Origin of the sequence: Amycolatopsis rubida (assembly GCF_900115345.1) — a bacterium.
Classification (GTDB): domain Bacteria; phylum Actinomycetota; class Actinomycetes; order Mycobacteriales; family Pseudonocardiaceae; genus Amycolatopsis; species Amycolatopsis rubida.
The window spans coordinates 226,675-342,017 of sequence record NZ_FOWC01000006.1; the positions used below are offsets into that span (position 1 = coordinate 226,675).

The 115,343-nt window shown below is 72.8% G+C and carries 61 protein-coding genes, 1 pseudogene and 1 riboswitch (2 of these 63 only partly in view); of the genes and pseudogenes, 44 read left to right on the forward strand and 18 right to left on the reverse strand.

The features are described from left to right. The 16 genes from BM362_RS24025 to BM362_RS24105 all read left to right on the forward strand — a co-directional run. Positions 1-563: the end of an ABC transporter ATP-binding protein gene (locus BM362_RS24025; protein WP_167545407.1), read on the forward strand. Its footprint begins 1,129 nt before the window's first position; 563 of the gene's 1,692 nt are visible here — the last part of the coding sequence; its start codon lies off the left edge, out of view; it ends in the stop codon at positions 561-563. Positions 564-607: 44 nt separating this feature from the next. Continuing rightward, positions 608-2,290 (forward strand): ABC transporter ATP-binding protein, encoded by a 1,683-nt coding sequence (locus tag BM362_RS24030; RefSeq protein ID WP_093574616.1) that lies wholly within the window; start codon positions 608-610, stop codon positions 2,288-2,290. Next, on the forward strand, positions 2,287-3,327 hold the full coding sequence (locus tag BM362_RS24035; protein WP_067594121.1) for a FecCD family ABC transporter permease: 1,041 nt from the start codon (positions 2,287-2,289) through the stop codon (positions 3,325-3,327). Before BM362_RS24030 ends, BM362_RS24035 begins: the two co-directional genes overlap by 4 nt. Next, positions 3,324-4,373: a FecCD family ABC transporter permease gene (locus BM362_RS24040; RefSeq protein WP_093574617.1), complete on the forward strand. Its 1,050-nt coding sequence runs from the start codon at positions 3,324-3,326 to the stop codon at positions 4,371-4,373. The genes BM362_RS24035 and BM362_RS24040 overlap by 4 nt, the downstream gene beginning before the upstream one ends. 90 nt (positions 4,374-4,463) lie before the next feature. Then, positions 4,464-4,691 (forward strand): MbtH family protein, encoded by a 228-nt coding sequence (locus BM362_RS24045; RefSeq protein ID WP_093574618.1) that lies wholly within the window; start codon positions 4,464-4,466, stop codon positions 4,689-4,691. Next, positions 4,688-6,691, forward strand: a complete 2,004-nt coding sequence (locus BM362_RS24050; RefSeq protein WP_067594112.1) for a multicopper oxidase family protein — start codon at positions 4,688-4,690, stop codon at positions 6,689-6,691. Before BM362_RS24045 ends, BM362_RS24050 begins: the two co-directional genes overlap by 4 nt. Positions 6,692-6,717: 26 nt before the next feature. Then, positions 6,718-22,284, forward strand: coding sequence for a non-ribosomal peptide synthetase (locus tag BM362_RS24055; protein ID WP_167545408.1), 15,567 nt, complete (start codon positions 6,718-6,720; stop codon positions 22,282-22,284). Continuing rightward, positions 22,281-35,504 carry a non-ribosomal peptide synthetase gene (locus tag BM362_RS24060; protein ID WP_167545409.1) on the forward strand — a complete coding sequence of 4,408 codons (13,224 nt, stop codon included), beginning with the start codon at positions 22,281-22,283 and terminating at the stop codon, positions 35,502-35,504. Before BM362_RS24055 ends, BM362_RS24060 begins: the two co-directional genes overlap by 4 nt. Then, positions 35,501-44,143 (forward strand): non-ribosomal peptide synthetase, encoded by an 8,643-nt coding sequence (locus BM362_RS24065; RefSeq protein ID WP_167545410.1) that lies wholly within the window; start codon positions 35,501-35,503, stop codon positions 44,141-44,143. Before BM362_RS24060 ends, BM362_RS24065 begins: the two co-directional genes overlap by 4 nt. 64 nt (positions 44,144-44,207) lie before the next feature. Beyond that, entirely contained in the window at positions 44,208-45,182 is a 975-nt protein-coding gene (locus BM362_RS24070; protein ID WP_067594094.1) for an ABC transporter substrate-binding protein, read from the forward strand. A 62-nt stretch (positions 45,183-45,244) separates the two neighbouring features. Further along, a complete protein-coding gene (locus BM362_RS24075; protein WP_093574623.1) occupies positions 45,245-47,128 on the forward strand; it encodes an ArnT family glycosyltransferase in 1,884 nt (627 codons plus the stop codon). A gap of 142 nt (positions 47,129-47,270) precedes the next feature. After that, positions 47,271-48,311, forward strand: coding sequence for a FecCD family ABC transporter permease (locus tag BM362_RS24080; RefSeq protein ID WP_244287260.1), 1,041 nt, complete (start codon positions 47,271-47,273; stop codon positions 48,309-48,311). A gap of 283 nt (positions 48,312-48,594) precedes the next feature. After that, the gene (locus BM362_RS24090) at positions 48,595-49,629 is read left to right on the forward strand and encodes a FecCD family ABC transporter permease (protein WP_093574626.1); all 1,035 of its coding nucleotides are present in this window, start codon (positions 48,595-48,597) and stop codon (positions 49,627-49,629) included. After that, entirely contained in the window at positions 49,626-51,293 is a 1,668-nt protein-coding gene (locus tag BM362_RS24095; RefSeq protein ID WP_342029811.1) for an ABC transporter ATP-binding protein, read from the forward strand. The genes BM362_RS24090 and BM362_RS24095 overlap by 4 nt, the downstream gene beginning before the upstream one ends. Next, positions 51,290-53,071 (forward strand): ABC transporter ATP-binding protein, encoded by a 1,782-nt coding sequence (locus BM362_RS24100; protein ID WP_093574628.1) that lies wholly within the window; start codon positions 51,290-51,292, stop codon positions 53,069-53,071. The genes BM362_RS24095 and BM362_RS24100 overlap by 4 nt, the downstream gene beginning before the upstream one ends. Next, entirely contained in the window at positions 53,053-54,159 is a 1,107-nt protein-coding gene (locus BM362_RS24105) for an iron-siderophore ABC transporter substrate-binding protein (RefSeq protein WP_143132472.1), read from the forward strand. The genes BM362_RS24100 and BM362_RS24105 overlap by 19 nt, the downstream gene beginning before the upstream one ends. Positions 54,160-54,468: 309 nt before the next feature. Here the strand turns inward: BM362_RS24105 and BM362_RS24110 are convergent, their stop codons facing one another. Continuing rightward, the gene (locus BM362_RS24110; protein ID WP_093574630.1) at positions 54,469-54,765 is read right to left on the reverse strand and encodes a hypothetical protein; all 297 of its coding nucleotides are present in this window, start codon (positions 54,763-54,765) and stop codon (positions 54,469-54,471) included. A 311-nt stretch (positions 54,766-55,076) separates the two neighbouring features. On the opposite strand from BM362_RS24110, the gene BM362_RS24115 reads away from it, so the two are divergent. Genes BM362_RS24115 through BM362_RS24140 form a run of 6 tightly spaced genes read left to right on the forward strand, consistent with a single transcriptional unit; the run spans position 55,077 to position 61,296 of the window. Next, positions 55,077-55,610: a hypothetical protein gene (locus tag BM362_RS24115; RefSeq protein ID WP_093574631.1), complete on the forward strand. Its 534-nt coding sequence runs from the start codon at positions 55,077-55,079 to the stop codon at positions 55,608-55,610. 17 nt (positions 55,611-55,627) lie between these two features. Then, the gene (locus BM362_RS24120; RefSeq protein ID WP_093574632.1) at positions 55,628-57,055 is read left to right on the forward strand and encodes a prenyltransferase/squalene oxidase repeat-containing protein; all 1,428 of its coding nucleotides are present in this window, start codon (positions 55,628-55,630) and stop codon (positions 57,053-57,055) included. Then, positions 57,052-57,873 carry a hypothetical protein gene (locus tag BM362_RS24125; RefSeq protein WP_067594070.1) on the forward strand — a complete coding sequence of 274 codons (822 nt, stop codon included), beginning with the start codon at positions 57,052-57,054 and terminating at the stop codon, positions 57,871-57,873. The genes BM362_RS24120 and BM362_RS24125 overlap by 4 nt, the downstream gene beginning before the upstream one ends. After that, a complete protein-coding gene (locus BM362_RS24130) occupies positions 57,870-58,958 on the forward strand; it encodes an energy-coupling factor transporter transmembrane component T (RefSeq protein WP_093574633.1) in 1,089 nt (362 codons plus the stop codon). Before BM362_RS24125 ends, BM362_RS24130 begins: the two co-directional genes overlap by 4 nt. Beyond that, positions 58,955-60,502, forward strand: coding sequence for an ABC transporter ATP-binding protein (locus BM362_RS24135; RefSeq protein WP_093574634.1), 1,548 nt, complete (start codon positions 58,955-58,957; stop codon positions 60,500-60,502). The genes BM362_RS24130 and BM362_RS24135 overlap by 4 nt, the downstream gene beginning before the upstream one ends. Continuing rightward, the gene (locus tag BM362_RS24140; RefSeq protein ID WP_342029812.1) at positions 60,499-61,296 is read left to right on the forward strand and encodes an ECF transporter S component; all 798 of its coding nucleotides are present in this window, start codon (positions 60,499-60,501) and stop codon (positions 61,294-61,296) included. Before BM362_RS24135 ends, BM362_RS24140 begins: the two co-directional genes overlap by 4 nt. A gap of 12 nt (positions 61,297-61,308) precedes the next feature. On the opposite strand, the gene BM362_RS24145 is transcribed toward BM362_RS24140, so the two are convergent. The 4 genes and pseudogenes from BM362_RS24145 to BM362_RS24160 all read right to left on the reverse strand — a co-directional run bounded on the left by BM362_RS24145 (position 61,309) and on the right by BM362_RS24160 (position 65,718). Continuing rightward, positions 61,309-62,427 (reverse strand): bifunctional 2-methylcitrate synthase/citrate synthase, encoded by a 1,119-nt coding sequence (locus BM362_RS24145; RefSeq protein WP_093574635.1) that lies wholly within the window; start codon positions 62,425-62,427, stop codon positions 61,309-61,311. Positions 62,428-62,457: 30 nt separating this feature from the next. Beyond that, positions 62,458-63,351: a methylisocitrate lyase gene (prpB, locus tag BM362_RS24150; protein WP_093574636.1), complete on the reverse strand. Its 894-nt coding sequence runs from the start codon at positions 63,349-63,351 to the stop codon at positions 62,458-62,460. Then, positions 63,351-64,832, reverse strand: coding sequence for an MmgE/PrpD family protein (locus tag BM362_RS24155; RefSeq protein WP_093574637.1), 1,482 nt, complete (start codon positions 64,830-64,832; stop codon positions 63,351-63,353). Before BM362_RS24155 ends, prpB begins: the two co-directional genes overlap by 1 nt. Beyond that, positions 64,832-65,718: pseudogene (locus tag BM362_RS24160) on the reverse strand (3-hydroxybutyryl-CoA dehydrogenase). The gene BM362_RS24155 and the pseudogene BM362_RS24160 overlap by 1 nt, the downstream one beginning before the upstream one ends. A 102-nt stretch (positions 65,719-65,820) precedes the next feature. On the opposite strand from BM362_RS24160, the gene BM362_RS24165 reads away from it, so the two are divergent. The 8 genes from BM362_RS24165 to BM362_RS24205 all read left to right on the forward strand — a co-directional run bounded on the left by BM362_RS24165 (position 65,821) and on the right by BM362_RS24205 (position 76,521). Then, positions 65,821-67,236, forward strand: coding sequence for a short-chain fatty acyl-CoA regulator family protein (locus BM362_RS24165; protein ID WP_093574638.1), 1,416 nt, complete (start codon positions 65,821-65,823; stop codon positions 67,234-67,236). A 276-nt stretch (positions 67,237-67,512) separates the two neighbouring features. After that, positions 67,513-67,690: riboswitch (cobalamin riboswitch) on the forward strand. A gap of 174 nt (positions 67,691-67,864) precedes the next feature. Further along, positions 67,865-69,364: a CoA-acylating methylmalonate-semialdehyde dehydrogenase gene (locus BM362_RS24170; protein WP_067588618.1), complete on the forward strand. Its 1,500-nt coding sequence runs from the start codon at positions 67,865-67,867 to the stop codon at positions 69,362-69,364. Between the two features lie 8 nt (positions 69,365-69,372). After that, positions 69,373-70,512 (forward strand): acyl-CoA dehydrogenase family protein, encoded by a 1,140-nt coding sequence (locus tag BM362_RS24175; protein ID WP_093574639.1) that lies wholly within the window; start codon positions 69,373-69,375, stop codon positions 70,510-70,512. Continuing rightward, complete coding sequence (locus BM362_RS24180) at positions 70,509-71,543, forward strand: enoyl-CoA hydratase/isomerase family protein (protein WP_093574640.1); 1,035 nt, start codon at positions 70,509-70,511, stop codon at positions 71,541-71,543. The genes BM362_RS24175 and BM362_RS24180 overlap by 4 nt, the downstream gene beginning before the upstream one ends. Beyond that, the gene (gene mmsB, locus BM362_RS24185) at positions 71,447-72,427 is read left to right on the forward strand and encodes a 3-hydroxyisobutyrate dehydrogenase (protein WP_342029813.1); all 981 of its coding nucleotides are present in this window, start codon (positions 71,447-71,449) and stop codon (positions 72,425-72,427) included. Before BM362_RS24180 ends, mmsB begins: the two co-directional genes overlap by 97 nt. After that, entirely contained in the window at positions 72,424-73,197 is a 774-nt protein-coding gene (locus BM362_RS24190; RefSeq protein WP_067588418.1) for an enoyl-CoA hydratase, read from the forward strand. Before mmsB ends, BM362_RS24190 begins: the two co-directional genes overlap by 4 nt. Positions 73,198-74,053: 856 nt before the next feature. Next, positions 74,054-75,226, forward strand: coding sequence for an aromatic ring-hydroxylating oxygenase subunit alpha (locus BM362_RS24200; protein ID WP_093574642.1), 1,173 nt, complete (start codon positions 74,054-74,056; stop codon positions 75,224-75,226). Next, on the forward strand, positions 75,223-76,521 hold the full coding sequence (locus BM362_RS24205) for an MFS transporter (RefSeq protein WP_167545411.1): 1,299 nt from the start codon (positions 75,223-75,225) through the stop codon (positions 76,519-76,521). The genes BM362_RS24200 and BM362_RS24205 overlap by 4 nt, the downstream gene beginning before the upstream one ends. Here the strand turns inward: BM362_RS24205 and BM362_RS24210 are convergent. The 7 genes from BM362_RS24210 to BM362_RS24240 all read right to left on the reverse strand — a co-directional run bounded on the left by BM362_RS24210 (position 76,515) and on the right by BM362_RS24240 (position 82,886). Continuing rightward, complete coding sequence (locus tag BM362_RS24210) at positions 76,515-77,561, reverse strand: LLM class flavin-dependent oxidoreductase (RefSeq protein WP_067588411.1); 1,047 nt, start codon at positions 77,559-77,561, stop codon at positions 76,515-76,517. The two genes, BM362_RS24205 and BM362_RS24210, sit on opposite strands and share 7 nt — an antisense overlap. Before the next feature lie 447 nt (positions 77,562-78,008). Then, the gene (locus BM362_RS24215) at positions 78,009-78,209 is read right to left on the reverse strand and encodes a ferredoxin (RefSeq protein ID WP_093574645.1); all 201 of its coding nucleotides are present in this window, start codon (positions 78,207-78,209) and stop codon (positions 78,009-78,011) included. Then, on the reverse strand, positions 78,206-79,120 hold the full coding sequence (locus BM362_RS24220) for an acyl-CoA dehydrogenase family protein (protein WP_093574646.1): 915 nt from the start codon (positions 79,118-79,120) through the stop codon (positions 78,206-78,208). Before BM362_RS24220 ends, BM362_RS24215 begins: the two co-directional genes overlap by 4 nt. Then, positions 79,117-80,226 (reverse strand): acyl-CoA dehydrogenase family protein, encoded by a 1,110-nt coding sequence (locus BM362_RS24225; protein WP_067588405.1) that lies wholly within the window; start codon positions 80,224-80,226, stop codon positions 79,117-79,119. The genes BM362_RS24220 and BM362_RS24225 overlap by 4 nt, the downstream gene beginning before the upstream one ends. After that, the gene (locus BM362_RS24230; RefSeq protein WP_093574647.1) at positions 80,223-81,200 is read right to left on the reverse strand and encodes a hypothetical protein; all 978 of its coding nucleotides are present in this window, start codon (positions 81,198-81,200) and stop codon (positions 80,223-80,225) included. Before BM362_RS24230 ends, BM362_RS24225 begins: the two co-directional genes overlap by 4 nt. Continuing rightward, positions 81,194-82,234 carry a phosphotransferase family protein gene (locus BM362_RS24235; RefSeq protein WP_167545412.1) on the reverse strand — a complete coding sequence of 347 codons (1,041 nt, stop codon included), beginning with the start codon at positions 82,232-82,234 and terminating at the stop codon, positions 81,194-81,196. Before BM362_RS24235 ends, BM362_RS24230 begins: the two co-directional genes overlap by 7 nt. Before the next feature lie 10 nt (positions 82,235-82,244). Further along, on the reverse strand, positions 82,245-82,886 hold the full coding sequence (locus tag BM362_RS24240; RefSeq protein ID WP_093574789.1) for a 4'-phosphopantetheinyl transferase family protein: 642 nt from the start codon (positions 82,884-82,886) through the stop codon (positions 82,245-82,247). A gap of 168 nt (positions 82,887-83,054) precedes the next feature. Here BM362_RS24240 and BM362_RS24245 point away from each other — a divergent pair, with 168 nt between their 5' ends. Genes BM362_RS24245 through BM362_RS24255 form a run of 3 tightly spaced genes read left to right on the forward strand, consistent with a single transcriptional unit; the run spans position 83,055 to position 86,187 of the window. Further along, positions 83,055-84,182: an LLM class flavin-dependent oxidoreductase gene (locus BM362_RS24245; protein WP_067588400.1), complete on the forward strand. Its 1,128-nt coding sequence runs from the start codon at positions 83,055-83,057 to the stop codon at positions 84,180-84,182. Continuing rightward, positions 84,179-84,922 carry a class II aldolase/adducin family protein gene (locus tag BM362_RS24250; protein WP_093574649.1) on the forward strand — a complete coding sequence of 248 codons (744 nt, stop codon included), beginning with the start codon at positions 84,179-84,181 and terminating at the stop codon, positions 84,920-84,922. Before BM362_RS24245 ends, BM362_RS24250 begins: the two co-directional genes overlap by 4 nt. Before the next feature lie 26 nt (positions 84,923-84,948). Next, entirely contained in the window at positions 84,949-86,187 is a 1,239-nt protein-coding gene (locus tag BM362_RS24255; protein ID WP_244287261.1) for a cytochrome P450, read from the forward strand. Positions 86,188-86,223: 36 nt separating this feature from the next. On the opposite strand, the gene BM362_RS24260 is transcribed toward BM362_RS24255, so the two are convergent. Then, complete coding sequence (locus BM362_RS24260; RefSeq protein ID WP_093574651.1) at positions 86,224-87,408, reverse strand: cytochrome P450; 1,185 nt, start codon at positions 87,406-87,408, stop codon at positions 86,224-86,226. Continuing rightward, positions 87,405-88,727 carry a condensation domain-containing protein gene (locus BM362_RS24265; protein ID WP_093574652.1) on the reverse strand — a complete coding sequence of 441 codons (1,323 nt, stop codon included), beginning with the start codon at positions 88,725-88,727 and terminating at the stop codon, positions 87,405-87,407. The genes BM362_RS24260 and BM362_RS24265 overlap by 4 nt, the downstream gene beginning before the upstream one ends. 62 nt (positions 88,728-88,789) lie before the next feature. On the opposite strand from BM362_RS24265, the gene BM362_RS24270 reads away from it, so the two are divergent. The 8 genes from BM362_RS24270 to BM362_RS24305 all read left to right on the forward strand — a co-directional run bounded on the left by BM362_RS24270 (position 88,790) and on the right by BM362_RS24305 (position 107,230). Beyond that, on the forward strand, positions 88,790-89,845 hold the full coding sequence (locus tag BM362_RS24270; RefSeq protein ID WP_093574653.1) for a class I SAM-dependent methyltransferase: 1,056 nt from the start codon (positions 88,790-88,792) through the stop codon (positions 89,843-89,845). Between the two features lie 251 nt (positions 89,846-90,096). Further along, the gene (locus BM362_RS24275) at positions 90,097-91,143 is read left to right on the forward strand and encodes a ParB/RepB/Spo0J family partition protein (protein WP_232791849.1); all 1,047 of its coding nucleotides are present in this window, start codon (positions 90,097-90,099) and stop codon (positions 91,141-91,143) included. 63 nt (positions 91,144-91,206) lie between these two features. After that, positions 91,207-97,758 (forward strand): non-ribosomal peptide synthetase, encoded by a 6,552-nt coding sequence (locus BM362_RS24280; protein WP_093574654.1) that lies wholly within the window; start codon positions 91,207-91,209, stop codon positions 97,756-97,758. Beyond that, entirely contained in the window at positions 97,755-102,935 is a 5,181-nt protein-coding gene (locus tag BM362_RS24285; protein WP_167545413.1) for a non-ribosomal peptide synthetase, read from the forward strand. Before BM362_RS24280 ends, BM362_RS24285 begins: the two co-directional genes overlap by 4 nt. Then, positions 102,932-104,038 (forward strand): saccharopine dehydrogenase NADP-binding domain-containing protein, encoded by a 1,107-nt coding sequence (locus tag BM362_RS24290; protein ID WP_067588378.1) that lies wholly within the window; start codon positions 102,932-102,934, stop codon positions 104,036-104,038. Before BM362_RS24285 ends, BM362_RS24290 begins: the two co-directional genes overlap by 4 nt. Then, positions 104,035-105,150 (forward strand): Gfo/Idh/MocA family oxidoreductase, encoded by a 1,116-nt coding sequence (locus tag BM362_RS24295; protein ID WP_067588373.1) that lies wholly within the window; start codon positions 104,035-104,037, stop codon positions 105,148-105,150. The genes BM362_RS24290 and BM362_RS24295 overlap by 4 nt, the downstream gene beginning before the upstream one ends. Then, a complete protein-coding gene (locus tag BM362_RS24300; RefSeq protein ID WP_067588371.1) occupies positions 105,147-105,914 on the forward strand; it encodes a thioesterase II family protein in 768 nt (255 codons plus the stop codon). The genes BM362_RS24295 and BM362_RS24300 overlap by 4 nt, the downstream gene beginning before the upstream one ends. Next, entirely contained in the window at positions 105,911-107,230 is a 1,320-nt protein-coding gene (locus BM362_RS24305) for a serine hydroxymethyltransferase (RefSeq protein WP_093574656.1), read from the forward strand. Before BM362_RS24300 ends, BM362_RS24305 begins: the two co-directional genes overlap by 4 nt. Positions 107,231-107,735: 505 nt before the next feature. On the opposite strand, the gene BM362_RS24310 is transcribed toward BM362_RS24305, so the two are convergent. Continuing rightward, positions 107,736-108,944, reverse strand: coding sequence for a cytochrome P450 (locus BM362_RS24310; protein ID WP_067588367.1), 1,209 nt, complete (start codon positions 108,942-108,944; stop codon positions 107,736-107,738). Positions 108,945-109,035: 91 nt separating this feature from the next. On the opposite strand from BM362_RS24310, the gene BM362_RS24315 reads away from it, so the two are divergent. From BM362_RS24315 to BM362_RS24325, 3 genes are read left to right on the forward strand one after another with little or no spacing between them, the layout of a single operon-like run. Further along, entirely contained in the window at positions 109,036-110,241 is a 1,206-nt protein-coding gene (locus BM362_RS24315) for a glycosyltransferase (RefSeq protein ID WP_167545414.1), read from the forward strand. A gap of 39 nt (positions 110,242-110,280) precedes the next feature. Beyond that, positions 110,281-111,174 carry an NAD-dependent epimerase/dehydratase family protein gene (locus tag BM362_RS24320; RefSeq protein ID WP_093574790.1) on the forward strand — a complete coding sequence of 298 codons (894 nt, stop codon included), beginning with the start codon at positions 110,281-110,283 and terminating at the stop codon, positions 111,172-111,174. Beyond that, positions 111,171-112,541 carry an aldehyde dehydrogenase family protein gene (locus BM362_RS24325; RefSeq protein WP_232791848.1) on the forward strand — a complete coding sequence of 457 codons (1,371 nt, stop codon included), beginning with the start codon at positions 111,171-111,173 and terminating at the stop codon, positions 112,539-112,541. The genes BM362_RS24320 and BM362_RS24325 overlap by 4 nt, the downstream gene beginning before the upstream one ends. Here BM362_RS24325 and BM362_RS24330 read toward each other — a convergent pair. The 3 genes in view from BM362_RS24330 to BM362_RS24340 are tightly spaced (at most 47 nt apart) and all read right to left on the reverse strand, a layout consistent with a single transcriptional unit that may run on beyond the window. Beyond that, positions 112,523-113,554, reverse strand: coding sequence for a hypothetical protein (locus BM362_RS24330; RefSeq protein WP_067588361.1), 1,032 nt, complete (start codon positions 113,552-113,554; stop codon positions 112,523-112,525). The two genes, BM362_RS24325 and BM362_RS24330, sit on opposite strands and share 19 nt — an antisense overlap. Positions 113,555-113,601: 47 nt before the next feature. Next, complete coding sequence (locus BM362_RS24335) at positions 113,602-114,537, reverse strand: FAD-dependent oxidoreductase (protein WP_093574659.1); 936 nt, start codon at positions 114,535-114,537, stop codon at positions 113,602-113,604. 1 nt (position 114,538) lies between these two features. Continuing rightward, positions 114,539-115,343, reverse strand: the final stretch of a protein-coding gene (locus tag BM362_RS24340; protein ID WP_093574660.1) for an AMP-binding protein. Its footprint extends 827 nt past the window's final position; the window shows 805 of its 1,632 coding nt (coding positions 828-1,632); the start codon falls outside the window, past its right edge — the gene reads right to left on this strand; the stop codon is at positions 114,539-114,541.

Genomic DNA, 115,343 nt, shown 5'->3' on the forward strand with positions numbered 1-115,343 from the left:
GCAAATCGACATTGCTGCGGATGCTGGCGGGCTGGAGCGACCCGGACACGGGAACCGTGCGCTACGGCGATGTCGACCTGCGCACGGCCGCGCGCGGGGAGATCCGGCGGCGGCTGGTCTTCGTGCCGCAGCGGCCCGCCCTGCTTTCCGGGACGATCCGCGAAAACCTGATGCTGGGGCGACCGCGGCTGACTGAGGAGGAGCTTCGCTCGGCCTGCGCGGCGGCGGCGATTCACGACTATCTCGCAAGCCTTCCGAAAGGCTACGACACGGAAACCGGCGAAGGCGGAGCCACGTTGTCGGGCGGCCAGTTGCAACGGCTGGCGCTGGCGCAGGCGTTCCTGCACGGCGCCGACGTGCTGCTGCTGGACGACGTGACCTCGGCGGTGGACGCGGCGACCGAGCAGCGGATTCTGGCCGGGCTGCGCGAATGGCTGGACGCGGGGGAGGGCCGGGCAGTGGTGTTCGCCGGGCACCGGAGCGCCGTCGCCGAAGCGGCCGACCGCGTGGTGGCGCTGCCCGCCGGGGCGGTTCCCGACGCGGTGGGGGCGTGCCGTGCCTGACTCGACGCACGACGCGGGCCGCCGTTCCCGCAGGGGAGCGCCCGATGCCTGAAGCACCGCTGTTGAGCGAAAAACCGCGCCTGCGCGGGGTGCTGCGCCGGACCGTTCCGTTTCTCCGGCCGCACCGCGGCGTCTTGGCCATGGCGATCGGCCTCGGGACCGCCGCGACGCTGGCGCTGACCCTCGTCCCCTCGGTCGTCGGGTGGGCGGTCGACCGGGTCGCCGGCCGGGACGGCGAAGGGCTCGGGTTCGCGGCCGCGGCGTTCGCCGGGCTCGTGCTCGCCCGGCTGATTCTCTTGCGCAGCGGGGAGATCTGGCTCGCCAAAGCGGGCGAACGGGTGGTCAAGAGCCTGCGCGACCTCGTCGTTTCGCGGCTGGCCACCGCGCCGCTGCGGTTCCTGGAAGCGCAGCGTTCCGGCGATCTGCTCCGCCGCAGCACCACCGAGATCGCCGACCTCGCCTCGTTCGTGCGCGGAGACCTCCCGGACCTGCTTTCGGTGACCGGCTATCTCCTTTTCACCACGATCCTGCTGCTCGTGTACTCATGGCAGCTCACGCTCGTCGTCGTGCTGGTCTTCCTGCCGCTGTCGGTGCTGGTCATGCGGTGGTTCCAGCGCGGAGCCGGTCCCGCCTTCGCGGCCGAAGCCGCCGCGCAGGCCGCTGTCGCCGCCACCTACCGGGAAGGCCTGCAGGCCCGGGAGGCGATCGTTTCGCGCGGGGCGGAAGACCAGTGGCGCGAACGCTTCGACCGAGACGCGGCCGAGGTGCGGAAGACCGCGCTGCGCACGGAGTTCGTCGTTCTCCGCACCGGCGGGGTCACCCTGGCCCAGAGCGTCGCCGACGCGACGATCCTCGTCTTCGGCGGCGGGCTCGTGCTCGCCTGGGGCCTGCCGCTGAGCACCGTCGCGGTGTTCGTCGTCGCCATGCGGCAGCTGTTCGATTCCACCAACCAGCTGACCACCCTGATCGGGCAGCTGCAGACCTCGCGCACCGGCCTCGCCCGGCTGCTCGACCTGCTCGACCTCGCCGAGCGGCCCGCGGGCTCCGGGCGCGGAGCCGACGTGCCCGAACGCGGCGTGCTCGAAGCGTCCACAGTGGACTTCCAGTACACCGCCGGCGTTCCGGTGCTCACCGGGGTGTCGTGCACGTTCCCACCGGGCTCGCGCACCGGGCTCGTCGGCCCGACCGGGTCGGGCAAGACCACGCTCGCGAAGATCCTCACCGGGCTGTACCCGGTCGACGGCGGCTGCGTGCGCTACGCGGGCGTCCCGCTGGAGGAGATCGAGCCGGACCTCCTGCGCCGCCGGATCATGCTGGTGCCGCAACGGGTGCACCTGGTCGCGGGCACCCTGCGGGACAACATCCGGCTCGTTCCCGATCCGCCGCCGGACGAGCGCATCGCGCGGGCGCTCGAAGAGCTGGGCCTGCGCGAATGGGCGGCGAACCTGCCCGCCGGGCTCGACACCCCGGCCGGCGACTCGCTTTCCGCGGGCGAACGGCAGCTGGTCGGGCTGATCCGGGCCGCGCTGGTGGATCCGGCGGTGCTCGTGCTCGACGAGGCCACCGCGGACGTCGACCCGGCGACCGGGGACCGGATCGAGCGGGCACTGGACCGCCTGCACGCCGGCCGTTCCCTGATCGTCGTCGCGCACCGGCAGTCGACCATCGACCGGCTGCCCGCGGCGGTGCGCCTGGAATCCGGCCGGGTACTGGCGGGCGAACGATGACCGCGGTCTCGCCGGCCCCTCCGGGCGCCGACCGGCGGCGGCTCACCACGCTCCGGATCGCCGGGCTGGTCGTCATCCTGGCCCTGGTGCTCGCGGCCATGCTCGTCAGCGTCGCCGTCGGGGCCAAGCACCTGCCGCTCGGCGTGGTCTGGGACGCGGTCTTCCATTTCGACGGCTCGTACGACGCGAACCTGGTCTGGGACCAGCGGATCCCGCGCACGCTGCTGGGCGCGCTGGTCGGGGCCGCGCTCGGCGGGGCGGGGGCGCTCATGCAGGCGGTGACGCGCAATCCGCTGGCCGATCCCGTGCTGTTCGGCGTCGAGGCGGGCGCGTCGGTCGCCGTCGTGACCGCGATTTCCTTCCTCGGGGTCTCCAGCCTTTCCGGCTACGTCTGGTTCGCGCTCGCCGGCGCGGCGGCGACCAGCGTGCTCGTCTACGTCCTCGGCGCCAGCAGCCGCGGCGGGGCGACCCCGGTGCGGCTCGCTCTGGCGGGCACGGTGGTGACGGCCGTGCTGACCGGCGTGATCACCGCGTTCACCACGATGCACGCGAAAACGTGGCAGGTCATGCGGTTCTGGACGATCGGCTCGCTGGTCAACCGCGGCTACGACGTGCTGTGGGAGGTGCTGCCCTTCATCGCCGCCGGCGTCGTGCTCGGGCTCGCGGTCACCGGAGCGCTCAACGCGCTGGCGCTCGGCGACGACGCGGGCCGGGCGCTGGGCGCGCACGCCGGGCGGACCCGGATCGTCAGCATGCTCGCCATCGTCCTGCTGTGCGGCGGAGCGACCGCCGCCGCGGGACCGATCGGTTTCGTCGGTCTCGCCGTGCCGCACGCGGTGCGCGCGATCGCCGGCCCGGACAACCGGTGGGTGGTGCCGTACTCGATGGCCGTCGCCCCGCTGCTGGTGGTGGGGGCCGACGTGGTCGGCCGGGTGGTCCTCCCGACCGGGGAACTGGAGGCCGGCGTGGTGACCGCGGTGATCGGCGCGCCGGTGTTCATCCACCTGGTCCGCCGGAAACGGCTGGCGAAACTGTGACCGCGACCGCGAATCGCCAGTGGACGGTCCGCTCCGGACGGGTTTCCCTGCGGGTGCACCGGCGGACCGCCGTCGTGGCGGCCGCGCTCGTCGTGGTGTGCCTCGGGGCGGTGCTGGCCAGCCTGCTGTCCGGGCAGTACGAGATCAGCGTTCCCGGCGTTTTCCGCGCGCTGGGCGGGCACGGAACGCTGCAGCAGCGGTACTTCGTCAACGACGTCCGGCTGCCGCGGGTGCTGGTGGCGCTGCTCGTCGGGGCGGCGCTGGCGGTGAGCGGGGCGATTTTCCAGAGCCTGTCGGCGAATCCGCTGGGCAGCCCGGACATCGTCGGGTTCAACAGCGGCGCCACCGCCGGGGCGCTGATCTGCCTGGTGCTGCTGCACGATTCGGGGCTGCTCGCCACCGGGATCGGCGCGGTCGGCGGAGGCGGGGCCGTAGCCGTGCTGGTCTACCTGCTGGCGTATCGGGGCGGAGTGGGCGGATACCGGCTGATCCTCGTGGGCGTCGGGATCAACGCGCTGCTCGGCGCGGGCATCGCCTATCTGCTGAGCCGGGCGGAGCTGAACGATTCGCTCAACGCGCAGATCTGGCTCGTCGGGAGCCTCAACGGCCGAGGGTGGGACCAGGTGCGGATCCTGCTCGTCGTGCTGGCCGTGGTGCTGCCGGTGGCGTTCTCGCTGAGCCGGGCGCTGCTGACGCTGGAAATCGGCGAGGAGCCGGCGATATCCCTGGGCATGTCCGTGGGTTCGGTGCGGCGCTGGGCGGTCGTGGTGTCGGTGGTGCTCAGCGCGGCGGCGATCGTGTGCGCCGGGCCGATTTCGTTCGTGGCGCTGGCCGCGCCGCAGGCGGCGAAACGGCTGGCCCGCTCCGCCGGGCCCTCGCTGGTGGTCTCGGCGCTGACCGGCGCGGGCCTGCTGGCACTGGCCGATTTGCTGGCACAGCGGCTCATCGCGGGCGTCCAGCTGCCGGTGGGCGTGACGACGCTCGTCCTCGGCGGACTGTATCTCGGCTGGCTGCTCGTCGGCGAAGTCCGCAAGGGCCGCACCTGAACGGAAAATGCCGCCGTTGTCACTTTTCTGGCCTATGGCTGGACGCGTCCCCTTAGGCTAGCCTTCCCTAAGTCTACTGAGGGAGCTGTGATGACCAATCCGTTCGACGACGAGAACGGCCGATTCCTGGTGCTGGCCAACGACGAGGACCAGCATTCGCTGTGGCCCTCCTTCGCCGAGGTGCCCGCCGGCTGGAGAATCGTCAAAACCGAGGCGAGCCGCCAGGAATGCCTCGACTACGTCGAGCGGAACTGGACCGACATCCGGCCCAAGAGCCTCGTCGAGAGCATGGCGGCGGAAGCGGCCGAACGGCCGTGAACGACCGGGAAGGCACCGACCGGCGCGGATTCCTGATCAAAGCCGGGGCCGCGGGCGCGCTCGCGCTGGGAATCGGTTCCGCGGTCGGCGAAGCGATGCCGGCCGGACGCGGCGAACCCGTCGCGATCGACCCGAAGGCGCTCGTCCGGCCGCGGGCGCAGGGCGACCGGACCGCCGTGGTGCGTCCGGCGGCGAACCGCGAGCCGTCCGGCGCGCCGTTCCGCGGCACGGTCACCGAGCTGACCCCGTTCCTCGACCCGCTTCCCCGGCTGACGCCGGCATACGGGAACGGTGCGGGCGAGCTGACCATCCGGATGCGCGCGGCGACCGTCCGGCTGCATTCGCAGCTGCCGCCGACGAAGATCTGGGGATTCGACGGCCTGTTCCCCGGTCCGGTGATCGAAGCCCGCCGCGGCCGCCCGCTGCGCGTCACGTGGCGCAACGAGATCGCCGGGACCATGCCGGTGCCCGTCGTCGAGATCCCCTTCGACGAGAACGCCGATCCCTATCAGTGGGATGTTCCCGGACGGGAAGGCGTTCCGCCGCGCGCGGACGTGGCGGCGCTGCCCGGCTGGACCTCGACCCACCTGCACGGGCACTTCAGCGACGGCAGCAGCGACGGCTGGGCCGAGGACGCCGTGCTGACCGGCCACAGCCAGCTGGTCGAGTACCGCAACGACCAGCCCGCCACGACGCTCTGGTACCACGACCACGCCATGCACATCACCCGCTGGAACGTGATGGCCGGCCTGCTCGGCATGTACATCCTGCGCGACGACGAGGAGCGGTCCCTCCGGCTGCCCTCGGGCGAGCGGGAAATCCCGCTGGTGATCTGCGACCGGAACCTCGACACCGACGCGCGGAACCGGCTCACCGGCACGATGCTGCACAAGACCACGATCATGAGCACCGACCCGCTGAAGCAGGTGCGGTCGTTCGCCGGGCCGTACACGCTCGTCAACGGGGTGATCTGGCCGCATCTGGACGTCGAGCCGGACTGGTACCGCTTCCGGATGGCCAACGCCTCCAACACCCGGCCCTACAACGTGCAGCTGGTCACCGACGACGGCAAACCCGTGCCGCCGGGCACGGTCTTCGTGATCGGCACCGACGCCGGATTGCTCGGCGCGCCGGTGGACGTCCGCGACGGGTTCAGCCTCGCCGCGTCCGAACGCGCCGACGTGCTGATCGATTTCCGCGCGCTGGGCGGGCGGAACCTCAAGCTGCGCAACGTCAACTACGACCCGGGGCCGTGGCCGGACTTCCTGCAGTTCCGGGTGAGCGGGTTCGGCCGTCCCTCGGCGTTCCGGCTGCCGAAGACGCTGGCGAGGTCGTTCCGGCGGGTCACCGAAAAGCAGCCGGTGCAGGCCGAGCGGATGGTGATGCTGACCCCGGTCGGCGTATCGCACGCCCGCCTGTGGGAGATGAAGCGCATCGACGGCCCGCCCGAGGGCAAGCTGCCGATCGACGGCATCGTGCAGGTCAAAGAGCGGGACGGCACCGTGGTCACCTGGCAGCGGATGGCCTACCGGTGGACCGATCCGCTGCAGTACACCGTGGCGACCGGCGCCTGGGAGCGCTGGCGGTTCTTCAACCTCGACTGGTCCGGCTGGCCGCATCCGATGCACGTGCACGTCTGCGCCTTCCAGCCGGTGAAGCGCGGTTACTACAACATCGACGGCTTCAAGTTCATCGACCTGCCCGGCGGCGGCATCGGCGGCGGCACCGCCACGCCGGTGTTCTGGAAGGAGTCGCCGCCGGTCGAGCCGGCGCAGGCGGGCTGGAAGGACGTGGTGAACGCGGACGCGGGGGAGGCGGTCGACGTGATCGCCAAATTCGCCGACGTCACCGGCAAATTCGTCTACCACTGCCACATGCTCGAACACGAGGACATGAGCATGATGCGCCCGTTCCTCGTGCAGCCGAAGGAAGTCATCGCCGTCGCCGAGTCGATGGAGCACGAACTGCCGCCCGCGCCCGGCGGCGGTCACGCTCACTGAGTTCCGGCACCACGAGAGGATCACCTGTGTCGTCGGGGTACGAGGACGCCCGCAACCCGCTCACCGCCGCGCAAGAAGGGATCTGGTTCGGCTCGCGGCTCGATCCGCCGAGTCCGGCCTACCAGACCGGCGAGTACGTGGAACTGCACGGCGAGCTGGACGTCGAAGCGTTCCGCGCGGCGGTGCGCACGGCGATGTCCGAGGCGGACGGCCTGACTGTCCTTTTCGGGCACGACCGGTCCGGTCCCTGGGCCCGCCCCGGCGCGGCCGCCCGGCCGGAGCTGGCGGTCGTGGACGTGGACGGGGACCCGGAACCGCTGATGCGGGCCGAACTGGCGCGGCCGCGCGACCTGGAATCCGGGCCGCTGGTCACCCAGATCCTCTACCGGGGCAAGGGAAACCGGTACGCCTGGTTCTTCGGCTGCCACCACATCCTGCTCGACGGGTACGGGTTCGGCCTGATCCAGCGACGCGTGGCCGAGGTCTACACCGCATTGGCCGGCGGGGCAGCGATCGGCGACAGCCCGTTCCGTCCGATGGCCGCACTGCTGGAGCAGGACGCCGCCTACCGCGCGTCGGACCGCTTCGAGGACGACCGCCGGTTCTGGACGGAACACCTGGCGGGATTGCCGGAGCTGCCCGCGGCGGTCCCGGCGTCGCACAGCTTCCTGCGGGAACACACGGCCGTGCCGGACTTCGCCGCGCTTTCCGCGCTGGCGAAGGAGATCGGCACCGGCTGGACCGAGGTCGTCATCGCCGCGACCGCGCTGTACCTGCACCGGATCTCCGGCGCCGCCGAGATCGTGCTCGGGCTGCCGGTGATGGGCAGGCTCGGCCCGGCTGCCCGCGTTCCGGCGACGACGGTGAACGTGCTGCCCCTGCGCGTCCCGGTCCGCTCCTCGGTCACGGTCGCCGAACTCGTCGCGACCGTGGCGGCCGAGCTGAAAACGACCCGGCCGCACCACCGTTATCGCGGCGAGGACGTCCGCCGTGATCTGGGGCTGCTGGGGTCCCGGCGGCTTGTCGGGCCGTGGATCAACATCAAGCCGTTCCCCACCGAGCTGTCCTTCGGCGGGCTGCGCGCGAGGACGCACTACCTCGCCGCGGGACCGGTCGACGACTTGTCCTTTACCGTGCAGGGTCTGCCGGGCGAGGGCGGGCTCGTCTTGGACATCGACGCCAACCCCGCCGTGCACGACGCCGAAGGAGTGCGTCGGCACGCGAACGGGTTCGCTGCCGTGCTGTCGGCCCTGGGCCAGGCGGCGCCGGAAACGCCGGTCGGCCGCTTCGACGTGACCGCCGACGTGCCCGGCGTGCTGGCCGCCGGGCGGAGCGAGCCGAGTCCGCACGACAGTTTCGACTTGCTGCGCGAGATTCCGCGCGGTGCGGGCGTCGCGGTGGAGGACGCGACTTCCCGGCTCACCTTCACCGAGTTGCACGACCGCGCCGATCGCCTTGCCGCGCGGCTGATCTCCGAGGGGGTGCGTCCGGGCGATCTCGTCGCCGTCCGGCTGCCCCGCGGCACCGGCCTGGTCGCGGCGTTGCTGGCGGTGCTGAAAAGCGGTGCCGCCTACCTGCCGGTCGATCCCGGGTTCCCGGCCGAGCGCGTGGAATTCATGCTCGACGACGCGGGTCCGGTCCTGGTCGTCGATCCGGACTGGCTGGACGCGGGCGAACCGGCCGAACCGGTCGCGCTGCCGGACGTCCCGGCCGACGCGCCCGCTTATGTCCTCTACACGTCGGGTTCGACCGGCCGTCCCAAGGGCGTGGTCGTCACCCGGCGCAACCTCGGCAACCTCCTGGCGTCGTTGCGCGACCGGTTCGCTTTCCGCGCGCGGGACCGGTTCCTGGCCGTCACGACGATCAGCTTCGACATCGCCGCACTGGAGCTGTTCCTGCCGTTGCTGGACGGCGCGACCGTCGTGCTGGCGGATTCCGCCGACGTGCGCGATCCGGCCCGGCTGGCGGTGTTGCTGGACGGGGTAACCGCGATGCAGGCCACGCCCTCGCTGTGGCAGGCCCTCGCCGAGTCGGTTCCCGAGGCGCTGCGCGGCATCCGGGCGCTGGTCGGCGGCGAGGCGCTGCCCCCGGCGCTGGCGAAGCTGCTCAGCCGGATCACTGCCGGGGTCACCAACCTGTACGGCCCGACGGAAACGACGATCTGGTCGACCGCGCACGAGATCGGCCCGGCGGACGCGCAGCGGCCGCTGATCGGGCGGCCGCTGCACAACACCCACGCCTACGTTCTCGACGCCGCGCTGCGGCCGGTGCCGCCCGGCGCGACCGGCGAGCTGTACCTGGCCGGTTCGGGCGTCGCGCTCGGCTACCTCGGCCGGGCGGGGCTGACCGCGTCGCGGTTCGTGGCGAATCCCTTTGCGCGCGGCCGGATGTACCGCACCGGCGACCTCGCGCGCTGGACTGATGACGGTGCCCTCGACTGTCTCGGCCGCACCGACCATCAGGTCAAGGTCCGCGGTTTCCGCGTGGAGCTGGGCGAGATCGAAGCCGTGCTCGGCCGCGCGCCGGGCGTCGGCCACTGCGCGGTCGTCGCCGCGGGCGCCGGGCTGGCCGGATACTACGTGCCGGCCGGCGAAACCGGCGATCTCCGTGCCGAACTGTCCCGGCACCTGCCGGACTACATGGTGCCCGGCCTGCTCGTGCCGGTCGCCGAATTGCCGTTGACTCCCAACGGAAAGGTCGACCGTCTCGCGCTGGCCGCCCGTAGGCACACCGGCTCCGGCCCCGCCGCGGCCGATCCGCGAGCGGCCCGGCTGAGCGAACTGTTCGCCGACGTCCTCGGCGTGCCCGGGTTCGGGCCCGGCGACGACTTCTTCCGCTTCGGCGGGCACTCCCTGCTCGCGCTGCGCCTGAGCACGCGCCTCGGCGCGGAGTTCGGCGTGGACGTCCCGATCGCCGCGATCTTCGACGCCCCGACCCCCGCCGAACTGGCGGACCGGCTGACCGGCCTCGCCCCGGCGCGGCCGGAGATACCGGTCGCGCCGCGCCCGGACCGCCTGCCGCTGTCGGCCGGGCAACGGCGGCTGTGGCTGCTGCAATCCCTGTCCGGCCCGGACAGCGCGGCCTACAACCTCCCGCTGAGCCTGCGCCTCCGCGGCGATCTCGACCGCGCCGCGTTGCGGGCCGCGCTCGACGACGTCGTCGCCCGGCACGAGCCGCTGCGCACCGTCTACCGCGAGACCGACGGCGAACCGTGGCAGGAAATCCTTCCGCCGCAACAGGTTCCGTTCGACGTGCTGCCCGCGGCCGCCGCCGCGCGGCTTCTCGACCTCAGCCGCCGCCCGTTTTCGCTCGCGGACGAACTGCCGATCCGCGCGTCCCTGATCGCGCTCGGCGAGGCCGACCATCTCCTGCTGCTCACCGTGCACCACATCGCCACCGACGAATGGTCGCTGCGGCCGCTGCTGGCCGACCTCGAAACCGCCTACGCCGCGCGCACCGCCGGTAACGCTCCACAGTGGACTCCGCTGGCCGTGCAGTACGCGGATTACGCGCTGTGGCAACGCTGCCTGCCGGTCGATCTTGATTTCTGGACCGCCGAACTCGACGGCCTGCCCGACGAGATCGCCGTCCCCACCGGACGGACCCGCCCGCCTCGCCCGTCCGGTGAAGGCATCGTCCTCGACCTCGACCTGGCCGCCGCGGTGCTGCCGCGGATCCGGGAGCTGGCCGCGGAAACCGGCACCAGCGTGTTCATGGTCCTGCACGCCGCCTTCGCCGCCGTGCTCGCGCGGTGCGGAGCCGGAGAGGACGTGCCGATCGGCGTGCCGGTGGCGGGGCGCGCCGCCGAAACGCTCGATCCGCTGATCGGCTTCTTCGTCAACACGGTCGTGCTGCGCACCGACCTGTCCGGCCGCCCGACGTTCCGGGAGCTGCTGGCCCGCGTCCGCCGCACCGGCCTCGCCGCCCTGGCGCACGACGACGTCCCGTTCGACGAGGTCGTCGACCGCCTCGCGCCGCCGCGTTCGACGTCCCGGCACCCGCTGTTCCAGGTGCTGTTCGCCTACCGCAACACCCCGGACGGGACCGGCCGGTTCGCCGGGCTGGCCGCGGAGACCGAGCTGGTGCCCACCGCGACGGCGAAGGTCGACCTGACCCTCAACGTCACCGAGACCGGCGGCGGGCTCACCGGATTCCTCGAATTCGCCCGGGACCTGTTCGAACCGGACGAGGCCGCGCTGTTCGCCGACCGGTTCGCCCAGGTGCTCGGCGACCTGCTGGCCGCGCCCGACGAGCCGGTGGCCGCGCTCGACGTCCGGCTGCCCGGGGAGCGGCTCGCCCCGGACACCGGCCACGCGGTGCCGGACACGACCCTGACCGCGCTGCTGGAACAGGCGCTCGCCGAGCACGCCGGCCGCGAAGCGCTGGTGTTCCGCGATGCGCGCCTGGCTTACCGCGATCTCGACCGCCGCACTGCGCGGCTGGCGGCGGCTTTGCAAGACCGCGGCGTCGGCCCGGAGTCGGTGGTCGCTGTCGTGCTGCCGCGTTCGCTGGAACTGGTTGTCGCGCTGGTCGCCGTGCTGCGCGCCGGTGGCGCCTATCTGCCGGTCGATCCGGACCAGCCCGCCGAGCGGATCCGCGAACTGCTCGCCGACGCCGCCCCGGCCGCCGTCGTCACCGCGGAGGACCTTCCGGCGGCGGACGGGTTCCGCCCCGCGACGGTTCAGCCCGGCAACGCGGCTTACCTGATCTACACCTCGGGTTCGACCGGCCGTCCCAAGGGCGTCCTGGTCGAGCATCGCGCGATCGTGAACCGATTGCGGTGGATGCGCGAGCGCTACGGCTTCGGCGAGGACGACCGGGTGCTGCAGAAGACCCCGGCCACCTTCGACGTTTCGGTGTGGGAGTTCTTCCTCCCGTTGCTCAGCGGGGCGGCGCTGGTGGTCGCCGAACCCGGCGACCACCGCGACCCGGAGCGGCTGGCCGCGCTGATCGAGGCGGAACGGGTGACGACTGTCCACTTCGTCCCGTCGATGCTGGCCGCGTTCGTCGCGGCCGGAGTGCGCCGCGACCTCGGTTCGGTGCGCCGCGTGTTCTGCAGCGGCGAGGCGCTGCCCGCCGACCTGGTGCCGCGGGCGCGGGAGGTCTTCGCCGCGCCGCTGCACAACCTCTACGGCCCGACCGAAGCCGCCGTGGACGTCACCGAATGGGACACCGCGGCCGAGGACGGCGTCCGGCCGGTCCCGATCGGCGTGCCGGTCTGGAACACCGGCGCGCACGTGCTCGACGCCGGGCTGGCGCCGGTGCCGGACGGCGTCGCGGGGGAGCTGTACTTGTCGGGGGTGCAGCTCGCTCGCGGTTACCGCGGCCGTCCGGCGCTCACCGCCGAACGGTTCGTCGCGGCACCGGACGGCGGACGGCTCTACCGCACCGGCGACCTGGTGCGGCGCCGTCGCGACGGGGCGCTCGACTACCTCGGCCGGACCGACCACCAGGTCAAGATCCGCGGTCAGCGCATCGAACCGGGCGAGATCGAAGCGCGGCTCGCGGCCCGGCCGGACGTCGACGCCGCCGTGGTCGTGGCCCGGGCCGGGCGGCTGATCGGCTACTGCGTGCCCGAGACGGCGGACGTCTCCGCCGCGCTGAGTGAACTGGCGGCAGCGCTGCCCGCCGCGATGGTGCCGTCGGTCCTCGTTCCGCTGGCGGAATTCCCGTTGAGCCGCAACGGAAAGCTCGACCGGTCCGCGCTGCCCGAACCGCCGGGGGAGACCGCGGCCGTCGTCGCGCCGCGAGACGCGCGGGAGGCCGTGGTCGCCGCCGCGTTCGCCGAGGTGCTGGGGCTCGCCGAGGCCGGGGCCGACACCGGGTTCTTCACCGCCGGCGGCGACAGCATCCTGGCCATTCACCTGGTCGCCGCGCTGCGCCGGGCCGGGCTGACCGTCTCTCCGCGCGACGTCGTCGAGGCCGCGACGGTGGCTGACCTGGCCGCCCGGGCGACGGTCGGTTCCGCCGCGCCCGCGGCAGCCGTCGACCGGACCGGGCCGGTGGCCCCGACGCCGATGGTGCGCTGGCTCCTCGGTCGCGGCGGCCCGATCGACCGTTACAGCCAAGCGGCGCTGCTGCCGGTGTCGCCCACCGCCGACGTCGGCGCGCTGCTGATCCGGCTGGTCGCCCGGCATGATTTCCTCCGCGCCCGGCTGACCGGTGACACACTCGAAATCGGCGAACCGCGCGAGGTTCCGCTCCGCTCGGCACCCGCTGACGCCGACCCGAACGCCGAGTTGGCCCGCGAAGCCGCCGCGCTCGACCCGCGCGGCGGGACCATGCTGCGGGCGGTCCTCCTCGGCACCGACCGGCTGCTGCTGGTCGCGCATCACCTCGTCGTGGACGCGGTGTCGTGGTCGGTCATCGCCGCCGACCTGGAAAGCGGAGTTCCGGACCGGCCCGCGGAATTCGCCGCCCGGCCGTGGGCCGCCGCGCTGGCCGCCGACGAGGCCGAGTTGCCGTTCTGGACCGAGATGGCCGGGGGAACCGGTGTCAGGCTGCGTACCGGCCTGGTCGGCGACCTGCGGCACGTGGTCGCCGAGTTGCCCGCAGAGGTGGTCGCGGGCATCGCGAGCGCGTTCCACACCGGTGTCCGCGAAGTCGTGCTGGCGGCGCTGGGCCTTGCCGTGCGCGAGGTCTGGGGCGAAACCGCTCTGCGCGCCGACCTGGAAGGCCACGGCCGCGACGGTGTCCCGGGCGCGGACACCGCCGTAGGCTGGTTCACCAGCCTGTATCCGGTGCGCGTCGGTCTGGACGGTACCCCGGAGCAGGTTCTCCAGCGCGTCAAGGAAACCCTGGCCGCGGTCCCGGGCGACGGCAGCGGCTACGGCCTGCTGCGCGACCGCGTACCCGGCGTGCCCCGGCCGTTCCTGGTCAACCACCTCGGAACCGCTCGTCCCGGCCAGCTGTCCGGCTTGGACTTCCTGGCCGGTGGAGCCGATCCGGAACTGTGCGCGAGCCATCCGGTCGAAGTGTCCACTTTGGTCGAAGACGGGGTGCTGAAAGCACGCTGGTCCTGCTCGCCGGACGTCGATCTCGACGCGCTGCTGGCGGCTTGGCGGCGCGCGGTCACCGCACTGACCGGAGGCGGCGGGCACACCCCGTCCGACTTCCCCCTCGTCCGGCTGACGCAGTCCGAAGCGGACGCACTCGGCGAGGTCGAGGACGTTCTGCCGGTCACCCCGCTGCAGGCCGGTTTGCTGGCACAGGACGACGAAACCGACGTCTACACGGTCTTGCTGTCGTTCGACCTGGACGGCGACCTCGACGCGGCCTGGCTGCGCACGTGCGCCGAGAAGCTGGTCCGCCGCCACCCCGCCCTGCGGGCGGAATTCCGCCCGCGCACGGACGGCGATCCGATCCAGGTCGTGCGCCCGGCACCGGAATTGGCTTGGCAGGAAGGCGAAATCGCCGTCGAAGAGTTCCGGCGTGCCCGGTTCGACCTCGGCAGCGCGCCGCTGATCCGCTTCGCGCTGGCGCCCGTCGCGCCCGGTCGTCACCGGTTGCTGGTGTGCCATCACCACATTCTCCTCGACGGCTGGTCGTCCTTGGCGCTCGCGCGCGAACTGTTCGCGACCTACGCCGGTGCCGAGCCCCCGGCCCGCCGTCCGCATCGCGACCAGCTGACCTGGCTGTCCACAGTGGACCGTGACGCCGACGAGGCCGCTTGGGCGGAAGCACTGTCCGGGTTGGACGAACCCACGCTGCTCGCCCCCGGCGGAGCCGCTCCGCAGTGGCCGGAGCAGCTGGACCGCACTCTCGACGCGGAGGTGACCGCGCGGGTGGCGGCCCGCGCCCGCGAGCTTGGCTGCACGGTGAACACCCTGGTCCAGGCCGCCTGGGCGATCCTGCTGGGCAGGCTCACCGGCCGCGCCGACGTCGTGTTCGGCACCACGGTTTCCGGCCGCCCCGCCGACCTGCCCGGCAGCACCGAGATGGCCGGGCTGTTCATCAACACGCTTCCGGTGCGCGTCACCCTCCGCTCCGGCGAACCGGTCTCCGCCCTGCTGTCCCGGGTGCTGCGCGAACAGGCCGGGCTGCTGGAGCACCATCAGATCGGCCTCGGCGAACTGCAGCGGATCGCCGGAATCGGCACTCTGTTCGACACGCTCGTGGTCGTCGAGAACTATCCGGCAGCCGCGGACTGGGACGCCGGCCCCGCAGTGCGCGTCGCGGGCGGGCCGCCGGTCGACGCCACGCACTACCCGGTCACGCTCGTCGTCGCACCCGAGGAACAGCTTTACGTCGGCATCAAGTACCAGCCCGGTTTCGGCGCGCGGCGAGCGGCGGATGTCCTCGACCGGTTCGTCCGCGTCCTCTTGGACCTCCTCGCCGACAGCGCGCGTCCGGTCGGCACGCTCGGCATCGCCGACCCGGCTGAACACGCGCTGGTCGTCACGAAGTTCAACGACACCGGGGAAATCGAGCCGCACGGGACCCTCGCCGACGCGTTCCGCACCCAAGCCCGCCGGACGCCTGACGCGCTCGCCGTCACCGATGAGCACACTCGGCTGACCTACGCCGAGCTGGACGCGGCGGCCCGCGGCCTGGCCGGAGCGCTCGTCGCTCGCGGGGTCGGCGCGGAGTCCGTCGTCGCGCTGGCGCTGCCGCGGTCGGCGCAGCTGATCGTCGCGATGCTCGCCGTGCACAAGGCCGGCGGCGCTTACCTGCCGATCGACCTCGCCCACCCGGCCGAACGGGTCGCGGGCGTGCTCGCCGAAGCGCAGCCGACGCTGATCCTCACCACCGATGCGCACTACGACGGGTTCGAGCACCTGTCCCTGACCGGATTCGAGCCGTCCGGCACCGCCGACGTCGAAGTGCGCCCGGGCAACGCGGCCTATGTCATCTACACCTCGGGTTCGACCGGCCGTCCGAAGGGCGTGGTCGTCGCGCACGAGAGCGTGCTGCGGCTGGTCGAGTGGGGGCGCCGCGTCTTCGGCGCCGAAGGGCTTTCCCGGGTGCTCGCCGCGACTCCGGTGACTTTCGACGTCTCGGTGTTCGAGATCTTCGCTCCGCTCCTGTCCGGCGGCCGGATCGACGTCGTCCCCGACATTCTCGCACTGGCCGACGCTCCGGCGGGCGAACGGCTCAGCCTGGTCTGCGCGGTCCCGTCGGCGGTCGCCGGTGTCTTCGCGCAGAACCTCTCCGGCCTCGAAGTCGGCACGTTCGCCCTCGCCGGTGAAGCCTTGTCCGCAGACCTGGTGCGGTCGATCCGGGCCGCCGCGCCCGAGGCGAAACTGGTCAACATCTACGGGCCCACCGAGGCCACGGTCTACGCGACCAGCTGGCCGGTCGTTGCCGGTGAGCGGGTGCTGATCGGCGCGCCGCTGGACGGCTGCCGCTGTTACGTGCTCGACCGCGACCTCAACCCGGTGCCGCCCGGCGTCGCGGGGGAGTTGTACCTGGCGGGCGGCCTGGCTCGCGGCTATCTGGGCCGCCCGGCGCTGACCGCGGAACGGTTCGTCGCGGATCCCTTCGGCGGGCCCGGCGGCCGGATGTACCGCACCGGCGACCTCGCCCGCTGGACCGAAGACGGCCGGATCGACTACCTCGGCCGCGCCGACCACCAGGTCAAGGTGCGCGGTTTCCGGATCGAACTGGGCGAGATCGAGCACGTTCTCGCCGCTGCCCCTGGCATCACCGGAGCTGCGGTCGTGGCGCGCGGGAACACGCTCACCGGCTACGTCACCGGTACGTCCACTGTGGACCTGACAGCGCACTGCGCGGACCGGCTGCCGTCGTACATGGTGCCGAACGCGATCATTGCTCTTGAGCGTTTCCCGTTGACTCCCAGCGGAAAGCTCGACCGGGCCGCGCTGCCCGAACCCGCCGCTCAGATCACCGGATCCGGGGACAGCAATCCCACGGCGGCTGTCTTCGCGGGTATCTTCGCCGACGTCCTGGACTTGCCGTCAGTAGGGGAGCGGGACGACTTCTTCCGTCTCGGCGGCGACAGCATCCTGTCGCTGCGCGTGGTCGGCCGCGCCCGGGCAGCCGGGCTGGCGGTCCGCGCCCGCGACGTCGTCGAACTCGGCACGCCTCTGGCGCTGGCCGAACGGACCGGTGCGATCGAGGCGGAACTGCCCGTCGAAGAGCCCGCCGAAATCGCGCGCACCCCGATCATGGCGTGGGCGGCCGAACGCGGCGGCGACCTCGACCGGTTCGCCCAGTGGCTGGTCGTCACGACACCGGCCGACCTGAACGATCTCCAAGAACGCCTCGGCACCCTCTTCGCCCGGCACCCGGAACTCGGCGCCCGCGGCCTGGTGCCCGGCCGCACCGCCGCGCCGAAGGTCCGCGTGGTCGAGGACCTGACCGGCGAACGCGAACGCGCACTGTCCGAATTGGACATCGAAGCCGGGGTCCTGTTCCGTGCGGTCTGGTGCCCGCCGGAGCGGAAACTGCTGCTGGTGGCCAACCACCTCGTGGTCGACGGCGTCTCCTGGCGGATCATCCTGGACGATCTCGCCGGGGCTCCGGCAGGGCGGAGCAGCAGTTTCGCGCGCTGGGCGAGGGAAGCCGTCCGGGTCGAAGCCGACCCGGAAGCTTGGCGGGCGGCCCTGGCCCGGCCGTGCCCGAAGCTCGGCCGCCGTCCGGTCGATCCGGCGGCCGACCTCGTCGGCACGGCCGCGAAGTTCGAGGTCGAACTGCCGTGGGCCGGGCTGTCCGACGTGGCGGTGCGCGCGCACGGCACCGTGCAGGACGTCCTGCTCGCCGCGCTGGTGACCGCGGCCGGGCAGCCGCTGCTGGTGGCCGTCGAAGGGCACGGCCGCGCCGACCTGGGCCTGGACCTCTCCCGCACGGTCGGCTGGTTCACCTCGCGCTACCCCGTCCCGCTCGACCCGGCGGACGATCCGGTCGCGACGCTCAAGGGCGTCAAGACCGCGGTGCGCGGCCTGCCGGGCGGAGAACTGGCCGGTCTGCAGTACGGCAAACTGCGCTATCTCGACCGCGTGCCGGGCCTGCCGGAGCCCGAGGTCGGCTTCAACTACCTCGGCCGGTTCACCGGCGGAGACGGCGACTGGACCGTCGCCGAGCCGATGGGCGGGCACGCCGATCCGTCGACGGCGGTCGCGGCGGCACTGGAGATCAACGCCTCGGTCGACGGCGACGTCGTCCGCGCGTCCTGGGCGTATGTCCCCGGCATCCTCCCGGAACCCGAGGTGCGCGCGCTGGCCGAACGGTGGCGGCACGCCGTCGCCGGCCTCGTGGAAGCCGTGCGCGAGCCGTTCCACACCCCGTCGGACTTCCCGCTCGCCGAGCTGAACCAGTCCGATGTGGACGAACTCGGCGCGGTCGAGGACGTCCTGCCGCTGACGCCGTTGCAGACCGGCTTGCTGTTCCTCAGCGACTACGAAGCCACCGGACCCGACCCGTACCTGATGCAGCTGCGGCTGGAATTCGGCGGCCCGGTCGACGGCGAACGGATGCGCCGTGCCGCGGCGGCACTGCTGGCCCGGCACGCTGCCCTGCGCGCGGGCTTCCGCCACACCACGTCGGGCGTGCCGGTCCAGTTCGTCCCCGCCGCACTCGAACCCCGCTGGGCCGAACACCCCGGCGGCGACGTCGAAGCACTGGCCGCCGCCGAACTGGCGGACCGGTTCGACCCGGCGGACCCGCCGCTGCTGCGGCTCGCCCTGGTCGGCCGCACGCTGCTGCTCACCGCGCACCATCTGCTCTACGACGGCTGGTCGGGCCCGCTGCTCGTGGGCGACCTGCTGGAGGCCTACCGCCGGGACGGGGCGCCGACGCGGGTGTCCCGGCCGTTCCGCGACCACCTCGCCTGGCTGTCCACAAGGGACAGTGCGGCCACCGAAAAGGCCTGGCGCGCCGCGCTGGCGGGCTTCGACGAGCCGACGCTGCTGGCCCCGGCGGCCGCCGGCGAGCGGATCGGCCGCCAGTTCGAGACGACGCTGCCGGATCTCACCCCGCTGCTGCGGGATGCGGGGCTGACCCTGACCAGCGTCGTCCAGGCGGTCTGGGGTCTGCTGCTCGGCAGGCTGACCGACGCCGAAGACGTCGTGTTCGGCACGGTCGTCTCGGGCCGTCCGGCCGAAGTGGACGGCGCCGACGCCACGATCGGCTTGTTCGCCAACACGATCCCGGTGCGCGTCCGGACGGACGGCACGCGATCGCTGCCCGAACTGGCCGCCCGGATCCAGGCGGAACAGGCCGCGCTGCTGGGCCATCAGCACGCCGGTCTCGGCGACATCCAGCGCTTCACCGGAACCGGCGAGCTGTTCGACACCCTGCTCGTCGTCCAGAACTACCCGCTGGACAACGGAGTTTCCGGCGAGCTGGACCTGCGCTCGGTGCGCGCGTCGGACGACACGCACTACCCGCTGGCGCTGGTCGTCGAACCGGGCGGGCGGGTCACCTGGAAGTACGCGGAGAACGCGTTCGGCCCGGGAGAGGCCGAGCGGATCGCCGAACGGTTCACCCAGCTCTGCCGCAGGCTGCTCGCGAACCCCGATCAGCCCGCGGGCGAGATCGACGTGCTGTCCGCGGCGGAGCACGAGGAACTGGCGGCGGCGAACGACACTGCCTGTGCCGTTCCGGACCTGACGATCGCGCAGCTGTTCGCGCGAGTGGCCGGGACCGAACACCCCGCAGTGATCGACGGCGGCACCACGCTCACCTACGCCGAGCTGGATCGCCGGTCGACCGAACTGGCGCACACGCTCGCCGCACGAGGCGTCGGACCCGAAGCCGTGGTGGGGGTCGAACTGCCGCGATCGGCCGACCTGATCGTCGCGCTGATCGCCATCCAGAAGGCGGGCGGCGTCTACCTGCCGCTCGACCCGAACTATCCAGCGGAACGCCGGGCCGCGATGATCGCCGACGCGGACCCGGTGCTGATCCTGCGCGATCTCGGCCTGCCGCCGGAGGGCCGCCCGCTCGCGCCGGTGCCGTCCACCGCCGCGGGCGCGTACATCATCTACACCTCCGGCTCGACCGGGCGGCCCAAGGGAACGCTGGTCAGCCACGCCGGGGTCGCCAGCCTGGTGCACACGATGACCGAGGCGTTCGGCGTCGGCCCGGGCAGCCGGGTCCTGCAGTTCGCGTCGGTCAGCTTCGACACTTCGGTGTGGGAGCTGGCGATGGGCGTGCTGACCGGCGCGGCGCTGGTGATCATTCCCGACGACGAACGCGCGGGCGAGCCCCTCGCGGCGTTCCTGCGCGAGCACCGCGTCACGCACGCGACCCTCCCGCCCGCCGCGTTGGCGTCGATCCGGCCCGAGCAGACGCCGGATGACCTCGTCGTGATCGCCGCCGGGGAAGCCTGTCCGCCCGCGCTCGCCGCGGAATGGTCGGCGCGGCGCCGGATGTTCAACTCCTACGGCCCCACCGAGACCACAGTGGACATCACGTTGTGGACGTGCGGGCCGGAGGACGGCCCGGGTCCGGTGCCGATCGGCGGCCCGGTGCACAACACCGCGGTGTACTTGCTCGACCGGCGGCTGCGGCCGGTTCCGCCCGGCGCGGTCGGCGAGATCTACGCGGCGGGCACCGGACTGGCGCGCGGCTACCTCCGCGCACCCGGCCTGACCGCGGCCCGGTTCGTCGCCGGGCCGGACGGCACCCGGCTCTACCGCACCGGCGACCTCGCCCGCCGTCGCGCGGACGGCGCGCTGGTGTACGTCGGCCGCGCCGACCACCAGGTCAAGGTGCGCGGGTTCCGGATCGAGCTGGGCGAGGTCGAAGCCGTGCTGTCCGCCTGCCCGGGCGTGCGCCGGGTCGCCGTGCTCGCGGTCCCGGACGCCCGCGGCGCCAACCGCCTGGTCGCCTACGTGGCGGGCGAAGCCGATTTCGCCGAGGTGCGCGCGGCCGCGTTGACGAAGCTGCCGGACCACATGGTCCCGGCGGTGTTCGTCGCGGTGCCGGAGCTGCCGCTGACGTCCCAGGGCAAGCTCGACCGGCGGGCGCTGCCCGCCCCGCCGGAACCCGCCGCGACCGGAGACCTGACCGGCGCGACCGAAGCCGAACGCGTGCTCGCCGGGATCGTCGCGGACGTGCTGGGCCTGCCCTCGATCGGCCTCGACGACGACTACTTCGCACTCGGCGGCGACAGCATCCTGTCGATCCAGGTGTCCGGCCGGGCCCGCGCGGCCGGACTCGACATCCGGCCAAGGGACATCTTCGACCGCAAAACGGTGGCGAACCTCGCCGCGCTGGCCGCCGCACGGACCCCGGCCGAGGCCGCCGCGCCGGAGGTCGCCGCCACCGGCCCGGTCCCGCTCACCCCGGTGATGCACTGGCTGCGCGAACTCGACGGCCCGATCGCCCGGTTCAGCCAGGCGCAGCTCCTGGCCACCCCGCCGGGCCTGACCGAGGCCGAGCTGACCGAGCGCGTCCAGCAGGTCCTGGACCGGCACGACATCCTGCGCTCCCGGCTGACCGGTTCGGCTCTGGAAGTGCCGCCGCCCGGCACCGTCCGCGCCGAGGACGTGCTGTCCCTCGGCGAGCCGGACGTCGAGGCGGCCGCCGCGACCCTGGACCCGGAGCGCTACGGCCAGGCCCGGTTCGTCTGGCAGCCGGACCGGCGCCGGTTGCTGGTGCTCGTCCACCATCTCGCGGTGGACGGCGTCAGCTGGCGCGTCCTGCCCGCCGCGCTGGCCGGCGAGCAGCCTGGGACCGGGACGTCGTTCCGGGCGTGGGCGCACCGCCTCGCCGAAGCGGGGGAGAACGGCGAGTTCGCGGAGGAACTGCCCTACTGGCGGGCGGCTCTCGCCGACGCTCCGGTCCAGCCCGGTCTCGGCGAACCCGATCCCAAACTGGACCGCGTCGGCACGGCGAAACGGATCCGCCGGGTCCTCCCGGCGGGGCAGACCGAACCGCTGCTGACCACCGTGCCCGCGGCTTATCGCGCGGGCGTCCAGGACGTCCTGCTCACCGCGCTCGCCCTGGCGGCGGCCAAGCGCGGGCCGAGAGAACTGGTGGTGCAGCTCGAAGGCCATGGCCGCACCGAACTGCTCGACGGCGCGGATCTGTCGGCCACCGTCGGCTGGTTCACCACCGCCTATCCGGTCCGGCTGCGATTGACCGGTATCGACGTCGCCGACGCGCTGCGCGGAGGCGACGCGGCCGGACGCGCGTTGAAGACGGTCAAGGAACAGCTGCACGCGGTGCCGGGCGAGCAGGGGCTCGGGTACGGAGTGCTGCGGTATCTCGACCCTGCCGCCAGCGCCGAACTCGCCGCCTTCGACGCTCCGCGGATCGGCTTCAACTACCTCGGCCGGTTCGCCGTCCCGGAGTCCGAACAACCGTGGGCGCCGGCGCCGGGCAGCGTCGGCGTCGACGGCTCCACCGAACCGGACCTGCCGATGGCGCACGCCCTGGAAATCACCGCGGTGGTCACCGAGCACGACGGACAGCCCGAGCTGACCGTCGACTGGACCTACGCCCCGGGCGCGGTCGCCGAGACCGACGTCCTGGCGCTCGCCGACGCGTGGGCCGACGCGCTCGCCGCACTCACCGACCACACCGCGGGACCGGGCACGGGCGGGCACACCTCGTCCGACTTCGGCCTGGTCTCGCTGAGCCAGCAGCAGATCGACCTGCTCGAAGCGAAATGGGGAAAGGCATGACGCACGGGGGATTCGAGGACGTTCTCCCGCTCACACCGCTGCAGGAAGGCCTGTTCTTCCTGTCCTCCCTCGACCGGGAGGAGCAGGACGTCTACACCGTCCAGCTGCGCTTCGAGCTGGGCGGGACGGTGGACGCGGACCGGCTGCGGGCGGCCGCGCAAGCCTTGCTGGACCGGCACGCGAACCTGCGCGTGGCGGTCACCGCGACCGGTGTCGAACGGCCGGTGCAACTGGTGCTGCGCCGGGTCGAAGTGCCCTTCGCCGAGGTTGTCGCGGCCGATCGGGCCGAGGCCTGCCGGATCGCCGAGACCGACCGCGCGAGGCGCTTCGACCCGGAACAGCCGCCGCTGATCCGGTTCACTCTGGTGCACCTCGGCGACGACGAGCACCACCTCCTGCTGACCCACCACCATCTGCTGATGGACGGCTGGTCGGGTCCGCTGCTGGGCCGGGACCTGTTCGCCCTCTACGCGTCCGCGGGCGACGCGTCGGTGCTGCCGCGCGTGCGTCCGTACCGCGACTACCTCGGCTGGCTCCACGCCCAGGACCGGTCCGCCGCCCGCACCGCTTGGCGCACCGCGTTGTCCGATGTGGACGGTCCGACGCTGCTCGTGCCGGAAGGAAGCCGTTCCGGCGTCGCGGTTCCGGACCGGATCGGCCACCGGCTGTCCACTGAGGACACCGAAGGGCTCACCGCGTTCGCCCGGCGGCGCGGCATCACTCTCAACACCCTGATGCAGGCCGCCTGGGGCCTGGTGCTGGGCCGGGCCACTGGCCGCGGCGATGTCGTCTTCGGCGTCACCGTGCACGGCAGGCCCGCCGATCTGCCCGGCGCGCACGAGATGGTCGGGCTGTTCATCAACACCGTCCCCGCGCGGATCACCGCGCGCCCGGCCGAGACCACGGCCGCGTTCCTCAGCCGGGTCCAGTCCGAGCAGGCGAACCTGCTGGAACACCAGCACCTCGGCCTCACCGAGATCCAGCAGCTCGCCGGCGGCCGCGACCTGTTCGACAGCCTCCTGGTGTTCGAAAGCTACCCCGTCGACCAGGACGAATTGGCCCGTACCCAGCGCGAGGCCGGGCTCGACGTCCGCTCCGTGACGACCGCCGACGCCGCCCATTACCCGGTCGGCCTCACGGTGATTCCCGGTCCACGCCTCGAAATCGGCCTGTCCCATCGCGCCGATCTGGTTTCGGCGGAGCGTGCGGATCACCTGCTGCGCAGCGTCGTCACCGCCTTGCTGGCCTTCGCCGACGACGCGGCACGGCCGGTCGGGCAGCTGCCGCTGCTGCCCGAAGACGTTGCCCGCACGGTAATCCGCGACTGGAACGACACCGCCCACCCCGGGCCGGTCACGACGCTGCAGGACCAGTTCGCGGACCGCGTGCGGCAGTCCCCGGACGCGCTCGCGGTGATCGCCGAAGACACCCGGTGGACCTTCGCGGAGCTGGACCGCCAGGCCGCCCGGTACGCCGGAATACTGGCTGCTCGCGGGATTCGCCCGGGCGACCGGGTCGCGGTCGCGGTTCCCCGGTCGCCGGAGCTGGTCGCGGCCCTGTTCGCGGTGCACCGGCTCGGCGCGGTGTTCCTCGCCGTCGAGCCCGGACTGCCCGAACAGCGGATCCGTCATCTCGTCGAGGATTCCGGGGCCGCGCTGGTCGTCACTCCCGAGCTGCTGGCGGAACCCGCGGATCCGGTCGCCGGGACGACCGCGGTCCCCGGCTCGCACCCGGCGTACGTGCTGTACACGTCCGGTTCGACCGGCCGTCCCAAGGGCGTGGTCGTCTCGCACGAGGCGATCGCGGCCAAGATGGCATGGTTCGCCGCGGCCGTGCAGCCGGGCGACGCGGACCGGATGCTTTTCAAAGCCCCGGTCTCGTTCGACGTGTTCCTCACCGAAATGTTCTGGCCGGTGTACTCGGGACGGCCCGTCGTGCTCGCCCGGCCCGACGGCCACGGCGACCCCGCTTATCTGGCCGGTCTCATCGTCCGCGAGGCCGTCACCGTCGTCAACTTCGTGCCGTCGATGCTCGGTGCGTTCCTCGCCGAACCGGCCGCGGCCGCGGCGACGTCGTTGCGGCTGGTGTCGGTCGGCGGAGAAGCGTTGCAGATCGGCCAGGTGCTGCGCACTCGCGAAATCCTGCCCGCCGCGACGCTGCTCAACCTCTACGGCCCGACCGAGACGGCCGTCGACCTCGTCGCGTGGGACACCTCCGCCGAGGACGGCAGCCGTCCGGTCCCGATCGGGCGGCCGGTCCGCGGCACCCGCGCCTGCGTCCTCGACGCCGCCCTGCGCCCGGTCGCGCCCGGCGAACCCGGCGAGCTGTACCTCGCCGGGCCGCAGCTGGCCATCGGTTACCTCGGCGCGCCCGGACTGACCGCGAGCCGGTTCGTCGCGAACCCCTTCGGCCCCGGCCGCCTGTACCGGACCGGCGACCTGGCCCGCTGGAACTCCGACGGCACCCTCAGCTATCTCGGCCGCACCGACCAGCAGGTCAAAATCCGCGGCGTGCGGGTGGAACCCGGCGAAATCGAGCACGCGCTGACCGCGCTGCCCGACATCCGCGACGCGGCGGTGGTGGTCCGGTCCGGCGAACTGGCCGCCTACCTCACCCCGGGAACGGCCGACCCCGCGTCCGTGCGCGCGGAGCTGGCCCGGGCCTTGCCGTCCTATCTCGTGCCCACGACGATCGTCGCGCTGGACGCCTTGCCGGCGACCGCGAACGGCAAGCTCGACATCGCCGCGCTGCCCGAACCCGGGCGCGGGCCGGGCGGGGTGCGCCGGGAGCCGAGGACCGCGGCCGAACAGCTGATCACCGAGCGGTTCGCCGCCGTGCTGGACCGGCCGCGCGTCTTCACCGACGAGGATTTCTTCGCCCTCGGCGGCCATTCCCTGCTGGCCATCAAGCTCGTCGCCGGGCTCAAGTCCGCGCTGCGCGTCGAATTGTCGCCGCGCACGGTGTTCGAGCACCCGACCCCGGCGGCGCTCGCCGCCGCACTGGCCGACGCCGACACCGCCCGGCCTCCGCTGCTCCCGGGGCCGCGGCCGGAGTTCCTGCCGCTGTCAGCCTCGCAGCGGCAACTGTGGTTCCTCCATCGCGTCGACGGCCCCAACGCCACCTACAACCTGCCGCTGGTCTGGCGCATCCGCGGCCCCCTCGACGCCGACGCGCTGCGAGCCGCGCTCGCCGATCTCACCGCACGCCACGAAATCCTGCGGACGGTCTACCCGGATCGCGACGGCGTTCCCTGCCAACGGATTCTCGACCCTGGCCCGGTGCCGTGCCCGGTCGCCGACGTCGCCGAAGCCGACCTCGCGGACCGGGTCGCCGAGCTGATCGCGCATCCGTTCGACCTGACCGCCGAGGCGCCGATCCGTCCCGCGCTGCTGCGCACCGGGGCGCACGACCACGTGCTGGTCCTGCTGCTGCACCACATCGCGGGCGACGAATGGTCGTCGCACCCGCTGCGCCGCGACCTGTTCGCCGCCTACCGGGCCCGGCTCGGCGGGACCGCTCCGCACTGGCTGCCGCTGCCGGTGCAGTACGCCGATTTCGCGTTGTGGCAGAAAGAAAACGAGCCTTCCGCCGAGTTCTGGCTCAAAGAGCTTGCCGGACTGCCGGAACTGCTGGAGCTGCCCGCCGACCTGCCGCGGCCCGCGGTGGCCGGGCAGCACGGCGGCGCGGCCGAGTTCGAGCTGCCCGCCGAGACGACCGCCCGCCTGCGGGAGCTGGCCGCCCAGACCGGCACCACCCAGTTCATGGTGGCGCAGGCCGCCGTCGCCGCGCTGCTGCACCTCAGCGGCGCGGGCGACGACATCCCGCTCGGCACCCAGGTCGCCGGGCGTTCCGACAGCGCGCTGGACGAGCTGGTCGGGTTCTTCACCAACACGATCGTGCTGCGCACCCGAGTCGAGGGCAGCCCGGCGTTCCGCACGCTGCTGGACCGCGTCCGCGCGACGGACCTGGCCGCCTTCGAGCACCAGGACCTGCCGTTCGACCGGCTCGTCGAACAGCTGCGCCCGCAGCGTTCCGCCGCGCACCATCCGCTGTTCCAGGTCGGCGTCGCCTATCAGCACGTGGACGCCGAGGCCGAAGAGCACGGCGAGCTGACCCTGACGCCGTACCGGTTCCCGTTCCCGGTGGCGAAATTCGACCTCGAGTTCGAGTTCGCCGACCTCGGCGACCGGGTGGCGGGCGCGGTCCTGCACCGCACCGACCTGTTCACCCCGGCCGCCGCGCGCCGCCTCGCCGACGGTCTCGTCCGGTTGCTCGGCGAAGCGGCCGCGGACCCGGACCGCCCGATCACGTCCCTCGACCTGCTGACCCCGGCCGACCGCGAGCGCCTGCTCGGCTTCGGCCGCGGCCCGGCGGCGCCCGGACACCGGTCGATCGCCGGACTGTTCGCCTCCGCCGTAACCCGTTTCCCGGACACGGAAGCGGTTTCCGGCCTGACCTATCGCGAACTGGACGCGCGCAGTTCCGAGCTGGCGACGCGACTCGACGCGCATGGTGCGCGTCGCGGCGAACGCGTGCTCGTCCAGCTGGCTCGCGGTGCAGAGGCCGTCACAGCGTTCCTCGCGGTGGCCAAAACCGGTGCCACCTACCTGCCGCTGGCGTCCGGCGCCCCGGCCGCGCGCCGGGACGAGATCGTCGCCGATGCGCGCCCGGTCGCCGAGATCACCGCCGACGGCGTGCGGACGCTGGGCGAGTCCTGTCCCGCCGCGCCCGCCGCGTACCTGATCTACACCTCCGGTTCGACCGGCCGCCCCAAGGGCGTGCTGGTGCCGGACGCGGGGATCGAGAGCCTGGTCCACACCGCCGTGCACACCTACGGCGCCGGGCCGGGTGCGCGGGTCCTGCAGTTCACCTCGCCCGCGTTCGACGTCTACCTCGAAGAACTGGCGATGTCCGTGCTTTCCGGCGGCACGCTGTGCATCCCGGAGGAGAACGAACGGCTCGGCGCGGCGCTGGGCGAGTTCGCCCGGCGCCACGACCTCACGCACGTCGACCTCCCGCCCGCCGCGCTCGAAGCCCTCCCGGCCGGGTCGCTGCCCGCGTCGGCGACGATCGTGGCCGGCTCGGACGAGGTTCCCGCCGACCTGGTGGCCCGCTGGGCGCCCGGGCGGAAGCTGTTCAATGCCTACGGCCCCACCGAAACCACCGTCAACGCCACGGTCTGGGCCTGCCCGGAACCGTTCGCCGGACGCGTCCGGATCGGGCGCGCCGACACCGCGCGCACGTTGTACGTGCTCGACGACTGGCTGCGGCCCGCGCACCAAGGCGAGCTGTACGTGGGCAGCGACGCGCTCGCGCTCGGCTACTGGAACGCACCGGCGGCGACGGCCGAACGGTTCGTGGCCAATCCCTTCGACCGCGGCCGGATGTACCGCACCGGCGACCGCGTCCGCTGGACCGAAGACGGCGACCTCGAATTCCTGGGCCGAGCCGACACCCAGCTCAAGATCCGCGGCTTCCGCATCGAACCGGCCGAAGTCGAAGCCGCCTTGACCGCCCTGCCGGAGGTCTCCATGGCCGCCGTCGTCGCCCGTGCCGGCGGCGGACCGCGGCGGCTGGTCGGGTACGTCACCCCGGCCGGTCTGGACGGCGTCGAACTGCGCCGCAAGCTCGGCGCGACGCTGCCGGACTACCTGGTGCCGTCCGCGATCGTCGGGCTGAACAGCCTTCCGCTGAACGCCAGCGGGAAAATCGACCGGCGCACACTGTCCACAGCGGACTGGGCGGCCCCGCCGGAAACGGCAGGTCGCGCCGCGGAGACCGAAGCCGAGCGAGCTGTCGCGGCCGCGTTCGGCGACGTGCTCGGCCTGCGCGAGGTCGACGTCGATACCGGTTTCTTCGCGCTCGGCGGCGACAGTATCTCGTCGATCCAGGTCGTCTCGCGGCTGCGTTCGGCGGGCTGGCGGATCACCGCGCGCCAGGTGTTCGAGCACCAGACGATCGCCGAACTCGCCGCCGCGGCCACGCCGCTCGCCGACGAGACTCCGGCTGCCGCCAGCGGAGAGACGCGCGCGCTGGCCCCGTTGCAGGAGGGCCTGCTCTACCTCGACCAGATCGAGCCCGGCGGCTACCTCGTGCAGCAGGTTTTCACCCTCTCCGGCGACCTCGACGCGGGACTGCTGCGCCGGTGCCTGCACGCGATGCTGGAGCGCTATCCGAACCTGCGGGCCGGATTCGCGTTCAGCGAGACCTCCCGGCCGGTCCAGTTCCTTCCCGCGCACTCCGAGCTGCCGTGGCGGGAGCTGGCGCTGAACGACGCGGAGTTCGCGAAGCTGCTCGAAGACGACCGGGCCACCGGCTTCGATCTCGCGAAGCCGCCGTTGATGCGCGCCGCCTGCGTGCGGTTCGCCGAGGGCACCCATCGGCTCGTGCTCACGCACCATCACATCTTGATGGACGGCTGGTCGGGTCCGCTGTTCGGACGTGAGCTGTTCCTGCTCTACGCGGCGGGCGGCGACCCGGCCGCGCTGCCCCCGGCAGCGGACTACGCCGGGTACCTCGACTGGCTCGCCCGCCAGGACCAGCAAGCCACCGAAGAAGCCTGGCGCACCGCGCTGTCCGATGTGGACGGACCGACCCTGGTCGGCGCGGCCGAAGGACCCGCCCGGGACCTCGCTGTCGACCTCCCGCCGCAGCTGTCCGAGCTGGCCCGGAAACACGGCACCACGCTCAACACCGTCGTCCAGGTCCTGTGGGCAATCACCCTCTCCGCCGAAACCGGCCGCGACGACGTCGTGTTCGGCACCACCGTGCACGGCAGGCCCGCCGACCTCGACGGTGCCGAACGCATGGTCGGGCTCTTCATCAACACGGTCCCGGTCCGCGTCCGGCTGCGGGCTGGGGAGCCCGTTGCCGCGTTGCTGGCGCGCGTGCAGGCGGAACAGGCGCGGCTGCTGGACCACCAGCACGCCGGACTGGCCGACATCCAGCGCGCGGCGGGCACCGGCGAACTGTTCGACACCCTCCTGGTCTTCGAGAGCTACCCGGTCGACGACGCCGCGCTCGCCGACGCCGAACGCCGCTCCGGCCTCACTGTCGCCGGGCTCGCCGAACGGGACGACACGCATTACCCGCTCACGTTGCTCGTCGCGCCGGGCGAAACCCCGGTGCTGACGCTGCGGCACCGCCGGGACGTGACCCGCCTCGCCGCGCGGCTGCGCGCGGTGGCCGAGTGGCTCGTCCGCGGCGGCGACATTCCCACCGGCTTCCTCAGCGAGGACGAGCACCAGGCCGTCGTGCACACCTGGAACGACACCGCGCACGACGTCCCGCGCACGACACTGCCCGCCCTGTTCGCCGCGCAGGCCGAGCGCACTCCGGACGCCATTGCCGTGGTCGACGGCGCTCACGAGTGGACGTACGCGGAGTTCGCCGCACGGGTCCGCGAACTGGCCGGTGCCCTGCGGGCCGGTCCTGGCGACGTGGTGGCGGTGTCGCTGCCGAGGTCGGCCGAGCTGGTAGCGGTCCTGCACGCGGTGCAGGCGTGTGGTGCGGCCTATCTGCCGATCGACCCGGACCTGCCCGCCGAACGCGTCGATTTCCTGTTGGAGGACGCCAAACCCGCGCTGGTCGTCACGCCGGAATGGCTGTCCGAAGCGGACTCGGCACCGTTCGCTTCGGTGCGGGTCCGTCCGGAGGACACCGCGTACCTGCTGTACACCTCAGGTTCGACCGGACGGCCGAAGGGGGTCGCGGTCGCACACGCGGCGATCGTCAACCGTCTCTTGTGGATGGCCGAAGCATACGGATTCGGTCCCAGCACACGTACTTTGCAGAAGACCCCGGCGTCGTTCGACGTCTCGGTGTGGGAGCTGTTCCTCCCGCTGCTCACCGGCGGCACGCTGGTCGTCGCCGCGCCGGACGCGCACCGCGATCCGGCGCAGCTGGCCGCGATCATCCGGGAACAGCGCGTCGACACTGTCCACTTTGTCCCGTCGATGCTGGCGGCGTTCCTGCCCGAGGCAGCTGGGCTCGGGCTCCGCACGGTCATCTGCAGCGGGGAAGCTCTGCCCGCTGATCTGGCGTTGCGGGCCCGGGAAGTGCTCGGCGTCGCCGTGCGGAACCTCTACGGCCCGACCGAAGCCGCGGTCGACGTCACCGCCTGGGACACCGCCGCCGAAGACGGCACCCGGCCGGTCCCGATCGGCCGTCCGGTGTGGAACACGCAGACCTACGTGCTCGACACGGCGCTGCGGCCGGTCGCCCCTGGTGTGCCCGGGGAGCTGTACCTCGCCGGCGCGCAGCTCGGCGACGGCTATCGGGGCCGCCCCGGGCTCACCGCGACGCGTTTCGTCGCCAATCCCTTCGGCACCGGGCGCTTGTACCGCACCGGCGACCTCGCCCGCTGGAACCCGGACGGCACGCTCGCCTACCTGGGCCGCACCGACGATCAGGTGAAGCTGCGCGGCCAGCGGATCGAACTCGGCGAGATCGAGCACGCGCTCCGTGACCTCGACGGCGTGGAATCCGCCGCCGTCGCGGTGCACGACCCGGTAATCACCGGCTATGTCACCGGCCCGGTCGACGGTGAGGAAATCCGGGCCCGGCTGGCCGAGCGGCTGCCGTCGGCGATGGTGCCCACCGTGGTCCTGGTGCTCGACTCGTTGCCGCTGACGCCCAGCGGAAAACTGGACCGCAAGGCGCTTCCGGCCCCTGATCTGTCCATTCAGGACAGTGGCGACGTTCCGGCGAGTCCGGTCGAGGCCGCCATCGCGACCGAGTTCGCCGCAGTGCTGGGCCTCGGCGCCGTGGGCGCGTCCGCGGACTTCTTCCGCCTCGGCGGCGACAGCATTTCGTCGCTGCAGCTGATCGCGCGCTTGCGCCGGGTCGGTTACCGGCTCAGCCCTCGCGAGATCTTCGAGCATCGCACCCCGGCGGCTTTGGCCGCGTTCGCCCGCCGCGACAGCGAAGCGGTCAAGACCGGCACCCGAACCGGAGTTGTCCCGCTGCTGCCGGTCATGGCGTCCCTGCGCGACCTCGGCGGCGACACCCGCCGGTTCAGCCAGTCCATGCTGCTGACCACTCCGCCGGACCTCACCGAGGCTCAGCTCGCCGGGAAACTGGACGCGATCCTGACCGCGCACGACGCCCTGCGCGCCCAGCTCGAACCCGGCTGGGTCTACCGGATCCGGCCCGAGGGAAGCGTCACAGCGGCCGACGTCCTGCGGCGCGGCACCGGTGCCGTCCGCGAGGAGTTCGAGACCGCGCTCGGCGAGCTGGATCCCGAGGCCGGGGTCATGCTGCGCGCGGTGTGGTTCGACCGCGGCCTGCTGCTGCTCGTCGCGCACCACCTCGTCGTGGACGGCGTCTCCTGGCGCATCCTGATGGACGACTTCGCCGAGGCCCGGATCGCGCCGGAGCAAACGTCGTTCCACGACTGGGCGCACGCGGTCCGCGACCTCGAACGGACGGCCGGCTGGACCGATGTCCTCGCCGGGACCGGTTCGCTGGGCACGGAAATCCCGGGGGCGCACGCCCGGGAAACGGTCGAGGAACACGCCGTCGAGATTCCGGCCGACCTCACCGGAAAGCTCCTGACCGGCGTCCCCGCCGCCGCGCACGCCGGGGTCCAGGACGTCCTGCTCACCGCTCTGGCCCTCGCGGTGTCCCGCTGGCGGGCGGCGCGCGGCCTGCCCGACGACGGCGGCCTGGTCCTCGACCTCGAAGGCCACGGCCGCGACGAGCACCTGGTGCCCGGCACCGACCTGTCCCGCACGATCGGCTGGTTCACCACGGTCTACCCGGCCCGGATCGGCGGGGCCGGCGGCGATGCCGTCGCCTGGCTGAAAACCGTCAAGGAGCAGCTGCGCGCCCTGCCCGAACCGCTCACCTTCCCCGGCCCGGCCGAAGGCCGCACAGTGCTGTTCAACTACCTCGGCCGCCTCGACGGCCCGGCCGCGACCGGATACTGGCGTCCGGCGCCGGAATCGGCACAGCTGGACAGCGGTGCGGACCAGGCCACCCCGGTCAGCCACCCGCTGGAGATCAACGCCGTCGCGGTGCGCCACGACGACGGCCTGCGGCTGCACTGCGACCTCGCCTACGTCCGCGACGTGTTCACCGCCGAGGACATCCGCGAACTCGGCGACGGCTGGCGCGCGGCGCTGGCCGAACTCGCCGACGCGGCCGGTGAACCGTTCCGCACGCCGTCGGACTTCCCGCTGGTCTCACTAGGACAGTCCGATGTGGACGAACTGGCCGCCGCGGCGGACATCCTGCCGCTTTCGCCGCTGCAGGAAGGGATCGCGTTCCAGGCTTCGTTCGACAGCGAGGACGTCTACTCGGTCTGCCATTCCTTCGAGCTGACCGGGCCGCTGGACGCGGAGCGGATGCGCGCGGCCGGGCAGGCGCTGCTCGACCGGCACGCCAATCTCCGCGCCGCGTTCCGGCAGCTGCGCTCAGGCGTCACCGTGCAGGTGGTCCCGGCGCACGCGGAACTGCCGTGGGAACTCGTCGAAGACGAGACTGAGTTCGCCACCCGGCGCTTCGACCTGGCGGAGGCTCCGGCAGTCCGCCTCGGCCTGCGGCGGCTCGGCGAAGACCGGCACCGGCTGCTGCTGGCGCATCACCACGTCCTGGCCGACGGCTGGTCCGGCCCACTGCTCGCCGAGGAGCTGTTCACGCTCTACGCGGGCCGTGAGCTGCCTCCGGTCCGGCCGTACGCCGAGTACCTGAAATGGCTGGCAGCGCGCGACGAAGCCGCCGCCGCGCAGGCGTGGCGCACTGCGCTGGCCGACCTGGACGGCCCGACGCTGCTGCTGCCCGGAGCCGACGCGCGCGAGACCGTAAGGCCCGAGCGGGCGAGCACTGCCCTCGGTGCCGGGCGGTCGGCGAAGGTGACCGCGGTGGCCCGCGATCTCGGCGTCACGGTCAGCACCCTGCTCAACACCGCCTGGGCGCTGGTCCTCGGCCAGCTCACCGGGCGCACGGACGTCGTCTTCGGGGTCACCGTGCACGGCCGCCCCGCCGACCTGCCGGGTGCGGAGCGGATGATCGGCCTGTTCATCAACACCGTCCCGGTGCGGGTCCGGACGCTCGCCGCGGAGCCGTTCGCCGCGCTGGTGCGGCGGGTGGACGAGGAACAGATCCGGCTGCTGGACCACCAGCACGCCGGACTGGCCGAGATCCAGCGCTGGGCGGGCACTGGCGAACTGTTCGACACCCTGGTCGTGTTCGAGAGCTATCCGGTGGACGACGACCGGCTCGCCGGAGCCGAGAAATCGGCCGGGCTGACCGTCGAGGCCGTCGCGGGAACGGACGCCACCCACTACCCGCTGGCCCTGGTCGTAGAGCCGGGGGAGGAGGTCGTCCTCGGCCTGGACCACCGGCCCGGCACGGTCGACGCCGACGCCGTCCTGGCGCGGCTCACCGGCGTCCTCGACGCGATCACCGCTGATCCGGCGGTGCTCGTCGGCCGGATTCCCCTTGCCGCCGAGAAAGAACCGCAAGGCGCGGAGGTCGCCCTGGAACCGGCGACCCTGCCGGAGCTGTTCGCCGCGCAGGTCGCCGCCACCCCGGACGCGGTCGCCGTCGCCGCGGCCGGGCGATCGCTGACCTACGCGGAGTTCGAGGATCTGGTCGCCCGGATCGCGGCGAGCCTCGACGCCGGTCCCGGCGACCTCGTCGGGGTGAGCCTGCCCCGGTCGATCGAGCTGGTCGCGGTGCTGCACGCGGTCCACCGGCGAGGTGCGGCGTACGTGCCGATCGACCCCGGCTACCCGCCCGCGCGCCGCGAGTTCCTCGCTGCGGACTCGGCCCCGGCGTTGCTGATCACGGCGCTGCCCGAGCTGGGCGCCGAGCGGCGACCGCTGGTGCGGGTCCCCGACACCGCGCCCGCGTACGTGATCTACACGTCCGGCTCGACCGGCCGCCCCAAGGGAGTGGTGGTGGACCACCGAGCCGTCGTCAACCGGCTGCGGTGGATGGCCGACGAGTACGGGTTCGGCGCGGACACCAGAACCCTGCAGAAGACGCCGATCTCCTTCGACGTCTCGGTGTGGGAACTGTTCCTGCCGCTGCTCACCGGCGGCACGCTGGTCGTCGCGCCGCCGGACGCGCATCAGGACCCGGCGCAGCTGGCCGCGGTGATCCGGGAGGAACGCGTCGACACGGTCCACTTCGTCCCGTCGATGCTGCGGCCGTTCCTGGCCGAACCGTCGGCGGCGGGCCTGCCGCTGCGCCGGATCTTCTGCTCCGGCGAGGCGCTGCCGGGCGACCTGGTGCTCGCTGCCCGGGAGCTGCTGCCCGAAGCGAGCGTGCACAACCTGTACGGGCCGACTGAGGCCGCGGTGGACGTCACCGCCTGGGACACCTCCGGCGAGGACGGCAGCGGGCCGGTGCCGCTCGGGCATCCGGTGTGGAACACCGGCACCCACGTCCTCGACGCGGCGCTGCGACCGGTGCCGCGCGGCTGTGTCGGCGAGCTGTACCTCTCCGGCGTCCAGCTGGCCCACGGTTACCTGCGACGGCCCGGCCTCACCGCGACCCGGTTCGTCGCCGGGCCGGACGGCGCGAGGCTGTACCGGACCGGAGATCTCGCCCGGCGGCGGGCCGACGGCGTTCTCGAATACCTCGGCCGCGGCGACGACCAGGTGAAGATCCGCGGCGTGCGGATCGAACCCGGCGAGGTGGCGGCGGCGCTCTCGGCACTGCCCGGGATCACCGGGGCCCAGGTCGCGGTCCGAGACACCGGGCTCGTCGGCTACCTCACCGGTACGTCGCGCTCCGGAGCCGAGCTTCGCGCCGAATTGCGCGAGAGCCTGCCGGAACAGCTGGTGCCCTCGGCGTTCGTGTGGCTCGACGCGTTCCCGGTGACCCCCAACGGGAAACTGGACCGCGCCGCGCTGCCGGAACCCGACCGCCAGGCCGAAACCGGCTCCGCCGCACCGCGGACCGAGACCGAGCGCGTGCTCGCGGCGGCCGTGGCGGAAGTGCTGGGACTGGACCGCGTCGGGGTGTTCGACGATTTCTTCGCGCTCGGCGGGGACAGCATCCGGTCGCTGCACCTGGTCGGCCGGGTGCGGCCGGAGGGGCTGAAGATCACCCCGCGGCAGGTGTTCGAGCTGCGCACCGCCGCCGCGCTGGCGGAGGCCGCCGAATCTGTCGACCTCGCGGCGGAGGCGCTGCTGTCCGCCGCGGAACCGTTGATCGAACTGGACGAGGACGAGTTCGCCGAGTTCTCGGGTGATTGGAGCGTTTCGTGAGTGCCGCCCGCGGTGTCCAGGACGTGCTGCCGCTGTCCCCGTTGCAGGAGGGTCTGCTCTTCCTGTCCACTTGGGACAGTTCGGCCACCGATGTCTACACCATCCAGCAGGTGTTCGACCTGCGCGGGGCGCTCGATCCCGAACGGATGCGCGCGGCGGCGGCCGTCGTGCTGGAACGGCATCCGAACCTGCGCGCGGCCTTCCGGCCCCGCAAGAACGGCGAGACCGTCCAGCTGATCCCGGAAGCGGTCCCGGTGCCGTGGCAGGCCGGGGACGTCGCCGAGGCCGACGTCCCCGCGCTGCTGGACGCCGACCGGGCGCGCCGGTTCGACCTGGCGAAGCCGCCGCTGATCCGGTTCCGGCTGCTGCGGCTGGCCCCTGAGCACCACAAACTGGTGATCACCGCACACCACCTGCTGCTCGACGGCTGGTCCGGTCCGCTGCTGGGGGAGGAGCTGTTCACCGCCTACGGCCGCGAAGACCTGCCGCCCGCGCCGAAATACCGGGACTACCTGACCTGGCTCGGCAGGCAAGACCGCGAAGCTGCCCGCACGGCTTGGCGCGAATCCCTGGCCGGGCTCGCCGATCCGACGCTGCTGGCCCCTGGAGCCACTCCTGCCGCGGAATTCCCGCACGAGCAAGAAATCCGGCTGTCCACAACGGACACCGAACGGCTCGCGGCGTGGGCCCGCGAACAGCGCGTGACGCTCAACACCGTCCTGCAAGCGGCGTGGGCGGTCGTGCTCGGCAAGCTCACCGGCCGCCGGGACGTCGTCTTCGGCGCCACCGTCTCCGGCAGGCCCGCCGAACTGCCCGGCGTCGACCGTATGATCGGCCTGTTCATCAACACGCTCCCGGTCCGCGTCCGGCTCGATCCGGCGGAGACGCTCGCCGGCCTCGTCTCCCGGGTGCAGTCGGAGCAGGCCGCGCTGCTGGACCACCAGTACCTCGGGCTTGCCGAAATCCAGCGCGAGGCCGGGCACAGCGAACTGTTCGACACACTCACCGTGTTCCAGAGCGCCCCTGCGGACGCCGAAGCACTTCGCGCTGCCGACGAAGCTTCCGGGCTCGCGGTGCGAGCCGAGGAAACCCGAAGCGTCACGCACTATCCCTTGACCGCGGTCGCGTTGCCCGGCGACGAGTTCGCCGTCGCGTTGGTGTACCGGGAAGATCTCGTCGACGCGACGCTGGTCCGGCGGGCGGCCGCTCTGCTGCGGGAACTGCTCACGGCGGCACCCGAGCGGAGGATCGGATCGGTCGAGCTGACCACCGCCGAGGAGCGGGAACTGGTGCTGCGCAAGTTCAACTCCGCGACGCTGCCGCGCGCGGGCGAGTCGCTGGTGGAGCTGTTCGTCCAGCAGGTGCAGGCGAGACCGGACGCGATCGCCGTCGAGGACGGCGGAGTCGCGGTCAGCTACGGCGAACTGCACGAGCGGGCTGCCCGGCTCGCCGGGGTCCTGATCGAACGCGGCGCCGGGCCGGAGCAGATCGTCGGGGTGGCGATCAACCGGGGCCTCGGGTTCCTGACCGCGATGCTGGGCGTCCAGCTGGCCCGGGCGGCGTACCTGCCGCTGGATCCGGAGTATCCGGCCGACCGGATCGCCTACATGCTCTCTGACGCGCGCCCGGCCATGATCGTCGCCGATCCATCCACTGTGGACACTATGGGCGCGCACGGCGTCCCGCTCGTCGTGCTGGACAGCAACCTGCCCGAACCGCCCGCGGATCTCCCGCTGCCGCATCCGGACAGTGCCGCGTACCTGATCTACACCTCGGGATCGACCGGGCGGCCCAAGGGCGTGCTGGTGCCGCACCGCGGGGTGCCGGACCTGGTGGCGATGTTCGCCGATTCGGTCCGCAGCGGCCCGGGCAGCCGGGTGCTCGGGTTCGCCTCGCCGAGCTTCGACGTCTCGCTCGCCGAACTGTCCACGCAATTGCTGGTCGGCGCCACCGCGGTGGTCGTCCCGGAAGAGAGCCGCCTGGGCGAACCCCTCGCGGAGTTCGTGGCCGCACAAGGTCTTACCCACATGTTCGTGCCGCCCTCGGCGCTGGGCGCCCTCGCCGGGGCCGAGCTGCCCGAAGGCGTCACGCTGATCGCGGGCACCGACGCGCTCACCGCGGAACTGGTCGCCCGCTGGAGCCCCGGCCGCCGGATGTTCAACGCCTACGGCCCCACCGAATGCACGGTCAACTCCACGCTCTGGCGGTGCGAGGCCGGACAGCGCGTGGTGATCGGCCCGCCCGACCCGAACAAACAGGCTTACGTCCTCGACGCCGATCTGCGGCCGGTGCCGCCGGGGACGGCCGGCGAGCTGTACGTCGCCGGAGGACTGGCCCGCGGCTACTTCGGCCTGCCCGGCCTGACCTCCACGCGGTTCGTGGCCTGCCCGTTCGGGGCTCCCGGCGAACGGATGTACCGCACCGGCGACCTCGTCCGCTGGACCGCGGACGGCGAACTCGACTTCCTCGGCCGCGTCGATCATCAGGTGAAGATCCGGGGTTTCCGCGTCGAACTCGGCGAAGTCGAGACGGCGCTGTGCGACCGGCCCGGCGTCGTCGAAGCGGTCGCTGTCATCCGGGAGGACCAGCCCGGCGTCCGCCGCATGATCGCCTACGTGACGGCTGAGCCCGGTGCCGAGCCGGTGCCCGGCGACCTGCGTGCCGCGCTGGCGGCCCGGATGCCGGACTACTCGGTGCCGTCCTCGATCGTGGTGCTCGACCGGCTGCCGCTGACGGTGAACGCGAAGGTCGACCGCGGCGCACTGGCTTCCGCGGACGGGTTCGCGCCGGACCTGAGCGGGCTGACCGGCGATGCCGTCCCGAGCACGCCCGAGGAAAAAACGCTGGCCGACGCGTTCGCCGCGGTGCTGGGCCTTCCGTCGATCTCCGTGACGGACGACTTCTTCGGCTTCGGCGGGGACAGCATCCTGTCGCTGCAAGTGGTGAGCCGGGCGCGGCAGGCCGGGCTGCGGATCACCCCGCGGCAGGTCTTCGAGGCCAGGACGGTGGCGGCGCTCGCCGAACTGGCCGAGCCGGTGACCGCGGCCGGTCCGGCCGACGTGTCCGAAGCCGGAGTCGTCGCGCAGATCCCGATGATCGCGGCCCTGCTCGAACGCGGCGGCGTGCCCCGGCGGTTCAGCCAGTCCGCCGTCGTGCGGACCCCGCGCGGGCTGACCGAGCCGGAGCTGAACCGCGTGCTGCAAGCGGTGCTGGACCGGCACGGCGCGCTGCGGGCCGCCCTCGGCACCACGCTGCGCATCCCGCCGCCAGGCGCGGCGATCACCGTCCGGCGGGTGCCAGGCGAGCCGGACCAGGAGGTGCTGCACCGCGAAGCGACGGCCGCCGAAGCCGCTCTGGACCCCGCAGCCGGGGCCATGGTCCGGGCAGTGTGGTTCGACCACGAAGGCGCGCCCGGCCGGTTGCTGCTGGTGATCCACCACGCGGTGATCGACGGCGTGTCCTGGCGGATCCTGTTCGACGACCTCGCCACTGCCGCGTCCGGTAGCGAGCTGCCTCCGGTGCCGGTGTCGTTCCGCGCGTGGGCGGCGAGTCTGGGGCCGCGCATCGAGAAGCTGCGGGCGGATCTGCCGTACTGGCGCGAAGTTCTGGGGACCACCACTGCGGTGACCGGAACCGTCGGCGATGTCCGAGAGGTCCGCGTGACGCTGCCGCGCGACATCACCGACACGCTGCTTTCCGGCGTCCCGAAGTCGTTCCGGGCAGGCATCCAAGACGCCTTGCTGAGCACTCTCGCCACCGCCGTGACGCGCGTGCGGGGCACGGATTCGGTGCTGATCGAAACCGAAGGGCACGGCCGCGACGAAGACCTCGACCTCTCGCGCACGGTCGGCTGGCTCACCACGGTGGCTCCGCTGCGGATCACCGCCGACCCCGATCCCGTGCGCCAGCTCAAACAGGCCAAGGACGCCCGGCTGCGGCTTCCCGCCGGGTACGCACTGCTGCGGTACCTCACCGGAGACCTGAACGGGCATCCCGAGGTGCTGTTCAACTACCTCGGCCGCTTCGACGTCGAGGCGCCTGGCGAGGAAGCCGACTGGCACCCGGAAGGCGGGCTGGGCGGCGACCTCGACCCCGCCACTCCGGCGTCGCACGCCCTGGAGGTCAACTGCTCGGTGACGCCCGCCGGACTCGAAGCGAGCTTGGCCTGCCTGCCCGGCACCGTGGATGCCGAGGCCATCGGCACCGCGTGGATGGCCGCCGCCGCGGAACTGGCCGAGCGGCTGACCTCAGACGGCGTCGGCGGAGTCTCCGCGGCGGATTTCCCGTTGCTGGACCTGACTCTCGAAGACGTCGAGGAGATCGGCGACGCGGCCGACGTCTGGCCGCTCTCGCCGTTGCAGGAAGGAATGCTCTTCCTCGCGTCGTTCGACGAGGACAGCCTCGACGTCTATGTCACCCAGCAGATGCTGGACCTGCGCGACGCGGATCCGGCGAGGCTGCGCACCGCTGCCGCGCGCCTGCTGGAACGGCACCCGAACCTCGGCGCGGGCTTCCGCTACCTCGCCTCCGGCCGGGCCGTGCAGGTCGTTCCGCGCTCGGCGGGCCTCGACTGGCGGGAACTCGCCGGGGCCGACGCGGAGGCCGTCGCCGCCGAGGAACGGCTGCGGCCCTTCGCCCTGGCCGAGCCGCCGCTCATCCGGTTCACGCTCTTCGACACCGGCGACGGCGGGCACCGGCTCCTGATCACCAGCCACCACATCGTCCTCGACGGCTGGTCCGCGCCGCTGCTCGGCCAGGAACTGCTGGAGCTGTACCGCACCGGCGAGCCGCCGAAGGCCCGCCCGTACCGCGACTACCTGGACTGGCTCGGCCGCCAGGACCGCGAAACCGCCCGCACGGCGTGGCGGAACGCCCTGTCCGGACTCGACGGGACGAGCCTGCTCGCCCCGCCCGGCATCGGACGCGGCCAAAGCCTGCCGGACAAGCTCACCGCCGACCTGACCGAGGACCAGACGACCCGGCTCGCCGCGTGGGCGCGGCAGAACGGCGTCACGCTCAACACCGTTGTGCAGACGGTGTGGTCGCTGCTGCTGGGCGGGCTGACCGGCCGCCGGGACGTCGTGTTCGGAGCGACCGTCTCCGGCCGTCCCGCCGACCTGCCCGGCGCCGACCGGATGATCGGGCTGTTCATCAACACCCTGCCGGTCCGTGTCCGCACCGCGGCGGCCGAAACGCTCGGCGCGCTGCTCGCGCGCGTGCAGGGGGAGCAGGCCGCGCTGCTGGACCACCAGTACCTCAGCCTCGCCGAAATCCAGCGCCAAGCCGGGTCCGGCGAGCTGTTCGACACGCTGCTGATCTTCCAGAGCTACCCGGTGGACGCCGAAGCGCTCGCCGAGAGCGAGCGGCAGGCGGGCGTCCAGGTCACCGGCGTCCAAGGCGAGGACGCCACGCACTATCCGCTCACCATCGTCGCCGCGCCCGGCCCGCGGCTCGAACTGATTCTCGAATACCGCACCGACGTCTTCGCCGCCGAACGGATCGCGGAACTGGGACAGTCCCTTGTGGACTTGCTGGCCGGAGTCCCCGAACAGCGGGACACGCCGGTCGGCCGGCTCGAAGTGCTTTCGCGGCGGCAGCGGAACCTGGTGCTGCATCAGTGGAACGAGACCGCTTTGCCGGTGCCGGAGTCCACTGTGGTCGATCTGTTCGACGAACAGGTCCGCCGCGGACCGGACGCGGTCGCGCTCGCCTGCGAAGACCGGACGCTGACCTACGGCGAACTGGACGCCCGCGCCAACCGCCTCGCCCGTGCGCTCATCGCGCGGGGAGCCGGACCGGAGGAGATCGTCGCGATCGGCCTGCGCCGGACGGAACGGTTCTTCGTCGCGCTGCTGGCGGTCCTCAAATCCGGAGCCGCGTACCTGCCGATCGACCCCGCCCAGCCGGAAGACCGGACGGCGGACCTCCTCGCCGACGCGAAACCGCTGCTGGTGCTCGCCGACGACTGGCCCGACGACAGGGCGTTCGCGGCGGACCCGGTCACCGACGCCGACCGCCGCGCCCCGCTGCGGCCGCAGCATCCCGTCCACCTGATCTACACGTCCGGGTCCACCGGGAAGCCGAAGGGGGTGCTCGTCCCGCACCGCGGCATCGTCAACCTGGCGCACAGCCACGACCGAGACGTTTTCGGGCCCGCCCGGGAACGAACCGGGCGGGAGCGGCTGCGGATCGGGCACAACTGGTCGTTCGCCTTCGACGCCTCCTGGCAGCCCTCGCTAGGCCTGCTGCGCGGGCACGAACTGCACGTCGTCACCGACGATGTCCGGGTCGACGCCGAAGCGCTGGCCCGGTTCCTGATCGAGCGTCGGATCGATTTCGTCGAGGTCACCCCGTCGCATTTCGTCCAGCTGGCGGCAGCGGGCCTCGTGCGGGACGGACAGTGCCCGCTCGCCGTGGTCGGAGTCGGCGGGGAAGCGGTGCCGCCGGGACTGTGGACCGAACTGCGCAGCCTGCCGGGAACCGAGGCGTACAACTTCTACGGCCCCACAGAGTGCACAGTGGACACTGTCATCGCGCGGCTGCGGGACACCGAAGGCCCGGTGATCGGCCGCGCGGTCGCCAACACCCGCCTCCGGGTGCTGGACGACGCGCTGCGGCCGGTCGCGCCCGGTGTCGTCGGCGAGCTGTACCTGAGCGGCTCCCAACTGGCTCGCGGCTACCTCGGCGCGCCCGGGCTCACCGCGACCCGGTTCGTCGCCGACCCGTTCGAGAACGGCCGGATGTACCGCACCGGCGACCTCGTGCGCTGGACCGAGGACGGCCGGCTCGAATTCCGCGGCCGCGCCGACGACCAGGTCAAGGTCCGCGGCCACCGCGTCGAACCGGGCGAGGTCGAGGCGAAGCTCTCCGCGCACCCGGCGGTCTCGGACGCGGTCGTGGTCGTCCGCGACGACCGGCTGATCGGCTACGCCGTCGCTGACGAGTCCACAGTGGACGGAGCCGCGCTGCGGACCGCGCTGGCCGAGTCGCTGCCGGACTTCCTCGTCCCCTCGGCGGTCGTGCTGCTCGAAGCGCTCCCGGTCACCCCGAACGGCAAGGTCGACCGCGTCGCGCTGGCGACCGCGGACTGGGCCGCGCCCGACCTGTCCTCGCTCAGCGGCGGAACCGCGCCGCGCACCCCGCGCGAGCACGCGCTGGCCGGGATCGTCGCCGAAGTCCTCGGCTTGCCGTCGGTGGGCGTCGAGGACGATTTCTTCGCACTGGGCGGCGACAGCATCCTGTCCATGCAGGTCGTCGGCCGGGCTCGCGCGGCCGGCCTGCGGATCACTCCGCGCACCGTCTTCGAACGCCGCAGCGTGGCCGCGCTAGCCGAAGTCGCGACCGAACTCGACGGCGCGCAGCGGACGGCGGTCCCGGCGACGGGCAGCTTCCCGGCGACGCCGATCATGCTCGCCCAGCGCGAGCGCGGCGGCCCGATCGGCAGGCTCAGCCAGTATTCGGTGCTGCGCGTCCCGGCCGGAGCCGGCCTCGACCGGCTCGCCGAGGTGCTGACCGCCCTGCAGGACCGGCACGCGATCCTGCGCGCCCGGCTCGGCGAAGACTGGACCGTGCACGTCGGCACCGCGAACAAGCCGGTGCTGCGCCGTGTCGACCTCGGCGACCGCCCGGACGACGACCTGTTCACCACGGAGTTCCCGGAGTTCGAGCGCACCGTCCGCGAGCTGAATCCGTTCACCGGCGACGTCGTGCGCGCGGTGTGGTTCGACGCGGGCGACCGGCCGGGCCGCCTGTTGCTGATGATCCACCACCTGGTGGTCGACGCGGTGTCGTGGCGCGCGCTGTCGGAAGACCTCGCCGCCCTCGGCCGCGGGCTCGACCTGCCGCCGGTGGAGGTGCCGTTCCGCGAGTGGGCGCTGCGGCTGTCCGAACTGGACCGGAGCGGGGAACTGCCGTACTGGCAGGGGATCTCGGGCACTGTGCCGGTGGCCGCCCGGCCGCTCGGACCTGGCGACACGATCTCGCGAGGCCGCAACGACGTCGTGCACGTGTCCGCCGAGACGACGAGGGCACTGCTCGGGCCGGTGCCCGCGGCGCTCGGCTGCGGGGTACAGGACCTCCTGCTGGCAGCGCTGGCTTCGGCGGTCGCCGAACACCAGGGCGGCGACGCGCTGCTGGTCGACCTCGAAAGCCACGGCCGCGCGGAAAAGCTGCTCGGCGACGCCGATCTGTCCCGCACGGTGGGGTGGTTCACGTCGCTGTACCCGGTGCGCGTCGCGCTGGACAAGGATCTGGCCGCCGCTGCCCGCCGGTTGTCCGGCGAGCAGAAAGCTGTGCCCGACAACGGAATCGGGTACGGGGTGTTGCGCTACGGCGCGGGGGAGAAGCTTCGCAGTGCCGAGGTGCTGTTCAACTACATCGGCCAGAACGACACCGGCCAGGCGCGGGACGAGGACTGGCTCGTCGCGCCCGGGAAGAACGTCATCGGCGGCGACGTCGACCCGGAAGCCCGGGCCACGCACGCGTTGTCGATCAACGCGTCGGTCGAACGAGGGGTGCTGACCGCGCACTGGTCGTACCTGCCGGAGGTGGTCCCGGCCGGGCTGGTGGCCAGGATCACGCGGTCCTGGACGGCCAATCTTGACCGGTTGGTGACCTCTTCCCGGCGGAAAGATGATTAGGATAGCCTGCCCTAATTAGACGGACATGACCAAAACCAGCGGGTTTGGCAGAGAGGTAGGCGTCGTGAGGACGCAGTTCCAGAAGTGGCGCACGACAGTGGCCGGGATTTCGGCCGCGGTGCTGGCGTTGGGCGCCGCAGCCTGTGGCTCGGCCGACGAGAACGCCGGCGCGGAGGGCGCCACGCGGCCGTTCGACACCCCGAGCGGGCAGGTGCAGATCCCGGTCGCGCCGAAATCGGTGGTGGCGCTCGACCAGTACACCTACTTCGGCCTGCTGGACGTCGGCGTGCACCCGAAGGCCACCGCGTCCGGCTACACCGACAGCTTCGCGGTGTTCCCGCCCTACGCCGCCGAGTACGCCAAGGCCCCGAAGGTCGGCGGCTCGATGGAGATCGACATCGAGCAGGTCGGCGCCCAGGCCCCGGACCTCATCCTCGGCAACAAGTTCCTCTCCCTGGAAAAGCACAAGATCGAGGACTACCAGAAGCTCGCCCCGACGGCGATCCTCGGCGGGGCGCCCGGCGAACCCGGCGTCGCCTGGCCGCAGTGGGTCATCCAGGCCGCCGACGCGGTGGGCAAGAAGCCCGAGGCCGAGGCGCTGAAGAAGCAGTACGAGGACCGCGCCGCGCAGATCAAGTCGACCTACCGGGACAAGCTGGCGAAGCTGAAGTTCGCGCTGATCAACGGCGGCGGCGGGAAGTGGTACCTGAACCTCGACGAGTCGTGGGGCGGCACCATCCTCAAAGACCTCGGCGTCCAGTTCGCCCGGGGCGGCGTCACCGACAAGAGCAACAACACGCCGGAGTTCTCCATCGAGAACCTGGACAAGCTCAACGAAGCCGACGTGATCCTGTACCAGGCGGACTACCAGGGCAAGGCCGGGCCGGACACCCAGCAGATCATCGACCTGCCCGCGTACCAGGGGCTGCGGGCGGTCAAGGCGGGCAAGTCGTTCCCGACCGGCAACTTCTACGCCCTGCACTACAAGGCCGCGATGGCGTTCCAGGACGAGATCGAAAAGATCCTCAAGGAGTACTGACCGGATCCGGGGCTCGGCGGTGCACAGCGGACCGCCGAGCCCCGTCGCGTGAGGGGGAACCATTGGACAGCACCGCGCTCGCGCCCGCCCCGGCCAGGTCCTGGCGGCCGCGCGCCGGGCTCGCCGCGGTCCTGGTCCTCTCGGCCGTCGCGTACGGCTGGGGGAGCTGGGACCTCGGATTCGGGTATCCGTACTACAGCGCCGCCGTCGGCTCGATGTCCCGCGACTGGACGGCTTTCGCGTTCGGCTCGCTCGACCCGCTCGGCGTGGTGACTGTCGACAAGCCGCCGATGGCGCTGTGGGTGCAGGTGCTTTCCGTGCGGCTGCTGGGTTTCCACGGCTGGGCGCTGATCCTGCCCCAGGTGCTCGAAGGCGTCGCGGCGGTCTGGCTGCTGTACCTGGCGGTCCGCCGCTGGCAAGGGGAACGGGTCGCCCTGCTCGCCGCCGCGATGCTCGCCTCGACGCCGGTCGTCGTCGCGCTCAACCGCGACAACTTGCCCGACCCGCTGATGCTCCTGCTGCTCGTCGCCGCCGCATACGCGCTGACCCGTGCGCTCGACGGCGCGGCGCGCGAGCGGCGATGGATGGTCTTCGCCGCGGTGCTCCTCGGATGCGCGTTCACCACGAAAATGGTGCAGGCGTGGCTGGTCCTGCCCGCGATCGGCGCGGCCTACCTGGTCGGCTCTTCTGCCCCGGCGCGCACGAAGACATGGACGGCCGTGCTTTTCGCGGCGGTGCTGGCGGTGGCCTCGTTCTGGTGGGTCGTGCTGGTCGATCTCTGGCCGTCGCCGAAACCCTTCATCGGCAGCAGCGTCGACGGCACCGCGCGCGATCTCGTGTTCGGCTACAACGGCTTCGGCCGGATCTTCGGCCAGGACTTCGCCGCGGCGGCCAGCTACGCGGAGAACCACGGGAAATCCTTCTACCAAAGCGATCCTGGCGCCGGGCGGCTGTTCGGGACGTCATTGGGCGGCCAAGCTTCCTGGCTGCTGCCGCTCGCACTGGCGGCGGTCGCCGCCGTGCTGGTGCTGACCCTCGCCGGACGCCGTCCGCCGCGGAAAGCCTTGGCCGGCTGGGTGCTCTGGGGTGGTTGGCTGCTGGTCTGCGCGGTGGTGTTCAGCTTCATGCGCGGGATCTGGCTGCTGTACTACACCGCACAGCTCGCTCCGGCCGTCGCCGCGCTGTCGGCTGCCGCTTTCGCCGCGCTGTGGCGGCTTTACCGAGCCGGCGGGCGCGGGTGGCCCCTGCTGCCGGTGACAGTCGCGGCCCTGAGCGCGTGGGCGTGGGTGCTGGTGCGCCGCGACCCGGACTGGAACGGCTGGATCGCCTGGGCCGCCGCCGCGGCGGCGCTGCTTTCGGTCGCCCTGCTCGTGTCCGGGCGGATCTCCCCGCGCCTGCGCACGGCCGGGCTCGCGACCGGACTGGCCGCCGTGCTGGCGGCCCCGCTGGCCTGGTCCGCCGCGACGACGATCGGCTACTCGGCGGGCTTGCCGATGCTGCCCGCGGCGGGCCCGGTGTCCCTGCAGACGGACTACCTGGCCCCGGACGTCCGAGACGACTTCCGGCACCTGCTCGGCGGCTGGGGGGCCCGGGACTTCCGCGCGGCAGCGGGGAAACTCGACGAACCCTCGGCAGCCCTGCTGTCCTATGCGGAACGCCGGGCCGGTCCGGCGAAGGTGACGCTGGCGGTGGAAACGGCCGACGCGGCCGCCCCGTTCCTCCTCGCGACCCGCCGGGGGGTGGTCGGCATGGCCGGATTCACCGGCCGCGACCCGGCCCCCTCCCCGGACCGCCTCCGCGAGTGGATCGACCGCGGCGACGCGGCCTTCGTCCTGCTCCTGCCGGAACGCAGCCACTACGAGTTCGTCCGCTCCCGGTGCCAGTCGGTGCCGCCCGCGGAATCCGGTGCCTCTCAAGGCGTCGGCGACCTTTACCGGTGCGGCTAGCCGCTGAAACCCGTCGGAGACTCCGATACGGGAGCTAACGGACGCCTGGCCGAATCCGCCGCTTCGGCCGGGCACGACGGCCGACGAGGATCACGTTAGGGAAGCCTTGCCTGAGGTAGGTTCCTCTGCAATGGTCTGGCCGGTGACGGCAGTGCGAGCGGAAGCGACGGAGCGGACACCGCGGCACGGCTATGCGCTCCGCCGGGCCGGAGGACTGCTGCTCGCTGCCGCGGCGCTGGCGGTGATGGCCTTGCTCAGCCTCGCGGTCGGCGCGAAGTCGATCGGGTTCGGCGCGGTGTTCGACGCGCTGGCGCACCACGGCGGCGGTCCGGACGACGTGGTCGTGCGCAGCCTGCGGTTGCCGCGCACGCTGCTCGGGATCTGTGTCGGCGCCGCGCTCGGGCTGGCCGGGGTCCTGATGCAGGGGCTGACGCGCAATCCGCTGGCGGACCCGGGACTGCTCGGGATCAACTCCGGGGCCGCGGCGGCGATCGTGGCCGGCATCGGTTTCTTCGGGCTCGGTTCCCCCGGGCAGTACGTGTGGTTCAGCCTGGCCGGCGCGGCCGTGACGGCAGTCGTGGTCTACCTCGTCGGCTCCGGCGGGCGCGCGGGAGCGACGCCGGTGCGGCTGGTGCTGGCCGGCACCGCCGTCGCGGCGGCGCTGACCGCGTTCGTGCAGACGATGCTCCTGCTGTCTCCGCAGGTTTTCGACCAGTACCGGTTCTGGCAGCTGGGCTCGCTGGCCGGCCGTGACCTCGGCGTGCTCGGCCGGCTGCTGCCGTTCCTCGCCGCCGGTGCGGTGCTCGCGCTGGCGCTGGCCCGGCCGCTCAACGCCATCGTCCTCGGCGACGACGCCGGCCGGGCGCTGGGCGTGCATCTCGGCCGCACCCGCGCCCTCGGCGCGCTGGCGATCACCCTGCTGTGCGGGGCCGCGACGGCCGCCGCCGGACCGCTCGTGTTCATCGGGCTGGCGATGCCCTACATCGCGCGGGCGCTGGTCGGCCCCGACCACCGATGGCTGCTGCCGTATTCGGCGGTGCTGTCCCCGGTGCTGCTGCTGGCGGCGGACGTCCTCGGCCGCATCGTCGCGCCGCCGGGCGAGCTGCAAGTCGGGCTGGTGGTGGCGTTCCTCGGCGCGCCGGTGTTCATCGGGCTGGTGTTGCGGAAGAGGGCGGCGGCGTGAGGGGGTTGGCGGCGCTGCGGTTCGGCGGGGACCGGGTTTCGGTTGTGGGCGCCGGTGTTCGTTGGGCTGGTGTTGCGGAAGAAGGCGGCGGCGTGAGCGGGTTGGCGGCGCTGCGGTTCGGCAGGGACCGGGTTTCGGTTGTGGGCGCCGGTGTTCATCGGGCTGGTGCTGCGGAAGAAGGCGGCGGCGTGAGGCGGTTGGCGACCCTGCGCCTCGGTGGGGGCGGATTTCCGCTGTGGGCGTCGGTGTTCGCCGGACTCGCTCCGCGGAAGAAGGCGGCGGCATGACCGGGCTGACGGCGCTGCGGCTCGGCGGGGACCGGATTTCCGTGCGGGTGCGCAGGCGGGCGTGCGTGGTGGCCGCGGTGCTGGCTGCCGCGCTGGCGGTCGCGGCGTTCGGTTCGCTCGCGTTCACCGGGGAGCTGAGCCCGGCCGACGTGCTGCGGACGCTGGCCGGGCACGGCGACCGTTCGGACGAGTTCCTGCTCTACCGGCTCGCGGTGCCCCGGCTGCTGTGCGCGGTGCTGGTCGGCGTGGCGCTCGGCGCGAGCGGCGCGGTGTTCCAGAACCTGACGCGCAACCCGCTGGGCAGCCCGGACCTGATCGGGTTCACCAGCGGTTCGGCGGCGGGCGCGGTGTTCGTGCTGACCGTGCTGGGCGGCGGGATGGCCGCGATCGCGGGCGGGGCGCTGGCGGGCGGGCTGGCGACCGGTGCGGTGGTGTACGGCCTCACCGTGCGCCGCCAGGCGCGCGGGTACCAGCTCGTGCTCGTCGGCATCGCGGTCAACGCCATGCTTCAGGTGCTCACGCATTTCCTGCTGACCAGGGCGAACCTGGAATCCGCGATGGCCGCCCAGGTCTGGCTGACCGGCAGTCTCAACGGCCGCGGCTGGGAGCACGTCTGGCCGGCGCTGGCCGCGGTCGCGGTGCTGCTGCCGTTGCTGGCCGCGTTCGGCAGCCGGCTCGCGGTGCTGGAGCTGGGGGACGACGCCGCGACGGCGCTCGGCGTCCGCCCGGCGACGGCCCGGCTGGGCGCGCTGGCGGTCGGCGTCGCGCTGGCGGCCGCGGCGACCGCGACCGCCGGGCCGATCTCGTTCGTCGCGCTCGCGGCTCCGCAGCTGGCCAGGAGGCTGACCCGCGAGCCCGGCACCGGCGCCGGAACCGCGGCGCTGACCGGAGCGCTGATCCTGGTGGCCGGCGACGCGCTGGCGCGGCAGGCGTTCCCGGCCGAGCTGCCGACCGGGGTGGCGACCGCGGCGGTCGGCGGGGTCTATCTCGGCTGGCTGCTCAGCAGGCGATGGAGGGCGGGGAAGCGGTGAACGAACCACGGGAGCTGATCCGCCGCGCGATCCGCGGCCAGGCCCGGCAGCTGGCGCCCGCGGCGGCGCTGGCCGCGGTGCACCAGGGGTGCGAGGCGGCGGTCCCGCTGATGATCGGGCTGATCGTGGACCACGCGATCGCGCCCGGCAGCGGGTCCGGTCTGCTGTGGACACTCGTGCTGCTGGCGGTGCTGTTCGCCGTGCTGACCGCGTCCATGCGGCTGGGCGGAAGGCTGGTCCGGCACGCCACCCAGGGCGCGGGGCACGAGCTGCGGATGCGGCTGACCCGCCGGGTGCTCGACACCCGCGGCTTCGACCGGGCCGGGACGCGCAGCGGCGTGCTGCTGTCCACGGCGACCTCGGACGCCGGACGGGTCGGCATGGTGAACGCGGCGGTGTGGACCTCCGCGGGCGCGTTCGGCGCGCTCGTGGTGGCCGCGGTGATCCTGCTGCGCGCCTCGGTCCTGCTGGGGCTGGTGGTGCTGCTCGGCCTCATCCCGGTGGTGCTGCTGACCCGGACGATCTCGGCCCCGCTGGTGCGGCGCAGCTCCGCCGAGCAGTCGGCGGTCGCGCACGCCGCCGGGGTCGCGGCCGATCTCGTCGAAGGGCTGCGCGCGATCAAGGGGCTCGGCGCGGAGGCGGCGGTGTTCGGCCGGTATCGGGACGCCAGCGGGCAGGCGCGCGCCGCGGGTATCCGGGCGGCCCGGCTGGTGGCGTTGCGGTCCGGGCTGATCATCCTGCTGACCGGCGTGTTCCTGGCCGCGGTCGCGTGGCTGGGCGGCCGGCTGGCCGCCGGCGGCGCGATCACCGTCGGGCAGTTCGTCACCGCGTTCACCCTGGCCCAGTTCCTGATCGGGCCGTTCACCCGGATCGCGATGGTGGGCGCCCAGTTCGCCCGTGCCCGGGCGTCGGCGGAGCGGATCGCGAAGGTGCTGTCCGCGCCGCCGCTGGCCGAGGGCGGGCGCACCGACTCGCCCGCCGGGGCGGACCTGCGGATCCGCGGGCTGTCCGGGCCCGGGCTGTTCGGTCTCGACCTGGCGGCGGCCGCGGGCGAGTTCGTCGGGGTGGTGGTCGACGACCTGGCGGCGGCGGACACGCTCGTGCGGTGCCTCGGCCGCCAGCAGGACCCGGACTCCGGCGAGATCCTGCTGGCCGGCGTGCCCGCCCGCGACCTGGACCCGGACGTCGTGCGCTCGGTGGTCCTGGTCGCCGCGCACGACGCGGTGCTGTTCGGCGGCACGGTGCGGGACAACGTGTCCGCCGCGGCGGCCGATCCGGGCGCGGTCGGCCGGGCGCTGGAGTGCGTGGACGCGGCCGCGATGCTGCCCGAGGGCGCGGACACGGTGCTGACCGAGCGCGGCCGGTCCCTCTCCGGCGGCCAACGCCAGCGGGTGGCGCTCGCCCGCGCGCTGGCCGCCGAACCGCCGGTGCTCGTGCTGCAGGAACCGACGACCGCGCTCGACGCGGTCACCGAAGCGGAGATCGCCGCGAACCTGCGCGCACTGCGGGCCGGCCGCACCACCCTGGTGATCTCGGCCAGCCCGGCGCTGCTCGCCGCGGCCGACCGGGTCGTGGTGGTCCGCGGCGGCGCGGTCGCGGCGAGCGGCAGTCACGCCGATTTGCTGGGCTCCGACGTGGATTACCGGGAGTTGGTGACCGCATGACTCAGACCGGCGCACGGGCCGGACGGGGTCCGGCGGCGGAGGTTCTGCTGCCGATCGCGACCGCCGCCCGGACCAGACAGGCGGCGTGGCGAGTGCTCCGCCCGCATCGCGGTCTCGCCGCGGCGACGCTGCTGGTGCTGGTGCTCGCGACAGCGGTCGGCTTGCTCGCCCCGCGGCTGCTCGGCGGCATCGTGGACCTGGTGGTGCGCGGGGACGGCACGGCCGTGCTCCCGATCGCCGCGGCGCTCGCCCTGGTCGCGCTCGCCCAAGGCGGGTTCCAGGCGCTGGGCTCGGCGATGGTCGCGCGGCTGGGCCAGACCGCGATCGCCGGCGTCCGCGAGACGGTCGTGCGGAAGGTGCTGCGGATCCCGGCCGAACGCGTCGAGCGGGCGGGCAGCGGCGACGTGCTGGCCCGGCTGTCGGGCGACGTGGAAGCGGTCAACGAAGCGGTCGGCGGGGTGCTGCCGACCCTCATCGACGCCGGGCTGGCCATCGTGTTCACCGCGGCGGCCCTGGTGCTGCTCGACTGGCGATTCGCGGTCGCGGCTCTGCTCGCCGTGCCGTTCCAGATCGCCGCGGTGCGGTGGTATCTGCGGGTCGCGGTGCCGGTGATCGCGCGGGAGCGAGTCGCCGAAGGAGCGCGCGCTCAGCAACTGCTGGACTCGATCGACGGCGCGGCGACGGTCCGCGCGCTGCGCGTCGAAGCCGAACACCTCAGCCGGGTCGCCGCGGCCTCGGACCGCGCGCGCAAGCTGTCGATCCGGATGGCCGCGGTGCAGCGGCGTTTCTTCGGCAGGCTCAACTACGGCGAACTCGCCGGACTGGCGGCGATCCTCGCGACGGGTTTCCTCCTCGTCCGCTCGGGCACGGCGACCCTCGGCGCCGCTTCGGCCGCGGCACTGTACTTCCACCGGCTTTTCGACCAGTTCAACGCGATTCTCGGCAGCTTCGACAGCGCGCAGGCCGCCTCCGGCGCGTTCGCCCGTCTCGTCGGGGTCGCCGATCTGCCGGACCCGCCGCGCCGCGCTCCGCGACCGTCCACTTCGGACCGAACGGTCACCGTGTCCGGCTTGTCCTTCGCCTACGACGCCGGACGGCCGGTGCTGTCCGAAGTGGACCTCACGGTCGGTCCCGGCGAACGGCTGGCGATCGTCGGGGCCTCGGGAGCCGGGAAGACCACGCTGGTGAAGGTGATTGCCGGAGTGCTGGACGCCGAGCGCGGGCGAGTGGAGCTGGGCGGGGTGGACACCGCCCGGCACGACACGGCCGAACTGCGCCGGAAGTGCGTGCTGCTGAGCCAGGAAGTGCACGTCTTCGCCGACACCCTGGCGGCCAACCTCGTCCTCGCCCGCGCGGACGCGGCCGAGGACGAGATGACCGCCGCGCTGGCCGAGGTCGGCGCGGCGGGGTGGTTCGCCGCGCTGCCGGACGGACTGTCCACTGTGCTCGGCCGGGGCGGGCATCCGCTCACCCCGGCCCAGGCCCAGCAGCTGGCGCTGGCCCGGCTGGTGCTGGCCGACCCGCCGATCGCGATCCTCGACGAGGCGACCGCCGAAGCGGGCAGCACCGGCGCGAAAGTGCTGGAAGCCGCCGCGGACAAGGCACTGGCCGGGCGGACCGCGCTGGTGGTCGCGCACCGTTTGACGCAGGCGGCGCGCGCGGACCGGATCGTGGTGCTGGAGCACGGCCGGGTCGCCGAAGTCGGCACGCATGCCGAACTGGTGGCCGCGGGCGGTGGTTACGCCGGATTGTGGCGGGCGTGGTCGGCGAACCGGTAGCGCTGGGCGGACTGCTGGCGCTGATCGGCCGCGTGCCGGGACCTGAGCTTTCGCCGGACCGCGGCGAACGAGCCTCGAAGAGAAAGAAAGAGCAAACCGTGAAACTGACCAAGACAATTCCGTTCGCGCTGGCGTGCGCGCTGACCGTGGCGCTTTCGGCGTGCACCAACAATTCCGCGGACAGCGACGCGGCGCAGCCGGCGTCGGCCGGATTCCCGGTGAGCGTGCCGGGCAAGTTCGGCGCCGCGCAGGTGCCGTCCGCGCCGAAGCGGGTCGTGGCGATGGACTGGACGTCGGCGGACATCGCGCTGTCGCTCGGCGTCGCCCCCGTCGGCATGGCGAAGGTGGCCACCGCGGACGGCGGGATCGAACCGTGGACGAAGCCGCTGCTCGGCGCGAACTCCCCGAAGCTGTTCTCCGTCGACAGCGGGGACCCGATCGACCAGGTGGCCGCGCTCAAACCGGACCTGATCCTGGCGACGAAGGACTACAACCTCGGCGAGAGCTACCAGCAGCTGTCGCAGATCGCCCCGGTCGTCACCTACGCCAAGGCGCCCAACAGCGATTCCTGGCAGGACGCGACGCGCGGCATCGCCAAGGCGCTGGGCAAGAGCGCCCAGGCGGACCAGACGATCGCGAAGACGACCGCCGACATCGCCGCCGCGAAGAAGACCCACCCCGAATTGGCCGGGAAGACCTACAACTTCCTGGTCACCCCGCAGGCGGCCGGAGTGCACGCGGTGAACTCCACCGCGGACGTCTCGGCGCAGTTCCTCGACCAGCTCGGCCTCTCGCTGAGCCCGGCGGTGCGCTCGATGCCGGACTCCTCCATTCCCGGCCGCACGCTGGTCAGCTGGGAGAACGTGTCGAAGCTCGACGCGAACCTGCTGCTGGCCACCGGTTCGCCGAGTTCGCTGAAGCTCGCGCAGGCCACGCCGGGCTTCACCGACCTGCCCGCGGTGAAGCGGGGAGCGTACCTGCCGCTGCAGCCGGCTCTCGCCCAGGCGATCGCGTTTCCTTCGTCGGTGAGCCTGGAATGGGCGCTGGGCCAGCTGACCCCGAAGCTTTCCGACGCGAGCCGGAAATAGGACCGAGGCGGCGATGGCGGTGCGGGAGCCGCGGAAAGCGGGGTTCGAGATTCTCCCGCACTCGTCGCCGGAGACCATCCGCACCGGTCTGTGCAGATGCTGAAAGTGCTAGCGGTGCGCGCTCGTCGGCGAGCACGCCGGGTTCCACCGGTTCTTCACGATGATTTTCGACGAACTGGACGACTCCTGCTTTGCCGCGCTCGAAGACCATCTCGCCGGACCCGACCATGGGCGCCACGGCAGCCGGAATAAGCGCGGGCCAGAACCCGCCTGGGAAAGCCGGCGGACCGTAGGCGGTCGCGACGATCGTCAGCAGCCGGATGCCGAAGCGGCCGAACAGCAGCGAACCCCGCTGCGGACGGCCATCGCGACCGCGGAGAAGACCGGGATCAGGCCGGCGGAGACCGTGCTGTGCCGCTGGAAGCGGAAAGCGACGACCGGGAAGTCCGCGAACCCGGCCGCGAACGGCGCCGCTGCTGCCAGGCGAAGCCAGAAGCCGCGGCCGCCGGCGCATGGGCGCCGCACGTGTTCCCGGCAGCCGGGGGAGCGGGCGGCGGGACCGGCGCACTGGGGGCGGTCGCGGAAGTCGCCGATCTCGAAGGGCACGCGAGTTCCGCAGCGTCACCGTTTCCTCGCTCCCGGTGAGATACCTGGTCAGCGGTGTGGATCTCGACGCCCGAGTGCTAGCGTTTGCTCGCTGTACAACCGAATACCGTGATCGTCAGGGGAAGCCGGGCAAGAGCCGGCGCTGACTCGCAACCGTAGGCTCGCCTCGTGGCGGGCAAGCCGGAATGCCTGACGGTCACGAGTGGCTCCTGCCGTCGAAGACTACGGAACGGGCCCGGCCGCGCGTGCGCTTGACTGGGGTGTCGCGGTGACGGGTCGCGTTCAGACCACTCACCGCAAAGGACATCGCTATGTTCTCCCTGGCCAAGACTGCCGCGATCAGTGTGCTCGCGGTTCCCCTTTTCGTTTCCTCCCCGGCTGCCGCCGCGCCCGCTTCGTACACCGACGGTCCGTGCCAAGGCAGTTCGGGCGTGACAGTCGTCGTGGACGCCACGCATTTCGCCGGGGCCGGGGTGACCCGCCGTTGTGTCGCCGGTGACCCGGACACCGCTTTCGAGGCGCTCAGCGAGGCCGGTTTCGCTCCCGTGCACGGGACCGGCCAGGGCCAGCAGGGGCCTTACCAGTACTTGTGCCGCATCGACGCCCGTCCGTCCAGCACCGCCGACCCGTGCACCGGGTTCGTGGCGAACGCGCCGTACTGGGCGTACTGGGTGCCGGACGTGCAGAACGCCGACTGGACCTATGCCGAGGACGGTGTGGACACCTCGGACCCCGCTCCGGGGACGGTGCTCGGGTTCTCCTTCGGCGCGGGCACGGCGACGGACCCGAACCAGATGAGCTTGACGCTGGCGCAGGCCAAGGACCCGAACTGGACCGGTTCGTGAGTTGGGGTGCCGGTGCCGTGGCCAGCGCAGTGCTGCTGGCCGCGGCGTTTCCGGCACCCGCGGCGGAGACGCGCGCGCCGGAGGCGGCCGTGGCTGCCGCGGAGTTCCTGGCGCATGAGTTCACCCGGCTCGGCGACGGCTATCCGAACCCGGCTTCGCCCGGCAACAACGACGCGGGGTTGATGGCCGACGCGCTGCTGGCCATGCACAGAGCGGGAGTCGAGCCGGCTGTCCAGGCGAAGGCGACCGCGAAACTGCGCGCGAACTTCTTCAGCGCCACGATCGTCTCCGCGGGCGTCATGGGCAAGGACCTGATCGTGGCGCTCGATCAGGGCGTGAATCCGCGCCAGTGGGGAAACGACAGCGCGGGCAAGAACATCGACCTCGTCGCGCGGCTCGGCGCGGCGCAGAATTCCGCGGGCGTTTTCGAGGACACCGCGGCGAGCGGGACCCGCACCCCGTCCAACGTGTTCGGCCAGGCGCTGGCGCTGATCGGCTTGCACAAGGCGGGGATCGGCAACTCCGCCGGGGCGGCGACGCTGGTGCGCCAGCAATGCCCGGGCGGAGGATTCCGGCTGAATCCGCCGGACAGCGGCGCGACCGCGCGGTGCACGTCGGACGCCGAGGTCAGCGCGGACACCACCGCGATGGGAGTGTGGGCGCTCGTCGAGATCGGCGGCCACCAGCCGCAGGTGTCCAGTGCGCTGGGGTGGCTGCGGGCGCACCAGGACCCGGCGACCGGGGCGTTCAGCGCGGATCCGAAAAGCCCGGCGCAGGTCAACACCAACTCCTCCGGGCTGGCCGCGATGGCCTTGGCGCTCGGCGGCGACGGCAAGGCGGCCTCCCGGGCGACCGGATGGCTGGCCGCCATGCAGGTGCCCGGCAGCGTCCCGGTCCCGGCGATGGCCGGGGCGATCGCGAAGAGCCAGGCAGACCTGGACGCGATCAACCGGGACGCGAAGGCGTTCTGGCTCAAGTCCAGCGGTGCCGACAACCTGGGCAAGCAGGACGGCCTGCGCCGCGCGAGCGCACAGGCGTTGCTGGGGTTGGCTGCCGCGGTGCCCGATCCGGCGCCGCCCCGCCCTCCCGGCGACCCGCCGCGCGACGGGAAAACGCCCGGCGACGGCTCGCCGCCGGGCATCCCGGTCCGCAGCGCACCAGGGCTGGCGGCCAGCACACCAGGCACCCGGACGGCTGCCGCGCCGCAAAACCCGGCCACGGTCGCCAAGGAGCCTGCGAGCGCACCGCCTGCCCCGGCACCGAGCGCGCAGCCGGTGCCGGGAACCGCCGCTCCGCAGCGGATCGGGCAGGCACGGGCACTGGAGCCTCGCCCGGTGTCGTTCTGGGAGGGCCCGAAGGGAATGGCGGCCGCGGTACTGGCCGGGTTGCTGTTCGCCGCGGGCACTTTCTGGTTCCTGGTGCGGCGCAAGGGATCCCGCTCGTGAGGCGGTGGACGGCCGCGCTGGCGGCCGGGCTTCTGGCACTGGGCGGCGCCGTCGCCGCGGCTCCCGTCGCGGCCGCGGCACCGGCGTGCACGACGACTTCCGGGGTGCTGGTGGTGGTGGACTTCGGTTCCCTCGGCGGCGGCGTGGTGCAGCGCTGCCTGGGCACGCCGCCGGACACCGGGTACGACGCGTTGCGCGCGGCGGGGTTCCGCACCGCCGGCACCGTGCACGACGGCCCGGCTTTCGTGTGCCGCATCGACGACCGGCCCTCGCCCGCGGTGGAGCCGTGCACGGACACTCCGCCGACGACGGCGTACTGGTCGTATTGGGACGGCAACGCCGGGACGAACCGGTGGGAGTACAGCAACGAGGGCGCGATGAGCGCCACCCCGCGGGCGGGTCAGATCGAGGGATGGTCTTTCGGGAGTGGGCAGCCGCCGCACCCGGCGGTGACCGCGCTGATCGCCCCGCCGGGACAGCCGCGACCGCAAGGCGGCGCGGCAGGCCCGGACGCTCCGAGGGGCCCGGCGGCAGGCGACAGCGCACCGCCGCAGCAGGCATCCGCCGGAGCACAGCCGCCCCCGCGAAGCTCCGGCGTCGCCAGGCCGGAAGAGCGGGCGCCATCGGCGACGGCCTCGGCGGGGTCTTCCCGGCCATCGGCGGCGGGCAGTGCGCCGGAACCGGCGGCGGCCGCGTCCGAAAACGCCGGCACGACAGGATTCCCGACGCTCCCGGTGGTGGCGTTCGGGGCGATCTGGCTGCTGGGAATCCTTGCCGCGGTCCTGGTCCGGCGCCGCCGCAAGCGGGAGGCCGGATGATCGGCGCCGCCGCGCTGCCGCGGATGCTGCATCCCGCGGCGTGGTGGATCTGGGCGCTCGGCATGGCCACGGCGGCGAGCCGGACCACGAACCCGTTGCTGCTCGCTCTGGTGCTCGCGGTGGCCGGGGTCGTGGTGGCCGCCCGGCGCGGGGAAGCCCCGTGGGCCAAGGGGTTCCGCGCGTACCTGATCCTGGCGCTGGTGGTGATCGGCTTCCGGGTGCTGTTCCGGATCCTGCTCGGTTCCGCCTTCACCGGGGGAGGGCATCTGCTGTTCACCGTGCCGCGGATCCCGTTGCCGCACTGGATGGCCGGGGTGCGCCTCGGCGGACCGGTCGAGCTGGAGGGTATTCTCAGCGCCGCTTACGACGGGTTGCGGCTGGCCACGCTGCTGGTGTGCGTGGGCGCGGCGAACACTCTGGCCAATCCCAAGCGGGTGCTGCGGATGCTGCCGGGCGCGCTGTACGAGATCGGCACCACGGTGGTGATCGCGCTGACGGTGGCGCCGCAGCTGATCGAGAGCGGTCAGCGGATCATGCGAGCGCGCGCATTGCGCGGAGTCACCGGAAAACTCTTCCGGACGGTGGCGTTGCCGGTGCTGGCCGACGCGCTGGACCGGGCGATCGCGCTGGCCGCGGCGATGGACTCGCGAGGTTACGGGCAGCGCTGGGAGCGGTCCGCGGCGGCTCGCCGCAGCGCGGCGGTGCTGATGCTGGCCGGTCTGCTCGGATTGTGCGTGGGCAGCTACGGGTTGCTCGCGGCCGACCAGCACGGCTACGGGCCGGCGATGCTGGTCGCCGGCGCGGCGGTGTGCTGCCTGGGGCTGTACCTCGGCGGCAGGCGGATCCAGCGGACCTGCTACCGGCCGGATCCCTGGTCGGCGCCGGAGTGGGCGGTCGCGGCGTCCGGTGCCGTGGTCGCCGTGCTGGTCGCGGTGGCCGATCCGGTCGTGCTGAACCCGCCGTTGCTGGCGCCGGGGATGGACTTGCTGGCCTTGGCCGGGATGCTGGCCGGGGCGCTGCCCGCGGTCGCCGCCCCGCCCCCGCCGGCGCTGACCGCGCGGTACCGGACGGGGGAGCTGCGGTGATCGAGTTCTCCGAGGTGAGCATCGCCTATCAGGGAACGCCGGTGCTGCGGGAGGTTTCCCTGCACATCGGCGAGGGAGAGCTGGCCCTGGCGGTGGGCCGCACCGGGTCCGGGAAATCGACGCTGCTGGGCGCGGTGAACGGGCTGGTGCCGCACTTCACCGGCGGGCGGCTGGCCGGCCGGGTGACCGTGGCGGGGCGGGACACCCGTACGCACCGCCCGCGCGAACTCGCCGCGACGGTCGGGGTGGTCGGGCAGGACCCGGTCGCCGGATTCGTCACCGACTCGGTGGAGGAGGAACTGGCCTACGGCATGGAACAGCTGGGCGTGACCGCTGCCGCGATGCGCAAGCGGGTCGAGGAGACGATGGACCTGCTGGGCATCGCGGAGCTGCGGGACCGTCCGCTCCGCGCGCTTTCCGGCGGACAGCAGCAGCGGGTGGCGATCGGCGCGGTGCTGGCCGCCGGTCCGCGGGTGCTGGTCCTCGACGAGCCGACTTCCGCGCTGGATCCCGGTGCGGCGGAGGAGGTCCTGGCCGCGGTGACCCGGCTGGTGCACGACCTCGGCATCACCGTGCTGATCGCCGAGCACCGGTTGGAGCGGGTGCTGCAGTACGCCGACCGGGTGCTGACCGTGCACGACGGCCGGGTGAGCGCCGCCGAACCCGCGCAGGCGATGCGGTCCGCGCCGATCGCCCCGCCGGTGGTCGCGCTGGGGCGCCTCGCCGGCTGGGATCCGTTGCCGCTGTCGGTCCGCGACGCCCGCCGCCGGGCTCCGGAACTGCGCGCCGAACTTCCCGGAGCGCCAGTGCCGGCGCCGATCGAGCCGGGCGCCGAGACGTTGACGTGCCGGGATGTCGTGGTCCGCTACGGCGGCACGGTTGCGGTGCGGGAGGTGTCGCTGAGCGTGGCAGCCGGTGAAACGGTGGCGTTGATGGGACGCAACGGTTCCGGCAAATCTTCGCTGCTGTGGGCGTTGCAGGGCAGCGGCCCCCGGCACAGCGGCGCGGTCACGATCCGCGGGACGGATCCGGCGGGCCGGAAACCGGTGCCGCGCCGGGTGCTCGCGGCGCTGGTCCCGCAGTCGCCGGCGGATCTGCTGTACCTGCAGACCGTCGGCGAGGAGCTGGCCACGGACCGGGCCGGCGAGATCCTGGACGAACTGGCCCCCGGCATCGACCCGGACTCGCATCCGCGCGACCTTTCCGAAGGCCAGCGCCTCGCCCTCGCGCTCGCCGTGCAGCTCGCCGCCGAGCCCGCCGTACTGCTGCTGGACGAACCGACCCGAGGCCTGGACTACCCCGGCAAGCACCGGCTCACCGCGCTGGTGCGCGCCTTTCCGGGCGCGGTCCTGATCGCCACGCACGACGTGGAATTCGCGGCCGAGACCTGCGACCGGGCGGTGGTGCTCGCCGACGGCGAAGTGGTCGCCGACGGGCCTACCGCGGACGTGGTGACGTCTTCTCCGCTGTTCGCTCCGCAGGTGGCGAAGATCCTCGGCGGCGGCTGGCTGACCGTCGGCCAGGTGGCCGGAGCGCTGCGGTGAGCCCGGTGCGCGTCGGCCGCTGGTCGACGGTCATGCTGGCGGTGTCTTCGGTCCTGGGCGTCGCGGCGTTCTGCTGGCCCTTCTTCGTCGCCCCCGGTGCGCTGCTGGCCGGCGCCGCAGCCGAGGCGCCGCTGTTGTTCGGCCTCCTTCTGGTGCTGGTGCTCGGGGTCCTGCTGGCCCAACTGGGCGACGGCGGGATCGACGCGAAGGCGTTGGCGCTGCTGGGAGTCCTGGCCGCGGTGAACGCGGCATTGCGGCCGCTCGGGGCCGGGGCCGGCGGCATCGAGACGGTCTTCTTCCTGCTGGTGCTCGCCGGGCGGGTGTTCGGTCCCGGATTCGGCTTCACCCTCGGCACGGTCTCCCTGTTCGCGTCCGCGCTGCTGACCGGCGGGATCGGGCCGTGGCTCCCGTTCCAGATGTTCGGCTGCGCCTGGGTCGGCCTGGGCGCCGGGCTGCTTCCCCGGGCGAGCGGCCGCCCCGAAATCGTCCTGCTGGCGGCCTACGGCGCGGTGTCCGCGTTCGCCTACGGGCTAGCGCTGAACCTGTCGTTCTGGCCGTTCGCGCTCGGCGCGCACACCGCCCTGTCCTTCGACCCCAACGCCTCCGCTCTCGCCAACCTCGGCCGCTATCTGCTCTTCGACGCGGCGACCTCGCTGGGCTGGGACACCGGCCGCGCGGTGACCAACGTCGTGGCGATCGCGGTGTTCGGCCCGCTGGTCCTGGCGACGCTGCGCCGCGCCGCGCGCCGAGCCGCGTTCGAGTCGCCGGTCGAATTCCGCGACGTCCAGGGGTGAGCAGCTCCCGGGTCAGGCGCGGCCGACGGCGCGCTGTGCCTGGCCGGTGTAGGTGCTCGACGGCCGGATGAGACTGTTGGACGCGAGCTGTTCGGTGATGTGCGCGGTCCAGCCGGTGATGCGCGCGGCCACGAAGATCGGCGTGAACACCGGGGTGTCGAAGCCCATCAGGTGATACGCGGGTCCGGCGGGATAGTCGAGATTGGGGTGCAGGCCCTTCTCCGCGTACATCGCCCGCGCGAGGGCTTCGTACCGCTCCAGCAGGCGGTGCCCGTCGCGGAGTTCGGCGACGACCTGCAAGGCCTGGCGCATCGTCGGGACGCGCGAGTCGCCCTTTTTGTACACGCGGTGGCCGAAGCCCATGATCTTGCGCTTCTCCGCGAGCGCCGTCTTGAGCCATTTCCCGGCGTTGTCCGCGGAACCGATTTCCTCGAAGGTCTCCATCACGGCTTCGTTGGCGCCGCCGTGCAGCGGTCCTTTGAGCGCACCGATCGCGGCCGTCACCGCACTGTACAAATCGGACAGTGTCGACGTCACGACGCGCGAGGTGAAGGTGGACGCGTTGAAGCTGTGTTCGGCGTAGAGCACCAGCGAGGTTTCGAACGCGCGGACAATCGCCGGTTCCGGTACCGAACCCAGTGCCAGGTAAAGGAAGTTCTCGGCGTAGCCCAGGTCGTCGCGCGGCGTGAGCGGGAGCAGGCCCCGGCGGCGGCGCTGGGTGAGCGCGACGACCGTCGGCAGCGCGGCGAACAGCCGGAGCGCCTTGGCCTGGTTGGCGGCGGGGCTGTTGTCGTCCTCGTCCGGGTCGTTCGCGCCGAGGATGCTCACCGCGGTGCGGAGGGTGTCCATCGGATGCGCGGACTCGGGCAGCGCGAGCAAAGTGAGGACGAGGTCGTGCGGCAGCGCGCGGTGGGCGCGTTCGACCGCGTTCTGCTCGGCCAGCTGGTCCGGCGTCGGGAGTTCGCCGTGCCACAGCAGATAGGCGACCTCCTCGAAGCCGCAGTGCGCGGCGAGGTCCTGGACCGGGTAGCCGCGGTAGGTCAGCGAATTCGTGTCCGGGTTGACCATCGAGACCGCGGTGGTGTCGACGACGACTCCGGCGAGTCCTTTGTGGATAGCGGGTGCAGACATAGGTGTCCCCTGTAAAGAATGCGCGCCGGGTCAGACGCGGAAGGTGAAAACGTTCTCGTCGAAAGCGTTGTATTCGGAATAGTCCAGCAGGTCGTAAAGATCGCGACGGTGCTGCATCTGTTCGAGCAGCGACACTTGGCTGCCCTCTTCGGCGATCGTGCGCAGGCCGGTTTCCGCGGCGTGCATGGCCAGGCGCAGCAAGGTCACCGGGTAGATGACCACGTTGACGCCCGCGGATTCGAGCGTTTCCGCATCGAGGAGTTCGCTTTTCCCGAATTCGGTCATGTTCGCGAGAATCGGGATGTCGACCGCTTTCCGGAGCTTCTCGAAATCGGCGGCGTCGGCCATCGCCTCCGGGAACAGCAGGTCCGCGCCCGCGTCGGCGAATTCCTTCGCGCGGATGATCGCCTCGTCCATGCCGTGCACGGCCTTGGCGTCGGTGCGCGCGGCGATGACGAAGCTGGGGTCGCGGCGCGCGCCGACCGCGGCCTTGATCCGCTTCACCGCGGTCTCGCGGTCCACGACGTCCTTGCCGTCGAGGTGGCCGCACCGCTTCGGGTTCACCTGGTCCTCCAGGTGCATCCCGGCGACTCCGGCGTCCTCCAGCAGCTGGACGGTCCGGGCGGCGTTCATCGGCTCGCCGAAGCCGGTGTCCGCGTCGACCAGCGTCGGCAGCGCGGTGACCCGCGAGATCTGCTGGGCACGCCCGGCCACCTCGGTGACGGTGGTCAGCCCGATGTCGGGCAGGCCGAGATCGGCCGACAGCACCGCGCCGGAGAGGTAGACGCCGTCGAAGCCCCGTCGTTCGATCAGTTTCGCGCTGAGCGGATTGAAGGCGCCGGGCAGGCGCAGCAGCCGGCCGGAGTTCAGAGCCTCGCGGAACCCAGTCCGCTTCTCCGCGGCTGGGGGAGCGGCGTGGAGCATCAGAAAATCCCCTTCGTCTTCGGGGCCGCGGCGATCGCCGACGGCAGGGCGAGTTCGCGGACCTCGTCGGCGTCCAGTTCGGACAGCCGGCTCACGGTGCCGAGGAACCGGTCCTGGTCCGCCGGTGCGAGCACGCCGTCGGCGAGGGTGCGGAACTTCGCCACGTACTGCTCGCGGGCGAAGGGCCGGGCCCCGGCGGGATGGGCGTCGGCGACGGCGATCTCGTCGGTGATCGCGGTCCCGTCGGCCAGCGTGACCTCGACCCGGCCGCCGAACGCCGGTTCCGGCTCGTGGTAGCGCCGGGTCCACTCCGGATCCTCCACAGTGGACACCTTCTGCCACAGCTCCACTGTGTCCGGACGGGTCGCGCGTTCCCGGGCGTAAGAGGCTTCGTGGTGCCAGCTGCGGTCCTGCAACGCGACCGCGAAGATGTACGGGATCGAGTGGTCGAGCGTTTCGCGGCTGGCGTTCGGATCGTACTTCTGCGGGTCGTTCGCGCCGGAGCCGATCACGTAGTGCGTGTGGTGGCTGGTGTGGATGACGATCCGTTCCACCTTGCCCAGTTCGCCGATCCGCGGGCCGAGCCTGCGGGCGAGGTCGATGAGCGCCTGGCTTTGGTACTCGGCCGAGTGTTCCTTGGTGTAGGTGTCCAAAATGGACCGCTTAGGCTCGCCGGGCGCGGGCAGGGGAACGGTGTACCGCGCGTCCGGTCCGCCCAGGAGCCAGGCGAGGAAACCGTCCTCGCCCTCGTAGATCGGGCTCGGCGCGCCCTCGCCGCGCAGTGCCCGGTCGACCGCCTCGATCGCGGTCTTCCCGGCGAACGCGGGGGCGTACGCCTTCCAGGACGAGATCTCGCCCTTGCGGGACTGGCGGGTGGTCGTCGTGGTGTGCAGCGCCTGGCCGATCGCCTGGTACACGGTTTCGGTGTCCAGCCGCAGCAGCGCGCCGAGCCCGCCCGCGACCGACGGGCCGAGGTGCGCGATGTGGTCGATCTTGTGCTCGTGCAGGCAGATCCCGCGGACGAGGTCGACCTGCAGCTCGTAGCCGGCGGCGATCCCGCGGACCAGATCGGCCCCGGTGCGGCCGGCGTGCTGCGCGACGGCGAGGATCGGCGGGATGTTGTCGCCCGGGTGCGAGTAGTCGGCGGCGAGGAAGGTGTCGTGATAGTCCAGCTCGCGCACCGCGACGCCGTTGGCCCACGCGGCCCACTCCGGGGAGTACCGGCCGGAGACGCCGAACACGGCCGCGCCGGGGCTCGCCGGATGGGCGAGCGCCTGGTCGCGGGCGGCGGACACCGGCCGCCGGGACAGCGAGGCGGCGGCGACCGCGGCGTTGTCGATCACCCGGTTGACCACCATGTCGGCGACCTCGGGCGGCACCGGCACCGGATCGGTGGCGACGGACGCCAGCTTCCAGGCCAGCTGCTCCTCGCGCGGCAGCGGTTCGGCGGAGCGGTACGTGCGGACGGTGTGGTCGGTCATCACTTTCCTTCGTGGACGTAGAACCCGCGGCCGGACTTCCTGCCCAGCAGGCCGGCGTCGACCATCCGCGGCAGCAGCGGCGGGGGTGCGTGGAGCGGTTCCTTGAATTCGGCGTACCGGGATTCGGCGATGGCCGCGACGGTGTCCAAGCCGATCAGGTCGGCCAGCCGCAGCGGGCCCCTCGGGTGCGCGGCGCCCAGTTCCATGCCGCGGTCGACGTCGGCGGCCGCGGCGAACCCGGACTCGACCATCCGGATCGCCGAGAGCGGATACGGCACGAGCAGCGCGTTGACCACGAACCCGGACCGGTCGCGGGCCGGATGGCCTGCTCGCCGAGCGTTCCGGTGGCGAAGCGCTGAACGCGGTCGACGGTGTCCGGGCTGGTCAGCAGCGATCCGACGACCTCGACCAGCGGCAGCACCGGGGCCGGGTTGAAGAAGTGCGGGCCCACGACCTGCGCGGCGCGGCCGGTGGCCATGCCCAGCCGCATGATCGGGATCGAGGACGTGGTCGGCGCGAGGATGGCGCCCGGGTCGGCGACCGCTTTGTCCAGGGCGGCGAACAGTTCGGTTTTGCTCCGCTCGTCCTCCGCGACCGCTTCGATCACCAGCTGCCGGTCGGCCAGTTCCCCGACGTCGGCGGTGAACCGCAGCCGCCAGGCGGCGCGCTCGGCGGCGGGCCGGTCCAGTTTCCCGGCGCGGACGGCCCGGTCGAGCGAGGCGAGGATCCGGGTGCGGCCCGCTTCGGCGGACGGCGCGTCCGCCTCGCAGACCACGACGTCCAGCCCGGCCCGTGCGCACACCTCGGCGATCCCGGAGCCCATCTGCCCGGCCCCGGCCACGCCGACCCGGGCGATCTCGCCGCTGCTGTGAACATTGTGAGGCATGAGAGTCAGCCTGGCACCCGGTCGCACGCTCAGCCAGCCCTGCGGCCGGTGAAGTGTTGTGAAGGTTTTCCTGGGGCTTGTAATAGTTGTTAAAGTTGGCCTGTGGAGAAGTTGTACGCCGGGGCGCGGCTGCGCCAGCTGCGCGAGGACCGGTCGCTGTCGCAGTCGGACCTCGCGCGGCTGCTGGAAATCTCGCCGAGCTACGTGAACCAGCTGGAACACAACGGCCGTCCGCTGACCCTGCCGGTGCTGCTGAAGCTCACCGAGCATTTCGGCGTGGACGCCGAGTTCTTCGCGCCGCAGGACACCGCCCGCTTGGTCGCGGACGTGCGCGAGGTGTTCGCCGACGACACTGTGGACGGTGCGATCTCACCGGCCGAAGTGGACGAACTGACCGCGAAACTGCCCGGCGTCGCCTGCACGATGGTCGCGCTGCACCGCCGTTATCGCGAAGCGGTCGAGAACATCGCCGCGCTCACCGCGGAGCAGGGGATGGACCAGACGTCGGTACAGCAGCCGCACGAGAAGGTCCGCGACTGGTTCTACGCCCGCAACAATCACGTCGGCACGCTTGACCAAGCCGCGGAAGGCCTTTCGGCGGCGCTGCGGCTGCATCCCGGCGAAGTGCGCGCGGGCCTGGTCGCCGCGCTGGAGGAACGGCACGGTGTACGGGTGGTCACTGAAGAACTCGGTACTGGGCAGCATTTCTTCGACCGTCGCCGCAAGGTGCTGCGGCTCTCGCCGATGCTCCGGCCGGGGCAGGTCGCGTTCCGGCTGGGGTCCGAGCTGGCGATGCTGGAATCCGGAGCCGAGATCGACCGGCTCGCCGCGAGCGGCGGGTTCGCCGGCGAGACCGCGCGACGGCTGCTGCGGATCGGCCTCGCCAACTACTACGCGGGCGCCCTGGTGCTTCCGTATCGGGCGTTTCTCGGCGCGGCGGAACGACTTCGCTACGACGTCACGTTGCTTTCCGGAGAGTTCGGAGTCGGCTTCGAAACCGTATGCCACCGGCTGTCCACTTTGCAGCGGCGCGGCGCACGCGGGGTGCCGTTCTCGTTCGTGCGGGTCGATCGCGCGGGCAACGTGTCGAAACGCCAGTCGGCCACCGGATTCCACTTCTCCCGCGCGGGCGGCTCCTGCCCGCTGTGGATCGTCTACGAGGCGTTCTCGTCGCCGGGTCGCATCGTCACGCAGATCGCCGAACTGCCGGACGGCAAAAAGTACTTCTGGCTCGCGCGTACCGTCACGCGTGCGGCGGGCGGGCACGGCGAACCGGGCAAGACGTTCGCGATCGGCCTCGGCTGCGAACTGCGGCACGCGAACCGGCTCGTGTACTCGGACGGGCTGGCGCTCGGCAAGGACGCGGCGGTGACGCCGATCGGCATGGGGTGCAAAGTGTGCGAACGCCCGGCGTGCCCGCAGCGCGCGTTCCCGGCGATCGGCCGCCCGCTGCGGGTGGCCGATCACGCGAGCAGCGTCCTGCCGTACCCGCCGCTGGGGCCAGCGGGAGGTCGGTGAGGGGAACCCTGAGCGGGTGTTTCGAAACCCGGTGGCGTGGTCGGGGGCGTTGACTGTGATATCGGCGTGGCGCGCCGTTCGCTGGGCAGTTGCGTGCAAGCTTCCGCACAACACACGGATTCAGCGACTGACCACGCGGGTTTCGAAACACCCTCGGACGGAATCTGATTCCCTCAGGGTTCCCCTCACGGACAGCTGGGGCGAGCGCGCGGGCGGCGCAGCGAAGGATCCGCCACCCGGATGAGGGGTGCGCCACTCTCGACATACTCGGACTTCCTACTTTATGGTGTCCACAGGTCCACGGTGCAGGGAAGCCGGTGCGAAACCGGCGCGGTCCCGCCACTGTGACCGGGGAGTGCCGTCCCACGCGGGAAAAGGCCACTGGCGAGAGCCGGGAAGGCCGGGACGGGGCAGATCCGGGAGCCAGGATACCGGCCGTGGACGTCCGTGTTCGTCCACGAGGATGGAGCAGAACGCATGTGGCTCGCCCCTGCCTGCGTGAAAGACGCCGACCCGCCGCCGCGGTAGGTCCGCGCCGTCGTCCCGCCGCGGCGGGATCCGGTGCTTGTCGCGCCGCGCGGTCGCCGTGCGGCGGCTCTCTCCTGCGCTCTTTCCGAAAGGCTTCGCTGTGACTGCTGAACTCACGCACTTCGTCGGCGGCAAACCGGTTCCCGGCACGTCCGGACGGTTCGCCGACGTCTACGACCCCAGCTCCGGCGCCGTGCAGGCGCGGGTCCCGCTCGCCTCGGCGGCCGAGGTCGCCGCCGCGGTCGGCGTCGCCGCCGAAGCGCAGCGCGAATGGGCGCGATGGAATCCGCAGCGCCGCGCTCGCGTGCTGATGCGGTTCGTCGACCTGGTCCGCGCGGAGGAGGACAGCCTGGCCCGGCTGCTGTCGTCCGAGCACGGCAAAACCGTCCCCGACGCGCGCGGCGACATCCAGCGCGGCCTGGAGGTCGTGGAGTTCGCGATCGGCATTCCGCACCTGCTCAAGGGCGAGTTCAGCGACAGCGCCGGCACCGGCATCGACGTGTACTCGATGCGCCAGCCGCTCGGCGTCGTCGCCGGGATCACGCCGTTCAACTTCCCGGCGATGATCCCGCTGTGGAAGGCCGGGCCGGCGCTGGCGTGCGGCAACGCGTTCGTGCTCAAGCCGTCCGAGCGCGACCCCTCGGTGCCGTTGCGGCTGGCTGAACTGTTTCTCGAAGCAGGCCTGCCGCCGGGTGTGTTCCAGGTGGTCAACGGCGACAAGGAAGCGGTCGACGCGCTGCTCACCGATCCGCGCGTCGAGGCCGTCGGCTTCGTGGGCTCGTCGGACATCGCGCAGTACGTGTATTCGCAGGCCGCGGACCACGGCAAACGCGCGCAGTGCTTCGGCGGCGCGAAGAACCACCTGATCGTGATGCCGGACGCCGATCTCGACAAGGTCGTGGAGGCGCTCGTCGGTGCCGGGTACGGCTCGGCGGGGGAGCGCTGCATGGCGATTTCGGTCGCGGTGCCGGTCGGCGAAGCGACCGCGGACGCGCTGGTGGAGCGGCTGGCCGCCCGGGTGAAGACGCTCAAGGTCGGCGCCGCGCTGGACGAGACCGCCGATTTCGGCCCATTGGTCAGCTCGGCCGCGGTGCAGCGGGTGCGGGACTACGTGGACCTCGGCGTCGCCGAGGGCGCGGAACTGGTGGTGGACGGCCGGGACGTCGTGGTCGAGGGGCACGAGAACGGGTTCTTCCTCGGCGGCTGCCTGTTCGACAAAGTCACGCCGGACATGCGGATCTACCGCGAGGAGATCTTCGGCCCGGTGCTGGCGGTGGTGCGCGCGGCCGGCTACGAGGAGGCGCTGCGGCTGCCGAGCGAGCACGAATACGGCAACGGCGTCGCGATCTTCACCCGCGACGGCGACACCGCCCGCGACTTCACCGCGCGGGTCGACACCGGCATGGTCGGGGTGAACGTGCCGATCCCGGTGCCGATCGCCTATCACACCTTCGGCGGCTGGAAGCGGTCCGGTTTCGGCGACCTGAACCAGCACGGCCCGGATGCGGTGCGGTTCTACACCAAGACCAAGACCGTCACCTCGCGCTGGCCCTCCGGGACCAAGGAAAACGCGAGCTTCGTCATCCCGACGATGGACTGAGGCGCGCCGTGCATCTCACCGACGAGCAGCGCGCGCTGCGCGACACGGCGGCCGAATTCGCCGCCGAACACCTCGCGCCGCACGCACTGGAATGGGACCGGGACAAGCATTTCCCGGTCGACGTGCTGCGGAAAGCGGCCGAACTCGGCCTCGGCGGATTGTACTTGCCCGAGGACGTCGGCGGCTCCGCGCTGGGCAGGCTGGACGGTGTCCTGGTCTTCGAGGCGCTGGCCACCGGATGCCCGTCGATCGCGGGATACGTGTCCATCCACAACATGGTCGCCGCGATGATCGACCGCTTCGGCGACCACCGGCAGCGCGGCCGTTACCTGCCGCGGATGTCCACTATGGAATATCTGGGCAGCTACTGCCTGACCGAACCGGGAGCAGGTTCGGACGCGGCGGCACTGTCCGCCCGGGCCCGGCGCGACGGCGACGAGTACGTGCTGGACGGCGTGAAGCAGTTCATCTCCGGCGCGGGCGCTTCCGAGGTGTACGTGGTGCTGGCCCGCACCGGCGGACCCGGCGCGGGCGGGATCTCGGCGTTCATCGTGGAGCGGGACACGCCGGGGCTTTCCTTCGGTGCCAACGAAGTCAAGATGGGCTGGAACGCACAGCCGACCCGGCAGGTCGTCCTCGACGGCGTCCGGGTGCCCGCGACGGCGCTGCTCGGCGACGAAGGCGGCGGCTTCCGGGTAGCGATGTCCGCTTTGGACGGCGGACGGCTCAACATCGCAGCCTGCTCGCTCGGCGGCGCGGACACCGCGTTGACCAAGACGGTGCGCCACCTGACCGAACGCACCGCATTCGGCGGTCCACTGTCGGATGCTCAGGCGTTGCGGTTCCGGCTCGCCGACATGCGCACCGGCTTGGAGGCCGCGCGCACCCTGCTGTGGCGCGCGGCCGACGCGCACGACCGTGGTGATCCGGACGCGACGTCGTTGTCCGCGATGGCGAAGCGGTTCTGCACCGACACCGGCTTCGAGATCGCCAACGACGCGCTGCAACTGCACGGCGGATACGGCTACCTCGCCGAATACGGCGTGGAGAAGATCGTCCGCGACCTGCGCGTGCATCAGATCCTCGAAGGCACCAACGAAATCATGCGGGTCATCATCTCCCGCCGGATGTTGCAGGAGGCGGCATGAGCGACGTCGAGTTCCTCGTCCACAGCGGACTCGGGCGGATCACCCTGAACCGGCCGAAGGCCCTCAACGCGCTGACCCACGGCATGGTCCGGGACATCGCCGAGCACCTGGAAAAGTGGCGCGCCGACCCGGGCGTGCGGGCGGTCGTGGCCGAGGGCGCGGGCGAACGCGGCCTCTGCGCGGGCGGCGACATCCGGTCCATCTACGAGGACGCCCGCTCCGGCGGCACCGCCTCATGGGAGTTCTGGGCCGACGAATACCGGCTGAACGCGCTGATCGGCCGGTATCCGAAACCGTACGTGGCGATCATGGACGGCCTGGTGATGGGCGGCGGCGTCGGGATTTCCGCGCACGGCAGCCACCGCGTGGTCACCGACCGCTCCCGCGTCGCCATGCCCGAGACCGGCATCGGGTTCGTCCCCGACGTCGGCGGCACATGGCTGCTCTCCCGCGCGCCGGGCCAGCTCGGCACCCACGCCGCGCTCACCACCGCGCAGCTGTCCGGCGCCGACGCGATCCATTGTGGACTCGCCGATCGCTATGTGCCGGCCGGCCGGCTCCCGGACCTCTACGACGCCCTGGCGACCCGCACCCCGGACTCGGCACTGGACCTGGTCGCGGAAACCCCGCCGCCGAGCCCGCTCGCCGCCGCGCGGGAGTGGATCGACCACTGCTACGCGCCGGACACCGTCGAAGAAATCCTGGTCCGGCTTCGCGACGGCGGAGAAGCAGCGGTCGCGGCGGCCAAGGAGATCGAAGGCAAATCGCCGACCGCCCTCAAGGTCACCCTCCGCGCACTGCGCACCGCGGCCGCGCTGCCGGATCTGGAAAGCGCACTGGCCCAGGAATACCGGATCTCCCGCCGCGCACTGTCCTCCGCGGAGCTGGTCGAGGGCATCCGTGCGCAGATCATCGACAAGGACCGGTCGCCGCGGTGGTCTCCGTCCACAGTGGCCGAAGTGACCGGCGAACTGGTCGATTCCTATTTCGCCGATCTCGGCGACGCCGAGCTGGCGGGGGTGCGGAACTGATGGCCGTGGCTTTTCTGGGACTGGGCAACATGGGCGGGCCGATGGCCGCCAACCTCGTCAAAGCGGGGGAGAAGGTGCTCGGCTACGACCCAGTCCCCGAAGCGGCGGCCTCGGCGGCGGAAGCCGGAGTGTCCATTGTGGATTCTCCAGCCGCCGCGGTGGCCGAGGCGCAGGTTGTGCTCACCATGCTGCCCAGCGGCAAGCACGTTCTCGACCTGTACCGCGACATCGTGGCGCTCGCGCAGCCGGACACGTTGTTCCTCGACTGCTCGACCATCGAAGTCGCCGACGCGCGGGCCGCGGCCGAACTGGCCGTCGCCGCCGGACACCAGGCGGTCGACGCCCCGGTGTCGGGCGGGGTCGTCGGCGCCGCGGCGGGCACGCTGACGTTCATGGTCGGCGGCCGGTCCGAAGCCTTCATCGCCGCGGAACCGTACCTGCACCGGATGGGCGCGAAGTTCGTCCACTGCGGAGATTCCGGGGCCGGGCAGGCGGCGAAGATCTGCAACAACATGATCCTCGGCGTCTCGATGATCGCGGTGAGCGAGGCGTTCGCGCTCGGGCAGGCACTGGGGCTCACCGACCAGGCGCTGTTCGACGTCGCCTCAACTGCGTCCGGCCAATGCTGGGCGCTCACCACGAACTGCCCGGTGCCCGGCCCGGTCCCGGCGAGCCCGGCCAACCGCGGATACCAAGGCGGCTTCGCCAGCGGCCTGATGCTGAAAGACCTGCGCCTGTCCCAAGCCGCCGCCGAGGCCGCCGACGTCCGCACCGCACTGGGCAAACACGCCACCGACCGCTACGCCGAGTTCGTCGCCGAAGACGGCCCGGGCCGCGATTTCTCCGCCATCGTCACCACACTCCGGGAGAACGGAACCGCATGACCGAGACCATCGCCGTCGACCGTCCGGCCCCACGCGTCGCGCAGATCACCCTCACCCGCCCCCAGGCGCTGAACGCGCTGAACCTGCGAACCATGCGCGAACTCACCGAAGCGGCCGCCGATCTCGACCGTTCCGAAGACGTCGGCGCGATCGTGCTCACCGGCTCGGACCGGGCGTTCGCCGCGGGCGCGGACATCAAGGAAATGGCCCCGCGCACGTACAGCGAAATGCACGCCGAGGACTGGTTCGCCGGCTGGGACGCGCTCACCCGCGTCCGCACCCCGCTGATCGCCGCGGTCGCCGGGCACGCACTGGGCGGCGGCTGCGAACTCGCGATGATGTGCGATCTGCTGCTGGCCGCGGACACCGCGCGCTTCGGCCAGCCCGAAATCACCCTCGGCGTCATCCCCGGGATGGGCGGTTCGCAGCGGCTGACCCGCGCGATCGGCAAGGCGAAGGCGATGGACCTGATCCTCACCGGCCGCACGATGAAAGCCGACGAAGCCGAGCGCGCGGGGCTGGTTTCGCGGGTCGTTCCGGCGGCGGACCTGCTCACCGAGGCAGTCGCGGTCGCATCGAAGATCGGGTCGATGTCGTTCGTCGCCGCGACGACGGCCAAGGAGGCGGTGAACCGGGTGTTCGAGTCCACGTTGGCCGAAGGCGTCCTGTTCGAGCGGCGGGTGTTCCACGCGCTGTTCGCGACGCACGACCAGAAGGAGGGGATGGCGGCGTTCGTGGAGAAGCGGTCGCCGGAGTTCAACCACGCCTGATCGCGTTCGCCCGCTTCGGCGGTGACGTGGCGAAGGCTTGCGTCACCGCCGAAGCGGAAGTTCCGGCCGCCGTTGCCGCTCGCGGTCCTGGCGGCACTCCGGCCTGTGGCGCACCGAGGGGAGGCCGTCGCCGAGGCGGATGGCGTGTGGTGCTTCGATGATTCCAAGGCAACCAATCCGCACGCGGCGTTGGTCCCGGTGGAAGCTCACGAGCGGGTGAGCAGGCTCGCCGGAGGTCAGGTGAAAGGCGCGTCGCTGGACGCACAGATCGCTGAACGCCTGTGCTGATCGGAGCGGATCGGGACACGTTCGCCGCCGCTCTGGCACGACACGCGCCCGATACGCCAGTGCGGATATTCGCCGCCGGAAATGAAGAGGATATGACTGCCGCAGTGCGGGCAGCGAGCATCATGGCACAACCCTGCGACATGGTGTTGCTAGGGCTCGCGGGATCTATTCGCGAACTGCGCCCATCGTGGCGAGGTCTTCCGCGAGCGCAATGACGGCCAGCGGAACGCGGCACCGTCCCGCCTCGTGACCCGCGGCCGGCGACGATGAATTCGCTCTCCGACGACCGTCGCGTGCTCAGTTGCAGGGAAATCGAGAAATAGCAGCTGATTCCGCGTGCCGCTGCCGATTTTGCTACTCAAAACGTAGCGGGTGGTGGAATTTGGAGGTCGACCCGGAGCCGACGGCGAGCATCGGGTGCTGGTCGCGGCGAGTGAATGTCCGCCGGCCCGCTTGCCCTGGCGCTCGGCTCCCTCCTAGGGTTGGGCGCGCTGGGGAAGGGCATTGGCGATTCTGGGCGGAATCGGCGTAACCGTCGAATTATGCCCTGCCACCAAGGGGAGCGACTGTGTTGCAATTACCGGATATTTTCGATGCGCAGAACTACGCGCGGGTGCGCAGCGCGCTGCCGGAAGCGCAGACCATGCCGCACTGGTGCTACACCTCGCCCGAATGGCATCGCCGGGAAATCGACGCCATTTTCCGTCCCGCTTGGCATTTTGTCGGGCTGGCTTCGATGCTGCCCTCGCGCGGCAGTTTCCTCACTGCCGAGACGCTCGGCCAGCCGGTGCTGCTGGTCCGGTCGGACCAGGGAATCCGGGCGTTCCGGAACAGTTGCCGGCACCGCGGCTCGATTCTCCTGGAGGAAGCCCAGGGGACCTGCGGCGGCATCCGGTGCCAGTACCACAGCTGGGTGTACAGCCTCGAAGGAAAACTGCTCCGGGCCCCGGGGACCGAGGAGTCGAGCACCTTCGACCCGGAGCGGCACGCGCTCACCGACGTGCGCTGGGCCGAATTGGAAGGACTGCTTTTCGTCACCTTGGACGAGAACGCCCCGCCCGTGGACCAGTATTTCGGCGATTTCGCCGAGCGGGTGGCCAGACCTTACCGGATCGCCGAGATGGCGTGCGTGCACCGGCGCAGTTACCATCTCGCCTCGAACTGGAAGCTTTACGTCGAGGTGGACATGGAGACCCTCCACACCAAGCACATCCACCGCGGGTCGATCGGCGAGCAACCGGTCGTTTCGCCGCCCACCAGCGGCGAGTGGATCACGGTTTTCCACGAGAGCGACCACACCCCGGCATTGGCCCCCGGCGAGCGGCACCTGGGGTTCCCGGCCACGCCGGGCATCAGCGGCGCGGCGAACCGCGGCACCCATTTCTCCGTGCTCGCTCCGGGGTTTTTCCTGGTCACCGCGCCGGACTGCATGTGGTGGATCCAGAAATACCCGGAGACGCCGACCCGGACCCGGGTCGACGTCGGCTACTGCTTCCCGCGCGCCAGCCTCGACCGCCCTGACTACGCCGAGGTTTCGGCACGCTATATCCGCCGCTGGGACCAGGTCGTGCGCGAGGACGACTGGATCACCGAATTCCAGCAGCGCGGCCTGCCCGGCAGCACCCCCGGCTGCTACACGCCCGAGGAACACGTGGTGCACCGCCTGGACAACTGGATCCTGGACCGGGTGCTCGGCGCGGCGGGCGACCGGACGCCGAGCGCGCAGGGGGTGTCTGGGTGAGGACGGGCGAGTCCGCGCCCGCGGAGCTCCGCCGCGGGTTCCGGCGGGCACGAGCCGGATCGACGGCGCTGCTGCTGGCCCTGTTCGCCATCGGCTTCTTCCAGCGGTTCGCGCCCGCCACGTTCGCCGAACCGATCGGCGCGGCGTTCGGCGTCTCGGCGGCGCAGCTCGGCCTCTTCGCGGCGGGCAATTTCTGGGTCTACACGGTGATGCAGGTACCGGTCGGGCTGCTGATCGACCGGTACGGCACCCGGATGGTGGTCGCGGTCGGCGGGGCGGTCACCTCGGCGGGGACCTTGCTGCTGGCCGCGGCTCCGGGGTTCGGCGTCGCCGCCGCCGGCCCGCTGCTGGTGGGGCTCGGCACGTCCGGCATCTTCGTCGGCCTGCTGAAGAGCAACGCGACCTGGTTTCCCGAGCGCCACTACGGTGTGGTCACCGGCGTCACGATGTTCGTCGGCAACCTCGGCAGCATCTTCGCGGAGGGGCCGTCCGCCTTGCTGCTCACGGCGTTCACCTGGCGGTCGATATTCCTCGTCGTCGGACTGCTCGCCGCGGCGACGACGGTGCTGGTCCTGGTCGTCGTGCGGGATTCGCCGGAGGAGGCCGGGTACCCGGACGTGCTTCCCCGCCCGGCCGCGCCCGCGCCGGCGGGCGGGTCGCGCCGGTTGCGGTCCGCGCTCGCCAGCAGGCAGGTCTGGCTCGTTTTCTTCGCGGTGATCGGCACCAACGGCACCTTCTACGCTTTCTCCGGCCTGTGGGGGGTGCCCCTGCTGCGCGACGGCTTCGGGTTGAGCAACGCGGCCGCCTCGGCCTACACCACCATCGGGCTGGTCGTGTACGGCTGCGGCAACGTTCTGCTCGGCGTGCTCTCGGATCGGCTGGGCCGGCGGCGCCCGGTGATCCTGGTCTGCTCGGCCAGCGCGGTGCTGGGCTGGGCCGGGTTCGCCTTCCTGCCGTGGTCGCCGGGCTGGTCGGCGGTCGTGCTCTACGCACTGGTGGGGCTCGCCGGAGCGCAGGTGGTGCCCGCGTTCGCGGCGGTCAAGGAGTCGACCGCGCCCAGTGCCGCGGCGACCGCGCTCGGGGTCGTGAACGTCGGCGCGTTCATGGCGTCGGGAGTGATCCAGCCGGTTTTCGGCTGGATCCTCGACGCCCGTCCTGGTTCACCGGAGGCGTCGAGCCATCCGGTCCTCGCCGACTACCGGTGGGCCCTCATCGTCCCGCTCGTGCTGAGCGCGGCCGGACTGTGCTGTGCGCTCGGGGTGCGGGAGACCTTCCGGCGCGGCCCGGATCACTGACCTCCCAGCGCGTCCGCGACGGCCAGCAGTGCCGCCCGCGAGCGCTCAGTGCCCTCCGGATCCGCGAAGCGGCCGATGTCCTGCACGATCACGTGCCGGCACCCGGCCTCGGCGTACTCGCCCAGTTTCCCGGCCACCTGCTGGGGAGAACCGTGCAGCACCGCCTCGCGCACCAGAGCGTCGGGGATGCTCGCGAGCACCTCCGGGGCCTGTTCTGCCGGAATTTCGTGCGGCACATACGCGTGCGGCAAGGGATAGCCGGCACCGTGTTCGGCGAACGCCGACCGGCCGCGATACAGCGCGACAGCCCGGACTTCGGGGCGCCGCAGCAATTCCGCACTTTCCGCTTCGTCGCCGCCGAGCGCGGCCCAGAGGAACAAACAGGGACGAACGGCCTCCGGATCCCGGCCCGCGGCCGCGGCCGCCTCCCGGATCGCGGCGAGATTCGATCGGTACTGCCGCACCGGCAAGCTGGTCGGCAGCCATCCGTCGCCGTAGCGGGCGGTCAGCCGGAGCATCTGCGGACCGTGCGCGGCCACATACACTTCGAACGGGGAGATCCCGGTCAGCGGCAGGTCCGGCCCCTCGGGGCGCAACCGGCCCTGGTCCCGGAGCGCGGCCAGGTCGCGCAGGGCCGGACGGATGTAGTCGAGCCGTCCGGTCCGTTCGCGGCCGGGGTGCAGGCCGAACGGGCGGAGCTGGCCCGGGTCGCCGACCCCGAGCCCCAGCAGCATTTTCCGGCCGCCCAGCCAGCTCGTCGTGGCGGCGGTGTGCGCGAGCGAGACCGGGCTCCGCCGCACGGGATCGGTGACCGCGACGCCGAGCGGCACCCGGCTCGTCGCGGCCGCGCCCGCTGCCAGCACGGAGAACGGCTCCAGCAGCAGGTGCGGATCCGTTTCCTGCACCCCGCGCGGCGCCCAGCCCTGCAGGTGATCGAGCATCCACGCGCCCGCGACGCGGGGTTCGCGGTCCGCCCACCGGATGTCGTCCAGCGGATCGGCTTCCGGCCGCACCGAGATCCCGGTTCCGAGGGTCAGCACGGGACACTCCCTGGCAAGTCGACAGCGATTCCGCGGGATCCCGCCGTTTTTTCCGGTCCGGGCCGCTGACCGCAACCGGCGGCCAGGCCTGCGCGATCGCCGGCCGAGCACCGCGGCCGAGCGGGTTGTCCGGCGGTGGCCGCGGCGAACTGGGACGAGAGCGTGTTCGCCGCGAGATCCGCGGCCGGAAGCTGCCGCGCGCGCCGATCCGGGTGCCGGGCTGCCACCGGTGCGTGGCCTGGACGTCGGCACCTGGAACCTGTGCTGGAGAGCCATCCGAAGACGGTCAATCTGCGGGACGGCCGCCGCGCTGGCGGCCTCGCGGGGCGGGGACGCAATGGCCCGCGACGACGTCGGCGAGACCGTCAAACGCGACCTCGCCCTCGGGCAACGCCAGAGCCGCACTGGTTGACCAGCAAGCTCAGCGCACAGCTGCTGATCCTTCCCTCAGCCGTCTTCGTGGATCGTGATGACCATGCCCGGGCACGATTCCGCCGCGTCGCGCACCGCGTCGTGGTGTTCTGCGGGAGGATTCGCGGTCAGCAGCACCACGGTGCCGGTGTCTTCGCGCTGGTCGAAGACATTCGGGGCGAGCACCGCGCACTGGCCTGCTGAACAGCACCGGCGCTCGTCGATCTCCACCTTCATCTCGGTTCTCCTCCTCGGGTTCGGCTGTTCTCGTCCAGGATCAGCTCGGCCAGTTCGGCGTGCAGGCCTGGCTCGGCGAAGGACTGGGCCCGCCGGTACAGCGCCGCGATCGGATGGTCGGCGAGGAACCCCTGCGCGCCGAGGGTCTGGACGGACGCCTCGGTCGCGTGCTCCGCGGCCGAGGCGGCGGCGAGCAGGGCGGTCAGCGGTGGTTCGCCGGCGCTCGCCCCGTCGAGCGCGGGGAGCGCCCGGGGGATCAGCGCGGCCGCGGTTTCGATCTCAGCGTAGACGTCGGACAGCCGGTGCGACACCGCCTGGAAACTGCCGATCGCGCGGCCGAACTGGATCCGGTTCTTCGCGTGTTCCGTCGCCAGCTCCAGCGCGGCTCGCGCGACCCCGATCGCTTCGCAGGCGGCCAGCGTCCGGTAGCGGCGGTGCAGTCCGGGCACGACGTCGAGTGCGGCGACGCGTTCGGCAGGCGTGTCTTCGAGGGCGACCTCGGCCAGCGGTCTTGTGGGGTCCATTGTGGACATGAGCCGGGCGTCCGCGTCGGCGCAGCGGACCGCGAACAGCGCGGAGCCCGGAACCAGCAGCACGCCGCCGGGGCCCGGCCACCGCACCCGGAATCGGCCGCGCAGCCGAGCCGAACCGGTAGCGGAGCCGCTGAGCGCGAGGGCGGCCGGGAGGCCCAGGCGCAGCGGCGCGACGGCGGCGGTGATCAGCCAGGGCTGGGGAAGGAGCACGGTGCCGCTCTCCTGGGCGAGCACGGCCAGCGCGGCCGGGCTCAGGTCCTCGTCGAGCCAGCCCTGCCGAACCAGAGCCGCCCAGTCCGGGCAGCTGGCGAGCAGGTCGCGCGCGGCTTCGACCAGCGCGCGGTGTTCGGCGGCGAGCACGTTCACGGCCCGGTTCACCGTCCCCTCGGCAGGCCGAGCACCCGCTCGGCGAGGATGTCGCGCAGCACCTCGGAGGTCCCGCCTTCCAAAGTGGCGCCCCGGCTGCGCAGCCGCGCGTGCCGCCACCGGACATGATCGGCGGAATCGCCGTCGCCGAGCACTCGGAACGCCAGCGCGGCCAGCCGCTGCTCGGCCTGCGACCAGCGAAGCTTGACGATCGAGGCTTCCGGGCCCGGTTCCGCGCCCGCGACCCGGTGCGCGGCCGCGCGCACCCCGGCGATCTCGGTCCACACTTGTGCGGTCTGGTCCCGCGTCACCGGGTCGCGGTCGAGGCCGCGCCGCCGCAGCATGGCCGTGAAATCCTCGAACTCGGCCGAAAGCGCGGCGGCGAGCCGGACGCCGAAGGTGCCGCGTTCGTGCGCGAGGGTGGTCATGGCGACCCGCCAGCCGCCGCCGACCGGTCCGAGCACCGCGTCGGCGGGCACCGGCACTTGGTCGAACAGCAGTTCGCCGAACCGGGTTTCGCCGGACAGCTGGCGCAGCGGCCGGACGGTGACTCCCGCGGTGCGCAGGTCCACCAGCAGGCAGCTGAGCCCGCGATGCCCGCGCGAGCCCGGTTCGGTGCGGGCGAGCAGCAGGCAGTGGTCGGCGACCGGCGCGCCGGTGGACCAGAGCTTGTGCCCGTCGACCACGAACGTTCCGGCGCGTTCGGTCGCGCTGGTGCGCAGCGCGGCCAGGTCCGAACCCGCCTCCGGTTCGGAGAATCCTTGGCAGAACAGAGTTTCCCCGGTCAGGATCCGCGGCAGGAAACGGTTGCGCTGCTCGGGGGTGCCGACGGCGAGAAGGGCCGGGCCGACCATGCCGAGCCCGATGATCCCCACGTGGTCGCCCCGGCCGGCCCGCACCAGCTCTTCGGCGACGACGGCGTCGAACGCCGCGGGCAGCCCGCGCCCGCCGTGCTCGACGGGCCAGCTGACCCCGGCGAACCCCGCCGCGTGCAGCGCGGAGCTGAACTCGCGGGTCTCCTCCCGGGTGGGGAAACCGGCGGACCGCTTCGCGGGCGCGGGCATCGCGGCGAGCCAGCGTCGCAGCTCGTCGCGGAACTCGGATTCGGCCGGGTTCACGAAGCTCCCTCCGGGAAGAAACGGTGGTGGGCACAGCCGGTGACCTCGTAGATCGCGGTCCCGTCGCGGCCGTCGGAGGTGTGCACGGAAACCTGGTGCAGGCCACCGCCTCGGCGACCGTAGGGCGCGATCCAGTGCCCTCGTCCGTCGACGGTCACCGAGCGGCCGTCGGAGAGCACGAAGACGACGCGGCCGCCGAGCCCGTCCGCGCGCTGTGCGGCGCCGGTGCCGCGCACCGGCTCCCCGGCTGCGTCCAGCCAGTCGAGGTCGTACCGCAGATCCGCGAGCGGCACCGGCTCCTCGCCCCCGTCGGGGGCCCAGCAGCCGTCGAGGTAGTGCCTGCGGCCGTCGGCGTGCTCCCACAGCCAGGCGCCGAGCATTCCGTCCGGCAGCTGCACCGCCAGCCAGATCCACAACGGACAGCGCGGGTGGCGGCGGATGCCCCAGGAATGGTCGCGCTGCCCCCACCACCGCTCGACCGCGACGGTGCGGCCGGAGCTGACGTACTCGCCGTCGAACCAGCCGGATTGCATGACCTGGCGCTGGTCCCACACCGGAGCGCCGTCGACGACGAGGGTGCCGCGGCGGGTCAGGTACGGCCGGGTCCGTGCGGTCCAGATCAGCTCCGTCCCGCCGAACCCCCGCGCGCCGGGGCCCGCGCGCAGCACGATCTGCTGATAAGGACGGACGATCTCCACCGAAACCGGGCCGGCGACCGGGGTGTGCGGATCGTCGCCGAACGGCCGCGACGTGCGGGAGAAGAACAGCTGCCCGTCGAGCCGGCCCATCTGGTAGCTGTCCATCGCGCGCCGGGCCGGGTTGGCCGCCATCGTCAGCACCAGTGCGTCGCCGAGCCGCTCCGGATGGTGCGCGGCGAAGAAGTAGCTCTCCCGCCAGTGCCGGTCCGGGCCTGCCACCGCCGGCAGCGGTTCCGGGATCTGGTGCGCGAGTCGTTCGTCGGCGTCGGTCAGCACATCGGCTCCAGCAGTCGCAGGGCGTCGTGGTCGGCGGCGTGCGCGGCGTGCCGTTCGGCCATCGCCGCGAACATGCGGTCGGCGTCCGTGCCGGATTCCACCAGCATCGCGCCGACGACGGTCATGTGCAGGCCGGACAGCGTGCCCAGCCGCAGCGTCCGCTGCAGCCAGCCGGCGGGCACGGCGGTCCGGTGCGCGCGCAGCGTGCGGACGTACCGGTCCACCAGCGCGGATTCGTGGGTCCGGCGCAGCTGCGGGTCGAGGCTGCCGCCGAGCAGGTAGGCGAGGTCCCGGGGACCGGGGCCGGCGGACATCGTCTGCCAGTCGAGCACGGTGACCGAGCGGCGCCCGCGAACGGTCCGGAACAGCAGGTTGTCGAGCCGGTAATCCCCGTGCAGCAAGGTGAACGGCGGTTCCCAGAGCGCGGTCCAGCCGCGCACCGAACGCTTGAACCGGGCTACCGTCGCCGCGGTTTCGGCGCTGAGCCGGTCGCCGAAGCGGTCCAGGAACCGGTCGCACAGCAACTGGTAGAGCGCCGCGGCACGCCGGTGCGCGGCGGCATCCGGGGGCGGCGGCAGCTCGGCGGACCCGGTGAACTGGGCGTGCAGCCGGGCCAGCGCGTCGACCGCGGCCTCGGCCTCGGCCAGGCTCGCGCCCGCGGCCTGGTCGCCGGCCGCGCCGTCCACCCAGTCCAGCACCAGCACGAACCCGCCGTCGTCGTGCGTCTCGGCGACGTGGCACCGGGGAACGTCGACGCACACCCGTTCGCCGAGCGTGCGGTAGAACCCGACCTCGGTGGCGTACTGGTTGCCGATCGTCCCGGTCTGCCTGCTCACCGGTCCCACCGCGGGGAATTTGCCGACCACCGCCGCCGGACCGCCCGGCCCGTCCCAGGACAGTCCGAACCGGACACAGCGGCCGAGCCTGCCGCGGGTGAGCTCGGTGCGGGTGATCCCGGTCAGCACGCTCCCCGGCGCGGACCGGTGCAGGACCGCGCCGAGCCATTCCGGGGTCACGTCGTCCGGGCCGGTCACCCGGCGCCTCTCAGCGGATGCCATCGGCGGGCACGGCGACGGCGGTGACGATCCGGCCGCAGGCGACGGCGTAGCGCCCGCGTACGGGCGCGAACGGCGCGGGCAGTTCGACCACGAAGCGGCGCCGGAGCGGATCGAGGCTCAGCCGCACGTCGGTGAACCCCAGGTCGGCTCCGGTCATCGGAAACCACGCCTTGTAGACGCTTTCCTTGGCGGAGAACACGATCCGGTCGACGTGCGCGCCGGTCCAGGGCAGTGCGGCCAGTTCCCGCCGTTCGGCCGCGGAGGTGATCCGGGCGAACATCCGGGGCGAGAGCGGGCGGTGCGGTTCCGCGTCGATCCCGATCGCGCGCACCCGGCACGCGCGGGCCACCGCGGCCGCGCGATAGCCCGGGCAGTGCGTGATGCTGCCGACGATCCCGGGCGGCCAGTGCGGTTCCCGGTGCGGTCCCCGGCCGACCGGCCCGGCGGGCGCGCCCAGTTCCCGCAGCGCCGTCCTGGCACAGCTGCGGCCGGTGGCGAACTCGGCGAGCCGGGGCCGCCGCGTCCGCGGCGCCAGCGCCCCGCGTTCCAGGAAGTCCGAAGCGGACGGATCGACGTCGGCCGTCGTCTCCGCCCCGGCCGCGGCGGCGGGAAGAACGTGCTCGATCAACGGAGCTCCCTCCCAGCGCTTGCGGTCCAAGTGAAAGCGGCCCGCCCGCGCGCTGTCAATCCGTGCAACCCGTTGCCGCGCAGGGGAACCAGGGTTGACCGAGGCGGCCCGGCGATGGTCGACTGACCGCCGCGGCAGGCACTTTTTCCTTCACCGGGACGGTTTTCCATGGCCTTGCACCTGTATTGGTTCATCCCCGGACACGGCGACGGCCGGGACGTCGCGCGCGACGGCGCGGCGAACGTCCGGCGCGATCCCGACGCCGGCTATCTCGCCCAGGTGGCGCGCGCCGCCGAACAAGCGGGCTTCACCGGCGCGCTGGTGCCGTTCGGGCTGTTCTGCGAGGACCCGTGGCTCGTCGCCGCCGCGCTGAGCCGGGAAACCGCGCGGCTGCGCTTCATGGTCGCGTTCCGGCCGGGCGCCGCGAGCCCGACGCTGACCGCGCAGATGGCCGCGACCTGCCAGCGCCTGACCGGCGGCCGGCTGCTGCTGAACGTGGTCTCCGGCGGCGATCCGGAGGAACTGCGCCGCTACGGCGATCACCTCGGCCACGACGAACGCTACGCGCGGGCCGGGGAATTCCTCAGCGTGCTGCGCGGGGCGTGGACCGGTTCGGTCGACCACGAAGGCGAGCACTACCGGGTTTCGGGCGCGACGGTGATCCGGCGCCCGGACCCGCTGCCGCCGATCTTCCTCGGCGGCAGTTCGGAACCCGCGATGCGCACCGCGATCCGGCACGCGGACGTGTACCTCGCCTGGGGCGAACCGCCGGACCGGATGGCCGCGCAGGTCGCCCGGGTGCGGGCGGAGGCCGCGGCGGCCGGCCGGGTGCTTCCGTTCGGCACCCGGATGCACGTCATCTCCCGGGACACCGCCGCGCAGGCGTGGGCCGAGGCCGACCGGATCGTGGCCGGGATGAGCGCCGGCCTGGTCGAGCGGAGCCAGCGGAGGTTCGCCGCGAGCGATTCCGAAGGACAGCGGCGGATGGCCGCGCTGCACGGGGGCAGCCGCGACGGGCTCGAGGTGCACCCGAATGTCTGGACCGGCTACGGCCTCGGCAGGCAAGGGCCCGCGGTGGCGCTGGTCGGTTCGCATGAGGAGGTCGCCGACCGCATCGCCGAGTACCACGAGCTCGGCGTCGAGCACCTGATCCTGTCCGCGCAGCCGCATCTGGAGGAGGCGTACCGGCTCGGCGAAGGCCTCATGCCGCACCTGCGCCGCCGCGGCGTGCTCGCCGCGCCCGAGGACGACATCGCCCCGGCGCGGCCTCCGCTCGCGGCCGGCACGCTCCGATGACCGCGGCGAAAACCCGGACCGCGGAAGAGGAATTGCTGCACCGCAAGCAGCGCCTCGCGGCGACGCTGCGGCTTTTCGCCCGGTTCGGCCTCGCCGAGGGAGTGGGCGGGCACGTGACCGCGCGCGACCCGCGGCGTCCGGACCGGTTCTGGATCAACCCGTTCGGCACGCACTTCGGGCACGTGCGGGTCAGCGACCTGCTGCTGGTCGACGAAGAGGGCGCGGTGGTGGAGGGCGAGGGCCGGGTGAACCCGGCCGGGTACACCATCCACTCGGCGATCCACCGGGCCCGGCCCGAGACGGTCGCCGCCGCGCACACGCACTCCCTGCACGGGCGGGCGTTCGCCAGCCTCGGCCGCCGGCTGCTGCCGATCTGCCAGGACGCCTGTGCGTTCTTCGAGGACCACACGGTGTTCGACGGCTATTCCGGAGTCGTGCTCGCCGAAGAGGAAGGCGCGCGGATCGCCGAGGCGCTCGGGGCGGGCAAAGCGGTGATCCTCCGCAACCACGGTCTCCTCACCGTCGGGGGCTCGGTCGAAGAGGCCGCGTGGTGGTTCATCGCGATGGACCGGGCGTGCCAGGTGCAGTTGCTCGCCGAGGCAGCCGGAACCCCCTCGACCGTCAGCCGCGAAGCGGCGTTGAGCGCGCGAGCCGACATCGGGGCGCCCTGGCTCGCGCGGCTGAGTTTCCGCTCGCTGTATGCCGACCTCGTCCGCGCCGAACCCGATTTCCTGGACTGACCTGACCCGAGAGGGGAGCGGTGCACGTGCTCGAACGGACCGGGATCGCGGATCCGGCGGCCTATCGGAGCGGTCCGCCGCACGCCGAGTTCGCGCGGCTGCGCGCGCAGGAGCCCGTCAGCTGGGTCGAGGAGGCCAGCCTGCGCCGCCGCGGCCGCGCCGGCGAGGTTGTGCAGCGCGGCGACGGGTTCTGGGCGGTCACGCGGCACGCGGCGGTGGTCGAGGCGTCGCGCGCGCCCGAGGTGTTCTCCTCGGCGGCGGGCGGGCCGTTCCTGACCGACGCGAAATCGCCCGCGGACCTCGACCGGACCCGCCAGCTGCTGGTCGGGATGGACGCGCCGGAGCACGCGAAGCTGCGCAAAGCGGCCACCGGCGCGTTCACGCCGAGAGCGGTGCGCGCGCTGGAGTCTTCGATCGCGGCGCACGCGAAACGCCTGGTGGCGGACGCGGTCTCGGCCGGCGGGGCGGACGCGGTGGCCGATCTGGCCGCCGAACTGCCGCTGCTGGTGCTGGCCGACCTGCTCGGCATGCCGAGGCAGGACCGCGGCCTGCTCTACCGCTGGAGCAACAACCTGGTCGGCTTCGACGACCCGGAGTACGGCGGCGGGGACGTCGAGGCGTTCCAGCGGACCTTCTTCGAAGCGTTCGCGTACGCGATGGAGGCGGCGCGGGAGCGCAAGCGGCGGCCGGGCGACGACCTGGTGAGCAGGCTCGTCGCCGCGGACGTGGACGGCCGGAAGCTCACCGAGAAAGAGTTCTGCCACCTCTGGCTGCTGCTCGTGGTGGCGGGCAACGAGACGACCCGGCACCTGCTGTCCGGCACGCTGGAGCTGTGCGCGGACGACCCGGTGCTGCCGCGCGCCCTGCGCGAGGGCGCCGACCCCGCGCTCGCGGTGGAGGAACTGCTGCGCTGGATCACGCCGATCATGCAGTTCCGCCGGACCGCGACGCGCGACACCGAACTCGACGGCCGCCGGATCGCGGCCGGGGACAAGGTCGTCCTCTACTACGTCTCCGCCAACCGCGACGAGCGCGCGTTCGCCCGGCCCGAGCGGTTCGACCCGGCCCGCCCCGACGTCCGGCACCTGGCCTTCGGGGCGGGGCCGCACTACTGCCTCGGCGCGCACCTGGCCCGCGCCGAGGGGATCGCGTTCCTGCGGGAGCTGGCACCGCATCTGCCGCTGCTGCGCCGGGCGGGCGGGACGGTGCGGCTCGAATCGAACTTCATGAACGGCATCAAGGCGCTCCCGCTCGTGTTCGGGTGAGCAAACGCGGAAATGTGGCAGTTGCACGTGGCGCGGTCAGCCGAAGCGCACCGGCAGCCGGGCGAAACCGCGGAAGCTGGGGTGGTCCCGGCGCAGCGGCGGACCGGCCGGGACGAACCTGCCGCGCCGGGCGGCCAGCTGCGCGAACACCGCGGCCCCCTCGATCCGGGCCAGCGTCGCGCCGAGGCAGTGGTGCACGCCGGAGCTGAACGACAGGTGCGGATTGGGCGAGCGCGCGAGGTCGATCCGGTCCGGGGCGGCGAAGCGCCGCTCGTCGCGGTTGGCCGAGGCCAGCAGCAGCAGGACAAGCCTGCGGGCGCGCAGCACCCGCCCGCCGATCTCGACCGGCTCCCGCACGACCCGCGCGGTCGCCTGGATCGGGGCCTCGAACCGGAGGAACTCCTCGACCGCGGACTCGGCCAGCGCCGGGTCCCCGCGCAGCGTCTCCAGCAGCGCGGGGCTCTCCAGCAGCGCGGCGCAGCCGTTGGCGATCAGGTTCGTGGTCGTGTCGAACCCGGCGAAGAACAGGAAGATCACGTTGTCCACGACCTCCGCGGCCGCCAGCCCGGCGTCCCGGCCCGCGGCCAGCACCCCGGACAGCGGGCCGTCGCCCGCGCGTTCGAGCAGGCCCCGCACGTAGCCGCGCAGCCAGTGCACGGCGGCGATCGCCGCGTCCCGGTCCCCGGCGGGCTGGATGCCCGCGCCGAAGGCGCGGCCGAGCGCGACGGCGTGCGGGCGCAGCCGGTCGCGGTCGGCCGCGGGGATGCCGAGCAGTTCGGAGGAGACGATCACCGGCAGCGGGTAGGCCAGCCCCTCGACCAGGTCGCCGGTCCCCGCCCCGGCCAGGTCCCCGAGCAGCCGCGCGACGAGCTCGTCGATCCGGGGCCGCAGGCGCGCGACGGCGCGCGGGGCGAGGAGCGCGGCCATCGCCCGCCGCAGCACGGGATGGCTCGGCGCGTCCCGATTGAGCACGGTGGCGCGGAAGAACTCGGTCAGCACGTCGGGCTCGCCGGAAAGCCGGTACATGACGTCCGGGAACTCGTGCCCGAGCCGCGGGTCGCGCAGGAGCGCGGCGACGTCCTCGTAGCGCGGGACGGCCCAGGCGCCGGGGCCCGCGGGCAGCAGCCGCCCGCTGGCCCGCAGCGCGGCGTAGGCCGGGTACGGGTCGGCCATCGCCGCGATCCGGCCGGCGTCGTAGCGCTCGATGCCGGGTGCGCTCATCGGGCTGCCGATCCCTTCGCGGCGGCGACCACGGCGGTGGGATCGGCCGCGGCGGCGGCGGCCATGGCGGCGTAGCCGGCGAGGAAGTCCTTCGCCCACTGCGGGCTGATCCGGTCGGTGGTGTAGAAGAGCATCGCCTGGCAGTCGCCGGTGTGCTGCGGGATCAGGCCGAGTTCGAGCCCGAACCGGCTGCCCAGCACGTCCGGCGTGTACAGCTCGAAGTCCACGCCCCTGGCGTGCACCTTCGTGCCCGGCGGAGGGGTCAGCAGCATCTGGAAGACGACGTCGTCGACGCGGCCGCCGTTGTCCTGGAACGACAGCGGGAGCATCTGGTACGGGACGCACTCGTGCAGGAAGCCGTCGATGACGGTGGGCCGCACCGACCGCACCACCTCGGCGAACGGGGCGTCCGGGTCGACCTTGCTGCGCAGCACCACCATGTTCGCGAAGAAGCCGACGGTGGACTGGACCTCTCGCCCGGACCGGTTCGCGAACAGCGACGCGACCGGCAGGTCGGTCTGACCGGTCGTGCGGGCCAGCAGCAGGTAGTAGAGCGAAAGCATCACGGTGAACAGCGTGGTGCGTTCGGCGCGGGCCACTTCGCGCAGTTTCCCGAAGACTTCCGGGGGCAGCACCGCGGTTTCGATGCCGCTCGCCCGGCCCTCTCCGGGCGCGTGGCGCCCGGTCTCGGGAAGCCGCACCAGGCGCATGTCGCGGAGCTTGCCGACCCAGTAGTCCTGATGGGCCTTCAGGCCCCCGTTTTTCGCCTGCTCGTGCTGGCGGTGGGCGAAGGCCGAATACGGGAATGCGACCGGCGGCAGTTCCGGATCGTTTTCCGGGCCCGCGTCCAGCAGCTTGATCAGGTCCTGCAGAATGATTCCGCAGGACCAGGCGTCGGACACCAGGTGGTGCATGGTCAGGCACAGCGCGTGCTCGTCCGGGCCGAGCCGCCAGAGCGTGCAGCGCAGCGGCCACACGCCGACGTCGACCGGGACCTGCAGTTCGGCCTCCAGCGCCCGGTCGAAGGCGGTCTCCGGGGCCGCGGCGCCCCCGGCGGCGAGATTCTCCTCGCGCAGCGGCGGCTCGCCGCTTTCGTGAATGCGCTGAACCAGTTTCCGGCCGTCGCGGACCAGGGTGGTGCGCAATGCCTCGTGCCGTTCTGTCAACCGGCGCAGTGCGATTTTCAATTCGCCGACATCGAGTGGGCCGTGCAGTTTGCATACCACCGGGCAATTGAGGGAAGCGGTATCCGGTCGGTAATGTTCGAGAAACCACAGAAGTCGTTGTCCGATAGAAGCGGGCGCCTCGTGAAAAGTCATGTCGGCAATATAGGGCCAGTATTCGGGGAAAATCGAATGCGCGGACGGCGCGGGAGGTGCGGATGAACAGCGGCGAAGCGGCGTTCGCCGGACGGCTCTTCGCCGCCGGCATCGCCGCCGCCGAGCTGCTGACCATCGGCCTCGGCCTGCGGCTGGGGCTCTACGCGCACCTGTGCGGGCGGCCGCTGACCGCCGGAGAGCTGGCCGGGCGGGCCGGCATCGGGCCCCGGTACGCGCGGGAGTGGCTCGAACAGCAGGCCGCGGCCGGGATCGTGACGGTCTCCGGCGAGCCGCCGGAGCATCGGTTCCTGCTTCCGGACGCCCACCGGGCCGCACTGACCGGAGACCCGCCGCCCGCGCTGGCGTCGGTGCTTCCGGCGGCCGGGATCGCGCCGGTGCTGCCGCGCATCGCCGAGGCCTACCGCCGGGACGGCGGGCTCGGCTACCACGAGTACGGCGAGGACTTCCGCGGTGCGCAGACCGAGCTGAACCGGGCGGTGTTCGAGGGCGAACTGGCCGGCTGGATCCGTTCCGCGCTGCCGGAGGTGCACCGCAGGCTCGTGCGCGGAGCGCGGATCGCCGACGTGGGCTGCGGGAGCGGATGGTCGTCGATCGCGCTGGCCAGGGCCTATCCGCGAGCCGCGGTGACCGGGTTCGACTCCGACGAGGCCGCGGTGGGCGAAGCGAAGGCCAACGCGGCCGCCGCCGGTGCGCCGGACACGCTGGCCTTCGCGCGGGCAGCCGCGGACGGGCCCGCCGAAGCGCCCGGCGGCGGATACGCGCTGGTGTGCGTCCTGGACGCGTTGCACGACATGGCGCGGCCGGTGGAGGTCCTGCGCTGGTGCCGCCGGGCGGCGCACGCGAGCGGCGGGGTGCTGCTGATGGAGCCGAAAGCGGCCGAGGAGTTCGCCGCGCCCGCCGGAGAGGTCGAGCGGTTTCTCTACGCGGTGAGCGTGCTGCACTGCTTGCCGGTCGGGTTGTCCGAGCGGCCGTCGGCCGGAACGGGCACGGTCATCCGGCCTTCTGTCGTACGCGGTTATGCGCACGCCGCAGGGTTTCAGTCTGTCGCGGTCCTTTCTGTGGAACACCCATTGCACCGGCTTTACTGGTTGCGATAAGCGCGCGGGCCGGATATTTCCGATGGCGCCCACGGTGACTTGACGCCTCCGTACCGCCAATCACCTGATTGTCCGATTGCTCGTATTTTCTCCTTGTGGTTGCGGAAAACGTGGCATCGAGTGCCGTCGGCAGGTGTTTGCGCGGTGGCGGACGCTTTGGGATAGTTGGCCCGGGGGAGGCAGATATGCGGAATCCGCACCGCCTCGTAAGACGCAGTTTCACGGCGAGTTCATTCCTGGGGGAATAGCCCATGCACGACTCGAACGAACGATTGTGGCCTTCCCGCTGCGCAGCGGACAACGGGTGCCCCGGCAACGAAGTGGAACCGTTCGCCGCGGTCCTCGGCCAGTGCGAGAAGCGGATGGTCGAGATCAGCTCGCTGCTGCCCGCGGACAGCCCGCGCCTCGGCGGCGAGAACCTCGAGCACGCCCGGACTCTCGTGGAGAGCGGGGCGGACCTCCCGCCGATTCTGGTCAACCGGTCGGACATGCGGGTGATCGACGGCATGCACCGGGTCCGCGCGGCCGCGCTGCGCGGGGCCGACCGGATCGAGGCGTACTTGTTCAGCGGCAGCGCCGAGGCCGCGTTCATCCTTTCCGTGCAGGCCAACATCAAGCACGGGCTGCCGCTGACCCTGCGGGAACGCGAGGTCGCCGCGCAGCGCATCGTGAAACTGCGCCCGGACTGGTCCGACCGCGCGGTCGCCGAAGCCTCCGGCATCTCCGCGAAAACCGTGGGGGCGCTGCGGAAACGGGTCGGTTGCGACCTGCCGCAGATGCACGCCCGGGTCGGCCGGGACGGCCGGGTGCGGCCGTTGAACCACGCCGAGGGACGGCACCGGGCCAGCGAGATGATCCGGCAGAACCCGGACGCCTCGCTGCGGGAAATCGCGCAGAGCGTCGGTATTTCCACCGGCACCGCACGGGACGTCCGGGAGCGGATCCGCCGTGGCGAGGATCCGTTGCCTCCCCGCCAGCGAATGGGCGAGGACGGCGTCGCGCCGCACCGTTTGCCGGCGCAGCGCACCGTCCGCGGCGCGACGCGGCGGGCCGTGCACGACAGCGTGCGCATGTTGCAGAATCTGAAAAAGGATCCGTCGCTCAGGTTCACCGACGCCGGCCGCTCGTTGCTGCGCTGGCTCGACGTGCACGCGCTCACCAGTGACGAATGCACCAGTCTCGCCGCTTCGGTGCCCTCGCATTGCACGAATGTGGTCGCCGAGGTGGCCCGCGGTTACGCGGAGACCTGGAAGCAGTTCGCGGAGGAACTGGACGATCGCGGCGAAGCAACTGCTTGAGCGTTCAGCTTTTAGTCGAATTGGTGACGGCATTTTTTCCGTCCCGCGAATCCCGGGAGCGTGATGGACGGCCTCAGCGACGCGGCGGAGCCCGCGGCGGCGGAGCTCACCGAAGAGAACATCCGCGCGGACGTCGCCGCGATGCTGCCGGACGCGGACCGGCTCGCCGCGACCGGCGGCGACCTGATCGCGTGCGGGCTGGATTCCCTTTCGGTGATGCGGCTCGCCGCGCGCTGGCGGGCGCGGGGAAAGCAGGTCCGGTTCGCCGAGCTGATGGAACGGCCGACCCTGCGGGAATGGTGCGATCTGCTGGCGGCCGGCGAGAAGGCGGGCGATCCGGCCGGGGAACCGCAGCCGGAGATCGACGAGAGCGAGCCGTTCGAACTCGCTCCGATGCAGTACGCGTACTGGGTCGGCCGGGACGAGACCTTCGCGCTCGCCGGGGTGACCACGCATTTCTACGCGGAGTTCGACGGCAGCGGGGTGGAACCGGCCCGGCTGGAGCACGCGGTGCGGGCGCTCGCCCGGCGGCACGGGATGCTCCGGATGCGCGTGCGCGGCGACGGCACGCAGCAAATCCTTCCCGAACCGGCGTGGCGCGGGCTCGCCGTGCACGACTTGCGCGAGCTGCCCGAGGACGAGGTCCGGCATCGGCTGGGGGAAATCCGGGAACGGCTTTCGCACCGGACGTTCGCCATCTCCGAGGGCGAGGTGTTCGACCTCGCCCTCTCGCTGCTGCCCGGCGGGCGCACGCGCATGCACCTCGACCTCGACATGATCGCCGCCGACGCGCTGAGCTTCCGGATCATGCTGCGCGACCTCGCCGCCTGCTATGCGGGCGAGGCCGAGCTGCCGCCGCTGGAGTTCAGTTTCCCGCGCTACCTGGCGCGGCGCCGCGAAGAACGCGAACGGGCCCGCGAGCGCGACCGGGAGTACTGGCAGGAGCGGCTGCCGCGGCTGCCTGGCGCGCCCGCGCTGCCGCTCGCGGTCGCACCGGAACGGCTCGACCGGCACCGGGTGGCCCGGCGCTTCGCCACGCTGAGCGCCCAGCAGCGCGAGGTGCTGGCCGGGCACGCGGCCGAGCACGGGGTGACCCTGCCGATGGTGTTCGCGGCGGCGTTCTGTCACGTGCTGGCCGCGTGGAGCGAGGAACCGGATTTCCTGCTGAACGTCCCGCTGTTCGACCGCGAGCCGGTGCACCCGGACGTCGACGGGCTCGTCGGCGACTTCACCAACCTGCTGCTGGTCGGCGTGCACGCGGGCAGCGCGCGCACGGTGGCAGGGCTGGCGCGGCAGCTGGGGGACCGGATCCGGGAGGACGCGGCGCACTCCGGGTTCACCGGGCTGGACGTGCTGCGCGAGCTGACCCGGGCCAGGGGGCTGGCGCGCCAGGCGGTCGCGCCGGTCGTCTTCACCAGCGCGATCGGGCTCGGCGAGCTGTTCGGCGACCGGATCCGCGAGTGTTTCGGGGAGGCGGGCTGGAACATTTCCCAGGCCCCGCAGGTGTGGCTCGACTTCCAGGTCACCGAGCAGGCCGGCGGTCTGCTGCTGAACTGGGACGCGGTGGAGGGCTTGTTCGCCGACGGCGTGCTGGACGCGATGTTCGACGGCTATGCCGGCTTGCTCGACGAACTGCTCGCGAGCCGGCGGTGGACCGAGCCGGTGGACTCGCTGCTGCCCGCGGGCCAGCTGGCCCGGCGGGCGGAACTCGGCGACACCGCGGGCGCGGAGCGCGAAACCGTGCTCGGTGCGGGGTTTTTCCGTGCGGCAGAAGAGAATCCGGCCGCGCCGGCGTTGTGCTGGGGCGAGCGGGAGGGCTGGGACCGCGGCGAACTGGCGGCCCGGGCCCGCACGGTGTCCGGATTGCTGGCGGAACACGGCGTGCGCCGGGGCGACGTCGTCGCGATCACCCTGCCGAAGGGGCCTCAGCAGATCGCCGCGGTGCTCGGAGCGGTGCACGCGGGCGCGGTGTTCGTTCCGGTCGGCGCGGACCTCCCGCGGCCGCGGCGGCACGAGCTGTATCTCGACTCGGGTGCGGCGGTCGTGCTCGGCGAAGCGGCCGAACCGGACTCGCCGGTGCCGGTGCTCGCGGTGACCGCCGCGGCGGCCGAACGCGCGGACCGGGTTCCGGCCGACCCGGAGTCCTGCGCATACCTGATCTACACCTCCGGTTCGACCGGGCGGCCCAAAGGCGTGCGCATGTCGCACCGGGCGGCCCGCAACACCGTCGAGGACATCGGCGACCGGGCCGGGATCGGCCCGGACGACCGCGGGTTCGCGGTCTCGGCGCTCGACCACGACTGGGCGGTGTACGACATCTTCGCCTTCCTCGACGCCGGAGCGAGCCTGGTGGTGCTCGACGACGGCATCCGCCGGGACGCGCACGCCTGGCTCGACCTCGTCGGCAGGCACCGCGTCACGGTGTGGACCTCGGTGCCCGCGCTGCTGGACATGCTGCTGGTCGTCGCGGAGGCGGCGGGAGAGCCGCTGCCGCTGCGGATCGCGCTGGCCGGCGGCGACTGGGTCGGCCCGGACCTGTGGGAGCGGCTGCGCGCGCTGGCCCCCGGCGCGCGGCTCGTCGCGCTCGGCGGCGCGACCGAGGTCGGCATCCACTCCACCTGGCACGAGGCGGGGCCGCCGCTGCCGGGCTGGCCGTCGGTGCCTTACGGCGGGCCGCTGCGCAATCAGGCGATCCGCGTGGTGGACCGGCTGGGCCGGGACTGCCCGGACTGGGTGCCCGGCGAGCTGTGGCTCGGCGGCACCGGGGTCGGGCTGGGTTACCACGGCGATCCCGAGCTGACCGCGCAGCGGTTCGTTTCGCACGCCGGGCGGCGCTGGTACCGCACCGGCGACCTGGTGCGCCTGCGGCCAAGCGGCGAGCTGGAGTTCCTGGGCCGCACCGATTTCCAGGTCAAGATCCTCGGCCACCGGATCGAGCTCGGCGAGATCGAGCACGCGCTGGCGGCGCTTCCCGAGGTCGCCAGGGCGGTCGCGGTGGTGGACGACCGCGGCGACCGGCCGGTGCTGGGCGCGGCGGTGGTGCCGGCCGCCGGAGCCGAGGCGAAGACGGACGAGCTGGCCGGAGCCTTGGCCCGGGTGCTGCCGGAGTACCTGGTGCCGCGGCGGATCGTCGGCGTGCCGGCGCTGCCGCTGAACGCGAACGGCAAGATCGACCGGCGCGCGGTGCGGGAACTGCTCGGCGAGGAGGCGCCGCGGGACCGGGGCGGGCCGCCGTCGGGCGCGACCGAGCTGGCCGTCGCCGGGATCTGGACGCGGCTGCTGAACGCCGGGCGGATCGAACGCGACGACGATTTCTTCGAGCTCGGCGGCAACAGCCTGCTGGCCACCCGGCTGCTGGTCGCGTTGCGCGAGGCGGAGCTGGGCGGCGCCGGGCTGGCGGACCTGTTCGCCGCGCCGACGCTGCGGGAGTTCGCGCAGCGGCTGTCGCCGGAGGAAGCGCCCGCGGCGGCGGTGCTGGCCGCGGACCCGGAGCACCGGTACGACCCGTTCCCGGCCACTGGCGTGCAGTGGGCCTACTGGGTGGGCCGGCGCGCCGAATTCGCGCTGGGCAGCGTCGGTTCGCTGTGGTACTGGGAATTCGACGGCACCGGGATCGACGCGGCCGCGCTGGAACGCGCGTGGAACGCGGTGGTGCGGCGGCACGACATGCTGCGCGCGGTGTTCGACGACAACGGGGACCAGCGCGTGCTGCCCGAGGTCCCGGACACCCGGATCCCGGTCTCGCACGGCGAATCCGAGCTCGCCGCGATGCGGGAACGGTTGAGCCGGCGGGTGTTCGACCCGGCGGTGTGGCCGATGTTCGACCTCGCCGTGGTCGAGTACGGCGACGGGCGCGCCCGGCTCGGGGTGGGCCTGGACTTCCTGGTGCTCGACGCGCTCAGCATCATGACCGTGTTCGCGGAGCTCGCGCAGCTCTACGCCGACCCGGCCGCGCAGCTGCCGCCGATCGGAGTGTCCTTCCGCGACTGCGTGCTCGGCGGGGCCCCGGACCCGCGCAAGCGCGAGCAGGACCGGGCCTGGTGGCTCCAGCGGCTGGAGACGCTCCCGGCCGCGCCGCGGCTGCCCGCGGTCGCCTCGGCGGCTCCGGCCGGGCCGGAAGCCTTCACCCGCCGTGAGTTCCGGTTGTCCGCGCAGCAGTGGCAGCGGATGTCGCGCGGGGCCGCCCGGCACGGCGTGACGCCGTCCGCCGCGGTCCTCGCCGCGTTCGCGACGGTGCTGCGGCACTGGAGCGAGGAGCGGTCGGCCACGCTGAACCTGACCCTGTTCGACCGGCCCCCGCTGCACCCGGACATCTCCCGGGTGGTCGGCGACTTCACCTCGCTGCTGCTGGTCGCCGACGAACCGGAGGCGGGGGAGAGTTTCCGCGACGCGGCGCGGCGGCTGCAGGAACGGGTGTGGACCGACATGCAGCACACCGCGTTCTCCGGCATCGACGTGCTGCGCGAGCTGGCGCGGCGCTCCGGCGGCCCGTCGGCGGCGATGCCGGTGGTGTTCACCAGCACGATGGGCATGGGGCAGCTCTCGGCCAGCCCGTTCGACCTGCGGATGCCCTTCGGCGAGTACTGCTGGGGCCAGTCGCAGACCCCGCAGGTCTGGCTCGACCACCAGGTCAGCGAGTACCGGGGCGGGCTGCTGCTCACCTGGGACGTGCTGGAGACCGCGTTCCCGCCCGGGCTGGTCGACGCGATGTTCGCGGCGTACCGGGAGCTGCTGGACCGGCTCGCGGACGACGGCGCGGACTGGACGGTCCCGGTGCGTCCGGAGCTGCCCGAGGCGCAGCGCCGGTGCCGGGCGGAGGTCAACGACACCCGGGGCCCGCTGCCGGAAGGCTTGTTGCACCACGGCTTTCTCGCGCAGGCGGAGGCCCGGCCGGAGCGGACGGCGGCATGCTGGGGCGTCGACCGGAGCCTGAGCTACGGCGCGCTGCACGACCGCGCGCTGCGGGTCGCCGGTGCGCTGGCCGCGCGCGGCGTCCGGGCCGGAGACGCGGTCGCGGTGACCCTCCCGAAGGGGCCGGCCCAGATCGCCGCGGTGCTCGGCGTGCTCTGCGCGGGCGGGGTGTACGTGCCGGTAGGCGTCTCGCAGCCGGAGATCCGCCGGGACCGCATCTACCGCACCGCCGAGGTGAAAGCGGTGCTGGCCGAAGCCGGCGCCGAGGCGCCGCCGGGCTGCCCGGTCGTGCTCCCTGCCGAGATCGACGCCGCGCCGCCGCTGCCCGGACCGGTCGGGCGGCGGCCGGAAGACCCGGCGTATGTCGTCTTCACCTCCGGTTCCACCGGCGTGCCGAAGGGCGTCGTCGTGGCGCACCGGGCCGCGCTGAACACCATCGCGGACATCAACGACCGGTTCGCGGTCGGCCCCGAGGACCGGGTGCTCGCCGTTTCGGCGCTGGACTTCGACCTTTCCGTCTACGACATCTTCGGCCTCCTCGCCGTGGGCGGAGCCCTTGTGCTCCCGGCCGAGGACGAGCGGCGCGATCCCGGCTCCTGGCTCGACCTGGCCCGGCGGCGCCGCGTCACGCTGTGGAACTCGGTGCCCGCCCTGCTGGACATGCTCGTCGCCGAAGCCGGCGGCAGCCCGTTGCCGCGATCGCTGCGGATCGCGCTGGTCTCCGGCGACTGGGTGGGCCTCGACCTGCCCGGCCGCCTCGCCGCGAGCACCGGCGGCCGCTGCCGCCTGGTCGCGCTGGGCGGCGCCACCGAAGCGGCCATCTGGTCCAACGCCTTCGAGGTGTCCGCGCCCGATCCGGACTGGGTGTCGGTGCCCTACGGATTCCCGTTGCGCAATCAGCGGTTCCGCGTTGTCGGGCCGGACGGCGAGGACCGGCCGGACTGGGTGCCCGGCGAGCTGTGGATCGGCGGGGCCGGGGTCGCCGAGGGCTACCGCGGCGACCCGGCGCTGACCGCCGAGCGGTTCGTGCGCGGCGAGGGCGAGCGCTGGTACCGGACCGGCGACCGCGGCCGGTACTGGCCCGGCGGCACGCTCGAATTCCTCGGCCGCACCGACCACCAGGTCAAGGTGCGCGGGCACCGGATCGAACTCGGCGAGATCGAGGCCGTGCTGGGCACGCACCCGGCGGTGCGGGCCGCGGTGGCGGTGGACGTGCGCGCGGCGGGCGTCCGGCTCGCCGCGGCGGTCTCGCTCCGGGCCGGCGAGACCCCGCCGGACTCCGGAGAACTGACGGAGTTCCTGGCCCGGCGGCTGCCGGACTACATGGTCCCGCAGTGGTTCTCGGTGCTGGAGCGGCTGCCGCTGACCGCGAACGGGAAGGTCGACCGCGCCGCGGTCCGCGCCGGGCTGACCGACGCGGAGCCCGCGCCCGCCGAGCCGCCGTCCGGTCCGGTGGAAACCAGCGTCGCCCGGCTGTGGTCGAGCCTGCTCGGCGTCGAGTCGGTCGGCAGGCACGCGAGTTTCTTCGCCCTCGGCGGGGACAGCCTGCTCGCCACCCGGCTGCTCGAACTGACCCGGACCCGATTCTCCGTCGAGATCACCCTGCGCCAGCTGCTCGGCTCGCCGAGCGTCGCCGAGCAGGCCCGGATCATCGGCGAACTGACCGAACGCCCGGTCGCCACCGTGGAAGAGGGAGTGCTGTGACGGACGCGCTGGACACCGCAACCGCCCCGGTCGACGTGCCGCGGCTGGTGGCGGAGCTGGAAGGGCTCGGCGTCGAGCTGTGGCAGGACGAGAGCGGCGGGCTGCGGTTCCGCGCGCCGCGCGGAGTGCTGACCGAAGACCGCAAAGCGGCGCTGCGCGCGGCTAAACCGCAATTGCTGCACTACCTGCGGGAGGCGGCCCACGAGCGCGCGGAACCGGATCCGGCGGCGGCCGGGAAGCCGTTCCCGCTCACCGGCATCCAGGCCGCCTATCTGCTCGGCCGCCGGGACGTGATCGCCTACGGCCGGGTGGGCTGTCACGCCTACGGCGAACTGGACTTCCCCGATCTGGACGGCGAGCGCGCCGGCGAGATCTGGCGGGCGCTGGTGGCCCGGCACGGGATGCTGCGCGCGGTGGTCGACGCGGACGGGTCCCAGCGGGTGCTCGCCGAGGTGCCGCCGCTGGCGGTGCCGGTCGCGCGGGCGCGCGACGAGGCGGAGTTCGACCGGGCCCGGGAGCGGACCCGCGAGGAACTGGACCACCGGGTGTACCCGCCGGGCGAATGGCCGCTGTTCGACGTGCGGGTCACCCTCGGCGCGGGCCGGGCGACGCTGCACCTGTCGATCGACTTCCTGATCGCCGATTTCGTCAGCATCCAGGTGCTGCTGGACGAGTTTTCGCGCTGCCTCGCCGATCCGGACCTGGTGCTGCCGGAGCTGGAGATCGGCTTCCGCGACTACCTGCTCGCGGAGCGGCGGCTGCGCGGCACCCGCCGCTACCGCGCCGACCGCGAGTACTGGCTGTCCCGGGTGGACAGCCTGCCGCCCGCGCCGGAACTCCCGGTCCGCCCGGAGGTCCGCGACGGCGCTCCGGTGCGGTTCGCCCGGCACACGGCGACGCTGGACGCCGAGCGGTTCGCGGAGCTGTCGCGGATCGCGGGGACGCACGGGGTCACCGCGTCCACCGCGGTGCTGGCCGCGTACACCGAGGTCATCGGCCGGTGGAGCAGGCGCCGCCGGTTCACCCTCGACCTGACCGTGCTGAGCAGGCTTCCGCTGCACGAGCAGGTGGACCGGCTGGTCGGCGATTTCACCGGCGTCCTGCCGCTGGAGGTGGACGCGGGCGCGAGACCGCGGTTCGCCGAACGGGCCGCGGCGCTGCAGGACCAGCTGTGGGCCGACCTCGACCACCGGCTGTTCAGCGGCGTCGAGGTGCTGCGCGAGATGGCGCGCCGCCGGGGCCAGGACGCGGCGCTGATGCCGGTGGTGTTCACCAGCGCGCTCGGCCTCGGCTCGGCTTCGAGCGGGCCCTCCGCCCCCGGCTACGGCATCAGCCAGACCCCGCAGGTCTGGATCGACTGCCAGGTGCTCGAACACTCGGGCGCGCTGACGGTCAACTGGGACGTGCGCGAAGGCGTGTTCCCGGACGGACTCGCCGCGGACATGTTCGGGGCCTTCGCCGATCTGCTGCGCGGGCTGGCGGACGGCGAACGGTGCTGGACGGCGGAGTCGCCGGTCGCGCTGCCCCCGGCGCAGGCCCGGCGAAGGGCCGAGGCCAACGCCACCGCCGGGCCGCTGCCGAGCGGACTGCTGCACGGCGGGATCGTCGAGCAGGCGCGGCGCACCCCGGACCGGCCCGCGATCATCACCCCGGCGGAGACGCTGACGTATCGCGAACTGGTCGGCCGGGCGGCGGGCGTCGCACGGAGACTGTCCGAAAAGGGTTGCGGCGCCGGGGATCTGGTCGCGGTGGCGGCGGAGACCGGAGCCGGGCAGATCGTCGCGGTGCTCGGCGCGTTGCTGGCCGGGGCCGCCTACCTGCCCATCGACGTCCGGCAGCCGCCCGCTCGCCAGCAGCAGCTGGTCGAACGGTCGGGAGCGCGCTTCGCGTTCGTCGGGCCGGGCGCGGCGGCGCTGGCCGGACCGGTGGTGCTCGAAGCGGACGGTTCCACCGCGGAACCGCCGCCGGTGACCGGCGACCCGGACGAACGCGCGTACGTCATCTACACCTCCGGTTCGACCGGCTACCCGAAGGGCGTGGTGGTGACCCACCGTGCTGCGGGCAACACCGTGGCCGACATCAACCGCCGGTTCACCGTCACCGGCGACGACCGCGTGCTCGGGGTGGCGAGCCTCGCGTTCGACCTGTCGGTGTACGACGTGTTCGGCCCGCTTTCGGCCGGCGGGGCGCTGGTGCTGCCCGAACACGGCCGCCGGGGCGATCCGTCGCACTGGGCCGAGCTGATGCGCGCGCACCGGGTGACCCTGTGGAATTCGGTGCCCGCGCAGATGCAGATGCTCGCGGAGTACCTGCGGGTGGACACCGCCGCCGCCCCGCCGCTGCGGCTGGCGCTGCTGTCCGGCGACTGGATCCCGGTGCGGCTTCCCGACCGGATCCGCGCACTGCTGCCCGGCGTCGAGGTGATCAGCCTCGGCGGGGCGACCGAAGCGGCGATCTGGTCGATCTGGCACCCGGTCGGCGAGGTGGCCGAGGACGCGGCGTCCGTCCCGTACGGGCGGCCGCTGACCAACCAGACCTTCCACGTGCTCGACGAACTCGGCCGTCCGTGTCCGGAGTGGACGGTCGGGGAGCTCTTCATCGGCGGGGCCGGCGTGGCCACCGGCTACCTCGGCGACGAGGAGCAGACCCGGCAGCGGTTCGGCGCCGATCCGGCCGGCGGGCGGCGCTACCGCACCGGCGACCTCGGCCGCTGGCTGCCGAGCGGGGACATCGAGTTCCTCGGCCGCGAGGACCAGCAGGTGAAGATCCGCGGGCACCGCATCGAACTGGCCGAGATCGAAAGCGCGCTGGCCGAGCACCCCTCGGTGGGCGCGGCGGCGGTGCTGGTCGAAGGCGAGGGCGCGCTCGATCGCGGACTGGCCGCGTTCGTGGAGCCCGCGCCGCGCGAAGAGCCCGCGCCGGACCGGCTCCCGGCCGTGCTCGCCTCGGCCGCCGCGGCGGAACTGGCCGCCGTCCGGTCCGAAATGGACGCTTCGCGGGCGGTGTCGTTCGCCCGGCAGCTGGACCGCACCGCGTTGCTGGCCATGGTGCGCGCCCTGCGGGAGCAGGGATTGTTCGCCACAGTGGAGTCCCGGCACACCGTCGAGGAGGTGTTCCGGACGGCGGGCGTCACCGCCAAGCACGAGCGGCTCGTCCGGCGGTGGATCAACGCGCTGGAGCAGAACGGAATGCTGGTCCGGGACGACGGCGCGCTCACCGGGGTGCCGCCGGTGAGCGCGGCGGACCTCGAACAGGCCTGGCGCGAGGTGGACGAGCTTCAGCCCGGCGGCGGGCAGCGGGCGGAGCTGGTCGAGTACTTCCACACCGCCTGCGGCCATCTGCCGGAGCTGCTGCGCGAGGACGCCGATCCGGTGCAGCTGCTGTTCCCCGAAGGCCGGGTGGACATCCAGGAATCGGCCTACCAGGGCAACTTCCTGAGCAACTCGCTCAACCGGCTGGTCGAAGCCGCGGTCACCGGGCTGGCCGCGGACCACGACGGCCCGCTGAGCCTGCTGGAGGTCGGCGCGGGCGTGGGCGGGGCGAGCATCGACCTGATCCCCGCGCTGGCCCGGTACGACGTGGACTACCTGTTCACCGACGTTTCGCGGTTCTTCCTCAACCAGGCGCGCGAACGGTTCGGCGAGCAGTACCCGTGGGTCGGCTACGGCCTGTTCGACCTGAACGAGGACTACCGGGCGCAAGGACTGCGGGCCAACAGCACCGACGTGATCCTGTGCGCGAACGTGCTGCACTACGCGCGCGACGCGGCGCAGGCGCTCGGCCGTCTCCGCGAGCTGTTGCGGCCCGGCGGCTGGCTGGTGTTCATCGAGACCACCCGCGACAACTACCAGATCCTCACCTCGATGGAATTCCTCTTCGACGCCAAGTCCGGCGATTTCGCCGACGTGCGGGCGGGCCGCGACCAGACGTTCATTTCCCTGCCGCAATGGCGGGAACTGCTCGCCGGGGCCGGGGCCGACGCGGTCGTGCAGCTGTCCGCGGGCGACGAGGCGCTCGACCGGATCGGCATGCACGCGTTCGCCGCGCGGTTCAAATCCGGCCGCGCGCCCGCGCACGATCTCGACCTGCTCGACGATCTCGCCGGACGGCTGCCGGACTACATGGTCCCGTCCCGGCTGGAGGTGCTGGACGCACTGCCGCTGACCGGCAACGGCAAGGTGGACCGCGCCGCGCTGGCGAAGCTGCTGCCGGACCGGGCGGCCCCGGCGGGCCCGGTCGCGCAGTCCCGTCCGGAGGGCGAACTGGAGGCCGCGGTGGCGCGGGTGTGGTGCCGCGTGCTCGGCCGGTCCGAGGTGGGCCGCGACCAGGACATCTTCGAACTCGGCGGGGACTCGCTGGTCGCCGCGCAGATCGTCGGCGAGGTCAAGGAGCAGCTGCCGCAGGCGGCCGGGCTGTTCTTCGACGAGATGCTGCGCGACGTGCTGGAGGGCGCCACCGTCGCGGAACTGGCCGGGCGGCTCTCCGCCGGGAGCGACGCCGCGGCCCCCGCCGCGCACAGCGGTCCCGAACTGGTCGAGCTGGCAACGGGATCCGGAGCCCGCACCTGGGTGGTCGTGGCCGACGGCACCGGGGAACCGCGCTGGGACCCGGCGCTGGTGTCCGGGCCGGTTTCCGGGCTCCGGCCGGGCACCGGGCCGGTGCCCGCGCCGATGGCGCAGCGGCTCGCCGACGCGTACGCGCCGCTCCTGCCGGAGGCCGGGGAAATCGCCTTGTACGGCACCGATTCCGGCGGACTGGTGGCGCTCGAACTCGCCCGGCGGCTCGCCGAGGCCGGCTGTCCGCCGGCCGAGCTGACCGTGGTGGTGCGCTGCCCGATCGGCTACCGCGACGACGAACCGGCCGGCTACTTCTTCGCCCGCACGCTCGGCCTCGACCTGCCGGCGGCCGCGGACGACGCGGAGGTCGCGGCGGCGCTGGACACCGGCACTCCGGCCGGCGCGGCGTGGAACCCGTCCGGCTTCGGGCCGGAGCTGGCCGAACGGTTCGAGGCCTATCAACGCGCCGCGAGGGAACAGGCGAGCGCGGAACCGGAGCTGTACACCGGCGACGTGACGCTGGTGCTCGACTTCGACACCGACGCGTGGCCGGCGGCGGCGAAGCGGGTCAGGGACTACTGGCAGCGGGTCTGCCTCGGCGAACTGGCGGTCAAGGGATGACCCGGCGGATCGGTGTCCTCGGCGGATACGGCGCGGTCGGCAGCGCGGCGGTCCGGCTGCTCGCCGCGCGGTTCGACGGGATCGTGCGGGTCGGCGGACGGGACGGGAAGCGCGCCGAGGCGGCGGCGGACGCACTGGCGGCCGGCGAAGCGGCCGAGGTGGATCTGTGGGACGACGCGGCGCTCGCGGCGTTCTGCCGGGACTGCGCGGTCGTCGTCCACGCCGGCGGGCCGTCGTACCAGGTGGTCGACCGGGTGGCGCGCGCCGCGTTCGCCGCCGGTGCGGATTACGTCGACGCGGGCGGCGATCTGCCGCTCTACGAACGCCTCGCCGGAACGGAACGCCGCGCGGTGGTGACGGCGGGCATGATGCCGGGCCTGAGCGGCTTGCTGCCGCGGTGGCTCGCGGCGCGGACCGGCCCGGTCGGGCGGCTGGAGACCTACGCCGGCGTGCTGGACCGGCTCACCCCGGCCGGTGCGGTGGACTATCTGCTGAGCCTCGGCGGGCGCGACGCCGAATCGCAAGCGGTGTGGCAGGACGGGCGCCGGGTCACGCGGTCCGCGGCGCCGCAGGTGGACGTGCGGCTCCCGTTCTTCCCCGGCGTGGTCAGCGCGTTCCCGTACCTGGGCTACGAACCCGAGCGGCTGGCCCAGCAGCTCGCGATCCCGGACGTGCGCTGGTATTCGGTGTTCGACGGCGGAGCCGCGATGATGTCGACGCTGGCCCGGCTGCAGGGCGCGATGTCGGGCGAAGGCGACCTGGCCGCCGCCGCGGCCGAGCTCGCGGAAGCCGCGGAGCTGGACATGTTCGGCCGCGAGCCGTACCAGCGGATGGTGTTCACCGCGCATCCGGCCGACGGTTCGGCCCCGAGCACGCTGGTGGCGGGGTCGCGGGACACTTCCGTGCTCACCGGCACCGTGTGCGGGCTCGCCGCGCTGCAAGTCCTGTCCGGCGCGGTCGTGCCCGGCCGGGCGTTCGCGGCGGAAGCGCTGGACGCGGAAACCCTGGTGGCCGACCTGCGCGAGACGGACGCGCTGAGCGTGTTCGAGCTGCTGACCGAAGCCGCCGAGCTGCGGGAAGCGTCCGAGGAGGGCGTGTTGTGAGCGTCCGGCCGAAGGCGGTGGTGTGCGGGACCGGATTCGGCCGCGTGTACCTCGCCGGGCTCGCCGCGCCGGACTCCCCGGTCGAGCTGGCCGGGGTGCTGGCGCGCGGGAGCGAGCGGTCGCGGGCGTGCGCGAAGCGGTACGGAGTGCCGTTGTGGCAGCGGGTCCCGGAGGTGCCGGACGACGTCCGGCAGGCGTGCGTGGTGGTGGGTTCGGCGGTCACCGGCGGTCCCGGCGCGCGGCTCGCGGACGAGCTGATGGAGCGCGGCCTCGACGTGCTGCAGGAACATCCGGTGCACGGCGGCGAACTGGCCGGGCACCTGCGGACCGCGCGCCGGTGCGGAGTCCGGTACCAGGTCAACAGCCATCACGTGGAGGTGGCGCCGATCCGCCGGTTCATCGCCGCCGCACAGGCGTTGCGGCGCGCCCAGCGACCGCTCTTCGTCACCGTGACCACCAGTGTCCAAGTCCTGTACACGGTTTTCGACATCCTGGGCCGGGCGCTGGGCGGGATCCGGCCGTGGGGGTTCGACGAACCCGTGCGGGCTTCGGCCGCCTTGCGCGCACTGACCGCCGCGGACCATCCGTTCACGACCGTCGAGGGCGCTTTCGCCGGAGTTCCGCTGACCTTGCGGGTGCAGCATCAGCTCGACCCGCGCGAGCCGGACAACCACGCGCACCTGTGGCACCGCGTCACCGTGGGCGCCGAAGGCGGAACGCTCACGCTCGTGGGCAGTGCCGGTCCGGTCCTGTGGTGCCCCCGGCCGCATTTGCCGGCGTCCGCGGGCGAGGCGACCGGATTCGACGAACTGGCCGCACCGCATCTCGGCTTCCCGGCCGCGTGCGCGCTCGGACCGGCGGAGGCCCCGGACTGGGGCACGGTGCTGCGCGAATTGTGGCCCGCCGCGGTGGTCCGCGCGCTGGCCGGGTTCCGCTCCGGCGACTGGGTCGCGGCGGGGCAGTACCACCTGGCGCTCAGCGCGCTCGTGCAGCGGCTGACCGGTTCGCTGGGCCCGCCCGAGATGGTGCGCCGGGCGCCGCCGGCAGTGCTGTCGGCCAAGGACTTGGAGAACGCGGCGACCGGCGGGCAACGGGAAGAGGGGACCGGATGAGCGCGCAGCACTGGCTCCGGCGCTACGAGCGGGTCCGCGACCCGGTCGCGCGGGTGGTGTGTTTTCCGCATGCCGGCGGCGGGGCCCGGTTCTTCCGGTCCTGGTGCGCCGGCCTGCCGCCCGGCGTGGAGCTGTGCGCGGTGCAGTATCCCGGCCGGGAGGACCGGATCCGGGAGCCCTGCGCGACCGATCTGAGCCAGATCGCCGACGCGGTGGCGGCGGAACTGCTGGCCCGGCATCGGGTCCCGGCCGTCCTGTTCGGACACAGCCTCGGCGCGGCGGCGGCCTACGAGACGGCGCTGCGGCTGCGGCGGGCGGGGGAGACTCCGGCCGCGCTCGCGGTGTCCGGGCGGGCGGCCCCGCTCGATCCCGGCCGGATGCTGCACCGCACGAGCGACGACGAGCTGTGGGACGACGTCTGCCGCAGCGGCGGGACCAGCGAGGAAGTGCTGCGCAGCGCGGAAATGCGGGAGCTGATGCTGCCCGTGCTGCGGGCCGACTACCGGCTGAGCGAGCGTTATCTGCCCGGTGCCGCGCGGCCGCTGGACTGCCCGGTGCTGGCCTGCAACGGCGACCGGGACCCCGAGGTCGATCCGGATTCGCTGCCGGGCTGGCAGGCCGTCGCCGCGCGTCCGCTGCGGTACCGCACGTTCCCCGGCGGGCATTTCTATCTCGTGGACCAGCGGCCCGGCGTCGTCGCCGCGGTGCTGGACCTGGTGTCCGCCACGACCCCGGCCGCCGTGCGCTGGCCGAGCATGCCGTGACCGCCGCACCGCTGGAGGCGGGGCCCGCCGGGGCGTGGCAGGACGGATTCGCCGCGCTCACCGCCTCGGATCCGATGCTGGTGGAGCTCGCGCGGCGCCAGCACGCCACCCGCCGCACGCGGCTCAATCTGGTGGCCGCCGCGGGGCCGACCCGGTCGGAAGTGGTGACGGCACAAGCGCTGGGCTTCGGATCGGTGACCGCGGAAGGCTACCCCGGGCGGCGTTACCACCCGGGCGCCGAACAGGTTGACGAGGTGGAGCGGCTGGCCGTGCGCCGCGCGGAGGACTTGTTCGGCGCACAGGGCGCGAACGTGCAGCCGCTGTCCGGCTCGGCGGCGAACCTGGCGGCGCTCACCGGGCTGCTGCGGCCCGGTGAACCGGTGCTGTCGCTGGAGCTGTCGCACGGCGGCCACCTGTCGCACGTTTCCGGGCGGGCCAATCTTTCGCGGTGGGTCGAGTCCGCGCATTACCACCTGGACAGCGCCGGCGAACCGGACGAGGACGAGTTGTTCTCCCTGGTGCGCGAAGTCCGGCCGCGCCTGCTCATCTGCGGCGGCTCGGCCTGCCCGCGGAAGATCGACTTCGCGGTGTTCCGCCGGGCCGCTGACGAGGCCGGGGCGCTGCTGATGGCCGACATCAGCCACCTCAGCGGACTCGTGGCGGCCGGAGCGCACGCGTCGCCGATGCCGTACTGCGACGTGGTGTCGACCTCGACCTACAAACAGCTGTGCGGTCCGCGCGGCGGGCTGCTGCTGTGCAGCCGCCGGTCGCCGGTGACCCGCGCGATGCTCGACCGGGCGGTCTTCCCCGGCTTGCAGGGCACCCCGGACTTCGGGGCGATCGCGGCGAAAGCCGTCGCGCTGCGCTTCGCGGCGGGCCCGGTGTTCGCCGAGGGGATGCGCCGGGCGACGCGGTACGCCGGGGTGATCGCCGGCGCGCTGACGGCCAGCGGCGTCGCACTGGTCGGCGGCGGCACGGACACCCACCTGATCCTGGCCGACCTGCGCGGCGCCGCGGCGACCGGGGCACAGGTCGAGGACGCGCTGCGCGCGTGCGGGGTGCTGGTGAACAAGAACCTGGTCCCGGACGACCCCCGGCAGGCGGCCGAGACGAGCGGCATCCGGCTGGGAACGAACGAACTGGCCTTCCGCGCGGTGACCGACGACCAGGTGGCGGCCTTCGCGGCCGAACTGGCGGAGGTGGTGGCCCGTCTCCGCGACGGGGAATCGCCCCGCGAATGCCAGGCCGCGCGACGGCTGAGGGCGACGGCGGAAGGGCTGGCCGCGGAGGGGTTCGCGGCGGGTTTCAGCGGCTAGCCGGGGGAGTGGGCCGGTGTCCGAAATGGGCTTTCGGGGCGGGTGTCGCGGGGCGGCCCGGCTGGTTCGCTTGGCGGTGGGCGACGGCGGAGGGGTTGGCTGCGGCGGGTTTCGGCGGCTAGCCGGGGGAGTGGGCCGGTGTCCGAAATGGGCTTTCGGGGCGGGTGTCGCGGGGCGGCCCGGCTGGTTCGCTTGGCGGTGGGCGACGGCGGAAGGGTTGGCTGCGGCGGGTTTCGGCGGCTAGCCGGGGAGCGGCCCGGTGTGTCTGAAATGGACTGCCGGAGAGGTCGTCCGCTGGGCGGTAATCGCCGGGCGGCCCGGCTGGTTCGCTTGCCGGTGGGCGACGGCGGAGGGGTTCGTGGCGGGTTTCAGCGGCTAGCCGGGGAGCGGCCCGGTGTGTCCGAAATGGACTCCCGGACCGGGCGTCGTCCGGGGACGGTGCGAATGGCGGCGACGCCCGGCAGGCTCGCTCGGTGTCGGGCGACAGCGCGTTCAGCCGCCCCTCTCACGCGATCCGCAGCGGAAGTTTTTCCAGCCCCCGCAGGCTGAACGACGGCACCCGACGTTCCTCGGGGCCCGCCTGTTCCAGCACCGGGAAGCGCGTGATCAGCTCGCGCAGGGCCGCCGCGGTCTCCACCCGGGCCAGCAGCCCCCCGACGCACGCGTGCGGACCGCGGCCGAAGCCGAGGTGTGCTTTGCCCGAGCCGCGGTCGAAGCGGAGCTCGTCCGGGTCCGGGTAGCGTTGCGGGTCGCGATTCGCGGCGCCCAGCAGCAGCATCACCGTGCTGCCCTCCGGGATCACCGTCTCGCCGATCGGATAGTCGCAGGCGGTCACCCTGGTCGCGGTCTGCACCGGGCTGTCGTAGCGCAGCAGTTCGTCCACCGCGACGTCGACGAGCGACGGGTCGGCCCGCAGCTGCGCGAGCCGCCGCGGGGCGCGCAGCAGGGCGAGCATTCCGTTCGCGATCAGGCTGACTGTGTTGTGGTGCCCGACCATCAGCAGGAACACGCCGTTCACCAGCAGCTCCGGCAGGCTCATCCGGCGGTCGGCGCGCATTCCGGCCACCCACCGGCTCAGCAGGTCGCCGCCGCCGCGCCGCCGGTGCCGGACCAGCCGGCCGAAGTATTCGCCGCATTCGCGGGTCGCCTCGGCTCCCGCGGTCCGGGCCGCCCCGGTGAGCAGCCAGTCGGGGTCCGAGACCGCGCCGAACGCGCGCGACCAGCGCTCCAGCAGCGGCCAGTCCGGCTCGGGGATGCCGAACAGCCCGCCGATCAACGAGATCGGCAGCGGATAGGCCAGATCCGCGACCAGGTCGACGACGCCGGGCGCGCGGGCGGCGAGCCGGTCGACCGCGGTCCGCGCCGCGGCGGCGATCGCCGGGCGCATCCGCTCCACCGCGGCGGGCAGGAACTCGGCCGAGACCGCGGTGCGGATGCGCGGGTGGTCGGGCGGGTCCAAGGCGTTGAGCGGCAACGGGAACCGGTCGTCGATGCCGCGCGAGCGGAAGTACTCGGCGTATCCGGCGCCGCGGGCCAGGTCGCAGCTGAGCCGCGGGTCCCGCAGCCCCGCCGCGACGTCCGCGTACCGCCCGGCCAGCCAGACCCCGGTTGTCGTGCGGACCGCGGCCGAGCGGCGGATCCCGGCCAGGCGCGGGTACGGCTGGTCCGCGTAGCCCGCGGTGACCGCGTGGTCGAAGAAGTCGCTGGCGTTCATATTCGCGTCCCCGGGAAGTGGCGGTGCACGGACCGGTCGTAACACGATGTCCGGCGGAACCGTTCCATCATCCCGGAAAGGGCGGCCGATTGTGAAAATCGTGGTGACCTGCCAGCCCGCCGTCGGGCACTTCCACGCCGTCGCCCCGCTCGCGCGCGCAGCCGTGCGCGCCGGGCACGAGGTGGTGGTGGTCACCGGGCGGGGCATGGGAAAGTGGGTGCGCGACGGCGGTTTCGACGTGGTCGAGACCGGGCCGGAATGGCTCTCCGGCCGCCCGCGCGCCGGGTCGTTCGACAACGAGAGCCGCCGGCTCCGGCTGATGAGCATGGGCACCGCGGCCCTGTTGCCCGGGATCGTCGACGCGCTGCGCACGTTCGGCGCGGACCTGCTCGTGCACGAATCGCTGGAATGGGCTGGCCCGCTGGCCGCGGACGTCGCCGGGGTTCCGTTCGCCTCGCTCGGCCAGCTGCCGCGGATGCCGCGAGCCTTGCAGGCCGAAGCACTTGCCCAGCCGTGGAATTCGGCGCGGGAACGGCTGGGCCTTCCGGCCGACCCGAAGCTGGAACGGCTGTGCCCCTACCTCTACCTCGACGCGTATTTGCCGAGCATGCAACCGCTTTCCGAGGATCCCTTGCTGTGGTTCGGGTCGCGGGAGGAGGACGCGATCGCGCATCCGGTCCGGCCGCCGCTGTGGCAGGCCGCCGCCGCGACACTGCCGGACTGGCTGTCCGAACCGGACGGACGGCCCCTGGTCTACGTGACCATGGGCACCGCGTTCAACACCGAGCCGGAACTGTTCGCCACCGTCGCGAACGCGTTGCGCGGCGGGGATTTCCGGGTCGTGCTGACGGTCGGCAAGGGTGTCGACCCCAGCGGGCTGGACGGCGACGGAGTGCACGCGTCGGAGTACCTCCCGCAGTCGCAGGTGCTGCCGAAGGCGGACGCCGTCGTGCACCACTCCGGCTACCTGACCACCGTCGGCGCGCTCGCGCACGGCCTGCCGATGGTGCTGCTCCCGGTCGCTGTCGACCAGCCCTATCACGCGCACCGGCTCTCCGCCGCGGGCGCGGGAATCCGGCTGGACGCCCGGAAACTGACCACCGGCCTGGTGCGCGCCGCGGTCGAGGAGACGCTGCGCGAACCGCTCTACCGGGCCAATGCGAACCGGCTGCGCGCGGAGCTGTGGTCGATGCCCGCCGAGGACGAGGCGGTCGGCCTCCTCGAAACGCTGGGCGCGAGCGGCGAACCGGTCCGCCGCGACGGCGCGCGGGTGCCCGCCGCGGCGTCGCCAAGCTAGGTCTATCCCGCGGATTCCCACTGGACAGAGGAGTTGGACATGGATGCGGTTGCCGGAACCGAGCCGGTCGCGGCCTGCCTGCCGGTGCGGCGGGTCCTGCTGACCGGGGCCACCGGACGGGTGGGCGCGCGGTTCCTGCCCAGGCTCAAGCAGCTGGGCGCGGAAACGCGGCTCATGGTGTGGAGCCCCGGCCCGGGGGTGCGGCGCAGCGCCACGATGATCGTCGGCGACCTCGCCGACGCCGGCGCCTGCCGGGCCGCGGTCGAGGGGGCCGACGCGGTCGTGCACATCGCCGCGGCTTTCCAAGGGCTTCGGCCGGACCAGTCCGAGGACGTGAATTTCCAGGCGACCCGGCAGCTGGCCACGGCTGCCCGCGACGCCGGGGTGCGGCGGTTCGTCCAGCTCAGCAGTTCCCTGGTCTACGCCGACGGGGCCGGTGCCGCGGCCGAGGACACCCCCGTGCGCGAAAGCGCGGCGGCGAGCTTCCCCGCGGCCAAGCTGGGCGCCGAACGCGCACTGTCCGCTGTGCGCGGACTGGAAAGCTCGGTGCTGCGCTTGGCGTTCACCTACGGCGAGGGCGATCCGCACCTCGCCGAAGCGATCGGCTGGGCGCGGCGCGGCGGCACGGGACGGATGCACCTGGTGCACCACGCCGACGTCCGGCAGGCGATTCTGTGCGTGCTGAGCGCACCGGAACTGCCGCGCCGGGTGTACAACGTCGCCGACGACCGTCCGGTCGGGCCGGCCGAATTGCTCGCCGCCGCACCAGGATTCGCGGTGCGCGGACAGGTCGAAGAAGGCGCGGTGACGGAAACGGAACCGGGCGCGCAGCCGTTCGGCCGAGTGCTGGCCGCCGAGGCGATCCGGCAGGAGCTCGGGTTCGCCCCCGGATTCCCGAGCATCGCCGCGGCCGCGGAGAAGGGGGCGTTGTGAGCGTGCTCGACGTGTACAACCCGGCTGACGGTTCGGTGGCAGGCCAAGTGCCGGTCTGCGACGAAGCGCGGCTGGGACAGGTGATCGAGCAAGCGCACCGGGCCTGGCCGGGCGTGCCCCCGCGGGCCCGGCGGGAAGCGCTGCTCGCGGCGGCGAAAGCGGTGTCGGCGCAGGCGCGCGCGCTCGGCGAGCTGATCACCCGCGAACAGGGGAAGCCGCTGGCGATGGCGGTGGCCGAGGCGTTCGCCGCCGCGGCTTTTCTCCGGTACAACGCGGGTCTGGCGCTTGAGCCGGAGGTGCTGCGCGAAGATCGCCGCGGCTACGCCGAACTGGTGCGCCGGCCGCTCGGGGTGGTCGCGGCCGTGACCCCGTGGAACTTCCCGGTCGCTGTCGCGGCCGCCAAGCTCGCTCCGGCGCTGCGGGCGGGCAACGCGGTGGTGCTCAAGCCGTCCCCGTACGCGCCGCTGGCGACGGTGCGGCTCGGCGAAATCCTGGCCGAGGCGATGCCGCCCGGACTGTGCACAGTGGTCTGCGGCGACGGTGCGCTCGGCACCGCCTTGGCGACGCATCCGTTGGTGCGCAAGGTGAGCTTCACCGGATCGACGGCGACCGGCCGGGCGGTGGCCGCACAGGCCGCCGACGGGATCAAGCCGGTGCTGCTGGAACTGGGCGGGAACGACGCCGGGATCGTCCTCGACGACGCGGACCCGGCCGCACTGGCCGAGCAGGTGTTCTGGGACAGTTTCGCGAACAACGGCCAGGCCTGTGTGCTGGTCAAGCGGCTCTACGTCCCGCGGTCGCGGGCCGCGGAATGGGTCGAAGCGCTGGCCGCGCGGGCGGATTCGGTGGTTGTCGGGGACGGGATGGTCCGCGGCACGCAGCTCGGCCCGGTGAGCACCCCGGCGCAGCACGAGCGGATCGCCGCGCTGGTCGCCGCGGCGCTGCGGGACGGCGCGAAGAGCGCCGCGGGCGGGAAACCCGGCGAAGGCCCGGGCCTGTTCTACCCGCCGACGATCCTGGCCGGCGTCACCGACGGCATGGCGGTGGCGGCGGAGGAACAGTTCGGCCCGGCGCTGCCGGTGCTGGCCTACGACACCGAGGACGAGGCGCTGGCGCGCGCCAACGACAGCAGCTTCGGCCTCGGCGGCTCGGTCTGGTCGGCCGACCCGGAGCGGGCGTGGCGGCTGGCCGGCCGGCTCGAATGCGGCACCGCGTGGGTCAACGCGCACGCGGACTTCGCGCCGGACCAGCCCTTCGGCGGGCTCAAGCACAGCGGGATCGGGGTGGAGAACGGGACAGCGGGCCTGCACGAGTACACCGCCGCGCAGGTCCGGTGCCGTCCGGCGGATCAGGTCAGTCCGCTGTAGAACATCGCGCCGATCACCGCGTGGTCGTCCTGCGGCAGCCGCGCGTGCGGCGTGGCCCGGCCGACCAGCGCGAGGCACTCCCGCGGCTGGTACACGAAATCCTTGCCGCCGCGGGGGAACTGCCCCTCGGCGACCACCCACTGCCCGAGCGAGCTCGCGGTGTCGCTCGCCTGGTCCAGATAGGACCGCATCGGGCCGGCCTCGCCCTCCACGGTGAACAGCAGCGACACCTCGCAGGTCGGCATGTCGGTGTGCACGCCGAGGAAATCGCCCTTGCGGTAGCGCAGGTAGGTGCAGCGGGTCGGGTACATCGCGCGGCCCATCCGCCTGCTCACGTCCGCCACCAGCACCGGGTCCTCGTGGATCCGCACGAGCGTGGGGCCCGCGCCGAGGTAGGTGTTGCTGGACTTGCTGGTGAGCGCGTCGTGCAGGACGTCCCAGCCGGGATCCGGGCCGCCGGCGAAGGCCATTCCGGCTCCGGGGTCCAGCTCGTCGAGTTCGGCCGCGCACCGGCGCAGCGTCTCCGCCGAGACGAAATCGTCGATGTGCCACCAGAACGAGTCGTTGTCCAGTTTGGCCAGATAGGCGTCGCGGCGGCGGGTGGACTCGGCGAGCAGCCGCGCGTAGTCCTCGTCGTCGCGTTCCCCCGGCGCGCGGACCACCCGGCCCTGCAACGCCTTCGTCACGAGCGGGCCCTGCGGGAACATCGCGTCGTAGCCGTCGGTGAGCGGGGCGATCCCGGCGCTTTCGAAGTCCATCGCGGACACCGCGGGCCCGCCGCCGGACACGATCAGCTTTTCGAAGAGGCCGATCGAGGCGGGCGGGTCGTCGGCGGCCCCGAGATGGCGGCGGATGCGCCACCGCCGCCATTCGAGCTCGACCTCGTTGACCCGGAACCGCGGCCACCGGTACTTGCCGCCGGCGTCGTACAGGAGTGCGCGGACCGGGCCGGCGTCGATCTGCTGGTTGAGTGCGGCCGACATGGCCACAGCTTCGGGAGAAAAGGTCGGCATGCCCCCAGTTTCCCGCTATGGCAACGAAAAGTCAGCAGCGTGCGACGTCAGGAACCGAGCAGCGCGACGACGTCGGCGGCGCAGCCCCACGAGTACATGACGCCGCTGCCGCCGTGGCCGTAGTTGTGCACCACCACCGAGCCGCCGTCGCGGTCGGCTTCCAGCCGGACCTCGTCGCGGCCGGGCCGGAACCCGACGCTCGCCTCCAGCAGCTCCGCGCCGGCCAGCCGCGGCTCCACCCGCACGCAGCGCTCCAGGATCGCGGCCACCTCGGCGCCGGAGGGCTCGGGGTCGGTCCCGCCGGTCTGCACGCCCCCGAGCACGACGTGGTCCCCGTGCGGCAGGTAGGTGGCCCACTCCGGGTTGATCGGGGCCTCGAGGAAGAAGGTTTCGAGCCCGGGGTCGGCGACGACCACCTTGATCCCGCGCACCGGCTCCACCCGGTCGTCGGCGGCCAGTTCGCGCGCGGCCAGCCCGGTGCAGTTGACCACCGCCGGGCACTCGGCGCTCGCCTCGGCGAGCGAGGCCGCCGGGCGCACCTCGAGGGTCCCGCCGCCCGCCTCGAACTCCGACCGCAGGTGCCGCAGGTACTTCGGGGTGTCGACGATCGGCAGCGTGACCCAGAACCCGGTGCCGTAGCCCTCGGGCAGTTCGGCGGGCTCGCACAGCCGGAACCCCTCGGTCTGGTCGGCGCCGGGCGGGATCGCGCCCGCCGGACGGGCGGCCAGCCTGCCCTCGAGCACGCGCACGCCGGGCGGCGCGGCGCGGAGCCTGCGCAGGGTCTCTCGCTGCCAGCGGTGCCCGGGCGAGCCGGGCGGGTCGAGGTTGGGCCCGACCATCGCCGCGGCCTTCGCGGAGGTGGTCTCCTCCGGCGGCGCCGCGGTCCGGATCCGCACCCGGCTCCCGGCTTCCTGCAGGGCCAGCGCGGTGGTCAGGCCGATGATCCCCGAGCCGAGCACCAGCGCGTCGGGCGCTGCGGTCATGTCAACCTCCCTGGAGCCGACCGGCTCCTTCCCGCGGGAGGTTCCCGTCGGCGAATCGTCGCCACAGTTCGCGGCGCCGCGGCTTCCCGCTGGTCGTGCGCGGGATCGTGCCCGTCGCCGCGGACAGCATGATCAGCTCGGCGCCCTCGGCCAACCTTGCCAGGTCGGTGCGGGCCAGGTCGAGCAGCGCGGGGTCGGCGTGTTCCGCGACGACCACCGCCACCTGCGCCCCGTCGACCACTCCCAGCAGCACCGCCTGCTGCCGCCGCGGCAGTCCGTGCGCTTCGAGCGCCGCTTCGAGGTCTTCGGCGAACACCGGTTTCCCGCGCACTTTCATGCTGTCGCCCATCCGGCCCAGCACATAGAGCTGTCCGCCGCTCAGGAAGCCAGCGTCCCCGGTGCGGACCGCGCCGCGGCCGAACCGGGTCGTTTGCGCGACCGCTCCGGCGTGGTAGCCGTCCGCGACCGAGGGCCCGGCCACCGCGATCTCGCCGACGCGGTCCTCCGGCAGCGGATCGCCGCCGCTGTCGAGCACCGTCACCGAAACCCCGGCGAGCGGGCGGCCGCAGCCCACGAGCGTGGCCGCTTCGCCCCCGGCGGCCTGCCCCGGCCCGGCCGGGGCGATCGACCGGGTGGTCCACCGTTCGTCGAGCCGGGAACCGGTGACCGCGAGCGTCGCCTCGGCGAGGCCGTAGGCGGGCAGCAGCGATTCCGGGGCGAATCCGTACGGCGCGAGCAGGTCGGCGAAGGCGCGGAGCGTCGGCTCGGCCACCCGCTCGGCGCCGACGATGACCGCGCGCCACTCG

Bases quoted from the DNA above. Each gene is read 5' to 3' on its own strand.
- BM362_RS24030 (WP_093574616.1), top strand. From the start codon at position 608: ATGCCTGAAGCACCGCTGTTGAGCGAAAAACCGCGCCTGCGCGGGGTG.
- BM362_RS24035 (WP_067594121.1), top strand. From the start codon at position 2,287: ATGACCGCGGTCTCGCCGGCCCCTCCGGGCGCCGACCGGCGGCGGCTC.
- BM362_RS24045 (WP_093574618.1), top strand. From the start codon at position 4,464: ATGACCAATCCGTTCGACGACGAGAACGGCCGATTCCTGGTGCTGGCC.
- BM362_RS24060 (WP_167545409.1), top strand. From the start codon at position 22,281: ATGACGCACGGGGGATTCGAGGACGTTCTCCCGCTCACACCGCTGCAG.
- BM362_RS24090 (WP_093574626.1), top strand. From the start codon at position 48,595: ATGACCGGGCTGACGGCGCTGCGGCTCGGCGGGGACCGGATTTCCGTG.
- BM362_RS24100 (WP_093574628.1), top strand. From the start codon at position 51,290: ATGACTCAGACCGGCGCACGGGCCGGACGGGGTCCGGCGGCGGAGGTT.
- BM362_RS24115 (WP_093574631.1), top strand. From the start codon at position 55,077: ATGTTCTCCCTGGCCAAGACTGCCGCGATCAGTGTGCTCGCGGTTCCC.
- BM362_RS24130 (WP_093574633.1), top strand. From the start codon at position 57,870: ATGATCGGCGCCGCCGCGCTGCCGCGGATGCTGCATCCCGCGGCGTGG.
- BM362_RS24145 (WP_093574635.1), bottom strand. From the start codon at position 62,427: ATGTCTGCACCCGCTATCCACAAAGGACTCGCCGGAGTCGTCGTCGAC.
- prpB (WP_093574636.1), bottom strand. From the start codon at position 63,351: ATGCTCCACGCCGCTCCCCCAGCCGCGGAGAAGCGGACTGGGTTCCGC.
- BM362_RS24155 (WP_093574637.1), bottom strand. From the start codon at position 64,832: ATGACCGACCACACCGTCCGCACGTACCGCTCCGCCGAACCGCTGCCG.
- BM362_RS24180 (WP_093574640.1), top strand. From the start codon at position 70,509: ATGAGCGACGTCGAGTTCCTCGTCCACAGCGGACTCGGGCGGATCACC.
- BM362_RS24190 (WP_067588418.1), top strand. From the start codon at position 72,424: ATGACCGAGACCATCGCCGTCGACCGTCCGGCCCCACGCGTCGCGCAG.
- BM362_RS24215 (WP_093574645.1), bottom strand. From the start codon at position 78,209: ATGAAGGTGGAGATCGACGAGCGCCGGTGCTGTTCAGCAGGCCAGTGC.
- BM362_RS24245 (WP_067588400.1), top strand. From the start codon at position 83,055: ATGGCCTTGCACCTGTATTGGTTCATCCCCGGACACGGCGACGGCCGG.
- BM362_RS24250 (WP_093574649.1), top strand. From the start codon at position 84,179: ATGACCGCGGCGAAAACCCGGACCGCGGAAGAGGAATTGCTGCACCGC.
- BM362_RS24260 (WP_093574651.1), bottom strand. From the start codon at position 87,408: ATGAGCGCACCCGGCATCGAGCGCTACGACGCCGGCCGGATCGCGGCG.
- BM362_RS24265 (WP_093574652.1), bottom strand. From the start codon at position 88,727: ATGACTTTTCACGAGGCGCCCGCTTCTATCGGACAACGACTTCTGTGG.
- BM362_RS24270 (WP_093574653.1), top strand. From the start codon at position 88,790: ATGAACAGCGGCGAAGCGGCGTTCGCCGGACGGCTCTTCGCCGCCGGC.
- BM362_RS24275 (WP_232791849.1), top strand. From the start codon at position 90,097: ATGCACGACTCGAACGAACGATTGTGGCCTTCCCGCTGCGCAGCGGAC.
- BM362_RS24280 (WP_093574654.1), top strand. From the start codon at position 91,207: ATGGACGGCCTCAGCGACGCGGCGGAGCCCGCGGCGGCGGAGCTCACC.
- BM362_RS24290 (WP_067588378.1), top strand. From the start codon at position 102,932: ATGACCCGGCGGATCGGTGTCCTCGGCGGATACGGCGCGGTCGGCAGC.
- BM362_RS24300 (WP_067588371.1), top strand. From the start codon at position 105,147: ATGAGCGCGCAGCACTGGCTCCGGCGCTACGAGCGGGTCCGCGACCCG.
- BM362_RS24310 (WP_067588367.1), bottom strand. From the start codon at position 108,944: ATGAACGCCAGCGACTTCTTCGACCACGCGGTCACCGCGGGCTACGCG.
- BM362_RS24320 (WP_093574790.1), top strand. From the start codon at position 110,281: ATGGATGCGGTTGCCGGAACCGAGCCGGTCGCGGCCTGCCTGCCGGTG.
- BM362_RS24330 (WP_067588361.1), bottom strand. From the start codon at position 113,554: ATGCCGACCTTTTCTCCCGAAGCTGTGGCCATGTCGGCCGCACTCAAC.
- BM362_RS24335 (WP_093574659.1), bottom strand. From the start codon at position 114,537: ATGACCGCAGCGCCCGACGCGCTGGTGCTCGGCTCGGGGATCATCGGC.